At 73.7% G+C, this 115343-nt stretch carries 96 protein-coding genes and 1 pseudogene (1 of these 97 running past the window's edge); 38 read left to right on the top strand and 59 right to left on the bottom strand.

Annotated features, from left to right (window positions below; all coding sequences use genetic code 11):
• The 3 genes from SYYSPA8_RS14175 to SYYSPA8_RS14165 all read left to right on the top strand — a co-directional run.
• On the top strand, positions 1–657 hold the 3' portion of the coding sequence (locus SYYSPA8_RS14175; RefSeq protein WP_323447498.1) for a hypothetical protein. The gene continues 810 nt to the left of window position 1, outside the view; only the last 657 of its 1467 coding nucleotides appear in the window; its start codon lies beyond the left edge, outside the window; its stop codon occupies positions 655–657.
• Between the two features lie 240 nt (positions 658–897).
• Positions 898–1509, top strand: coding sequence for a hypothetical protein (locus SYYSPA8_RS14170; RefSeq protein ID WP_323447497.1), 612 nt, complete (start codon positions 898–900; stop codon positions 1507–1509).
• 97 nt (positions 1510–1606) lie between these two features.
• Complete coding sequence (locus tag SYYSPA8_RS14165) at positions 1607–2452, top strand: histidine kinase (protein ID WP_323447496.1); 846 nt, start codon at positions 1607–1609, stop codon at positions 2450–2452.
• Positions 2453–2570: 118 nt separating this feature from the next.
• Here the strand turns inward: SYYSPA8_RS14165 and htpG are convergent, their stop codons facing one another.
• Positions 2571–4625 (bottom strand): molecular chaperone HtpG, encoded by a 2055-nt coding sequence (htpG, locus tag SYYSPA8_RS14160; RefSeq protein WP_323447495.1) that lies wholly within the window; start codon positions 4623–4625, stop codon positions 2571–2573.
• Between the two features lie 276 nt (positions 4626–4901).
• Between htpG and SYYSPA8_RS14155 the strand changes: the two genes are divergently transcribed.
• Positions 4902–6293 carry a glutamate-cysteine ligase family protein gene (locus SYYSPA8_RS14155; protein WP_323447494.1) on the top strand — a complete coding sequence of 464 codons (1392 nt, stop codon included), beginning with the start codon at positions 4902–4904 and terminating at the stop codon, positions 6291–6293.
• 91 nt (positions 6294–6384) lie between these two features.
• Here the strand turns inward: SYYSPA8_RS14155 and SYYSPA8_RS14150 are convergent, their stop codons facing one another.
• Positions 6385–7998 carry an FAD-binding oxidoreductase gene (locus tag SYYSPA8_RS14150; RefSeq protein WP_323447493.1) on the bottom strand — a complete coding sequence of 538 codons (1614 nt, stop codon included), beginning with the start codon at positions 7996–7998 and terminating at the stop codon, positions 6385–6387.
• Positions 7999–8211: 213 nt separating this feature from the next.
• Between SYYSPA8_RS14150 and soxR the strand changes: the two genes are divergently transcribed.
• The 4 genes from soxR (at position 8212) to SYYSPA8_RS14130 (ending at position 13922) form a co-directional block, all read left to right on the top strand.
• Positions 8212–8682 (top strand): redox-sensitive transcriptional activator SoxR, encoded by a 471-nt coding sequence (gene soxR / locus SYYSPA8_RS14145; RefSeq protein WP_323447492.1) that lies wholly within the window; start codon positions 8212–8214, stop codon positions 8680–8682.
• Positions 8683–9028: 346 nt separating this feature from the next.
• Positions 9029–11185: a PEP/pyruvate-binding domain-containing protein gene (locus tag SYYSPA8_RS14140; RefSeq protein WP_323447491.1), complete on the top strand. Its 2157-nt coding sequence runs from the start codon at positions 9029–9031 to the stop codon at positions 11183–11185.
• On the top strand, positions 11182–12456 hold the full coding sequence (locus SYYSPA8_RS14135) for an MFS transporter (RefSeq protein ID WP_323447490.1): 1275 nt from the start codon (positions 11182–11184) through the stop codon (positions 12454–12456). Before SYYSPA8_RS14140 ends, SYYSPA8_RS14135 begins: the two co-directional genes overlap by 4 nt.
• Positions 12453–13922: an ATP-grasp domain-containing protein gene (locus SYYSPA8_RS14130; RefSeq protein ID WP_323447489.1), complete on the top strand. Its 1470-nt coding sequence runs from the start codon at positions 12453–12455 to the stop codon at positions 13920–13922. Before SYYSPA8_RS14135 ends, SYYSPA8_RS14130 begins: the two co-directional genes overlap by 4 nt.
• A gap of 112 nt (positions 13923–14034) precedes the next feature.
• Here SYYSPA8_RS14130 and SYYSPA8_RS14125 read toward each other — a convergent pair whose 3' ends face one another.
• From SYYSPA8_RS14125 to SYYSPA8_RS14105, 5 genes are all read right to left on the bottom strand, one after another.
• Positions 14035–15228, bottom strand: a complete 1194-nt coding sequence (locus SYYSPA8_RS14125; RefSeq protein WP_323447488.1) for a hypothetical protein — start codon at positions 15226–15228, stop codon at positions 14035–14037.
• Positions 15229–15437: 209 nt separating this feature from the next.
• Complete coding sequence (locus tag SYYSPA8_RS14120) at positions 15438–16235, bottom strand: SDR family NAD(P)-dependent oxidoreductase (RefSeq protein WP_323447487.1); 798 nt, start codon at positions 16233–16235, stop codon at positions 15438–15440.
• Positions 16236–16737: 502 nt separating this feature from the next.
• Positions 16738–17736: a hypothetical protein gene (locus SYYSPA8_RS14115; protein ID WP_323447486.1), complete on the bottom strand. Its 999-nt coding sequence runs from the start codon at positions 17734–17736 to the stop codon at positions 16738–16740.
• 3 nt (positions 17737–17739) lie between these two features.
• Entirely contained in the window at positions 17740–18822 is a 1083-nt protein-coding gene (locus tag SYYSPA8_RS14110) for an AAA family ATPase (protein WP_323447485.1), read from the bottom strand.
• A gap of 5 nt (positions 18823–18827) precedes the next feature.
• On the bottom strand, positions 18828–20291 hold the full coding sequence (locus SYYSPA8_RS14105; RefSeq protein ID WP_323447484.1) for a toll/interleukin-1 receptor domain-containing protein: 1464 nt from the start codon (positions 20289–20291) through the stop codon (positions 18828–18830).
• A gap of 251 nt (positions 20292–20542) precedes the next feature.
• Between SYYSPA8_RS14105 and SYYSPA8_RS14100 the strand changes: the two genes are divergently transcribed.
• Both SYYSPA8_RS14100 and SYYSPA8_RS14095 read left to right on the top strand, forming a co-directional pair.
• Complete coding sequence (locus tag SYYSPA8_RS14100) at positions 20543–25429, top strand: DNA/RNA helicase domain-containing protein (protein ID WP_323447483.1); 4887 nt, start codon at positions 20543–20545, stop codon at positions 25427–25429.
• Between the two features lie 41 nt (positions 25430–25470).
• Positions 25471–25752, top strand: a complete 282-nt coding sequence (locus SYYSPA8_RS14095; RefSeq protein WP_323447482.1) for a hypothetical protein — start codon at positions 25471–25473, stop codon at positions 25750–25752.
• A gap of 60 nt (positions 25753–25812) precedes the next feature.
• Here SYYSPA8_RS14095 and hypE read toward each other — a convergent pair whose 3' ends face one another.
• From hypE to SYYSPA8_RS14030, 14 genes are all read right to left on the bottom strand, one after another.
• Positions 25813–26829, bottom strand: coding sequence for a hydrogenase expression/formation protein HypE (gene hypE / locus SYYSPA8_RS14090; RefSeq protein ID WP_323447800.1), 1017 nt, complete (start codon positions 26827–26829; stop codon positions 25813–25815).
• Between the two features lie 121 nt (positions 26830–26950).
• Complete coding sequence (gene hypD / locus SYYSPA8_RS14085) at positions 26951–28210, bottom strand: hydrogenase formation protein HypD (RefSeq protein ID WP_323447481.1); 1260 nt, start codon at positions 28208–28210, stop codon at positions 26951–26953.
• A complete protein-coding gene (locus SYYSPA8_RS14080; RefSeq protein WP_323447480.1) occupies positions 28207–28503 on the bottom strand; it encodes a HypC/HybG/HupF family hydrogenase formation chaperone in 297 nt (98 codons plus the stop codon). The genes hypD and SYYSPA8_RS14080 overlap by 4 nt, the downstream gene beginning before the upstream one ends.
• Entirely contained in the window at positions 28476–30866 is a 2391-nt protein-coding gene (gene hypF, locus SYYSPA8_RS14075; protein ID WP_323447479.1) for a carbamoyltransferase HypF, read from the bottom strand. The genes SYYSPA8_RS14080 and hypF overlap by 28 nt, the downstream gene beginning before the upstream one ends.
• Entirely contained in the window at positions 30863–31837 is a 975-nt protein-coding gene (gene hypB, locus SYYSPA8_RS14070; RefSeq protein ID WP_323447478.1) for a hydrogenase nickel incorporation protein HypB, read from the bottom strand. Before hypB ends, hypF begins: the two co-directional genes overlap by 4 nt.
• Positions 31838–31982: 145 nt before the next feature.
• Positions 31983–32342 carry a hydrogenase maturation nickel metallochaperone HypA/HybF gene (locus SYYSPA8_RS14065; RefSeq protein WP_323447477.1) on the bottom strand — a complete coding sequence of 120 codons (360 nt, stop codon included), beginning with the start codon at positions 32340–32342 and terminating at the stop codon, positions 31983–31985.
• A 295-nt stretch (positions 32343–32637) separates the two neighbouring features.
• The gene (locus SYYSPA8_RS38370; protein ID WP_407705999.1) at positions 32638–32742 is read right to left on the bottom strand and encodes a DUF6893 family small protein; all 105 of its coding nucleotides are present in this window, start codon (positions 32740–32742) and stop codon (positions 32638–32640) included.
• Positions 32727–33305: a hydrogenase maturation protease gene (locus SYYSPA8_RS14060; protein WP_323447476.1), complete on the bottom strand. Its 579-nt coding sequence runs from the start codon at positions 33303–33305 to the stop codon at positions 32727–32729. The genes SYYSPA8_RS38370 and SYYSPA8_RS14060 overlap by 16 nt, the downstream gene beginning before the upstream one ends.
• The gene (locus SYYSPA8_RS14055; RefSeq protein ID WP_323447475.1) at positions 33302–34792 is read right to left on the bottom strand and encodes a hypothetical protein; all 1491 of its coding nucleotides are present in this window, start codon (positions 34790–34792) and stop codon (positions 33302–33304) included. Before SYYSPA8_RS14055 ends, SYYSPA8_RS14060 begins: the two co-directional genes overlap by 4 nt.
• Positions 34789–35502: a DUF6084 family protein gene (locus tag SYYSPA8_RS14050; protein WP_323447474.1), complete on the bottom strand. Its 714-nt coding sequence runs from the start codon at positions 35500–35502 to the stop codon at positions 34789–34791. Before SYYSPA8_RS14050 ends, SYYSPA8_RS14055 begins: the two co-directional genes overlap by 4 nt.
• Positions 35499–36227, bottom strand: a complete 729-nt coding sequence (locus SYYSPA8_RS14045) for a DUF5947 family protein (RefSeq protein ID WP_407705997.1) — start codon at positions 36225–36227, stop codon at positions 35499–35501. Before SYYSPA8_RS14045 ends, SYYSPA8_RS14050 begins: the two co-directional genes overlap by 4 nt.
• Entirely contained in the window at positions 36224–36718 is a 495-nt protein-coding gene (locus SYYSPA8_RS14040; RefSeq protein WP_323447473.1) for a thioredoxin, read from the bottom strand. Before SYYSPA8_RS14040 ends, SYYSPA8_RS14045 begins: the two co-directional genes overlap by 4 nt.
• Positions 36715–38499, bottom strand: coding sequence for a nickel-dependent hydrogenase large subunit (locus tag SYYSPA8_RS14035; RefSeq protein ID WP_323447472.1), 1785 nt, complete (start codon positions 38497–38499; stop codon positions 36715–36717). The genes SYYSPA8_RS14040 and SYYSPA8_RS14035 overlap by 4 nt, the downstream gene beginning before the upstream one ends.
• Before the next feature lie 90 nt (positions 38500–38589).
• A complete protein-coding gene (locus SYYSPA8_RS14030; protein WP_323447471.1) occupies positions 38590–39672 on the bottom strand; it encodes an NADH-quinone oxidoreductase subunit B family protein in 1083 nt (360 codons plus the stop codon).
• Positions 39673–39940: 268 nt separating this feature from the next.
• On the opposite strand from SYYSPA8_RS14030, the gene SYYSPA8_RS14025 reads away from it, so the two are divergent.
• On the top strand, positions 39941–41263 hold the full coding sequence (locus SYYSPA8_RS14025; RefSeq protein ID WP_323447470.1) for a hypothetical protein: 1323 nt from the start codon (positions 39941–39943) through the stop codon (positions 41261–41263).
• A 161-nt stretch (positions 41264–41424) separates the two neighbouring features.
• On the opposite strand, the gene SYYSPA8_RS14020 is transcribed toward SYYSPA8_RS14025, so the two are convergent.
• On the bottom strand, positions 41425–42489 hold the full coding sequence (locus SYYSPA8_RS14020) for a chitinase (RefSeq protein WP_323447469.1): 1065 nt from the start codon (positions 42487–42489) through the stop codon (positions 41425–41427).
• A gap of 709 nt (positions 42490–43198) precedes the next feature.
• Between SYYSPA8_RS14020 and SYYSPA8_RS14015 the strand changes: the two genes are divergently transcribed.
• Positions 43199–43777 carry a DUF4240 domain-containing protein gene (locus SYYSPA8_RS14015; protein ID WP_323447468.1) on the top strand — a complete coding sequence of 193 codons (579 nt, stop codon included), beginning with the start codon at positions 43199–43201 and terminating at the stop codon, positions 43775–43777.
• Here the strand turns inward: SYYSPA8_RS14015 and SYYSPA8_RS14010 are convergent.
• From SYYSPA8_RS14010 to SYYSPA8_RS13990, 5 genes are all read right to left on the bottom strand, one after another.
• Positions 43742–44716 (bottom strand): hypothetical protein, encoded by a 975-nt coding sequence (locus SYYSPA8_RS14010; protein ID WP_323447467.1) that lies wholly within the window; start codon positions 44714–44716, stop codon positions 43742–43744. The two genes, SYYSPA8_RS14015 and SYYSPA8_RS14010, sit on opposite strands and share 36 nt — an antisense overlap.
• Before the next feature lie 70 nt (positions 44717–44786).
• A complete protein-coding gene (locus SYYSPA8_RS14005) occupies positions 44787–46124 on the bottom strand; it encodes a DUF2252 domain-containing protein (RefSeq protein ID WP_323447466.1) in 1338 nt (445 codons plus the stop codon).
• A gap of 267 nt (positions 46125–46391) precedes the next feature.
• Positions 46392–47261: a F510_1955 family glycosylhydrolase gene (locus tag SYYSPA8_RS14000; protein WP_323447465.1), complete on the bottom strand. Its 870-nt coding sequence runs from the start codon at positions 47259–47261 to the stop codon at positions 46392–46394.
• Positions 47262–47438: 177 nt separating this feature from the next.
• On the bottom strand, positions 47439–48149 hold the full coding sequence (locus SYYSPA8_RS13995; RefSeq protein ID WP_323447464.1) for a DUF305 domain-containing protein: 711 nt from the start codon (positions 48147–48149) through the stop codon (positions 47439–47441).
• Positions 48150–48240: 91 nt separating this feature from the next.
• Complete coding sequence (locus SYYSPA8_RS13990; protein WP_323447463.1) at positions 48241–48492, bottom strand: hypothetical protein; 252 nt, start codon at positions 48490–48492, stop codon at positions 48241–48243.
• 378 nt (positions 48493–48870) lie between these two features.
• Between SYYSPA8_RS13990 and SYYSPA8_RS13985 the strand changes: the two genes are divergently transcribed.
• The 3 genes from SYYSPA8_RS13985 (at position 48871) to SYYSPA8_RS13975 (ending at position 50810) form a co-directional block, all read left to right on the top strand.
• Entirely contained in the window at positions 48871–49407 is a 537-nt protein-coding gene (locus tag SYYSPA8_RS13985; RefSeq protein ID WP_323447462.1) for a hypothetical protein, read from the top strand.
• A 114-nt stretch (positions 49408–49521) separates the two neighbouring features.
• Positions 49522–49890 carry a BlaI/MecI/CopY family transcriptional regulator gene (locus tag SYYSPA8_RS13980; RefSeq protein WP_323447461.1) on the top strand — a complete coding sequence of 123 codons (369 nt, stop codon included), beginning with the start codon at positions 49522–49524 and terminating at the stop codon, positions 49888–49890.
• Positions 49887–50810 carry a M56 family metallopeptidase gene (locus SYYSPA8_RS13975; RefSeq protein WP_323447460.1) on the top strand — a complete coding sequence of 308 codons (924 nt, stop codon included), beginning with the start codon at positions 49887–49889 and terminating at the stop codon, positions 50808–50810. Before SYYSPA8_RS13980 ends, SYYSPA8_RS13975 begins: the two co-directional genes overlap by 4 nt.
• A 290-nt stretch (positions 50811–51100) precedes the next feature.
• On the opposite strand, the gene SYYSPA8_RS13970 is transcribed toward SYYSPA8_RS13975, so the two are convergent.
• The 4 genes from SYYSPA8_RS13970 to SYYSPA8_RS13955 form a co-directional block, all read right to left on the bottom strand.
• Complete coding sequence (locus tag SYYSPA8_RS13970) at positions 51101–51784, bottom strand: HAD family hydrolase (RefSeq protein WP_323447459.1); 684 nt, start codon at positions 51782–51784, stop codon at positions 51101–51103.
• Positions 51785–52163: 379 nt separating this feature from the next.
• A complete protein-coding gene (locus SYYSPA8_RS13965; protein ID WP_323447458.1) occupies positions 52164–53159 on the bottom strand; it encodes an ArsR/SmtB family transcription factor in 996 nt (331 codons plus the stop codon).
• Between the two features lie 170 nt (positions 53160–53329).
• Positions 53330–54499 (bottom strand): pyridoxal phosphate-dependent aminotransferase, encoded by a 1170-nt coding sequence (locus SYYSPA8_RS13960; RefSeq protein ID WP_323447457.1) that lies wholly within the window; start codon positions 54497–54499, stop codon positions 53330–53332.
• Positions 54496–55227 (bottom strand): helix-turn-helix transcriptional regulator, encoded by a 732-nt coding sequence (locus SYYSPA8_RS13955; protein ID WP_323447456.1) that lies wholly within the window; start codon positions 55225–55227, stop codon positions 54496–54498. Before SYYSPA8_RS13955 ends, SYYSPA8_RS13960 begins: the two co-directional genes overlap by 4 nt.
• A 360-nt stretch (positions 55228–55587) precedes the next feature.
• Between SYYSPA8_RS13955 and SYYSPA8_RS13950 the strand changes: the two genes are divergently transcribed.
• Together SYYSPA8_RS13950 and SYYSPA8_RS13945 are read left to right on the top strand one after the other, a co-directional pair.
• Positions 55588–57099 carry an FUSC family protein gene (locus SYYSPA8_RS13950; protein ID WP_323447455.1) on the top strand — a complete coding sequence of 504 codons (1512 nt, stop codon included), beginning with the start codon at positions 55588–55590 and terminating at the stop codon, positions 57097–57099.
• A 219-nt stretch (positions 57100–57318) separates the two neighbouring features.
• A complete protein-coding gene (locus SYYSPA8_RS13945; protein WP_323447454.1) occupies positions 57319–58374 on the top strand; it encodes a lactonase family protein in 1056 nt (351 codons plus the stop codon).
• 51 nt (positions 58375–58425) lie between these two features.
• On the opposite strand, the gene SYYSPA8_RS13940 is transcribed toward SYYSPA8_RS13945, so the two are convergent.
• Together SYYSPA8_RS13940 and SYYSPA8_RS13935 are read right to left on the bottom strand one after the other, a co-directional pair.
• Entirely contained in the window at positions 58426–59346 is a 921-nt protein-coding gene (locus tag SYYSPA8_RS13940; protein WP_323447453.1) for a sirohydrochlorin chelatase, read from the bottom strand.
• 118 nt (positions 59347–59464) lie between these two features.
• Positions 59465–60562: an N-acetylglucosamine kinase gene (locus SYYSPA8_RS13935; protein WP_323447452.1), complete on the bottom strand. Its 1098-nt coding sequence runs from the start codon at positions 60560–60562 to the stop codon at positions 59465–59467.
• Positions 60563–60664: 102 nt separating this feature from the next.
• Here SYYSPA8_RS13935 and SYYSPA8_RS13930 point away from each other — a divergent pair, with 102 nt between their 5' ends.
• A complete protein-coding gene (locus SYYSPA8_RS13930) occupies positions 60665–61342 on the top strand; it encodes a uracil-DNA glycosylase (protein WP_323447451.1) in 678 nt (225 codons plus the stop codon).
• A gap of 33 nt (positions 61343–61375) precedes the next feature.
• Here SYYSPA8_RS13930 and SYYSPA8_RS13925 read toward each other — a convergent pair whose 3' ends face one another.
• The 3 genes from SYYSPA8_RS13925 to SYYSPA8_RS13915 are packed head-to-tail and all read right to left on the bottom strand — an operon-like array spanning position 61376 to position 64554.
• On the bottom strand, positions 61376–62734 hold the full coding sequence (locus SYYSPA8_RS13925; RefSeq protein ID WP_323447450.1) for a cytochrome P450: 1359 nt from the start codon (positions 62732–62734) through the stop codon (positions 61376–61378).
• A 1-nt stretch (position 62735) separates the two neighbouring features.
• Positions 62736–63755, bottom strand: a complete 1020-nt coding sequence (locus tag SYYSPA8_RS13920; RefSeq protein ID WP_456115162.1) for a (-)-delta-cadinene synthase — start codon at positions 63753–63755, stop codon at positions 62736–62738.
• A complete protein-coding gene (locus SYYSPA8_RS13915) occupies positions 63697–64554 on the bottom strand; it encodes a methyltransferase (protein ID WP_323447448.1) in 858 nt (285 codons plus the stop codon). Before SYYSPA8_RS13915 ends, SYYSPA8_RS13920 begins: the two co-directional genes overlap by 59 nt.
• A 326-nt stretch (positions 64555–64880) precedes the next feature.
• On the opposite strand from SYYSPA8_RS13915, the gene SYYSPA8_RS13910 reads away from it, so the two are divergent.
• Positions 64881–66266: a protoporphyrinogen/coproporphyrinogen oxidase gene (locus tag SYYSPA8_RS13910; protein WP_323447447.1), complete on the top strand. Its 1386-nt coding sequence runs from the start codon at positions 64881–64883 to the stop codon at positions 66264–66266.
• Between the two features lie 105 nt (positions 66267–66371).
• Here the strand turns inward: SYYSPA8_RS13910 and SYYSPA8_RS13905 are convergent, their stop codons facing one another.
• Complete coding sequence (locus tag SYYSPA8_RS13905) at positions 66372–67220, bottom strand: alpha/beta fold hydrolase (protein ID WP_323447446.1); 849 nt, start codon at positions 67218–67220, stop codon at positions 66372–66374.
• Positions 67221–67314: 94 nt separating this feature from the next.
• Positions 67315–67875: a RidA family protein gene (locus SYYSPA8_RS13900; protein WP_323447445.1), complete on the bottom strand. Its 561-nt coding sequence runs from the start codon at positions 67873–67875 to the stop codon at positions 67315–67317.
• 275 nt (positions 67876–68150) lie between these two features.
• Between SYYSPA8_RS13900 and SYYSPA8_RS13895 the strand changes: the two genes are divergently transcribed.
• Positions 68151–69128, top strand: a complete 978-nt coding sequence (locus SYYSPA8_RS13895) for an Lrp/AsnC family transcriptional regulator (RefSeq protein WP_323447444.1) — start codon at positions 68151–68153, stop codon at positions 69126–69128.
• 10 nt (positions 69129–69138) lie between these two features.
• On the opposite strand, the gene SYYSPA8_RS13890 is transcribed toward SYYSPA8_RS13895, so the two are convergent.
• The 3 genes from SYYSPA8_RS13890 to SYYSPA8_RS13880 form a co-directional block, all read right to left on the bottom strand.
• On the bottom strand, positions 69139–70452 hold the full coding sequence (locus tag SYYSPA8_RS13890) for a tetratricopeptide repeat protein (protein WP_323447443.1): 1314 nt from the start codon (positions 70450–70452) through the stop codon (positions 69139–69141).
• 378 nt (positions 70453–70830) lie between these two features.
• Positions 70831–71646 carry a class I SAM-dependent methyltransferase gene (locus SYYSPA8_RS13885; protein WP_323447442.1) on the bottom strand — a complete coding sequence of 272 codons (816 nt, stop codon included), beginning with the start codon at positions 71644–71646 and terminating at the stop codon, positions 70831–70833.
• Positions 71643–73418, bottom strand: a complete 1776-nt coding sequence (locus SYYSPA8_RS13880; protein ID WP_323447441.1) for an acyl-CoA dehydrogenase — start codon at positions 73416–73418, stop codon at positions 71643–71645. The genes SYYSPA8_RS13885 and SYYSPA8_RS13880 overlap by 4 nt, the downstream gene beginning before the upstream one ends.
• A gap of 251 nt (positions 73419–73669) precedes the next feature.
• Between SYYSPA8_RS13880 and SYYSPA8_RS13875 the strand changes: the two genes are divergently transcribed.
• The 3 genes from SYYSPA8_RS13875 (at position 73670) to SYYSPA8_RS13865 (ending at position 76673) form a co-directional block, all read left to right on the top strand.
• Positions 73670–74620: a 2-hydroxyacid dehydrogenase gene (locus tag SYYSPA8_RS13875; RefSeq protein ID WP_323447440.1), complete on the top strand. Its 951-nt coding sequence runs from the start codon at positions 73670–73672 to the stop codon at positions 74618–74620.
• Positions 74621–74701: 81 nt separating this feature from the next.
• Positions 74702–75889 (top strand): acyl-CoA dehydrogenase family protein, encoded by a 1188-nt coding sequence (locus SYYSPA8_RS13870; protein ID WP_323447439.1) that lies wholly within the window; start codon positions 74702–74704, stop codon positions 75887–75889.
• Between the two features lie 13 nt (positions 75890–75902).
• Positions 75903–76673, top strand: a complete 771-nt coding sequence (locus tag SYYSPA8_RS13865; RefSeq protein WP_323447438.1) for an SDR family oxidoreductase — start codon at positions 75903–75905, stop codon at positions 76671–76673.
• On the opposite strand, the pseudogene SYYSPA8_RS13860 reads toward SYYSPA8_RS13865, so the two are convergent.
• Positions 76672–76883 (bottom strand): annotated as a pseudogene (locus SYYSPA8_RS13860) (5'-3' exonuclease H3TH domain-containing protein); the annotation flags it as partial. The gene SYYSPA8_RS13865 and the pseudogene SYYSPA8_RS13860 sit on opposite strands and share 2 nt — an antisense overlap.
• Positions 76884–77010: 127 nt before the next feature.
• On the opposite strand from SYYSPA8_RS13860, the gene SYYSPA8_RS13855 reads away from it, so the two are divergent.
• The 3 genes from SYYSPA8_RS13855 to SYYSPA8_RS13845 all read left to right on the top strand — a co-directional run bounded on the left by SYYSPA8_RS13855 (position 77011) and on the right by SYYSPA8_RS13845 (position 82935).
• On the top strand, positions 77011–79893 hold the full coding sequence (locus SYYSPA8_RS13855) for an AfsR/SARP family transcriptional regulator (protein ID WP_323447437.1): 2883 nt from the start codon (positions 77011–77013) through the stop codon (positions 79891–79893).
• Between the two features lie 11 nt (positions 79894–79904).
• Positions 79905–81827 carry an AfsR/SARP family transcriptional regulator gene (locus tag SYYSPA8_RS13850; protein WP_323447436.1) on the top strand — a complete coding sequence of 641 codons (1923 nt, stop codon included), beginning with the start codon at positions 79905–79907 and terminating at the stop codon, positions 81825–81827.
• A 232-nt stretch (positions 81828–82059) separates the two neighbouring features.
• A complete protein-coding gene (locus SYYSPA8_RS13845) occupies positions 82060–82935 on the top strand; it encodes a helix-turn-helix domain-containing protein (protein ID WP_323447435.1) in 876 nt (291 codons plus the stop codon).
• Positions 82936–83042: 107 nt separating this feature from the next.
• On the opposite strand, the gene SYYSPA8_RS13840 is transcribed toward SYYSPA8_RS13845, so the two are convergent.
• The 6 genes from SYYSPA8_RS13840 to SYYSPA8_RS13815 form a co-directional block, all read right to left on the bottom strand.
• On the bottom strand, positions 83043–83780 hold the full coding sequence (locus tag SYYSPA8_RS13840; RefSeq protein WP_323447434.1) for a YoaK family protein: 738 nt from the start codon (positions 83778–83780) through the stop codon (positions 83043–83045).
• Entirely contained in the window at positions 83761–84285 is a 525-nt protein-coding gene (locus tag SYYSPA8_RS13835; RefSeq protein ID WP_323447433.1) for a DoxX family protein, read from the bottom strand. The genes SYYSPA8_RS13840 and SYYSPA8_RS13835 overlap by 20 nt, the downstream gene beginning before the upstream one ends.
• 65 nt (positions 84286–84350) lie before the next feature.
• Positions 84351–85013, bottom strand: a complete 663-nt coding sequence (locus SYYSPA8_RS13830; protein ID WP_323447432.1) for a hydrolase — start codon at positions 85011–85013, stop codon at positions 84351–84353.
• A gap of 133 nt (positions 85014–85146) precedes the next feature.
• Positions 85147–87030, bottom strand: a complete 1884-nt coding sequence (locus SYYSPA8_RS13825; RefSeq protein WP_323447431.1) for an amidohydrolase — start codon at positions 87028–87030, stop codon at positions 85147–85149.
• Positions 87031–87267: 237 nt separating this feature from the next.
• Positions 87268–87996 (bottom strand): Atu4866 domain-containing protein, encoded by a 729-nt coding sequence (locus SYYSPA8_RS13820; protein WP_323447430.1) that lies wholly within the window; start codon positions 87994–87996, stop codon positions 87268–87270.
• A gap of 90 nt (positions 87997–88086) precedes the next feature.
• Positions 88087–89001, bottom strand: a complete 915-nt coding sequence (locus SYYSPA8_RS13815; RefSeq protein ID WP_323447429.1) for a helix-turn-helix domain-containing protein — start codon at positions 88999–89001, stop codon at positions 88087–88089.
• A gap of 267 nt (positions 89002–89268) precedes the next feature.
• Between SYYSPA8_RS13815 and SYYSPA8_RS13810 the strand changes: the two genes are divergently transcribed.
• The 4 genes from SYYSPA8_RS13810 (at position 89269) to SYYSPA8_RS13795 (ending at position 97118) form a co-directional block, all read left to right on the top strand.
• Entirely contained in the window at positions 89269–90657 is a 1389-nt protein-coding gene (locus SYYSPA8_RS13810) for an amidohydrolase family protein (protein WP_323447428.1), read from the top strand.
• A gap of 70 nt (positions 90658–90727) precedes the next feature.
• Positions 90728–93517 carry a helix-turn-helix transcriptional regulator gene (locus tag SYYSPA8_RS13805; RefSeq protein WP_323447427.1) on the top strand — a complete coding sequence of 930 codons (2790 nt, stop codon included), beginning with the start codon at positions 90728–90730 and terminating at the stop codon, positions 93515–93517.
• A gap of 289 nt (positions 93518–93806) precedes the next feature.
• Entirely contained in the window at positions 93807–96623 is a 2817-nt protein-coding gene (locus SYYSPA8_RS13800; protein WP_323447426.1) for an AAA family ATPase, read from the top strand.
• A gap of 30 nt (positions 96624–96653) precedes the next feature.
• A complete protein-coding gene (locus SYYSPA8_RS13795) occupies positions 96654–97118 on the top strand; it encodes a MarR family winged helix-turn-helix transcriptional regulator (RefSeq protein ID WP_323447425.1) in 465 nt (154 codons plus the stop codon).
• Positions 97119–97158: 40 nt separating this feature from the next.
• On the opposite strand, the gene SYYSPA8_RS13790 is transcribed toward SYYSPA8_RS13795, so the two are convergent.
• The 4 genes from SYYSPA8_RS13790 to SYYSPA8_RS13775 form a co-directional block, all read right to left on the bottom strand.
• On the bottom strand, positions 97159–97707 hold the full coding sequence (locus SYYSPA8_RS13790) for an NADPH-dependent F420 reductase (RefSeq protein WP_323447424.1): 549 nt from the start codon (positions 97705–97707) through the stop codon (positions 97159–97161).
• Between the two features lie 74 nt (positions 97708–97781).
• The gene (locus SYYSPA8_RS13785; protein WP_323447423.1) at positions 97782–98435 is read right to left on the bottom strand and encodes a hydrolase; all 654 of its coding nucleotides are present in this window, start codon (positions 98433–98435) and stop codon (positions 97782–97784) included.
• A 169-nt stretch (positions 98436–98604) separates the two neighbouring features.
• Positions 98605–99384 (bottom strand): SDR family oxidoreductase, encoded by a 780-nt coding sequence (locus tag SYYSPA8_RS13780; protein ID WP_323447422.1) that lies wholly within the window; start codon positions 99382–99384, stop codon positions 98605–98607.
• A 348-nt stretch (positions 99385–99732) separates the two neighbouring features.
• Positions 99733–101082, bottom strand: a complete 1350-nt coding sequence (locus SYYSPA8_RS13775) for an FAD-dependent oxidoreductase (protein WP_323447421.1) — start codon at positions 101080–101082, stop codon at positions 99733–99735.
• A gap of 138 nt (positions 101083–101220) precedes the next feature.
• On the opposite strand from SYYSPA8_RS13775, the gene SYYSPA8_RS13770 reads away from it, so the two are divergent.
• On the top strand, positions 101221–102003 hold the full coding sequence (locus tag SYYSPA8_RS13770) for a DUF6214 family protein (protein WP_323447420.1): 783 nt from the start codon (positions 101221–101223) through the stop codon (positions 102001–102003).
• Positions 102004–102080: 77 nt separating this feature from the next.
• On the opposite strand, the gene SYYSPA8_RS13765 is transcribed toward SYYSPA8_RS13770, so the two are convergent.
• Positions 102081–102821, bottom strand: coding sequence for a DUF305 domain-containing protein (locus SYYSPA8_RS13765; protein ID WP_323447419.1), 741 nt, complete (start codon positions 102819–102821; stop codon positions 102081–102083).
• Positions 102822–102995: 174 nt separating this feature from the next.
• Between SYYSPA8_RS13765 and SYYSPA8_RS13760 the strand changes: the two genes are divergently transcribed.
• The 3 genes from SYYSPA8_RS13760 (at position 102996) to SYYSPA8_RS13750 (ending at position 105762) form a co-directional block, all read left to right on the top strand.
• Positions 102996–104498 carry an LVIVD repeat-containing protein gene (locus SYYSPA8_RS13760; RefSeq protein ID WP_323447418.1) on the top strand — a complete coding sequence of 501 codons (1503 nt, stop codon included), beginning with the start codon at positions 102996–102998 and terminating at the stop codon, positions 104496–104498.
• A gap of 200 nt (positions 104499–104698) precedes the next feature.
• On the top strand, positions 104699–105406 hold the full coding sequence (locus tag SYYSPA8_RS13755; protein WP_323447417.1) for a DUF6232 family protein: 708 nt from the start codon (positions 104699–104701) through the stop codon (positions 105404–105406).
• Complete coding sequence (locus SYYSPA8_RS13750) at positions 105403–105762, top strand: hypothetical protein (RefSeq protein WP_323447416.1); 360 nt, start codon at positions 105403–105405, stop codon at positions 105760–105762. Before SYYSPA8_RS13755 ends, SYYSPA8_RS13750 begins: the two co-directional genes overlap by 4 nt.
• A gap of 100 nt (positions 105763–105862) precedes the next feature.
• Here SYYSPA8_RS13750 and SYYSPA8_RS13745 read toward each other — a convergent pair whose 3' ends face one another.
• From SYYSPA8_RS13745 to SYYSPA8_RS13725, 5 genes are all read right to left on the bottom strand, one after another.
• A complete protein-coding gene (locus SYYSPA8_RS13745; protein WP_323447415.1) occupies positions 105863–106537 on the bottom strand; it encodes a TetR/AcrR family transcriptional regulator in 675 nt (224 codons plus the stop codon).
• A gap of 219 nt (positions 106538–106756) precedes the next feature.
• Positions 106757–107464: a phosphatase PAP2 family protein gene (locus tag SYYSPA8_RS13740; protein ID WP_323447414.1), complete on the bottom strand. Its 708-nt coding sequence runs from the start codon at positions 107462–107464 to the stop codon at positions 106757–106759.
• 132 nt (positions 107465–107596) lie between these two features.
• Positions 107597–108535: a M56 family metallopeptidase gene (locus SYYSPA8_RS13735; protein WP_323447413.1), complete on the bottom strand. Its 939-nt coding sequence runs from the start codon at positions 108533–108535 to the stop codon at positions 107597–107599.
• A gap of 233 nt (positions 108536–108768) precedes the next feature.
• Positions 108769–109296, bottom strand: coding sequence for a DUF5134 domain-containing protein (locus tag SYYSPA8_RS13730; RefSeq protein WP_323447412.1), 528 nt, complete (start codon positions 109294–109296; stop codon positions 108769–108771).
• A 202-nt stretch (positions 109297–109498) separates the two neighbouring features.
• Complete coding sequence (locus SYYSPA8_RS13725) at positions 109499–109885, bottom strand: VOC family protein (protein WP_323447411.1); 387 nt, start codon at positions 109883–109885, stop codon at positions 109499–109501.
• 195 nt (positions 109886–110080) lie between these two features.
• Here SYYSPA8_RS13725 and SYYSPA8_RS13720 point away from each other — a divergent pair, with 195 nt between their 5' ends.
• Positions 110081–110665, top strand: coding sequence for a GNAT family N-acetyltransferase (locus tag SYYSPA8_RS13720; protein ID WP_323447410.1), 585 nt, complete (start codon positions 110081–110083; stop codon positions 110663–110665).
• 24 nt (positions 110666–110689) lie between these two features.
• On the opposite strand, the gene SYYSPA8_RS13715 is transcribed toward SYYSPA8_RS13720, so the two are convergent.
• Positions 110690–111340, bottom strand: coding sequence for a glycerophosphodiester phosphodiesterase (locus tag SYYSPA8_RS13715; protein ID WP_323447798.1), 651 nt, complete (start codon positions 111338–111340; stop codon positions 110690–110692).
• A gap of 623 nt (positions 111341–111963) precedes the next feature.
• On the opposite strand from SYYSPA8_RS13715, the gene SYYSPA8_RS13710 reads away from it, so the two are divergent.
• From SYYSPA8_RS13710 to SYYSPA8_RS13700, 3 genes are read left to right on the top strand one after another with little or no spacing between them, the layout of a single operon-like run.
• Positions 111964–113385: a DUF6421 family protein gene (locus SYYSPA8_RS13710; RefSeq protein WP_323447409.1), complete on the top strand. Its 1422-nt coding sequence runs from the start codon at positions 111964–111966 to the stop codon at positions 113383–113385.
• A 26-nt stretch (positions 113386–113411) separates the two neighbouring features.
• Complete coding sequence (locus SYYSPA8_RS13705; protein WP_323447797.1) at positions 113412–114161, top strand: SDR family NAD(P)-dependent oxidoreductase; 750 nt, start codon at positions 113412–113414, stop codon at positions 114159–114161.
• On the top strand, positions 114158–115231 hold the full coding sequence (locus SYYSPA8_RS13700; protein WP_323447408.1) for a threonine aldolase family protein: 1074 nt from the start codon (positions 114158–114160) through the stop codon (positions 115229–115231). The genes SYYSPA8_RS13705 and SYYSPA8_RS13700 overlap by 4 nt, the downstream gene beginning before the upstream one ends.
• The last annotated feature ends 112 nt before the right edge of the window (positions 115232–115343 follow it).

Here is a 115343-nt window from a genome sequence, read left to right as displayed (position 1 = left end):
CTCAAGTCCGACAAGATCATCACCGCGCCGGGGACGTTCTTCACCGAACGCATCAACATGCGGCTGAACGGGGCCGTCCCCGGCAGCATGCTGAGCAAGATCCCGCCGGGCGCGGTCCGGGCGCTCACCGGCTCCGACGAGGCCGCGATGCTCGCCGGCTACATGCGCAACGGCCGCTTCTACATGCCCACGGCGGGCGAGGCCAATCTGCTGAAGGTCGCACAGAAGGGCGGCATGGCCAACGCGGCCAAGGCGGCGGGCTGGCTGCGCGGCGCCGGTGTCGTCGGCGGTGTGATGGCCACCGGCTACGGCATCGCCAACCTCGCCACGTACGACAGTGCCCAGATCAAGGCGGATCCCGCCAAGTTCGCTTCGGATCTGAGCGGTACGGCGTTCAGCGCCTCGATGACGGCCCTGACGGTGGCCCCCAACCCCATCACCGCCGGACTGGCCATCGGCACCGGTGTCGTCTACGGGGCCGCGCTGGTCTGGGACAACTGGGAGGACATCGAGAAGGGCGCCAAGGAGGCCAAGGAGTGGGTCGGCAACCAGGCCGAGAAGATCGGTGACGGCATCGCCGACGGGGCCAAGAAGGTCACCGAGGGGATAGCCGACGGAGCGAAGAAGGTCGGCAGCGCGCTCAATCCGTTCGACTAGGTCGTTTCTTACGGATCAGGCTGGGTCAGGGAGCGGGGTCTGGTGCCGTGCATCGCAAGGCGGAGGATTGAGCCACTGCGGAGCATTGGCGATTGACGACAACGCGGCGAGGTGCGGTGCCAGGGCACGCGAGCCCCAGCAAGATCCGTAAGAGACGGCCTAGATACCCCGAGGTACCACTGTGAACCCACCATCGGCGCCGCCGCCCCCGCAGGGCGGCAGAGGCACAGAGGGAGAGCCATGCACACCGCCGCCGACGTCTTCGTACTCGACCACTGGCGGGAGAAGAAGAAGCAGGAACGGCCCCGTTCCGGCTGGACGGGCACCTCGCCGGAGTTCGGCGCCATCACGGTGGAATACCCGGTGGAACGCGTCCACGGGGAGACCGTCACCGCCGAGGTGCGCGGCGGACTGATCCCCACCGCCAGCTTCGCGTCGCGCGGGATGCACACCGCCGTCGTGGAGATGCCGACCCTGAACGGTGCCACCTGCCGGGTCGGGGACGCCCTGGTGACGCTGAGCCGCAACCGCCTCGGGGTGACCCGGGGCGCGCGGGCGCTCCATCTCCGGCTCGCCGGGGACCGCTACCGGCTCACCGCCGACGGCGGCAGGAGCTATGTCCTGACCCGTGAACCCGACGACGAGGACCCGGGGGTCACGATCCGGGCAGGGGAGTCGGGCCGGGGCCGCGGGCGGCGGCTCACCGTCCACGTCACCGGCCGCGCCGTCGCCGCGGACATCTCTCTCGCGGTCCTCTTCGCCGGGGTCGACCGCTCCACCCTCACCCGCGGCGGGGCCGTCCGCGCCGGGGTCTCCCGGGCCGTCAACCTGACCATGGAGGCGAAATCCTGACCGGACCGACCCGACCCGACCCACCGGCGAAAACCGGCCGCAGCCGCCGCCCGGCCCCCCGCCACGACAACCCGCCGCCACGACAAAGCGAGTAGAAATGCCTTCGTACGACATCGCCCGGTCCCGCTTGAGGCTCGGGGGCGACCATGTCTTCGCCCTCACCCAGCTGGCCACCGGGGAGCCGGTCGCCCCCGAGCTGACCGGCGCGCGCGACGAACTGCGCGCCAGCGGCCTGATCGAGGAGTCGGGCGCCCTCTCCGTTCTGCTCCGGCCGCTCATCGAGACCCTGCTCAACCCGGTGGTCATGCTCTCCGTGGAGACGGCGGGCCGGCAGGGCCAGCTCCACCACGGCATGGTCATCGGGGAGAACCACGTCTACTCCCACGAGTTCTGGCCCGGCGCGACGGAGGCGGAGTACGTACCCGTCGAGCCCAAGATGCTGGTCTGGGCGCTCGCCCACATGGTGAACCTCCGCCAGGAGGAGGTCACCGCCGACGCCGCCGGGGCCGGGGTCCTCGATGCCACGGTCGGTGTGCTCGACGCCGGGCTCGCGGCCCTGGACTCGCTTCCGGCCATCGGCTCCGCCGCCGGCGACCGCGAGCACATCCGCACCGCACTGCGGGGCGCCGGCGCCCCGGACGGCCCCGAGCAGGCGCTCTTCGCCGATCTGCTCGCGGGTCTGCGCTCCAGCTGGCGGATCACCGCCGCCTGGCAGGGCCACGACGACGGCAGCCCCGCCCTGGTCAGCCACGGCCTCGCCGTCTGGGACTGCGGACCGCTCGGCCTCTGGCACCGGGAGCTGCCCGCCGAGCCCGTCCGCGAGGGGCAGGTCGGCCCGGACAGCGCGCTGCGGCTGCGGCGGGTGGCTCCCCGCCGGGTCTGGGAGCTGATCACCGAACTGCTGCCGTCGGGGGACGACATCCGGCGCCGCGAAGCCGCCTGAGCCGGTTCTTCCCGTTCCGCTCCGGCTCCGGCTCCGCCCCGACCTAACGAGGCGGAACCGGAACCGGAACTGGGACGGGCCCCGGGACCAGAACTGGTACTCCGGGGCCCGACGCGCGCTACAGCGTGCGCTCCAGCCGGTCGGCCACCAGCCGGACGAACCGCGACGGGTCGCTCAGCTCCCCGCCCTCCGCCAGCAGCGCCATCCCGTACAGCAACTCGGCCGTCTCGCCGAGACCGGAGCCGGAGCCGGAACCATCGGCGCCGTCTGTGCCCTCCGCGGCCTCCGTGCTCTCCTTGCCCTCCGTGTGCTCCGCGTGCGCCCGCCGCATCCCGCTGACCAGCGCGTGCCCCGGGTTGAGCTCCAGGATCCGCTTGACCTCGGGCAGCTCCTGCCCCATGGCGCGGTACATGTTCTGGAGCGCCGGGGTCACATCGCCCGCGTCCGAGACGACACAGGCGGGCGAGACGGTCAGCCGGGAGGAGAGCCGGACCTCCTTGACCTGGTCGGCCAGGTGCTCCGACATCCAGGCCAGCAGCGCCGCGTACTCCTCGCGCCGCTTCTCCCGGTCCTCGCCGGACTCCTTCCCGTCCCCGTCCCCGGCACCGAGGTCGACATCGCCCTTGGCCACCGACCGCAGCTGCTTGCCGTCGAACTCGGGCACCGTGTCGACCCACACCTCGTCCACCGGGTCGGTCAGCAGCAGCACCTCGATGCCCCGCTCCCGGAACGCCTCCATGTGCGGCGAGTTCTCGACGGCCTGCCGGGACTCGCCGGTGAGGTAGTAGATGTGCTCCTGGTCCTCGCCCATGCGCTCCACGTACTGCGCCAGCGTGGTGGGCTGCTCCGCGTCGTGGGTCGTCGCGAACGAACAGACCCCGAGGATGGCGTCGCGGTTCTCGAAGTCGCCGAGCAGCCCCTCCTTGAGGACCCGGCCGAACTCCTGCCAGAAGGAGGCGTACCGCTCGGGCGCCCCGGTCAGCATCTCCTTGACCGTCGACAGCACCTTTTTCGCCAGCCGCCGGTGCATCAGCTGGATCTGGCGGTCCTGCTGGAGGATCTCCCGCGACACGTTCAGGGACAGGTCCTGCGCGTCCACCACGCCCTTGACGAAGCGCAGGTACGACGGCAGCAGGGCCTCGCAGTCGTCCATGATGAAGACGCGCTTCACATAGAGCTGGACGCCGCGCTTGTGGCCCTGCTGGAAGAGGTCCCGGGGCGCCTGGGACGGGATGAACAGCAGCGCCTGGTACTCGAAGGTGCCCTCCGCCTGGAGCCGGATGGTCTCCAGGGGGTTTTTCCAGTCATGGCTGATGTGCTTGTACAGCTCGTGGTACTCGTCGTCCGAGACCTCGCTGCGCGGCCGGGCCCACAGTGCCTTCATCGAGTTCAGCACCTCGGGCTCGGGCACCGCCCCGGCCTCCGGCGCCTCCCCGTCCGCCGTGCCGGAGCCGTCCCCGGGTTCGCCCCCGGGTCCGGGTCCGTCCTCCGGGTCGTTCCCGGCCGGAGCGGGTGCCTGCGGCGTCATCCGGATGGGCCAGGTGATGAAGTCCGAGTACCGCTTGACGATCTCCCTGATCTTCCACGGGGAGGTGTAGTCGTACAGCCGGTCCTCGGCGTCCTCGGGCTTCAGCCGCAGCGTCACCGAGGTGCCCTGCGGGGCGTCGGCGCCGTCGACGGACTCGATCGTGTACGTGCCCTCGCCGGTCGAGGTCCAGCGGGTGCCCCGCTCCTCGCCGGCGCGCCGGGTCAGCAGCGTGATCTCCTCGGCCACCATGAAGCCGGCGTAGAAACCGACGCCGAACTGGCCGATCAGGCCCTCGGCGGTGGCGCCGTCACCGGCTTCGCGCAGCTCCTTCAGGAAGGCTGCCGTGCCCGAGTTGGCGATGGTGCCGATGAGTCGCACCACTTCCTCGTGCGACATGCCGATACCGTTGTCGCGCACGGTCAGCGTGCGCGCCTCCGGGTCGGGGAGGATCTCGATGTGGAGGTCGGACACATCCGCGCCGAGCGTGTCGTCGCGGAGTGCTTCGAGACGCAGTTTGTCGAGTGCGTCGGAGGCGTTGGAGACGAGTTCCCGCAGGAACACATCCTTGTTCGAGTAAATCGAGTGGATCATCAACTGGAGAAGCTGGCGAGCTTCCACCTGAAACTCGAACGTTTCAGTCGGCATGGTCCGTGGTTCCTTCTCAGATCACCAGGGGCGACGGATACTGACCTGGGCACTGTAGATCAGAGGGTTACCATCCAAAATCCCGTCCTGCCGGCCGGGCCGTCCACGGGGGCGGGGTGACCCCGGACCGACCCCCGCGCAGGGGCCCCACGCGGTGTCCCGCACCGGTCGTCGAGTCGGTCCACGGAACCACGAATCACGAAGTCGCGGGACACAGGCACAGGGACCACGGACAGCGAAGAACGGACAGCGGACAGCGGACGAAGGGGCTCTCTCATGGTCGTGTCGCGGCGGCGTGTCGGTCTCGAACTCGAATTCCCCGTCGTGGAGTCGGCGACGGGCAGAGGGCTCGACCGGGACGGGGCCCGGGAGCTGTGGCCCGCGCTGGCGGCGCGGGACGGCTCCTGGTCGCCGGTGGTGGAGACGGTCAGCGGGGTGGTCAGCGGGCTGCGGCGGGTCAGCGGCGGTTTCGAGGAGTCCGTGAACACCGACACCGGCGTCTGCACGGTCGAGGTGTCGCTCGCGCCCCGCGACACCGTCGGCGAGGCGCTCGCGGCCGCCGCCCCGGTGCTGCGGGACGTCCAGGAACTCCTGGCGGACCGGGGGTACGCGCTGCTGTGCGCGGGCATCCAGCCCTGGACCTGGACCGACCCCCACCGCAAGACCCAGAAGGACTGGTATCTGCTGCTGGCCCGCCGCTGGCACTACCACCACTGGTTCGTCCCGCTCGCCTCCCACCAGGTCTCGGTCGACGTCACGCCCGGTGAGGCGGCCCGGGTGGTCAATGTGCTGAGCGGGCTCGCCGGGATCTTCACCGCTCTGACGGTGTGCTCACCGGTCGCCCGGGGAGTCGTCCAGCCGTGGAAGGAGACCCGGAACTGGATCTGGTACGAACGGGCCTCCCGAGTACCCGCCCGCGAGGCGCGCTACACCTCCAACGGGATCCCGCCACGGCCCTACGCCGACGCCGGGGCGTATCTGGAGCACTTCTGGGACTCCCGCGTGTACTTCCTCACCCATCTCAAGAGCCGGGGCTGCGAAATCGCCGGGAACCTCTCCTTCCGTGACTTCCTGCTCGCTCCGGAGCCCGTACCGGCCCGGTGGGTCGACGGCACGGAGACGAGCATCAGTCCGGAACGGGACATGCTCGACCGGATCCACCAGTACGGGTGGCCCGCCGCCAAGCTGCACTACGGGTTCGACGACCGGACCGACGTCGACGGGGTGCGTGCCGCGCTGCGCGAGGGCTCGATGGGGGAGTACTTCGGGGACCACGCCGTCAACTGCTATGTCGAGAACCGCACCTGCGGGGTGGCGCCGCAGGGGGAGGAAGGCGTGGCGGCGGCGCTCACCCTCGGCGTGGTGGAACGGCTGGACGCGGCCGAGGAGCTGCTGCGGCGGGTTCCCTGGGGCGAGTGGCGGGCGCTGTGGCCGCGGGCCGGGCGGCACGGCCTCGCGGCCGAGGACGAGCGGTCCCTCCGGCGCGTGCGCGACCTCCTGGAGCTGGCCCGTGACGGGCTGCGCGGCAGGGGCGCCGGGGAGGAGGTCTTCCTGGAGCCGCTGTTCGACCGGCTGGCACGGCGGGAGACCCCGGCGGACCGGATGCTGGACGCGTTCCGGGCGGGCGGGGTACGGCGGCTGACCGACGAGTTCGCCCGCACGCTCTGACCGCTGCCGGTGGCCGCACCGTACAGGCCTACAGGGCCGTCAGGGAACGGTACGGGTACGGGTGCGGGGCGCCCCGTACCCGTACCGCGGCTCAGTCCGGCGGCACGGTGAGGTCGTGCCGGAAGACGTCGAGCGGGTCCCACCGGGCCTTCACCCGCCGCAGCCGGGCCGCGTTGTCCCCGAAGTACAGGGTCTGCCAGTCGGTGCCGGAGGTGTTCAGCTCCGGGTCGGCGAGGTCGGCGTCGGGATAGTTGATGAACGCCCCGCCCTCGCCCGTGTCACCGGAGCCGCCGGGTGCCGGGACGCCGCCGGTGTCCGCGTACACGTCCCGGTAGAACTCCCGGATCCAGGCGAGATGGGCGGCGTCGTGGCCCGGATCGTGCCACCCGGCCAGAAAGACCGCCTTGAGCACCGCGTCACGCCGGGCCGTCGCGGTCGCCCCCGGTGCGAGCGCGTTGACCCGGCCACCGTAGGTGTTGAGGGTGAGGCTGCCGTAGGCGTCGGTGTCGGTACGGGTGAGATGGCGGTGGACGGCGGCGAGCTGCCGCGCGGTGAACCGCCGCCGCAGCTGCGCCGACTTGATTTTCAGCCGCCAGTCGCCCACGGCGTTCTCGCCGGAGCCGCGCAGGGTGGCCGTCAGCCAGGGTTCCTCCCGGGAGGAGAAGGAGGCGGGGCGGGCCGTGCCCGCGCCGAGCGCGCCGATGAGGTCGTCGAGCAGCCGTCCGGCCGCCGGGCCCGCCGCCGTCACCTGGCCGAAGAGGCTGGGGCCGCCGCCCACGGGCCGGGAGAGGGAGAGTTCGGCGTAGAGCGCGGCGGCGGGGGAGCCGGGGGCGCTGTTGCGTTCGGCCCACCGCCCGTAGTTGTCGGCCAGCCGCACGAAGGCGGCCTCGTCCAGATCCCGCCAATCCCAGCCCGCCCGGAACGTCAGCGCGGTCGCCGGGGGGACGGGCAGCAGCCGCTCCGGAGGAGTGGCGGCGGTGGTGCCAGGGGAGCGGAACCAGTAACGGGTCACCACCCCGAAGCCGCCGCCCCCGCCGCCGGTGTGGGCCCACCACAACTCCCGGCGGGGATCGCCGGGCTCGCGGGTGGCCACCACACTCCGGGCCCGGCCCGCGCGGTCGACCACGACGACCTCGACCGCGTACAGATGGTCCGACACCAGCCCGTGCAGACGGCACAGCGGACCGTACCCGCCGCCGGGGACATGGCCGCCGACGCCCACGTCCGGGCAGTAGCCGCCCGGGACGGTGACACCCCAGCCGAGGTGGAGCAGCCGGTAGACCTCCTCCAGGGTGGCCCCGGGCTCCACCGCGAAGGCGTGGCGCTGCGGGTCGTACGCCACATCGCGCATCCGGGAGAGGTCGATGAGCGTCCGTACCCGGGGATGGTCGACGAAGTCCTCGAAGCAGTGGCCGCCGCTGCGGACGGCGGGCCGCCGCCCCGCGTCGACCGCCTCCTGGACCGCCCGCACGACCTGCCGTGTCGTCAGGGCCGGGCGGACCTCGTCCGGGGTGCCGCGGAACCGGTTCGCGCCACGGCCGACGAGATGGCCGTACCGGGGGTCGCCGGGCGTCACGCGCGGCGCGTCCCGGTCGGCCGGCGGGATATCGCCGGGAGCCGCTCGCGCCGTGCCCGGGGGCAGTACCGCGCCACCGCCCGCGAGGACGGCGGCCCCCAGTACCCGCCTCCTGCTCTTCTCACTCATCCGTCTCTCCCCTCGTCGCGGCCGAACGCCGCCACCGGTGAGGAGGAACGGTACGAAGGGGCCCCGCGCACGGGAAGAGCGCCGGGGCCGCGTCCGGCGGAAGGGCTCCGCCGGGGCCGGGCGGCGGCCCGGATGTGTTCCTCGGGGGATCACGTCCTGGCGGGTTGCGGTGGGTTACGCTGAAATCTCAAGTCGGCCGGGGACCAAGGGGACATGGAAAAGATCACTCCGTCCGATCTGATCGCCGTCGGCGAGGTCGCCCGCCGGACCGGAGTCGCCGTCTCCGCCCTGCACTACTACGAGCAGCAGGGCCTGATCCGGTCCGAGCGCACGGCCGGGAACCAGCGCCGCTACCGCCGCCATGTGCTGCGCCGCGTCTCCCTGATCCAGGTCGCCAAGCGGATGGGCATTCCGCTCGCCGAGGTCGCCGAGGTCTTCCGGACGCTGCCCGACGACCGGATGCCGGCCAAGCGGGACTGGGAGCGGATCTCCCGCCGCTGGCGGGCCCTGCTGGAGGCGCGGCGGCGCGAGATCGAGCAACTGGAGCGGGAGATCACCGGCTGTATCGGCTGCGGCTGCCTCTCGCTCCAGCGCTGCCGGGTGCTCAATCCGCAGGACAGCCTCGCCGAGCGGGGTCCGGGCGCCACGCGGCTGCCCGCGGCCCGCACGGAGCCCACCGAGTAACCCTGGGCCGCCCTGCCCCTCCCTGCCCCGCCCTCACGCCTCCTCGCGTACCGCCCCCGCCCCGCCCCCTCCGCGAGTGCCTTTAGGCCCGCACAGGCGTCGCTGTCTTCCATGAACCCGTGACACCGATGTCCCTTCCGTATCGGCACACGCGTCACTCCCGGATCACGCCGCTCCGCCCGCGCACCCCGCGGGCGGTGCGGCGTGCTGCCGTGACGCGGCCGGTCCACGGGCGCCGGTGACCACCCACGCCCCTCTCCCCCTGTGAACGGGAGTACGCAGTGCGCATCGACACCCCCGTCCGCGCGGCCGCCCCGCGCCCCGCCCCGAAGGCCGGTGATCGTCCGTGGTGAACGCCGTCGACCGGGCCCCGACGCCCCCGAAGACCCCGGCAACCGCAACGCCCTCGACGCCCCCGACGGCGTCGACACCCCCGACGCCCCCGAAGGCCGCGGCGGCCCCGTTCCGGACCGTCGTCGCCCCCGAAGGCGTCGAACTCCCCCTGACCGCCGAGGGCTTCACCCGCATCGCCGGCAACCTCGCGGGCTACCCCTTCGTCAAGGTCGTCCTGGACCTCGCCGAATCCACCTTCCACCTCATCGACAGCACCGCCAACCCGCTCCATGTGCACTACATCGGCGAGCGCATCCTCGCCACCCCCGTCGACCGCCTCCTGAGCGACATCGACTCCTTCAACCACGACGTCTACATCCGCCCCGACCGCCGCTTCTACCTGGGACTCCTCGCCCTGCACCGGCGCGAGGACGGCGACGGCGACGGCGACGGCGAGGGCAACGGCGACGGCGATGTCCGCGGCAGCGCCCTGCTCTCCCTGGAGACGGTCGAGGCCGACACCATGACCGGCGACATGCTGCGCACCTTCCACCAGCAGGTCCGCGCGCACATCGACCCGGGACTCCCGCTCTACCTCAAACCGGCCAACCACCTCCAGGAGACGTCCGTCGCGGCCGTCCCCGCCGACGAGCTGCCCCGGCTCCTCGCCCATGAACTGTTCTCCCAGGGCGCGTACGTCCCCCTCCACCCCGGTGTCGGCTACGGCCGGCTGCGCGTCTTCCGTACCGAGGCCGCCTACCGCTCCGCCGCCGACACCCTCCGCTGGCACGACATCGTCGTCATGCCGCGCGTCCCCGACGACATCCCCCGGATCTCCGGGCTGATCAACGCCGAGCACACCACCCCGCTCTCCCACACCAACGTCCTCGCCACCGGCTGGGGCATCCCCAACGCCATCCAGACCGACATCCTGGACCGCCTCGACCGGTTGGGACTGAACGGTCGGTGGGTGCGGTACGAAGTCGCCACGTCCGCGACCGCCGTCCGCGTCGAAGCGGCCGAGGAGCCCGCCGACCTGGACACCGGGCGGCCCTGGTCCGGCGAGACCGTCACCATGGAACGCCCGGAGACCGACACCGCCCCCATCGTGGAGCTGTCCCGGCTCCGCGGCGGCGACCACTACCGCTACGGCACCAAGGCCGCCAACATCGGTGAACTCCTCGGCGTCGTGGACGGCGGCTCCCGCCGCTGGCTCGGCTTCTACCGGGTGCCCCGGCCGCCCCGCGCCGACCTCCTCGACCACCTCGCCGCCCTCCTCGGCGTCCACGGCCCCGCCGACGACGCGGCGCTCTCCGCTGCCGCCCACCGCCTGGTCCGCGCCCATGTCCGGGTGCCCCGGGGCATCGCGCTGCCGTTCTCGCTGCAACGCCGCTTCCTGGAGTCCTCCCCCCGGATCCAGCAGACCATCGGCCGGCTGAAAATGGCCCTCGAAGTCGGCGCCGGACCCCTGGACGCCATCTGCGCCGAACTCCAGTACCTCATCACCACCACCCGGCTCCCCGACGACATCCGCGACCAGATCGACGAGGCCGTCGTCACCCACCTCTCCGGCGTCGCCCGCTTCGTCGTCCGCAGCTCGTCCAACGCCGAGGACCTGGCGGGCTTCTCCGCCGCCGGCGTCTACGCCTCGATCCCGGACGCCCGCACCACCGACGCCATCGCCGACGCCGTCCGCGAGGTCTGGGCCTCCGTGGTCTCCGCCCGCAGCGTCCGCCTCCGCGACGAGGCCGGCATCAGCCTGGAGGACTCGTACATGGGCGTCATCGTCCAGGAGGAGGTCGACGTCCCCCTCGGCGGCGTGCTCGTCACCTGCAACCCCCTGGACGCCCGGGACTTCCGCAACGTGTACGCGAACATCTCCACCGGCTCCGTCGCCGACGTCGTCGACGGGGTCGCGGCCCCCCTCCAGCACCTCTACAACACCGTCGAGGGCGGCGGCCGGACCCTCTCCCTCGGCTCCGCCGCAGACGACCTCGACGCCCGCGGCAGAACGGCCCTCGGCCGGCTCGCCCTGATCGGCCGGCTGCTCCAGTCCCACTTCTCGCCCGACTACCTCTACGAGACACCCGTCGACATCGAATGGGCCCTGCACGGCGACGTGATCCAGCTGCTCCAGATCCGCCCCTACCGGGTGCGGTCCACCGCATGACCACCGCCCCCGCCACACCCCCGCCGCCACCCGCCGTCCGGCGGGTCATCCGCGCCCACAACGGATTCAAACTCTTCACCGGACTGCTCTGGTGGCTGCCGGTCTTCTACGTCTACCAGCGCGACAGCGGGCTCGGCGACGCGGAGATCTTCCAGATCCAGAGCCTCTACTACCTCGCCTTCTGCCTGCTGGAACTGCCCACCGGGGCGCTCGCCGACCGCTTCGACCACCGGCGCTTCCTCCAGGCGGGGGCCGCTCTGCTCGCCGTCGCCAACCTGCTCCCGGCGCTCTGGACCTCGTACAGCGGCTTCCTGACCCACTTCCTGCTCGTGGCCCTCGCCAACTCGCTGGTCTCCGGCGCGGGCAGCGCCTATCTGTACGAGTACCTCCAGCGCAGCGGCGCGGCCGGCGCCTACCAGCAGGCCGAGGGCAGCGGCCGCGCCTACGCCCTCACCGGCCGCATCGTGTGTCTTCCGGCCGCCGGTGTCCTGATGCAGTGGCACGCACCCTCCCCGTACGTGCTCTCCGCGCTCTGCTGCGCGGTGGCCGTGGTCCTGGCGCTGCGGCTCCCCGCCCTCCCCGGCGGCGAGGACGACCACGAGGAGAGCCGGGAGAAGTCCGCCTGGTCCGCCCGGGACCAGCTGGAAGCCTTCCGCACGCTGGGCCGCTCCCCGGTCCTCGTCCTGCTGATGGCCCAGGGCGTCGCCGTCTTCACCCTCGTTCGGATCGGCCAGGCCAACCTGTTCCAGCCGATCCTGACCGAAAAGGAACTGCCGCTCGCTGCCTTCGGCCTGATGATGGCGGTCACCACCCTCTTCGAACTCGCCGGGGCCGCCCGCTCGGGCTGGCTGCGGCGGTTCGGCGAGGTCCGGTCCGTGTTCGCGCTGACCGTCGTGATGGCGCTCTCGCTCGCCCTGCTCGTCCCCGCCGGACTCACCGGCACCGCGGTCCTGCTGTGCGTCTTCTCCCTCGCCGCCGGACTGGTCTTCCCCATCCAGCGGCAGGTCGTCAACCGGGCCATCCCCGGCGCCCGCCACCGGGCCACCCTCCTCTCCACGGAATCGCTTGCCGACCGGGCCGTGTGCGCCCTGGTCATCTGGGCCCTGGGCGGCTTCCTCGCCCGGGGCGCGATGCACGAGTTCCTCACCCTCGTCGCCGTGTGCACCGTCGCGCTCATGGGCGTGCTCGCGGTCCTGGTCCATCTGGTGCGCCGAACCCCGCGCGGCCCGTCCGGCGGACGGCCCACCCCGAAGAAGGAGAACGTCGCGTGAGCCGGATCCTGTACGTGTACGCCAAGGGCGGCACCGCCCTGGAGTACGCCTTCCCGCGCATCGCCGCCTGCGGCGAACTGCACGTGCTGGCGCTGATGCCGCTGCCGACGGCGGCCGCCGACGTCTGGCGGCCGTACTGCGCCTCCGTCACCGAGGCCGTCCCCGCGCCTGCGTCCGCCCCAGCCACCGCCACCGCCACCGCCCCGGTCCCCGCGCCCGCGTTGCCGGGCGCCGACGCACCCACCGCCGGCGACGCCGTCACCGACGAGATCGTCCGCGTCGCCAAGCACATCGGGGCCGACGCCGTCGTCACCCTCTCCGAGTTCGCCGTCCTCGCCGTGGCGCACGCCGCCGACCGGCTCGGGCTGCGCGGCGCCGGCCCGGCCGCCGCCGAACGCGCCCGGGACAAACGCCTCATGCGGGAGGTCTGGGCCGCCGCCGGCGTCCCCGTACCGGCCTTCCGCCGCGTCGGCTCGGCGGCCGAACTGCGCGCCGCGCTCACCGACCTCACCCCGCCGCTGCTCCTCAAGGCCGCGTGGAGCGCCGGATCCATCGCCCAGCTGGTGCTGCACGCGCCCGACGAGGCCGACGGCGCCTGGACCCGGCTGGAACAGGCCCTGGACAAGGGCCGTGAGATCCGCATGAGCGAGCTGTACGAGACCGGGGCGGACCGGGCCGTCATCGTCGAGGAGATCGTCTCCGGCGCGGCGGAGGACTGGTACGACCGGCCCGGTCACGGCGACTACGTCAGCGTCGAGGGAATCGTCGCCGGCGGCGTCTACCACCCGCTGTGCATCACGGCCCGGCTGCCCACCATCCCCCCGTTCAACGAGGTCGCGAGCACCGCGCCCTGCGTGCTCCCGGAGGCGCTGCAACGGGAGATCGAGGAGGTGTCCCGGCGTGCCGTCGACACCCTGGGCCTGGACACCTGCGGCACCCACACCGAACTGAAGCTCTGCGCCGGCGGCCGGCTCGCCGTCATCGAGACCGCCGCCCGCTTCGGCGGCGTGATGATCACCCGGACGGTGGAGGAGGTCTTCGGGATCGACCCGATCGCCCTGCTCGTACGGGAACTGCTGGGCGAACGGGCCGACTACCCCGAACGGATGCTCACCGAGGGCACGGGCGCGGCGGCCTCCCTCGTCGCCGCGCCCGCCGACGCCACGGGCACCCCCTGGCGCACCCGGCCCGCCTGGGCGCCCCGGTCCATCGACTGGACGGGGATCCTCTCCCCGGGCAGCGCCATCGAAGCGGTCGCCGCCTTCGACCTCCCGCCGGGCCGGCCGGCCCCGGTCTACGATCCGGCCGCCGGGGCCGCCAACTGGCTCGGAATCTTCTTCCTCACCGCCGCCGACGCCCCGGCCCTGCTCCGTGACTGCACCTCCGTCCTCGCCTGTCTGGAGACCGCGCTCGGCCGGGCCGCGACGAGGGCCGCGACGAGGACCACGACGAGGACCGCTGACTGACGGCCGGCCGCGACGACACCGCACCACCCGCCGTCGGCCGGTGACCACCGGACCGGCGGACCACGCCGCGCTGCGGGACAGCGCCGCGCCCGCCCGGGCCCCCGGCCCCGGCTCAGCGCGGCGGCAGCGGCGTGAACGGGTCGGGCGTCAGCCCCGTCCAGTCGTGCAGCACCGCCCGGCCGGTCTGCCGGACGATCCCGTCCGACTCGGCCGTGCCCGCCCGGGCCACGTAGAAACGCCCGTCGTCCAGGGAGATCAGCCCGTACTGACCGGCGGACTCGAAGCCGTACAACCCGGTGGGCTCGTGGTGCAGACCCTCCGGCAGCAGGGTGAGCAGCCGGCCGTACTCGGGCCGCGCCTGCCCCCGCAGCAGCCCCCACGAGGGGCGCTCGGAGCCGTCCACCACGAACAGCGAGTAGTTCGGGAAGGTCCGCTTCTTCCCCTTGTAGACGGCCATCAGCCAGTTGCCGCTGTCGGCGTCGTACTCCAGGTTCTGCACCCCGTACGTGGTGTTGCCGGTGTACGCGAAGAACTTGCCGTCGTGGTGCAGGGGCCCGCTGGTGTGCGGGTCGCTCTCGGTGAGCGGCCGCTCGTACTTGCGCCAGCGCCGCACGTCGTACTGGAGCAGCACCTGGTGGTCGTTGTCGGCCCGGGTGGTGTTCGAGTAGACGCCGTACGCGATCGTCAGCCGCTGCCGGCCATGGCGGCCGAAAGCGGGGCCGAACGCGATGCCGTCGATGCCGCTGCACCCGTACCGGTGGTCCGGGGTGTTGCCGGTGTTCCCGTCGAACTTCCCGTCGCCGTTCATGTCGGCGGTGTAGTCCTCGACCACCTCCCGCAGATGGACCGTGGACACCACTCCGGTGGTCGCGGCGTCCATGTTCATCCGGGTGATCTCGTCCGCGTCGAAGATCGCGACATAGAACGCCTTCGCGGCCTTGTACTCCAGCGAGGCGTAGACCCGGCCGTCGGATCTGTTGAAGTCCAGGTCCCCGAGGTGGCCGGTGAAGCCGGTGACGGAGCCGACGGGCGTGCCACCCAGATCGGTCTTCACCAGCAAATTGGTGAACGAGAAGTACATGAACCCGGCCCGCCGGTCGATGGCCGTGCCCTGGAGATGGCCGGATTGCCACGCCCCACCGTCTATGGCGGGGGGTGCGACCGGCCGGTGCCGGAGCTGCTCCGGCGTGCCCGGCGGCCGCTCGGGCGCCGTCCGAGGGGGCGCGGCATGGGCCGCGCCCGCCCCCGCGAGGACCGCCGCCGCGGCGACGAGGGACGTGAACAGGGCTGTGACGTTCCTTCGCATGGGCTCCTCCGAGATCGGTGATCCTGTGTCCTGGGGGTCCGGCCCGCCCGCCGGAGATGTCCGGGCGTGAGGGTGATGCCCGGCGGGTGTGCACGGGAGACCAGCGGAATGTGAACGTGGCGCGTCTCGTGCGTGTGCGAACGGAAATTACCCGGGGCCGGGACGGCGGACGCCCCTCGGAGGGACCGCCCCCCGAAGGGGGCGGTGCTTTAGGCGGTGTGGCCGACCAGCGCGTCGGCGAGCCCGGTCAGCCGCCGCAGGGCGCGCTCCCCGGCGGCACCCGGCGCGGGCTCCACCCGCCGGTCGCGGTCGTAGTACGCGCCGGGGGCGATCCCGGCCGCCGGGTCGCACAGCCGTACGACATGTTCGGCGCCCTCGGCGGGGGAGGCCCCGCGATGGGCGTAGAGGGGCAGCAGCCGGGTGGCGCAGATGCCCGGGTGCACGGAGACGGCCGGGACGCGCCGGTCGCCCGCGAACACGGTGAGCGCCAGCTGCGACTGTGCGTAGGCGGCCAGCCGGGAGTAGCGGCGGGCGCGCTGGGGGTCGCCCCACGGGATGGAGCCGGTGCGGTGCAGCGAGGAGGAGACGTGCACCACCCGGCCGCCCGGCCCGCCCGCTTCGCCCGTCCCGGCGGTCAGCGCCGGCTCCAGCAGCCGGGTGAGCAGATAGTGCGCCAGGAAGTTGACCTGAAAGGTCAGTTCGTTGCCGTCGGCGGTGAGGGTGCGGCGCTCCGGCGCGGCGACGGCGGCGTTGTTGACGAGGACGTCGATCCGAGGGTGCTCCGCCAGCACGGCGCGCGCCATGGCCGCGACCTCGCCGAGGCGGGAGAAGTCGGCGTGGAAGGCGCGCAGCCGGTGCTCCGGCACGCCGGCGGTGGCGGTGACGCGGTCGGCCGCCGCCCGTGCCTCGCCCGGGGTGCGGCCGTGCAGCAGCACCGTGGAGCCGCGCTCGGCGAGCAGCCGCGCGGTCTCCAGACCGATGCCGGAGGTGGCGCCGGTGACGAGCACGGTCCGGGGGGCGGTGGCCCCCGCCGAGCAGTCGGAGGAGACGGAGGATTCCGACGAAGCGGAGGAAGCGGAGGAAGTGGAAGTGGTGGAGGAAGTGGTGGAGGAAGTGGCGGAAACAGCCGATACCGGCATGGACGGTCCAAGGTGTCGGGGCGCGCCGTCGGGCGCGTACAGGATGTGCGAGGGAGGTGCGGAGAACGCCGGACCGGTCACGGTCACGGCGTCCGCGGGCCGCGTGCGCGTCAGCGGACGGCGGCGGCTATGCGCGGACAGCGGGGCGCGCGGCCGGACGACGCCCGATGGGGCGGCCGGTCGAGCAGGAGCCACGCGCTGTTCACCCCGTCATCCGATCCCGGCCCGGGCCGCCGCGCCAGCCCCCGCGCCCTTCCCTGACGCCGCCCTGACGATCCCTTCGCGCCGCTTTGACGGGCTCCGCGCGCCGCGCCCCGGACGCCCCCATGGCCCCTGTGCCCGACGTGCCGCCGTGAGTGCCGTGCCCGCCTCAGCAGGTGCCGGGCGGGCGCAGCCGCCCCCGGACCTGCCCGACCGTCGTGTGCCGGTCCCAGGGCACGACCTCCATCGCGGCGCCCGCCCAGGCCGGGATCCGGTGCGGCGGGCAGGGGACGAACGCCGTCACCCCGCACCCCGCCCGCGCGAGCAGCCGGGTGAAGTCCTCCCACTCCGCGCGGGTGCTCCGGCGCGGATGCGGTGCCGGGCCGCCGAGCCCCAGATCGCTGAGGACCAGGACCCGGGTGCCCCGCGTCGGCGGGGTGTACGGGCCCCAGGACCAGCGCGCCTCCGCGCCCGCCCCGCGCAGTGGCGCGTCCTCGAAGTACCGCACCCGGGTGCGCTCCCGGCCCACGACCGCCCGCACCTGGTCGGCCAGTTCCCGCTGGTCGCGGGCGAAGGGCTCCGTCCCGGCCCCGAGGTCCACCAGGATCTGCACCCCGAACCGGAGCGTGGACACGGGCCGCAGCGGCACCCCGGTCAGGGCGAGCCCCCGGGCCAGCCGGCGCACGATCCGGGGGACGTCCGGCCCGCCGTCGGCCACCACCCGGGCCACCGCCGTCTGCACCAGCGCCGCCGACGACCGGCGGGCCAGCAGCGGTTCGTACGGGAGCGCGGCGCCCCGGACCGCCGGGGCGGCGGGCAGCGCGGCCGCCCGCCACTCGGCCACCGGCGGCGGTTCCTGGGCCACCGGGACGAGCAGCCGGGGCGGCGCGGTCCCGGCGGACGCCCCGGCCTGCGGCGCCACGGCGGTGTCGTCCGCTGTCTCCCGCCCGTCCGGAGCGGCCTCCGTTTCCACCGGTACGGTCGTCTGCTCCCCGGCGGCCTCCACCAGCTCTCCGCCGACAGCTGCGGCGGAACCGGGGCCCGGGTCGGGCAGCCCCCGGGAGGCGAACCCGAGCAGCGCGGCGATGGTCCGCTGCCGCTCACGGTCGCCTGTGGCGGCGAGCCCGAGGGCGCGGGCCAGGTCGCCGAACCAGATGTCCCCGGACATCCGTCAGCCCCCGGGCTGCTGCGGCTTGAGCAGGGTCAGGCTCTTCAGCAGCGGCCAGCGGTCGTCGGCCACCCCGATCCCCAGCGCGCGGCAGGCCCGCAGGGCGTCCAGGAACTCCGCCGTGCTCGGCGGGCGGATCGCCAGGGCCCGCGCCTCCGCGCGGGCCTGCTCGATCTCCTCCGCCAGCTCCCGCGCCAGCTCCTCGTCGGCCGGGCCGAACTCCTGGTAGTCGCTGCGGAAGTGCGCCTCCGCGATCTCCACCAGACGGGCCGCGTCCGGCTCCGGCAGCGAAGCGATCACACAGCGGCGCAGGAACGCCTGGGGCAGCTCCCGCTCCTCGTTGGTCGTGATGATCACCAGATGCCGCAGCGGCCCGCCCTCCGGCTCCTCGTCCGCCTCCGGTTCCTCGTCCTCCGGTTCCTCATTCTCGGGATTCCGGTCCTCGGGATTCCGAGCCTCCGGATCCTCGGCCGACACCCGCTTGCGGACGGTCTCCCCGGTCTCCGTGACCGTGAACCGGTGCGAGCCCAGCGGCACCAGGAGACTGTTGGGGAGGTCCGGATCGGCCTTGTCGATCTCGTCCACGAGGACCACCGCATGCGGTTCGGGGCGCTCCGCGTTGACCTCGGCGAAGGCGTCGGGCCGCAGCGGCCGCCCGCCCTGGCCGCCGCGCGCCGACACCGGGTCGAAGGCCCACCAGAGCGGTCCCGGGGTGACGTAGCGCTGGTCGTCCAGATCGGTGCCCGGCTCCCTGACCTGGGCGTCGCTCAGCCTGCGGACGTGGTCGTACGTCCACAGCAGGTCGTCCGCCTTGGACCGGGAGGTCACCACGTGCTCGTAGTAGCGCCAGCCCCGCTCGCGGGCCACATAGGCCGCGAGGGACGACTTCCCGGAGCCGGGCTCGCCGCGCAGCAGCAGCGGCCGGCCGGTCGCGAGGGCGACCTCGACCGCGAGGGCCACGTCGGACGGCATGATGTAGACCTGCCCGTCCCGCGAGTCGGGGGAGTGCGGCGCAGCCGGGAGCGCCCCGTCCGGCGCGGTGCCGCCCATCTCCCGCGCTCCGTGCGCGGCGGCCGGTGAGTTCATTCGTCCTACCTCCATGAGCCGTTCAGCCGCCTGGGCAGTTCGCGCAGGTCCTCGGTCAGCTGATAGCCGAGGATCTCTTCGTCCTCGGCGAGATGGGGCGTCACGACGACGAGGCCGTCGATCCGCCAGTCGCGCAGGGTCCGTTCGTCCGGCACCGTCTCACCGGTGAGCAGGATGACCACCAGCCAGGGGAAGCGCCGGCGGACCTCGCCCACGGCCCGCTCCACCACGGCTGGCCGCAGCGCCGACACGTCGACGCTCAGACAGTGCAGGACGCCCTCCCGGGGGCGGAACCGTTCGGGCGGCACCCCGGGAGGGTAGTGGAGCAGCGCGCGGACGGCGTCGACGCACTCGTCGGTCAGCTCCCCGGCGGCGTCCTCCCCCATCGGCATCCCCCCGGCGCTGCCGACGTGGTACCGGTCGAGCTGGAGACACATCGCCCGGTCCACGAAGTGGCCGGCCGTGGTCTGCTGGCTCGCGTTGAGCACGACCGCCCGGCTCGGGGGACCGCCGGGCGGCGGGAGTATGTGGCGGGCGGACTCGCCGTTCACCCAGATCGGCAGCAGCTGGGTGACCAGCCGGTCCAGCTGGTCGCTGCTGAGCACGGCGGACAGCTCCATCAGGGCGCTCTTGAGCACCGCGCCCTCCACCGTCCCCAGCATCCGGTGCGCGAGCAGCAGACACGCGCCCGTGTCCGCACGCACGTCGGGCAGCTCGTCCTCCCGGATGCCGAGTGTGCGGGCCGCCGCGAGCAACGGACGGTCGCTGCGCGTCTGTTGCAGCTGGTCCGCTATCCGGGCGATCCAGCCGCGCATCGGATCGGCCACCGCCGAGAGGTCGGGGCGCGTGGGGAAGCGGCCGAGCACCGCGCCGGCCAGCCGCTCCACGTACGCCTCACGGACGGCGGCGGGGCAGTCGGGCTCCCCGGCCCCGCCCGGGTCGGCCGTGACGGCGCCGTCCCACGGCCCGTCCGGTTCGGGGTCCGTGTCCGACGCCGGCTCCGGTTCCGGTTCCGGTTCTGGGTTCGATTCCGTTTCCGTTTCCGTTTCCGGTTCCGTTTCCGTGTACGGGGCGGCTTCCGGTTCTGGGTCCGGGGCCGGTGGTGGGGCCTCCCGCGCGAACTCCACCGGCAGGACGTCCGTGAACCCCGCGTCCCGCAGCCGCCCCGACGTCATCGACCCCATCAGCACCGGGACCACCCGGAACCGGGGGTTGAGCGCCCGCCGCCACAACAGGATGTTGACCTCGCGCCGCACCCAGAACGACTCCAGGGCCGCCTCGTTGAAGAAGACCACCGCCGCGTCGCACTCCGCGAGCCACTGGTACAGCGTCGCGCACCAGTCCTCGCCGGGGCGCAGCGCGTCCATGTCCACCCGTACGCCGAAGTTCCGTTCGGCGAGCCCGCCGGTCACGCGCCGGAGCACGGCCAGCGTCAGCGGATCCCTCTTGGCACTGTGACTGATGAACACCCGGGTCACCGCGCTCCGCCCCTACGCCGGGTGCCGCGCGGCTGTCCGGGCGCGGGCCGCCGGGGGCGGGACCGTCCCCGGGCGGGCGGACCGCCACGGCGCCGACCGTATCGGTGCGTTCCCCCCGTACGTCTCCACGGTGTGATTCTGGCGGACCGGGACCGCATCCGGCAAAGTACCCGGGAGCCCGGCCCCTACCATGGGTGGACGAGGCGGCCGGAGCACCTGAACGAGCACGGGAGCAGGGGGAGATGGAGCCCACGGGGACCACGGTGGGACTGTCGTCGCGGGCGCTCGCCCCGCTGACCGAACGGCTCTTCGTGCCCCGCGACCCGGCCGCGTCCGGCCCCGAGCCGCTGTCCGGGATCCTCGCCTTCACCGACGGCGAGCGGCCCGTCGGCCCGGGCGAGGCGCACACCCTTGTGTCGGAGCTGTTCCGGCACTCCACCCACGGTCGCGGCCGGCGGTTCACCGCCGAGGAGCGCCGCGCCATCGGGGACGCCCTGAACCAGTCGGTACGCGCGCTGCGCACGCTGCCGCTCACCGATCTGCGGGTGGTGAGCGAGGGACACCAGGCCCTGGTGCGCCGGCTCAGCCTCACCGGCGGCTCCGGGCGCTCCGGGCTCTCCGCCAAGGGCATGCGGGTCTGGGAGGCGCTGCTGACCGCCGTCTGCGCGCACATCGTGGACCGGCTGGCACGGCGCTCCCGGCTCGTGGCCCACGAGGCACGGCACCAGGCCCTCGTCCACTCCGAACTGATCCGGCGCTCCGACGAACGTCTCCTGGCCCTCGGCGCGGAACTGGCCTTTTCCGACGCCGAGTTCGAGACCGGCCATCTCGCCGCCCTGCGCGAGCGGAACGGGGCCGTGCACGTCGCCGGGCTCACGGCGACACGGCCCCTGCGCCTGGTCGACGTCCCCCTGACGGCCCTGACGCCCGGTGCGCCGCCCCAGCCCGCGCACCGGCTGCCGGACGGGTTCCCGAGGCTGCTGGTGCGCGGCGGCCCGGGTTCGGGGAAGACCCACCTGGCCCAGGCGGTCGCGCTGGCGGCGGCGGACCCGGGTCCGGACACCCCGCCCTGGCTGCGGGGGCGGATCCCGTTCCCGGTGCCGCTGCGGCGGCTCGCGGCCCAGGGCCCCCCGCCGGACACCGTCGAGGAGTTCCTCGCCACCGGCCCCGGGTTCCCCATCGAACGACTGCACGACGGATGGATCGACCGGGTGCTCGCCGCCGGGCGGGGGCTCGTCCTCGTCGACGGCCTGGACGAGGTGCCCATCGCCGTCCGCACCGCCACCGGCCGGCGGCTCGCCGATCTCCTCGACGCCCACCCCGCCACCCGGATCCTGGTCCTGACCCGGCCCGGCGCGGTACGGGGCCGCTGGCTCGCCGAACACGACTTCACCGAGGCCACCCTGCTGCCCCTGACGGCGGACCGGGTCACCGAACTCATCGGCCGCTGGCATCCGGTAACCCCCGGCGCCGCCCCAAGCCTGATCCGTCTTCTCCGCTCCCGACCCCGTCTGGCCGAGGCCGCCACCGACCCCCTGGTCTGCACCGCGCTCTGCGCCCAGGCCGACGCGCACGGCCCGCTCACCGAACACGCCCACCTCTCCGGCATCACCGCGCTCCTCCTCGGCGACCGGGACCGCGCCCGCGGCGTCGCCCTCGGCGAGGACCTGGACCGGGACACCTGCCACCGGGCCGTACGGAACCTCGCCCGCCGGATGATTCTCGACGGCACCCGCGAACTCTCCGCCCGCACCGCACTGGACGTTCTTGCCGAAAGCGACGGCAGCGGGGACGCCCGCCGCGTCCTCTCCCACCTCACCGACCGCACCGGCCTGCTGCGGACCGGTCCCGCGAACACGGTGGCCTTCACCCACCAGGCCTTCCGCGACTACTTCCGCGCCGAGGCGGCCATCGCACACGGCGGCCCCGACGCGCTGATCCGGCACGCCGACGACCCCGAGTGGTACCCGGTGCTCCGGCTCGCCGCCGAGGCGGACGCCGGGCAGGACACCCTCGTACGCCGGTTGCTGGAGCACGCGCGGACCCTGCCCGACGGCGACCGGCGCGACCGACTGCACGCGCTCTGCGCCGAACTGGCCGCCGGCCCGCAGACGCGCGCGGAGGCCGCCCGCCGGGCCGCGCCCACACCGCCGCCGCCCGGCCTGTCCACATCCGCCGCACCGGACCGTCCGCCGACCGGGCCCGCCGCGTACGCAGAACCGCCGCTGGACGACCGGATCCTGCCCGGCGACGAATCGGATCCGGCCAACCCGGATCCGGCCGGGGCCGAAATCGGACCGGTGGCACCGGGACGGGGGGCGATGCTCAACCCGGTGACGCTCGGAACGGGACCGGCCGAACCGGACACCCCCCTCGTCGCCGTCGCGTTGCCGCAGCCGCTCTCCGGCCCGCCGCTCCGGCCCACGCCGCTGCCGCCCACGCCCGTCAGGCCCTCCGCGCTCGCCCCGCCACCGCGCGCCCTCCGCCCGGAACCCTCCGGCGGCGCCCGCGAACTGGCCGTCGCCCTCAGCGTCGCCACCCGGATCGAACCCGAGCTGATCCGCGCCGTCCGGGTGCGGATCCTGCCCTGGCTGGACGTCGGAGCCGAGACCGACCTCTGGTTCGGCCCCTGGACCGCCGCCCGGACCCGCGCCGGGATCGCCCTGCGGCCCGCGCTCCTGCCCGGCCTCCGCGCCGAACTGGCCGCCCGGCTCCGGGACAGCGCCGCCGACGACCCGCTCCACACCCTCGGCCATCTCATCGCCGACATCCACGCCGGACTCCCGCCCGCGCTGCGCCTGGAGGAGCGCGCCGCCTGGATCGACGTCTCCGCCGGTGCCGGGCGCGAGGAGGCGTTGGAGGAGGCCCTGCAACCGGCCCTCCGCGCCCTGGTGGCCGAGGGCCGCGACGGACTCGCCGACTGGATCGCGGGCGCCTGGCCCCGGCTGCCCGCGTCCGTGAAGGCCACCGTCACCGCCTGGCAGCTCGCCACCGTCGCGGCCCATCGGGACCCCGGCCGCAGTCCTGCCGTACCGAACGCACCCGCCGCCCTGACACCCGGCCATGTCGCCGTGCTCGCGGACGCCCTGCCGCAGGTGCCCCTGGGCCTGGTCCGTGCCGGCGCCCGGCTCCGCATCGGCGCGTCGGTCCCCGGCGGCGCGGCGGTCCCCGTACCGGACACCGACCCCCGCGTGATCGAGATCCTGGCCGAAGCCGAGGGGGACGGCTCCGCGCGGACCGTCCTGGTGGCGTCCGGCGCCGAGCTGACCGTCGACGTGGGGGAGGGGCCCGTACGGCTGCGGACCCCGGCGGGCGCGGTGTACGAACTGGCCCCGCCGGCGCGGCGGAAGTCCAGTCCGTCGCGGCGGCACCGCGGCACCGCGGCCGATCTGCTGCGGCTGCTGGAGTCAGGAGCCCTCGGCGACACCCGCGGGCCAGGGATGGAGCAACTGAGCTTGCTGGTAGCGCTCTTGATGGCCTCCGGACTCCACGGGGTCGAAGTATTGGGCGAGTTCCCCGTCCCCGGAACACGCACCCGGGTGGATGCCCTCCTCGCCGGCGTGCACCCCCGCACCGGGGAACCCTCGTACGCGATGGTCGAACTGAAGCGCAGCCGCCGTGCCCCCGTGGACTCGCGATCACTGCGGGAGTCCAACACCCTGATGCGGCGGAACCTCGACGCCCTCATCCGACGGCTGCCCCTCTTCCGCGACCGCCCCGAACTGCTGGACGGCCTGGTCTACTGGCACTCCGCCGACGTACCCTCTCGCGCCCTTCTCGGCCACAGGCCGGATTTCGCCGAGGACAGCCGGGAACGGGCGATCGCCTGGCTCCGCGAGCGCCTCGCCCCGAGCCCCGGCCTGGAGAGCGGCAGCGCCCTGCTCGCCGGTGAGCCGCTGCCCCAGGACCCCGCGCAGTTCGTGGTGTGGCCGGGCCAGGAGAAGGTGTACGAGAAGGTGCTCCGGGCGGTGTCGGCGGCCGGGGACGCCCACCCCAAGGAAGTGATCGTCGTCATCGGCGGCCCCGGCAGCGGCAGGACCGCCGTCGCGCTGGCGCTGCTGCGGGAGCTGCGCCGCCAGGGGGCGTCCGTCCGGTATACGACCGGGTCCCCGCAACTGACCGGTGCCCTGCGGGCGCTCAGCGCGGCCGCCCCCCGCGAGGCGGCGCTCTTCGACGACAACCACCTGTACTACGCCGTTGGGGCACCGAGCGGGTTCGACGTGCTGCTGTGCGACGAGGCCCAGCGCATCGAGGCGAGCCCACCGCCGCCGGGGGAGCGCCACCGGTTCGGGGAGAGCGCGCGTGGCCGGGCCGGACGGCTGATCCGCGCCGCCCGGGTGCCGGTCTTCCTGATGGACCAGGAGGACACCGGCCACCCCGGCGAGGCGGGCTCCTTCGCCGCCGTCGCCGGGGCCGCGACGAACCTCGGATTCACCGTCCGCGAGATCGACCTCGACGACCTGGGCGCCGGCACCCACCGCGCCTACCGCCGGTGGGTGTCATGGCTGCTCGGCCTGCGCGCGGAGAGTGCCGAGTGGGACCCCCGGTCCCGTACCCCCTCCCTGCTGCTGGCGGACGGCCCGCGCCAGCTCGAAGCGGTGCTGACGGCCCGGATGACAGAGGGCCACAGCGCCCGCATCACCGCGGGCGCCTGCTGGGCCTGGCATCCTCCTCGGCACGGCGGCTCGCTCTCCCCGGACGTCCGCATCGGTGACTGGGCCCTGCCCTGGGCGGGCCGGGAGAAACGCGCACCCGGTGTCGTCCCCTGGGCGGTGGACCCCGACGCGGCCGGCCAGGTCGGCGGCGTCGAGTACGCGCGGGGCTTCGAGTTCGACTGGTGCGGCGTGCTCATCGGCCCGGATCTCGTCTGGCGGGACGGCGACTGGGTCACCGACCGGCGCGCCTCCCACGACACCGCGATCCGCCGCGCGTCCCGCGAGGACGCCGACGGCTACATCCGCCGGGCCTATCTGAGCCTCCTGACCCGGGGCCTCCTGGGCACGGTGGTCCACTCCACCGACGAGGAGACCCGGGCCAGGCTCGCGGAGCTGATCCCCGGGGTGCCCGGGGTGCCCGGAGCGCCGGGTCACGGGGACGGGCCGACGGCGGGCGGCATCGAGAGACCCTAGGGTCGGAAATTCCCTGTCCTGAAACCGCTGTAGGGGGAATCATGGCCGTCACCTACTTGATGCTCGCGCGGCTGCCCGAAGGGGGCCTGGGCGCCTTCGAGGCCTATGAGAGCGCCGTCCTGCCGCTCCTCGCCGATCACGGAGGACGGCTCGAACGCCGGCTGCGCACGGTGGACGACCGGGTCGAGGCCCACCTCGTCACCTTTCCCAGCGGGCGGGACCTCGCTGCCTACCGGGTGGATCCCCGGCGCTCCGCCGCCGCGCCTCTGCTGGAGTCGTCCGGGGCGACGGTCGAACTGCTCGCGGTCCGCGACATCGAGTGAGCAGGCCGGCACGCCGACCGCCGGGGCAGACAGCCGTCCGCGCCGCCCCGGCTCGTACGCTCAGCAGATCCGGGGCAGTTGCTCCCCCAGCGGCAGATCCACCACCCGTGTCCCGCCGAACGCGGTGCGCGCCACCACCATCCCCGGATGCTCGGTCACGCACTCGCCGATCACGGCCGCCGCCGCGCCCAGCGGATGCGCGCGCATCGCCGCCAGGACCTCTTCCGCCCGGTCGCGCGGGACGAAGGCCACCAGCTTGCCCTCGTTGGCCACGTACAGCGGGTCCAGACCCAGCACGGCACAGGCGTTGGCGACCTGCGGCGGCACCGGCACGGCGGTCTCCCGGACGGCGACACCGACGCCCGCCGCCGAAGCGATCTCGTGGAGCGAGGCCGCGAGGCCGCCCCGGGTGGGGTCGCGCAGGACGTGCAGATCGGGGGTGACCGCCAGCATCGCCGCGACCAGACCGCCCAGGGCGGCACAGTCGCTCTCGATCTCCACGCCGAACTCCAGTCCCTCCCGCACACTCATGATCGCCACCCCGTGCAGCCCGATCTCCCCGCTGACGATCACGACATCGCCGGGCCGGGCCCGCTGCGGCCGGATGTCCACACCGGGCGGGATCAGGCCGATGCCGGCGGTGTTGAGATAGACGCCGTCGCCGTGGCCCGCCTCCACCACCTTGGTGTCCCCGGTCACCACCTCGACCCCTGCCGCGCGGGCCGCCGCGCCGAGCGCCCGCGCCACGCGGGCGACCACGGCCGTCTCCACGCCCTCCTCCAGGATGGCGGCGCAGGAGAGCCACGCGGCCCGCGCCCCGCTCATCGCCAGGTCGTTGACGGTGCCGTTGACGGCGAGGTCGCCGATGCTGCCGCCGGGGAAGAACAGCGGACGCACCACGAACGAGTCGGTGGAGAACGCGATCCGGGCCCCGCCGACGTCGAGCGCGGCCGAGTCGCCCAGGGCGGCGAGCGCCGGACCGTTGCCGAAGGCGGGCAGGAAGACGTTCTCGATCAGCTCGGCGGAGAGCGCGCCGCCCCCGCCGTGGCCCATCACCACCCGGGGGTGGTCCCGCAGCGGGAGCGGACACGACCAGCCGGCGACATCGACGGCCTCGACGGAACCGACGGGACCGACGGAGCCAACGGCCTCGACGGAACCGGCCGCGTCGACAGAACCGAGTTTCGGAAGCACGGTTTCAGCCAACGGGGTTCGCCTCCAGCGGGGTCGTTCCGGACACCGGAGAACCGGCGGATACCGGAGAACCGGCGGGCACCGGAGAACCGGCGGGCACCGGAGAACCGGCGGGCACCGGAGAACCGGCGGACAGGGGACCCGGCGCCGGGAAGCCGGGCGGCTGCGATGCGGCGGGGCCGAGCCGCCGGTACAGGTAGTACGCGGCGCACGCCCCCTCGCTGGAGACCATCGTCGCCCCGAGCGGGGTGCGCGGCGTGCACACCTCGCCGAAGGCGGCGCACTCGTGCGGCTTCAGCAGCCCCTGGAGCACTTCGCCGCTGCGGCACTCGGCGGGCTCCCGGGTGTCGATCCCGCCGACGTCGAAGCGGTACTCGGCGTCGTGGTCGCGGTAGCGCGGCGACAGCCGCCAGCCGCTGCGCGCGATCACCCCGATCCCGCGCCAGGCGCGGTCGGTGACCTCGAAGACGTCCTCCAGCATCGCGCGGGCCGCCGGGTTGCCCTCGGGCCGCACGGCACGCGGATACGCGTTCTCCACGGTGTGCTCGCCCCGCTCCAGCTGCCGCACCGTGCGCCGGATGCCCTCCAGGATGTCCAGCGGCTCGAAACCCGTGACCACGATGGGGACCCGGTGGCGCTCCGCCAGCGCCGGGTACTCCCCGGTCCCCATCACGCTGCACACATGCCCGGCGGCGAGGAAACCCTGCACCCGGCACTCCGGCGACGTCATGATCGCCTCCACGGCCGGGGGCACCCGTACGTGCGAGACCAGCATGGAGAAGTTGCGGATCTTGTGCTTCCGGGCCTGGTGGACGGCCATCGCGTTGGGCGGGGCCGTCGTCTCGAAGCCGATGCCGAAGAACACCACCTCGCGGTCCGGGTGCTCGCGGGCGATCCGCAGGGCGTCCAGCGGCGAGTACACCACCCGCACGTCGCCGCCCTCGCCCCGGACCCGGAACAGGTCCCGGCCGGTCCCGGGGACCCGCAGCATGTCCCCGAACGAGCAGAAGACCACCCCGGGCCGGGAGGCGATCGCCAGGGCCTTGTCGATGACCTCCAGCGGGGTCACGCACACCGGGCACCCCGGGCCGTGGATCAGCTCCACGCCCTCCGGGAGCACCTGGTCGATGCCGTGCCGGATGATGGTGTGGGTCTGCCCGCCGCACACTTCCATCAGCGCCCACGGCCGGGTCACCGCGGAGCGGATGTCGTCCAGCAGCCCCCGCGCCAGCTCCGGGTTCTGGAACTCCGTCAGATACTTCACCGCTCGGCCTCCCACTCCGGGCCGCCCTGGTGCGCCGCCGCCTCCCAGGGGTCCTGGAACTCCTCCTGGAGCAGGCCGAGTTCCGCGAACAGCTCCAGGGTCCGCAGCGCCGACTCCTCGTCGAGACGCTGGAGCGCGAAGCCGACGTGCACGATCGCGTACTCGCCCACCGCCAGGTCGGGCAGATACTCCAGGCAGACGTCCTTGACGACGCCGCCGAAGTCCACGACGGCCATCCGGGTGCCGTCCCGTTCCTCGATCTCCATCACTCTGCCGGGCACCGCCAGGCACATACGCCCGTCTCCTCTCCCGCCGTGGCCCGCGCGGCCACCATCAGCTGGCCGAGGGCCAGCCCTCCGTCATTGGGTGGCACCCGGCGGTGCCGGAGCACGGTGAAACCGTCCGCCGCCAGTCCCCGCGCACAGGCCGACAGCAGCAGGGCGTTGCCGAAGACCCCGCCGGTCAGCGCCACCGTGTCCAGGCCGTGCCGGTCCCGGGCGGCCCCGCACAACCGGCGGACCGCCACCGCGACACCGGCGTGGAAACGGGCCGCCACCCGGCCCGGCGGCGCCCCGGACCGCAGGTCCGCCACGGCGGCGGCGAGCACCGGCGCGGGACCGGCGACCCAGCGCCCGCCCGCCTCCTCCCGCAGCGCGAAGCCGTAGCCGTAGCCGTCGCTGTCGTACGGTCCGTGCGCGTACGCCGCCGCCTCCAGCTCGATGGCCGCCTGCGCCTCGTAACCGGCCCGGTGGCAGACGCCCGCCAGCGACGACACCGCGTCGAACAGCCGCCCCATGCTCGATGTGGGCACACAGTGCAGCCCGGTCGCCAGCTGACGTTCCAGCACCCTCAGTTCGTCGTCGGGGCAGGCCGCCACCGGCGGCAGGTCGGACGTCCACGGAATACCGGCGGCCCGCAGGTGCGAGAGCGCCATCCGGTACGGGCGGACCACCGCCGCGTCCCCGCCGGGCAGCGGCACCGGCTCCAGATGGGCGAAGCGCAGGAAACCGCCGTAGTCGGCGATCAGCACCTCGCCGCCCCAGACGGTGCCGTCGTCGCCGTACCCCGTGCCGTCGAACGCGACCCCGATCACCGGCCGGGTCCCGTCCAGACCGTTTTCCGCCATCGCGGCCGAGACATGCGCATGATGGTGCTGTACCCGGACCGGGGGCCGGCCCGCCGCGGACCGGCCCGCCCGCCGCGCCGAACGGTAGCCGGGGTGGCGGTCCGCGACCGCCACCGCCCCGGTCACACCGGTGACGGCGGTCAGATGGTCCACGGCCCGGTCGAACGCCCGCAGCGTCGCCAGATCGTCCATGTCCCCGATGTGGCCGGAGAGCCAGGCCCGGTCGCCCTCCGCGAGCGCGAAGACGTTCTTCAGATCGCCGCCCGCCGCGAACACCGGGGCCACCGGCACCGGCAGCCGCACCGGCGCCGGGACGTACCCCCGGGAGCGGCGCACCGGCAGCGGCACACCGTCCACGACCCGTACCACCGAGTCGTCGCAGGGCACCCGGATCGGCCGGTCGTGCGCGAGCCAGCCGTCGACCAGGGGCGCCAGCCGCTCCCGTGCCTCCGCGTCATCGGTGACGATCGGCTCACCGGCGAGATTCCCACTGGTCATGACGAGCACCCGCGGGCCGTCCGGATCGCCGTCGAGCCCCAGCAGCAGATGGTGCAGCGGGGTGTACGGCAGCATCACGCCCAGATCCGGCGAGCGCGGCGCGACCGACTCCGCCACGGCCCCCCGCGGTGCCCCCGGGCGGCGGCGCAGCAGCACCACGGGCCGGGCGGGACCGGTCAGCAGCCGCCGCTCCTCCGGGCCCAGGCACACCAGCGGTTCGACGTCCGCGAGGGCGCGGGCCATCAGCGCGAACGGCTTGTCGCCCCGGTTCTTGCGGCGGCGCAGCAGGGCCACCGCCCTCGCGTCGGACGCGTCGCACGCCAGGTGGTAGCCGCCGATCCCCTTGACGGCCAGCACCGCGCCCGCCGCGAGCATCCGCCGTGCCTGCGCGAGCGCAGCCTCGCCGTCGCGTTCCGGCTCCCCGGGGACGGCGAGGGAGAGCTGGGGTCCGCAGTCGTGGCAGGACACCGGCTGGGCGTGGAAGCGGCGGTCCGCCGGGTCGGCGTACTCCCGGGCGCAGCCGCGGCACATCGGGAACCCCGCCATCGTGGTGTGGGCCCGGTCGTAGGGGAGCGCCGTGACGATGGTGAAACGCGGCCCGCAGTCCGTACAGGTGATGAAGGGGTGGCGGTGGCGGCGGTCGGCGGGGTCGCGGAGTTCCGCGAGACAGGCGTCGCACGTGGCGGTGTCCGGGGGGATCAGGGTCAGGCCCCGGCCCGCCCGGCCGCGGGACGACGGCACGATCGCGAAACCGCGCGCCCCGGTGGCGCGGACGCTCTCCTGCCGTACGGCGACCACGTCGGCGAGCGGCGGGGCGTCGGCGGCGACCCGCAGACAGAAGGCGTCCACGGCGGCGGCCGCGCCCTCGACCTCCGCGAGCACACCGTCGCCGGTGTTGGTGACATGGCCGGAGAGCCCCAGCTCGGCGGCGAGCGCGAAGACGAACGGGCGGAACCCCACACCCTGCACCAGCCCCTGGACGGCGACCCGCCGCCGCAGGACGTCCCCGGGAGCCGCCGCGGGGCCCGTCACGGCCGGTCCGCCACCGGGGCACCGTACGCGGGACCGCCGGCCGGGAGGTGCGCGTGCGGCCCGCTGTCCGGCGCGTGGCCGTGCGACTCCCGCGTGTGGGCCACGGGCGCGTCGGATCCGTGCGGCTGCGGTTCATGCGTGTGCGGTGGGTGGATGTGGGGTACGGAGGAGCCCGGCCACACGTCCGCCGCATGGGTGTGCTCCTGCGGGTCCGCCCCCCGGGGTACGTGACGGTGGGGTACGGGGCCGGGCGCCCCCGGCTCCGTGCCGCCGCCCGCCGCCGGGGTACGGGCCAGCACCGGCCGGTGCGGCGGGGCTCCCTCCCGTACCGCGAGCGCCCGTTCCAGCAGCACTCCGATACCCAATCCGGCCCGCGCCGACGTACGGACGACCTCGACCCCGGGGTTGACCCGGGCGACATTCGCCAGGAACGCCCCCTCGTCGAAGCCGACCGCCTCCGCGAGATCCGTCTTGGTGACCACGACCAGCTGGGCCAGGCCGAACGCGCCCGGGTACTTGAGCGGCTTGTCCTCGCCCTCGGTCACCGAAGCCAGCGCCACCCGCAGGGACTCGCCCAGGTCGTACACCGCGGGGCAGACCAGGTTGCCCACGTTCTCCACGAACAGCACCCGGGTGCCCTCGGGCAGCCAGCCCGCCAGATAGCCGCGCAGCATCACCGCCTCCAGATGGCACAGACCACCGGTGAGGACCTGCTGCACCGGCACGCCGGTGCGCGCGAGGCGCCGGGCGTCGTTCTCCGTGGCCAGATCGGCGGTGAGGGCCGCCACCGGGACGCCCCGCTCCCGGGCGAGCGCGAGTTCGGCCTCCAGCAGCGCGGTCTTCCCGCTGCCCGGGCTGGAGAGCAGATTGACGGCCACGGTGCCCCGGGCGGCCAGCTCGGACCGCAGCAGCGCCGCACAGTCGTCGTTGTGGGCGAGAACGGCCTGCCGCAGGTCGGACGAACGGCACATGGGCCTGCTCCCTCTCTCTTCGCTCCGGGTTCTCGGGGTCTTCGTTCTGGGGGTCTTCGGGTTCCTGCGGTACGGACCGGACGTGACGGTTGGTCGGTCGGGACCGTCGGTCGGTCGGGCCGCGGCCGCGGGCGCGGGTGGCCGGTCAGCCCGGGGCGAGGGCCGTGCCGGCGGCCCATTCGACCTCGCGGATCCTCAGCTCACGACCGGCCAGCAGCTCTGCCCGCGCTCCCGCGCAGCGCGGACAGAGCAGGTCGGGGGGCAGACCGGGCCGCCACTCGACCCCGCAGGGGCCGCACCGCGCCCGCCCCGGCACGCTCCGGGTCTCCAGCACCGACCCCGCGAGGGCCGTGCCCTCGCACGCCAGGGCGAAGCAGAACTCCAGTGCCTCCGGAACCACCCCGGCCAGCTCGCCGATCTCCAGCCGCACCGCTGCCACCGCCGTCGCGCCCCGCCGGGCGGCCGCCTGCTCCACCTGCTCGACAACGGCCGTGGCGATCGACATCTCATGCACCGGAGCGCCTCATTCCACGGCTGGGTCTTTCGTTGGGATCAGGCCGGGCCGAAAAGCGGCGCCAGGCGTACGAGGCCGGTGGGGTCCACCCGCGAGGACCCGGGCCGGTCCCGCCCGTACCCGGTCCGCCGGGCGGGCACCCCCATTCCAGGGGGCGCGACCGGCCCGGACCGGGAGCCACGCCGCCGACCCGCCCCGGGCCTCCCCATTCGCAGCAGCGCGCCCCCGCGGGACGCCGGCCGGCAGACGTGGGGCGCGCGGCAGCGGGGCGCGGGCCGGGCGTGGTTCACATCCGTGAGATCTCCAGATACCGCTTGATGTCGGGCATGGTGCGCCACAGCACCACCCCGATCGCGCCCGCCAGGGCCGTACCGATCACCGCTCTGAGCATGATGACGCCTCTCTCTCGGACCGCCCGCCCCGCGCCCCGGCCGGTGCCGGGGCCTCCTCGGCTTCGGCGAGCAGCCGCAGAATCAGCCGTACGGCCCCGTCGACCGCCGCCGCCACCGGTGCGCTCAGCCCCATCCCCTCCGCCAGCGACAGCGGTTCGCAGCCGACGACCAGGATCCGTTCGGGCGGTGTCCCGCCGGTGCCCGCGCTCAGGGTGGCGAGCAGGGCCAGCACCGCGTCCGGGCCCATCCGGTGGCCGTCGAGGGCGGGGGTGGCGGACGGTTCGACCGGGCCGGTGTCGGCCTCGATCAGATGGACCGTCCCCGGCGGGCCGCCCCGGGACACGGCGTCGACCAGCACCAGCAGCCGGTAGCCGTCGAGGAGCTGGTACGCCAGATGCACGCCGCGCACCCCGATGTCGGCGATCTCGACGCCGTCGGGGACCTGGGGCGCGGTGAACCGGCGGAGCCGGCGGACGCACTCGACCCCGAAGCCGTCGTCGCCGAGGAAGACATTGCCCACCCCGGCGACCAGCACCCCGGCCGGGCTCTCGCGGGTCGTCACGGCGCCTCCAGGGGGGTGACCTCGTCGGGCTGGAAGTAGCGGAACCGGCCCTGGGCCCGCCACAGGTCCGCGCCCGGGTCGTCCTCGATCGTGACCGCCAGATGGACCGAGCCGTCCACGTCGTGCAGGACCGCCTCCACCAGGGCCGCCCGGCCGTCCAGGAAGAGATCCTGCGCGTCGGTGCGGCGCCGGCCGGGCCGCAGCAGCACCCGGCTGCCCGCGCCCACCGACCGGCCCCCGATCAGCACCCGGTCCCGGGCGGGGTCCACGTCCGGATCGCTCCCGGGGTCCCACCAGGGCTCCGCATCGGCGCCGGACGCCCCGGCCCCGCCGCCCCCGGTGATGTCACGCAGCGAACGCACCGTGCCGTGCAGCCGCTCCAGCACCTCGCGGGGCATCGAGGCGGCGAAGTCGACCACCGCGCCCGCCCGTTCGTCGGTGCCCCGGGCCTCCCGCTTCTCCCGGTCGGTCAGACACGCCGTCCGCAGCGCCAGGATCTCGTCGATCTCGGTGGCGTCGTAGAGCGCGAGCGGGCTCTCCGGGGCGATCCTCGGCCGGTCCTCCAGGATGATCGGCGAGGAGAGCAGGACATCGTCCCGGCCGTCGGCGTCGGCGAGTACCGGCCACGTGTGCTCATTACGGCACTCGGCCACCGCCGGCGCCGCCCACCGGGGCGGGTCGGTGGCGGAGAGGAAGACGCCCCGGTCGACGGCGAGCAGCAGATGCGCGGAGACCAGCGAGTGCGGCAGGGCCGCCGCCCGGTCCGCGCCGCCGTCCCGGCCGCACCCGCCCGTACCGCCGCCGGCGTCCGTACGGTCCGTACCGCCGCCGTCCCCGCCGCCGCTGTCCGGGGCCCGCCAGCCGGAGGTGTTGGCGACCACGGCGGTCAGCCGCAGCGCCCCGTACGGACCGGGCAGCTCCCGCGCGGACAGCCGGATCACCCCGGCGACCTCCTCGCGGGCCCGCAGCAGCCGTCCCACCCGCTCGCCGTCCACGACGACGGGTTCCGACTCCAGGCCCGCCGCCAGCCGGAACGCATGCGTCACACCGTCCGGCGCGAGCAGCCGGTCCACCGGGGCCAGCAGCCGGACCGTCTCCACCACGCCCTCGTCCCACGGCACCAGCACCCGGTCCGGCAGCTCCAGTTCGGGAACGGTCCGGTAGCCGTACGCCCCCAGCCCCCGCTGCACGGTCCTGCGGCGGGCCCGCAGGAATCGCAGCTCGACGGCGAGGCGGGCGCCCGCGCGGGGCTCCAGCAGACATTCGGTGCGCTGGACGGAGTGCTCGGCGCTGTCCTGCCCGTACCCCGGGGGCACCAGCACACCGAACTGCCACCGCAGCTGGTTCTTGGCGGCGGACGCCCGGTACGGATAGAGGACGTACCCCTCGAACAGCACCGCGTCGGCCACCTGCCGGCCCGTCGCCAGCCGCTCCTCCAGACCGGGCGGGAAGGTGTCCACGGCCGGTGCCGTCACCGGTGCGCTCATGACGTGCCCGCCGGGCCCGGGGCGCCGCCGACGGGGTCGTCCCCCGCGTCCGCCGCATGCGTCGTGGTGTCCGCGGTGCCCCGGGTGTCCGCCGCGCCGAGGAGGGCCCGTACCGTCGACTCCCACGACGGCAGCGACCGCCGGGTGCGGAACGCCAGCAACTCGTCCAGGACGTCGGCGGGCAGCCGCACCCAGCCGCACCCCGGGAAGTGCTGCTCCATCATTTCCCGCCACACCTTGACCGGAAGTCGTACCGCCGCCTCCAGGTCCCACGGCACCGGGGTCACGTGGAAACCGGCCGGTCCGCTGAACACCGTTCCGGAGAACAGCAGCAGCAGCGGCACATCCCCGCTCTCCAGCGCCCGGAAGTAGCGGGTGGCGGCGATGTCGAGGTCGTAGGTGCACGGCACCGGGAGGTCGATCTCGCTCTCGCCGGTGAAGCCCGGCACCATCAGCGGGACCTCGGCGAACTGGATCGGGTTGAGCGTGCTGCCCCAGCGGGAGCGCTCCCCGAAGAGAGCGGTCAGCCGCTCGCCCTCGGCCTCGTCGTAGGCACGCCGCGCTGGTTCGATCCTCAGCTGGCAGCGGAGCGCCAGCGCGTGCACCCGGGTCCGGGCCGGGGCGGTGATCCGCAGCCGCAGGACGAGGGTGGGTCCTGCGGCGTGCCGGTCGGCGCGCACCTCCGTGCAGCGGAAGGCCAGTTCCCTCATGCCACCGCCGCCTCGGTCAGCGGCCGCGCCCGTTCCTGGAGCGCGGCGAAGAAGGCGTCCAGCTCGGCGCGGGCCTCGGCGCCGCCGTCGAAGCCGTGCCAGCGCAGCCGCATCCGGCCGACGAGTTCGTAGGCGAGGTCCACGGGCACCAGATAGCAGTGGACGCGCCGCGGGGTGCGGCGCAGCAGCAGCGCCTCCACGTCCGGGCGGAGGGCGGCGGCGAGCCGGTTCGCCCCGAACACGGTCCGCCAGGCCGACTCGTCGAGGTCGGCCTCGGTGGCCCCGGCGGGGCTGGGGTAGCAGAGCACCGGGCGGCCGAGCGCGCTGTCCCGCAGGACGAACGCGGTACTGACGGGGATGCGCAGGGCGGCCCACTGGGCCTCACCGATGGCACCGTCCCCCGGGCCCGTTCCGCTGTGGCCGTCGGCGCCCGTGTCCCTGTCGGTGTCGGCGTCCGGGTCCGTGTCGGCGCCTGTGTCGGTGAGGAAGCGTTCCGGGAGCGGGAGATAGCGTCCCTGGGCGGCGTCCGGCCGCTGGAACAGCAGGGCGCAGGCGGTGCAGGCGCAGACGAGCGCACGCCCGGTGGTGTCGGCGAGATGCCGGTGCCCCGGAGCGAGGCGCAGGCCGCAGAGCCCGCATCGTTCCGGCCGGGCGGGCGCCGGCCCGACCAGCCCGCGCAGCAGCCGGGTGCCGTCGCCGGCCGGGTGCGGTGGGGTGCCGTTCACCGTGCCTCCGCCGCGGCCGGCGGCCTGCTGCCGATCTGGAGCAGCGCCGGCGCGGGTTCGGCCCGTTCCCACACCACGGAGGTCACCTCCGGGGCGTGGCAGGCGAGCGCGCTCTCGACGCCGGCCGTGTCCCCGTCGCCGCAGCCCGAGCCGCAGCCCTGCGCCGCGCGCCGCAGGGTCAGGGCGCCGCCGTCCTCGTCGCAGGCGGCCTGCTCCACCGTGTCCGCGCCCGCGAGCCGCAGCGCCCGCCCGATCCGTACCCGGAGCGGTTCGGGATGCAGGTCGTGCAGGATCAGCAGCCCGGCAACCGCCGGGTCGTCCAGCGCCGGGGCGAGCACCCCCGGCGGCACCGCCGCGACCAGCCGGGCGAGGCCGTCGCCGTAGAGCGCCATCAGCGCGCGGGCCAGTTCCTCGCCCGCCTCGCGGTGCGGGCCGGCGGGCAGCCGGTCCAGGGCGGCCCCGACCCGTACCCCGGTCTCCTCCGGCGTCATCCGCCGAGCCCGCTCAGCCCGGTGGGGACGTGCATGCGCTCCAGGGTGCGGCCGCCGCCCACGTACATGTGCACCCCGCAGGGGAGGCAGGGGTCGAAGCTGCGCACGGCGCGCATGATGTCGATGCCCTTGAAGTTCTCCGGGGTGTTCTCCTCGAAGATCGGGGTGTTCTGGACGGCGTCCTCGTACGGCCCGGGAGTGCCGTAGCTGTCGCGGACGCTGGCGTTCCAGGGGGTGGGGGGATACGGGTGGTAGTTGGCGATCTTTCCGTCGCGGATCACCATGTGGTGCGAGAGGACCCCGCGCACGGCCTCGGTGAAGCCGCAGCCGATGCTCTCGTCCGGCACCTCGAACCGTTCCCACGTCTTGTGCCGTCCGGCCCGGACCTCCTCCAGGGCCTTCTCGGCGAAGTGCAGGGCGGCGGCGGCCGCGTACGCCTGGAAGTAGGTGCGGGCGCGGTTGCGTTCGATGGCGTTGCTCCAGGCCGGGATCTTCCACTCGAAGGTGGTCTCCGGCTTGGTCATCGACCGGGGGAGGTTGATGACCACGCTGTGCCCGGTGGCCTTGATGTAGCCGATGTCGACCAGCCCGGACAGCGCGGTGGACCAGAGCCGGGCGATGGGCCCGCCGCCGGTGTCGAGGGCGAGGTGTTCCTTGCCGTCGAACCAGCGCGGGGACATCACCCAGCTGTACTTGTCCGCGAAGTCGCGTTTCTGCGGCGAGGGGATGGTGTGCTGGTTCCAGGGGTGCCGGGGGTCGACCGGGTTGCCCAGCGGGTCGTGGCTGACGAAGAGGTCGCGGCCCTCCCAGTCCTCGTAGTACGAGCTGCCGAGCAGGATCCGGATGCCGAGGTTGATCTCGGTGAGGTCGTTGGTGACCAGCTTGCCGTCGACCACCACACCGGGGGTGACGAACATCTTCCGGCCCCAGTCCGTCATCCGGGCGTAGGTGAAGTCGCAGTGGTCGGGGTCGTTGAGGCTGCCCCAGCACCCCAGCAGCACCCGGCGGCGGCCGACCTCCTCGTACCCGGGCAGCGCCTCGTAGAAGAAGTCGAACAGGTCGTCGTGGAGCGGGACGACCTTCTTCATGAACTCGACGTACCGCATCAGCCGGGTGAGGTAGTCGGTGAAGAGCTGCACGGTCGCGACCGTGCCGACGCCCCCGGGGTAGAGCGTGGAGGGGTGGACGTGCCGGCCCTCCATCAGACAGAACATCTCCCGGGTGTACCGGCTGACCTGGAGCGCCTCGCGGTAGAAATCGCCCTCGATGGGGTTGAGGGAGCGCATGATGTCCGCGATCGTGCGATAGCCGTGGTCGCCCGCGTGCGGAGCCTCGGTCCGCTCGGCCAGCTCTAGTACCCCGGGATTGGTCTCGCGAACCATCTTCTCGCAGTAGTCGACCCCGACCAGGTTTTCCTGGAAGATGTTGTGGTCGAACATGTACTCGGCCGCCTCGCCGAGGTTGATGATCCACTCGCCGAGGTGCGGCGGCTTCACCCCGTACGCCATGTTCTGCGCGTACACCGAACAGGTGGCGTGGTTGTCACCGCAGATACCGCAGATCCGGCTGGTGATGAAGTGGGCGTCCCGGGGGTCCTTGCCGCGCATGAAGACGCTGTAGCCGCGGAAGACGGACGACGTGCTGTAGCACTCCGCCACCCGTTTCGCCTTGAAATCGATCTTGGTGTGGATGCCCAGGCTGCCCACGATCCGGGTGATCGGGTCCCAGCTCATCTCCATCAGGCCGCTGCCGTCGCCGGCCGCCCTGGTCGTCGGTGCCATGGTCTGTGTGGTGCCCTTCTGCGGACGGGGTGGGGTACGGGGTCGCGGGGGCGGTGCGGCGGACAGCCGCGGTGGTGCGCGGCCGCGCGCTCACCAGGGAGCGTGGTACCCGGTGGTCAGCCGGCGCCCCGGGTGGCGCCACTTCGGTTCCTTGTCGACGGTCCGCATCGTGATCGAGCGGAGTCTGCGGATGACCGATCCGTAGGCGGAGCTGGCGTCGCTGGAGACATGCGATCCCGGCGGCGGGTCCATGAACGGCATGAACTTGTCCGGGAAGCCGGGCATCGTGCAGGCGATGCAGATGCCGCCGACATTGGGGCAGCCGCCGACCCCGTTGATCCAGCCGCGTTTGGCGACATTGCACTTGACCACGGGGCCCCAGCAGCCCAGGCGCACCAGGCACTCGGGAGTGCCGTACTCGCTCGCGAACTGCCCCTGCTCGTAGTAGCCGCCCCGGTCGCAGCCCTCGTGCACGGTCGCGCCGAACAGCCAGGCCGGGCGGAGCTTGTCGTCCAGTGGGATCATCGGCGCGGAGCCGGCGAGCTGGTAGAGCAGGTAGGTGAGGGTCTCGGCGAGGTTGTCCGGCTGGATGGGGCAACCCGGGACGCAGACGATCGGCAGGCCGGCCTTCGAGGTCCAGCCCCAGCCGAGGTAGTCGGGGACGCCCATGGCGCCCGTCGGATTTCCGGCCATGGCGTGAATACCGCCATAGGTGGCGCAGGTGCCGATCGCGACGACCGCGGTGGCCTTCGGCGCGAGCCGGTCCAGCCACTCGCTGGTGGTGATGGGCTGGCCGGTGGCCGGGTCGTCGCCGAAGCCGCACCAGTAGCCCTCCTGCTTGATCCGCTCATTGGGGATCGAGCCCTCCACCACCAGGACGAAGGGATCGATCTCGCCGCGCTCGGCCTTGAAGAACCACTCGATGAACGTGTCCGCGCCCTGCACCGGGCCGCACTCGAAGTCGATCAGGGGCCAGTGGACCGCCACCTTCGGCAGGCCCGGCAGGGCGCCGGTCACGATCTCCTCGATGCTGGGCTGCATGGCGGCGGTCAGGGCGACCGAGTCGCCGTCGCAGCTGAGGCCCGCGTTGATCCAGAGGATGTGCACCGCGTCGTCGTCGCTGTCGGCGGTCCGGTCCGCCTTCTGGTGCCTGGCCGTGCCGGTGTCGCTCATGAGGTGACTCCCCGTTCCAGGGCGGAAGAACGTCAGAGGAAAGGTGCCTTCATAAGGGTCATAACACCTTATTCAGTGACATGTCAGTTCAGGGAGCGCCGTTGGAGTCGCTCGGAAAGCCGCAACGCGCCGGGCCGTCCGGATGACCCGCCTGCCCACCCGGCCCGCCCCCGCCGCACCCACCAGCCGCTGTGATCCACGTCTCAGCCGTCAACCGAACGACCGCCGCCGTGCGTAAGGCCAGCAGAAGCGATCCTGCGAGGAGCCGATGGCAGCACACCAGACACACCACGACCCCCGACCGTCCACCGTCACGGTCCCGGCACCCCGCCGCCTCCGGAAGGCCGACACCGGCCCCGGAACACCGGCCGGCGCGAACGGGACCACCGGGACGTCCGGGGACCCCGTGGCGCGGAAGGACCCCCGGGCAGCGGCACCCCGCCGCAGCGGCCACAGGGGACGCCGCAACGACATCCGCCGTGCCGCCTGGACCGCCCTCTCCGTCCACGCCGTCACCACCGGCGTCCATCTGATGATCCTCGCTTGGCTCAACGGAGCCGGCGGCCCCGGCGCCCCCGCCCTCCGGGACCGGCTGCTCGCCTGGGACGCCCAGCTCTACCTCTCCATAGCCACCGACGGCTACCCCCCGGGCCTCACCTACGGCCCCGACGGCGAACCCACCGGCAACAACCTCGCCTTCTTCCCGCTCTACCCGCTCCTCACCCGACTGCTCCACCGCAGCACCGGCATCGAAGCGGGCACCGCCGCCATCACCCTCTCCCACCTCGCCCTGCTCGCCGCGCTCTACGCCGTCCACCGGCTCCTCACCCGGCTGTGCGGGGAACGCGTCGCCGTCATCGGCATCGTGCTGGTGGCCGGCGCCCAGCCCATGGCCCTCACCTTCCTCATGGGCTACAGCGAAGCCCTCTTCCTCGCCCTCGCCGCGGGCACCCTGCTCGCCGCCCATCGGCACGCCTGGCTCACCGCCGGAACCCTCGCCCTGCTCGCCGGGCTCACCCGCCCCGCCGCCGGCGCCGTCACCCTCGCCCTGATCACCGCCGTCGCCCTGGAACTGCGGCGCACCCGCCGCTTCACCTGGCGGCCCCTCGCCGCCGTCGCCCTCGGCTGCGCCGGCACCCCCGCCTACCTCGGCTGGGTGGGGCTGCGCACCGGCCGCGCGGACGCCTGGTTCCTCGTCCAGGAAGCCGGCTGGGGCACCCACTGGGACTACGGCGACGCCTTCTTCCGCTTCCTCGCCGACACCTTCCGGTCCGCGGACGGCTGGGTCGCCCTCAGCACGGCGGTCCTGCTCGTCGCCGCCGTCGCCGGCACCGCCCTGGCCTTCCGGCGCGACACCTGGCCGCCGCTGCTCGTCTACGGCTGCACGGTCCTCGTCCTGACCCTGGGACAGAGCAACTACTACCACTCCAAGCTGCGGCTGATCGTCCCCGCGCTCGTCTTCCTGGTGCCCCTGGCGCTGGCGCTCGCCCGCGCCGGCACCCGTACCGCCGTCACCGCGCTGACCGCCGCCACACTCTTCGGGAGCTGGTACGGGGCCCATATGCTCACCGTCTGGCGGTACGCCATCTGACGCCGTCCGCGGCCACGCGGCGCGAACAGCGGTGTCCCGCGCCCCGGGGAAGCAGGGCGCGGGACATCTCTGTTCACCGGCTGTCTCCTCCGGTGCGGGCCGGTCGGTCGGCGAGTCGGCGGGTCGGTCGGCGGGTCGGTCGGGAGGGCCGGGTCAGTCGGTCAGCGGCCCTGGAGGGTCCTCACATTGTTCCCAAAGGTCCAGTTCCGGGAGCCGTCCCAGTTGAGGGACCAGGTCATCAGCCCCTTGAGGGCGTTGTTGTAGCCGTTCCACGCCTGGGCCACCAGCCCCGGGGCCATATGGCCGCCGCCCGCGCCCGGCTGGGCCGGAAGACCGGGGGCCTGCTTGTCGTAGGGAACCCTGATCGTGGTGCCCTGGATCACCAGACCCCGGTTCAGGCAGTCCGTCTGCGCCCGGAACCCGGCCACCGTGCCGGCCTGGTACGAGTCGCCGGAACAGCCGTAAAAACTCCCGTTGTAGTACTGCATGTTCAGCCACCACAGCCGGCCGTTGTCGGCGTACTTCTTGATGATGGGCAGATACGAGCCCCAGATCGAGCCGTAGACCACGCTGCCGCCGGTGACGTACGCGGTCTCCGGGGCCATGGTCAGACCGAAGTTCGGGGGCATCTGGGCGAGCACCCCGTCGATGATGTGGATCAGGTTGGCCTGCGAGGCCGAGAGCTGGTTGATGTTCCCGCTGCCGACGAGCCCGGTCTCGATGTCGATGTCGATGCCGTCGAAGTTGTACCGCTTCAGGATGGGCACGATGGTCGCGATGAAACGGTCCGCCACCGTACGGGAACTGAGATCGATCCCGGCCGCCGCGCCGCCGATGGACATGAGGATGGTCTGGCCGGACTCCTGCTTGGCCTGGCACATCTCGGCCGGGGTGGGCACCCGGACCGTGTTGTCCATGCCGTCCTCCCACAGCACCGTGCCATCGGAGCGGATGACCGGGAAGGCGGCGTTGAGCACGTTGTAGCCATTGGCGCGGATCCGGGGATCGGTGATGGGGATCCAGCCAAGTGGCGGATGGACGCCGTTGGCGGCGCCGTCCCAGTTCTCCCAGTAGCCCTGGAGCACCTTCCCCGCGGGCTTCGACTTGACCGCGCAGACGTCCGCGGGGGGCGGGGCGAGGGGCGCGGGGGCGGCGGCGGCCGGAAGTTGGGCCAGGAGAGCCAGGGCGAAACCGGCGCCCAGCAGGCGCAGTGTCCGTCGGATCATGCGTGGTGCTCCCTTCGTGCCGTGCGTGAGGGGGACGGCCGGGATCGGCCAGGAGCGGCACCGGGGCGCGCGGGCGCGGCCGTGGCCGTGCTCCGGTACGGGGAAGGTGCGGCTGCGTGCGGTGCGGAGATACCCGGACGTGCGGACGTGCGGAATGCGGATGTGCGCGGACGTGCGGCGGTGTTCCGGTATGCGCGGCGGTGCTTCGGTACGGCAGGGGGAGGGGCCTGTGCCGTGGTACGCCGGGCCGTGCCGCACGGAGGCGGGCGCGGCCGGGGCGGGGCGACACGGTGGGGAGCGGGCGGGCCGGTGGGGAGCGGGCGGGCCGGTGGGGGGACGGGTGGGGGGACACGCTCACCTCCTGGACGTGGGGCCTGGAGACGTACGTGGGATGTCGGCCCACCGTAAGTTGGTCCAGACCAACCGTCAATGGGGTGGTCGGATCCTGCTGCCGGACCGGCCGTGGTCCATCGCCTCCGGGCCGGACCGGCTCCCGTCCGGCTCCCGTCCGCCTCCCGATCGGCTCCAGCCCGACTCGCGTCCGGCCCTCGGACACGGCTCCGTCCGGCCCTTTGTCGCTGGTCGACGCCCCGGCACACGTGCGACACCACCCAGTGCGCACCCGGCGCACGCTCAGCGGAACAGCAGGCTCACAAAGGGTTATCCACAGGCTCCTCCGGCTGTCGGTGCCGTCTGCCACAGTGACTCCATGACCACGGACACCACCCCGCCCGAGTCGCTGCCCCTCGACGACTTCTGGCAGCTCATCGACACCGCCCGCGCGCAGGCGACCACCGGCCGGCCGTTCGCCGACGCCCTGACGGACATCCTCGCGGCCCGCTCCCCGCAGACGATCCTCGCCTACGAGCGCACCTTCACCGGCGTCCACGGCGGGCTCCACCGATGGGACGTATGGGCGGCGGCCTATCTCATAGGCGGCGGTTGCTCCGACGACTCCTTCATGGACTTCCGTGCCGGAGTCATCGCCCAGGGCCGCGCGTGGTACGAGCGGGTGCACGCCTCCCCCGACAGCCTCGCCCGCCACCCCCTCGCCCTCACGGGCGAGCCCGAGCGACTGGAGGAGATCCTGTTCGACGAAAGCGTCAACTACGCCGCCGCCAAGGCCTACCCCCGCGCCCTCGGCGACCCCGAGGCCTGGGACGCCATGGTCGCCGACGGCTGCGCCGCCGACACCGACCCGGGCGAGGACTTCGACTTTGACGACGAGGAGGAAATGCGCCGCAGACTGCCCTCACTCACCGGACTGCTCATCGGCGACCGCCCCTGACGACAGCCGCAACCGCCGCGTCCGCCGTACCCGCCGCACCAGATGCCACCCGGCACCGGTCACGACGGACACACCGAACAGCACCACCGCGACCACCGGCCACGGCGAATCCCACACCCGCACACCCAGCACCAGCACCAGCACGACAGCACCGACCGGCAGCAGAAAGGAGACCACCGCCCACAACACGGCCCCCGACAGACCCCGGAGACGTCCGGGCTCACGGGCCGACGCGGGCTCGCTGAAATAGAAGAGCGCAGCGCGATCCGTCAACCGGTCCGTCGCCCGGTGGTACGAGACAGCCATATAGGGCAGCAGCACCAGCGGCGCCACCATGCTCACCGCGAGCACCACGCCGGTGACAGCCCAGCGGGCGGCCTGGAGGAACCACCGCACCCGGCTGCGAGGCCCCGCACCCGCCGCCGCCGACGACGACGGAGGCGTCAGCAACCCCAGCAACCGGGCCATCCGCAGCGTCACCTCCCACAGCGCCCCCGGGCGCAGCAGGGAGCGCCGGGGCACGACCGGAGCGCGCCCGGTCGCGGCCAGGGCGACCCGCGCCCGCCCGGTGTCCTCGTACACACCCATGAGGACCAGCAGCTCGGCCGCGCGCTCGGGGGACGTGGGGTCGCGCCCGTCGAGCCCGGCCAGCTCCAGCACGGTACGGGCCTGGTTGAGCAGCGCCGCACAGAAGGCGAGCGGCACCAGCAGCAGGAACGGGCCGCCGACGAGGGCACCCTGGGCGACGGTGCTGCGCCGCCCGTGCGCGGCGACCATGACCCGCAGCCGCGCGCTGTCCGCGTCCGGGTGCCGCTCCCGCAGCCGGGCCAGGGAGCGGTCGGCGGCGGGGCCCATGTGCCGCAGCGCGAACCAGGCCAGCTGCTCGGGCAGATGCTGCGGATCGGCGAGCACGGCCCGCAGCAGGGACCGCCGGAGCACGGGGGAGGGGGACGAGGACGGGGAGAGGGGCGGAGGGGACGGGGAGGGGGTGGGGGGCGGGGGCGGGGGGTCAGACACCGGAGGTCGCCACCACCGCCCCGGACGCGATCGCGGAGGTCAGAGCGGAGTGGTCCCGGGCGTTCTGCTCCGCGTACCGCACGGCGAACTCGCCGATGGACCGGTCGAACACGTCCGACGAACCGAGGTAGGAGGCGATCGCGATCCGGTCCCCCGAGCGCGCGTGCGCGTGGGCGAGGGCCGTGGCGCACACCCGGACGTAGTTGCGCAGCATCACCGGCGTCATGGATTCGAGGTCGATGGAGCCCTTCATGTCCCGGAGCTGCCGCCAGTAGTAGTGCCGCCCGTGGAGGTCGGTGACCCAGCCGAGGAAGATGTCGCTCGCCGACTGGAGCAGCAGCTGCCCGGCGACGACCCGGTGCCCGTGGTGGTCGTAGGCGCTGGGGGTCAGCCACTCCTCCAGGACCGAGCGCCCGGCCTCCTTGATCTGGAGGAAGAGCGGGTCGTTCGCGTCCCGCCCGGTGAGGAGGACCACGAAGCAGCGGGTGCCCACACTGCCGACGCCGACGACCTTGGTGGCGACGTCCACCACCCGGAAGGCGTCCAGCAGCTGCCGCCGGTCCTCCGGGAGGCTGGAACGGTAGTCGGTGAAGATCTTGCGTATGGTGTTCCGCCCGAGGGTGCCGACGGGTTCGAGCAGGGGCGGGTCGCTGATGATCCGGCGTTCCCCGTTGACGACCTTGGTGAGTTTGCGCAGGGCCTGGAGGCTGGTGCGCCGGCGGGCGCGGGCGAACTGTGCCTCGACGAGCCGCCGGTTCTCGGGCCGGACCAGCGGCAGTACGTCGGTGGTGTCGATCCGGGCGTACCAGACGGCGAGTTCGCCGGCGTCGGCCAGGGTGCGCATGGCGAGGCGGTACGACCGGGCCGCCGCGACGGCGGCCCGGCGGGCGGCCCCGGCGGAGTGGCTGTTCTCCAGGGCGGCGACGGCGGCGCTGGCGGCGAGCCGTTCGACGTCCCATTCGAAGGGGCCGGGCAGGGTCTCGTCGAAGTCGTTGAGGTCGAAGAGGAGGGCGCGCTCGGGGGAAGCGTAGGTGCCGAAGTTCATCAGATGGGCGTCGCCGCAGAGCTGGACGGTCAGTCCGGTGTGCGGCCGGGCCGCGAGGTCGCCGGCCATGACCGCCGCCGCGCCGCGCAGGAACGCGAAGGGCGAGACCGCCATCCGTCCGTACCGGATCGGCAGCAGTTCCGGGACCCGGCCCGCGGCCTGCCGTTCCAGGGTCCCGATCGGGTCGGGCCGGTCGGCGGACGGCACCCAGGCGCCGTGGGACGACCTCGGGACGGACTTGCGTCCGTCCTTGCCCCGGCTGGCCCGCCCGGCCGGTGTCGCCATGGGGACCTCCCGCGTACGAGTGCGTACGAGCCCTCCCGCGCGGGCGTGGTGGGCCCGGCGGGGCTCCCTGTCGCACCCGGCGGGACAGAAAGAAGGGGCTGTGATCCAGTGAACGCCGTACGGGCGGCCACCGCAATCCCGGACCTGCGCCCCGCCCCGGCTACGGCTCCGGCTTTGGCTACGGAAGCGGCTCCGGAAGCGGCTCCGGAAGCGATTGCGGAAGGAGCCGGGCGGGGCCGGGCGGGGCCGGGGCGCGGTACGGGACGGTCAGTGGCCGCCGCCGGAGCTGACGTCCAGCTTCCGGGTGAAGGTGCGGCCACCGTCCGTCGACTCGTAGACGCCGTCCTGGCTCGCCGCCACCAGCCGCTTCCGGTCGATCGCGGTCAGTGCCTGCGGGCCGCCGCCCGGCAGCGTCCCCGTCTGCTCCCAGCTGCGGCCGCCGTCGGCGCTGAGGTTGATCTTCCCTTCGGCGTCGACGCCGTAGAGCGCGTCCTTCGCGACCCAGGAGACGAAGGCCATCACGGGTCCCGTCCCCTCGGCGAAGGTCCGGCCGCCGTCGCCGCTCCGGGACACCCCGGACTCGGTGGTGGCGAGCACCGTCTCCGGGTCGTCCGGGCTGACCGCGATGTCCAGTGCCTGGAGCTTGCTGCGGCTGTCCCAGTCCACCCCGTCCTCGCTCACCCGCAGCAGCCCGTTGGTGCTGTCGTAGCCGTAGATCGTGTCATGGGCGTAGGCGATCGAATGGAAGTCGACCTCGCCGACGAGCGACCGGTCCTTCCAGGTGCGGCCGGTGTCGGTGCTCTCGATCAGCCCGAGGTTGGAGGGCGCGTCCCGGCCCGGCGCGGGGTGGCCGCTCGCCAGGAACCGGCCCTTCCCGGCCACCGTGAAGCCCATGAAGTCGTCCTTGCGGTCGCCCACAAGGACGGGGCGGCCCTCCCCGTCGGGGGTGTAGATGCCGTTGTGCGTCGCCACGTACAGCTTGCCGTCCGCCGGGCCGATCTCGACGCCGTGGATATGGCTGATGGTGGTTCCGGAGGCGGAGGCGGAGCCGTCGCCGCCGTCGTCGGAGCAGGCGGTGAGCGTGAGGGCCAGCGCGGCGGCGGCGCAGGCGGATATGAGGGTACGGCGCTTCGTCATGGGGTCCTGATCAGAGGGTACGGGGCCGCTGGCGCGCGGCCGGTGGTCCCGGCGGGTGTCCGCCGGGAGAGGGCTGCCCGGGTGCGGGCCGTCGCGGACGGGGTGGTCCACGACGGCCGCGTACGCCGGGTCTGCCGGGCCTTCCCCCCAGGTGAGCCGGGGTGGGAAGGAGGGGGCTCAGAGCCGGCCGAGGATCTTCTCCAGGCGTTCGATCTCCGTGGACTGGGTCGCGACCACGTCCTCGGCCAGCTTCTTCGCGGTGGCGTTGCGGCCGTTCTTCCGCTCGTCCTCCGCCATGTCGACCGCGCCCCGGTGGTGGTCGATCATCAGCTGGGCGAAGGCCCGGTCGAACGCCTTGCCCTGGGCGGCCTTGAGCTTCTCCAGGTCCTTGCCGGACATCATTCCGGCCATACCGCCGCCGCTGTTACCGCTGCTGTCGGTGCCGCTGCTGCTGCCGCCGGAACCGTGGCCCGAGCCGTGGTCCATCTCGGCGCTCTCCGGCTTGCCCCAGGCCTTCAGCCAGGACTTCATCTTCTGGATCTCGGGGTCCTGGGCGGCGGAGATCTCCGCCGCCAGGGTCTTGATCTCCGCGTCCTGTGCCCGGCCGTCCGCCAGCGCGGACATCTCCAGGGCCTGTTCGTGGTGGGGGATCATCATCTGGGCGAACATCACGTCGGCGTCGTTGAACGCGCCCGGCGCCGCGTCCGCGTCGGCCCCGCCGGGGGCCGCGCTCGCCGAGGCGGACTTCTTGCCGCCGCCGTGGTCCATGCCGTCCATGTCGTCGCCACCGCCGCAGGCGGCGAGCGTCAGCCCGGCCGCCGCGACGACGGCGATCAGGGCGGTACGGCGGCGGGCCCGGGACCCGCGCGGAAGGGTGGAACCGGTCATGGGAAACCTCGCACTGCTGGTGCTCTGCGGAAGAGCGGGAAAAGGGGTCGCCTGGTGTGCGGGCAGCACGGAGCGCCCGCGGGGACGACGCCTATATCCGCAGGATCGACAGCTGGGCGAGACCGGGCCGTGGCGGTGGCGGCTGCGGCCGTAGCGCGGCGATGAGCCCGTCCCGGAGCACCGTCAGCCACTCCGCCCGGCGGGCCAGTGCGGCCCGTACCAGGGCGAGGAACACCCAGGCACCGAGTACCGCCACACAGAGGGTGGACATGTCCATGGCCATGCCGGTGTCGTGCGAGGCGCTGTCCCGGTCGGCCGCGCCCTCGACGCCGTGAACGGCCACGGCACCAGCGGTACCAGAAGCCCCGGCAGCACCGTCACCATCGGCCCCGGCAGCACCCGCACCCGGACCCGCCGCCATCGCGACAGCCCCCGCCGGAGCGCCATGGGACATCCCGGAACCAGAACCGGAACCAGAACTGGAACCGGAATCGGGGTGCCCTGTCGTGTGCATGGCGAAGACACCCAGCGCGAGCACGGCGACCAGCAGCAGATGCCCCCAGGCACCCGCCACCCGTGTCCACCGGCTCGTACGCACGCGTTCCACCTCCGACTCCGACACCGACCCTACCGAAGGCCACCCGGTACCCGTCGCGGACTCCCCGTCTTCTAACCTTCTTGGCAGAGAACAGCAGAGAACATACGGCGGAAGGAGCGAGGGATGCGGACCTGGACGCCCCGGCAATGGGCCGTCGCGGCGGTCGTGACGGTCCTCGCGGCCCTGGCCGTCGGAGTGCCGACCGGCGTGGTGCCCAATGACCTGTTCGCCCGGATGACCCCCGTGCTCTGGTGGAACTACCCGGTGTGGGCGGCCGGCTCGGTCCTCATGGGGCTGCTCGCCGCCACCTACGCCCAGGGGCCCGGCCGCCCCGCGCCGGCGGACCGGCCCCGGAGCGCGCGGGCGCTGGCCGCCGGAGCCCTGTCCGCCTTCGCGGTCGGCTGCCCGGTCTGCAACAAGCTCGTCGTCCTCGCGCTCGGCACCAGCGGAGCGATGTCCTACTGGGCCCCCGCGCAGCCGGTCCTCGCGCTCGCCTCGCTGGCGCTGCTCACCCACGCCCTCGTCCGGCGGCTCCGTACGGTCGCCGCCTGCCCCGTACCGGCCCTCACCGGCCCCGCCGTCGCCGCCGCCCCGACCGGACCCGCGGCTACGATGAGCGGCCGCGGCGACCACGGCGACCGGGAGTGGTCCCGGGACTGAGCCGGAAGCCGGAAGCCGGAAGCCGGGCAGCACGGCAGCACGGCAGCACGGCAGCGCGGGGTCGCAGGAACGCGGAGAGAAGAGAACGCGGAGAGAAGAGAAGGAGTCGGTGCGGTGAGACAGCTGGGCGAGCTGGAGGCGGAGATCATGGACCGCCTCTGGTCCTGGGGCCGCCCCGCCACCGCGCGCGACGTACGCGACGACCTCAACCGGGCCCGCCCGATCGCCTACAGCACCGTGAAGACCGTCGCCGGCATCCTCGTCACCAAGGGCATGCTCACCCGGGAGAAGGACGGCCGCGCCTGGAGCTACCGGCCCACCTGCACCCGCCAGCAGTACACCGCGGCCCGTATGCAGGAAGCCCTCGGGGACAACCCGGATCCGGCGGGTGCCCTGCTCAGCTTCGTGGAACGGATCTCCGCCGACGAGGTGCAGGCCCTCCGCTCGGCCCTGCGCGCCGCCCGGCGCCGGGACGGCACATGACCGACACGGCGCTCAAGCTGGGCGGATACGCCCTGCTCGTCGGGGTGGCGGCGCCGTGGGCGCTGGTACGGGCCCGCTGGGCGCACCGGGCCCCGGCGGCGGCCCTGCTGGCCTGGCAGACGCTGATCGTGAGCTTCGTGGTGGCGGTGGCGCTCGCCGTGCCCCGCCCCGCCGCCGCCCGCGCCCACCTCCCCGAAGGGCTGGTCGCGCTGCTCGGCGCCTGCGGATTCCTCCCCGCCGGCCGGGCCCCCGCCGCCGCACCGACCCCGGCCGAGACGCTGCTGCTGGCGGTGCCCGCCCTGGTCGTCCTGGTGCCGCTCGCCGTCTTCGCCCGGACGGCCTGGCGTGCCCGCCGCCACCGCGCGGACCACGCCCGGCTGCTCGACCTGATCGGCACCGAGTCGGAACGGTACGGCGCGACCGTCGTCGACCACGCCGTCCCCGCCGTCTACTGCCTGCCGGGACGGGCCCGCCGGATCGTCGTCACCCGGGGCGCGCTGGAGTGCCTGACCGAGGCCGGGCTGCGGGCCGTCCTCGCCCATGAACGGTCCCATCTGCGCGGCCGCCACCATCTGCTCCTGGCGGCGACGGCCGCGTTCGCCCGCGTCCTGCCCCGGCTGCCGCTGGCCCGGCACGCCAGGGAGCAGACGGCGCTGCTCGTGGAAATGGCGGCGGACGACCGGGCGCTGCGCGAGCACTCCCGGGAGGAGCTGGCGACGGCGATGTACGAGATGGCGGCGGGCCGCGCGCCCCGGGCGGCGCTGGGCGCGGCCGGACCGGACGGCTCCGGGGCCCTCATCCGGATGTGCCGGATGCTGACCCCGGGGGCCCGCCCGCACCGGGCGCTGTGGCCCGCCGTCCTCACCGGCGCGGCGGGGGCGCCCCTGCTGCCGGTGCTGCTGGCCTGCCACACGTTCTGAGCCGGGGAGCAGCGGACGGACGTACGGGGGTGCTCCGCGCGGCCGGGGCACGGCCGGGGCGCTGCCGTGGAGGGACACCCGCCGGGAGTCTCCCGCTTCCTTGGCGGCCGCAGCGCGATGCGGCCCGGGAAAGCGCCCGGCGGGTGCCGCGCGCCACTATAGCGTTAAGCCGCTTAGCGGATGGGCGGATCCCGCACCGACCCCGGCCACCCCCGCCGCCTCTCCCGCAGCGACCCGGAGCGACCTGTGACAACCGGCGGCGGCGCACAGCAGTGCAGCGGCGCAGCGGTCTACAGCGACCGCAGCCACGCGTAGGCGGCCGCCGCGGTGAACTCCCCCTGACCGCCCGGATACAGCAGATCCGCGGTGGCGAACGCGGGATCCCCGGCCGTCGCCGCCACATACGGAATCGCGACGCACCGCATCCCCGCCGCGTGGGCCGCTGCCGCCCCCGGTGCCGCGTCCTCCATCACCACGCAGTCGCCGGGCGCGCTGCCCAGTCGCCCGGCCGCCGCCAGGAAGACATCGGGCGCGGGCTTGCCCCGTTCGACCTCGTCGGCGGAGACGGTCACCGGGATCAGCGCGTCCAGACCGGTCGCGGCGAGCACCGCCTCGATGGCCGCCCGCGACGACCCCGACGCCACCGCCATCGGTACCCCTTCCGCGTGCAGCAGCTCCACCAGCGTCCGCATCTCGGGGAAGACCTCGGTCCCGCCCCGGGCCAGCGCCAGGTAGTGCCGGTTCTTCCCGTCGAGCAGCGTCTCGACCGGCGCCTCGATGCCGTACTCCGCGCGCAGGGTCTCCAGCGTCTCCCGGGTGCTGATCCCGATGAACCGCGAGTGCTGCGCCCAGTCGTAGTCCGTGACGCCGTACTCCGCCAGCAGCCGGCGGCCCGCTTCCCAGTAGTTGGGCTCGCTGTCCACCAGCGTGCCGTCGAGGTCGAAGATCACTGAAGGGTTGTGAAGGGTGCTCATGCCCCCAGCATGCCCATCCCGTCCCGCGCCCGGCACCGCGCCCCGCCCTGTCCGGGGTCGCCGGCTCCCGCTCCCGCCTGGGGGTTTGCGCTCAGAAGCAAAGCGTGGAACCGGCGTCCCGTACGGGGGAGAGTGGGAGGCACAACAGAGGAGGCAGCCGCGACGGGCCCCGCGGGGCGCGAGCGGCGGTGGACCGCCTGGGGCGGCGACCGCCCGGAGCGGCAGCTTCCCGCCGTACGGTGGCCTACGGGGGTGGTCACCGTACGGCTCTGTCCACCTCACCTGCCTCACCCGCCTGCACCCGCCTCGCCCGGTGCAGGACCGGTGGAGGACCGATGCCGGACCGATGCCGGACGGTGTCAGCCGTACCGCGCCCCGCTCAGTCCGGCAGATCGCCGTTGAGCAGCGCGATGCCCAGTGCGGTGATCCGGTGCCGCACCGCGCCCCCCTCCCGGTGGGTCTCCAGCAGCCCCGCCTTGCGCAGTACGGCGGTGTGCCGGCTGACGACCGGCGGCGCGACCCCGACCCGCCCGGCGAGTTCGGTCGTGGTCCCGGTGCGGGCCGCCGCCTCCAGCACCGCGGCCCGGGTCCGGCCGAGCAGCGCCACCACCGGCTCGCTGCCGTCGTGACCGGGCCGCATCGGATCACGGATCAGCCGCCCCAGCGGCGGCGAGATCGGATAGACGAGGACCGGCGGCTGGTCCCCGTCCATCAGCGTGATCGGCTGGATCCGGCAGAAGTACGACGGCACGAGCACGATGCCCCGGCCGCCGAGGTGGATGTCCTGGTCGGCGTAGACGGGCATCTGGAGCACCGGCGCCTCCCAGACGACCCGCGGGTGCAGCTGGGAGAGGAGCCGGTCGACCCCGCCGCCGAGGATGGCCCGCGCCTGCCGGGCCCGGTCCGCCTCCGCGTGGGCCCGCATGGCGCCCTCGTACGGCAGCAGCGCGCGCCGGTGGTACTCGACCATGGCGTCGCCGAGCTGCCGCAGCGCCCCCGGGTCCCCGCTGCCGAGCGCCCGGGTCCACGGCGACGGCGGGCTCTCCTCGGCGAGTTGGGACAGCTCCATGCGCAGCCGGGTGTGCGGGGTGGTGAGGACCCGGTCGAGCTGCGCCTCGAACCCCTCGTTCCCGCGCCCGGGTGTGAGGAAGTCGGGTGAGTACCCCCAGGGCCGGGCCAGTTCGGTCAGCATCCGCAGCGGCGGCGAGTCCCGCAGCAGGGGGCGGATCGTCCGGCGCCACTCGCTGAACGCCAGGTGACCATGGTCGGGTTCCTGCACCATGTGCAGGCTGAGCAGCACCTCCCACAGGGGGTCGAAGCCGTCCGCCATGGTGACCTTGCGCAGGTCGTCGCCGGTGAAGTGGATGCGTAACATCGAAGGACCTCTCCTCGCAGCGTGTCCGGTACGAGGATGGGGGATCGTGACCGTACCCCGCGACCGTTACCCGTGGTCGCCCCCGGCTGAAACGTCCGCGGTACGGGTCGCTCGGACACGGACACGGACACGCACACGGGCCCCGGGGATCCGGGGCTCCGTCCGCGCGCTCAGACCGCCAGCGCCGTCGCCGTTGTCGCGGCGGCCGGGTGCCGGGTCCGCAGCCAGTCGGCGAACACCGCCAGAGCCTCCCCGGCGTCCGGCCGCCCCACACCGATCCGGAACCGGTCCTGCGGGGTGGCGGTCAGCTCGGACCGCTGCGCGCTCGCGGGCAGCAGCAGCACCCCGGCCTCGGCCACCAGCCGTGCGCAGAACTCCTCCACCCCGTCCGCGCCGAGGTAGCGCGGCCAGGCGACACAGCCCCCGTCCGGGGCCTGCCACTCGAAGAGCCCGGGGAAGCCGGCGAAGAACGCGTCGAACAGGGGCAGCTGTTCGGCGATCAGGGCGCGGTTGCGCTCCAGGATCGTCCCCCGGGCCTTCAGCGCGATCCGGGCCAGAACCTCGCTGGGGGCGGCGTTGCAAATGGACGTGTAGTGCTTGGCCCGCTCCAGTCGGGAACGCAGCGCGCGGTCCCGGCAGGCGATCCAGCCGATCCGCAGCCCCGGCAGCCCCAGGGACTTCGAGGTGACGTTGAGCGACAGCGCCCGCTCCGAGAGATCGGCGGCCTGCGGCAGGGTCCGCGCGGGGTCCCGCTCCAGACCCCGGTAGACCTCGTCGCTGAAGAGGTGGATCCCGCGCTCGTCGCACATCTCGGCCAGGGCCGTGAAGTCGGCTGCGGGGATCACCTTCCCCGTGGGGTTGTTGGGGAAGTTCACCGAGACGACCCGGGTGTTCGGGCGGATCGCCGCCGCCACCCGGTCCAGGTCCAGCGCCCAGTCGCGCCCCTCGTCCAGGGCGACGCCGGTGACTTCGCAGAGCGCCAGCGGCACGGTCTCGGCCGCCTGGTAGTTCGGGGTCGCCACCACGGCGTGGTCACCCGAGCCGAGCAGGACGTTCATGGCCAGATACAGGCCCTCCTCCGCGCCGGCGAAGCAGATGACGTCGTCGGCGCGGACCCGCTCGTACGTCCCGGCGATCACCTCCCGCAGCTCCGGGTCGCCGAAGGTCTCCGTGTAGCCGAGGGAGAGCGTCTCGAAGGCGGTGCGGTCCGCGTCGTCGGCGAGGGCCAGCAGGTCGCGCAGGCTCATCGTCCGCACGTCGGACGCCGTCAGATGGTGGCGGGCGGTGAACTCCCAGCGGGAGAGGTACGTCTCCAGCCGGAAGTCGGGCAGCCGGGTCATGGTGTGGTCCTTGGTGCTCTGTGCTCGGAGAGCAGGGCGTACACGGTGGAACGCGAGGTGTGCAGCGCGCCGGCGACGAAGGGCACGGCGCGGCGGACGGCGAAGACCCCGGCCCCGTCCAGCAGTCCGACCACGGCCAGCCGGTCGGCGCGGCTCATCCGCTCGACCGGGCGGCCGTGCTCACGGGCCCAGCCGCCGACGACGTGCTGGACCCGCTCGGTCCAGTCCTGTTCGAAGAGCGGCTCCGGCCGAGTGACGGCGGGTGCGCCGAACGAGGAGAGCAGGGCGGCGGCCCGCTCCAGCGGCGTACGGTCCAGATTGACGCAGAGCACCGCCGACGGCCGGCCCTCCGGGTCGCGCAGCACCGCGCTGACCGAGGAGAGCCGCCGCCCGTCGCCGTGCACCTTCTCGTACGGGCCGTACACGTCCCGTTCCGCGGGGTCCAGCGCGGACAACTCGCCCAGGTGCGACGGGTCGCCCGCGCGGCGGCCGCCCACCGGGTTCCAGATGCCCAGCACCCGGTCGGTGTCAGGGTCGTGCAGCACCACTTCGGCGTACGGGCCCAGCAGCAGGGCGATGGCCCGGCAGGCCGGTTCCCACGGGGCGAGCCGGGTGTCGCCGGACCGCCCGGGCCCGCTCTCGTCCGTCCCGTCCGGCGTCACGTGTGGCTCGTCCGTCACATCCGGCTCGCCCGTCCCGCCCGGCGTCATGTCTGGCTCGTTCCTCACATCTGGACTGTACGTCCAGCTCGGACGGAAAGTCCAGAGCTGGTGATGTGGGTGTAGGGGGGCGGCCCTCCCCGGACCTCGTGCGTGTCCCTGCGTCGTCGCAGGTCACAGCCGAATGTGTGCAGAGTCGCACCGGAAAGGGCTGTGCTGCCGGGCCCGCGAGTGTTTTCATGGACTGGTCAAGGGCGTCGCTGATCTCGCGGCGCTTTTTCCATGTCCGTACAGCTTTTTCGTACAGCTTCTTCATGTCCGTACAGCGGGCCCGCCGAGCGGCCCCGGGAAACCCCCGGGGACTCGGCCCGCCCGGAGAACCCCAGGGGGGCCGGCGAACCCGGCGACCCCCGAGAAAGGACGACAGGCGTGCTCACAGGCATGTTCGTGGCTCCGGACCCGGGGCGGCTGCGACTGCGCGCCGCCACCCGGGCCGTCCTCGGCATCGCCCTCGCCGTGCTGGGATGCGCCCTCGCGGGCCAGCCCCTGCCCGCCGTGGTCACCGGCGGCCTCGCCGCCCTCCTCGCCCTCTTCACGGTCACCGACGCGACCGTGCGGGCCCAGGCCCTCACCACCGCGCTGCTCCCCGCCGCCGGCGTCCCCGTCCTGGCGCTCGCGGCCCTGCTGCACGACCTGCCGCTCGCGCGCGACGCGGCCTTCCTCGCCGTCGCCGTCGCCGCCGTGTACGCGCGCCGCTTCGGCCCCCGGGGGCACTCCGTCGGCGTCTTCGCCTTCATGAGCTTCTTCGTGGCCCAGTTCCTGGGCACCGTCCCCGGCGACCTGCCGGCCCTCTGGCTCTCCCTCGGCATCGGCCTGCTCGCCGCCGCCTCCGTCCGCTTCGGGCTCTGGTGCTACGAACGCGGACTGCCGCCCGCCCCCGTACCCGCCCTCCCGCAGGTGCCCGGCCCGCTGCGGGTCACCACCCGGCAGTCGCTCCAGGTGGCCCTGGCGGGCGCGCTCGCACTCGGCCTCGGCCAGCTGCTCTCCGAGGAGCGCTGGTACTGGGCGGTCGGCGCGGCCTGGTGGTCCTTCGTCAACACCACCTCGCGCGGCGAGACCCTGGTCCGGGGCGGCCGCCGGGTCCTCGGCACGGTGGCCGGCGTCGCCGCCGGTGTGCTCGTCGCCGCCCCCGCGCACGGCTCCACCCCCGCCGCCGCCGTCCTGTCCGCCGTCTGCGTCTTCGGGATCTTCTACACCGCCGCCGTCTCCTACACGTGGATGATGTTCTTCGTGACCGTCCTGGTCACCCTCCTGTACGGGCTGCTGGGCGCCCTCGACGGGCCGCTGCTGCTCCTGCGGGTCGCCGAGACCGGTCTCGGGGCGCTGTGCGCGGCCGTCGCCGTCGCCCTGGTGCTGCCCGTCACCACCCACGCCACCACGGACGCCTGGGTCCGGCAGGCCGTGGTCTGCGTGCACCGCTGCACCGCCGAGGCCGCCGCCCGGCTGACCGGCTCCACCACCGCCGACCCGGCCGGGGCCGTCGCCGAGCTGGAGGCGCTGCTGGGCCGGGTCCGGCTCTCGCTCGCGCCGCTGGTGCACCCCTTCAGTCCGCTGCGCGCCCGCAAGGCCCGCGCCCGCCAGGTGCTGGCGCTGCTCGACGTGTGCGCCCGCGAGGTGCGCGGACTGGCGTCGGTCGCCGCCGACCCGGTGGCCTCCCAGGACGCCCGGCTCGCCGCCGCCTGCCGACGGGTCGAGGCCGCCGTCGAGGCCCTCGTACCGCCACTGGCCCGGCTCCCCGAGCCCCGTACCGCCGCCGCGCCTGCCGGTGCCCACCCCGCCGCCGAGGCCGCGCTCGGGCATCTGCACGCACTGGAACGCGCCCTGGCCGAGCTGGCCGCGCCGCTGCTCAGCCCGCCCCGGGCACCGCTCGCCCCGGCCTGAGCCCCGGCCTGAGCCCCGCCCCGGCCTGAGACCCGGCCCGAGACCCGGCCCGAGACCCGGTCCGAGCTGCTGTGCGGGCCTCCGTGCGGGCCTCCGCCCCTCCCCCTGCTCCCCTCTCCCGCGCCGCATCCCGGTGCCGGAGAGTGGAGACAGTTGGTCTAGACCGCTGCTACCGTCGGCCCCGCAGCGAATGATCAGTGAGGGGAAACGAGGGACACTGTGGGCGACACGACCACCGGGCGGGCGTTCATCGGCTCGTTCACCTCGGCCGGCGGCCGGGGTGTCACCGCGACCGCCGTCGATGCCGAGACCGGCGAGCTGACCTGGACCGGGGAGAGCGACGCGGTCGCCGACCCCTCCTATCTGGCCCTGGCCCCGGCAACCGCGGCAGGACCGGTCCTCTACGCCGTCTCCGAGGCCGACGAGGGCGCGGTGGCGGCCTTCGACATCGGGGAGGACGGAGCCCCCCGCCCGGCAGGGAAGCCGGTGCCCGTGGGCGGCTCGCGCCCCACCCATCTCGCCGTCCACGACGGCCATGTACTGACCGCCAACTACGGCTCCGGCAGCGTCAGCGTGCTCCCGCTGGGCGCGGACGGCTCGGTGGGCCCGCCCGCCGGTGTCGTCCCCCACCAGGGCTCCGGACCCGACCGGGACCGCCAGAGCGGCCCCCACGCCCACCAGGTGCTGCCCGACCCCGGCGGGCGCTTCGTGCTCGCGGTGGACCTCGGCACGGACTCCGTGCACATCTACACGCTCGACCGGGACACGGGCACCCTCACCCCGCACGGGGCGACCGCGCTCCGCCCCGGCAGCGGACCCCGCCATCTGGCCTTCCACCCCTCGGGCCGCCACGCCTACGTCCTGGGCGAGCTGGAACCGACGCTCACGGTCTGCCGCTGGGACGCCGAGGCGGGGGTGCTGGAGCCGGTGGGGGAGACCCCCGTGGTCCCGGACGGCACGGAGGGGGTCGTCTATCCGTCCGAGGTCGTCGTCGCTCCCGACGGGCGGCGGCTGTGGGTCGCGAACCGGGGTCACGACAGCATCGCGGTCCTCGACCTGGACGGGACGGGAGAGCGGGCCGAACTGGTCACCACCGTGCCCTGCGGCGGGCACTGGCCGCGCGACCTGGTACTGGACCCGGCGGGCCGCAGGCTCTACGCCGCCAACGAGCGCTCCGGGAACGTCAGCTGGTTCACGATCGACCCGGAAACGGGTGTGCCCCGGTGGGCGGGCTCCCTCGACGCCCCCGCGGCCTCCTGCGTGGTCTTCGCCTGACCGGCGGCGGGGCCCCGGGGCTTCGCGCCCCGGGGCACGCCCCGCCACGGGTCAGTGCGTGGGCAGGCCCTGCGGCCGGGGCGCGATCCCCAGCAGTGTCGTGTACTGCGACAGCACCAGCTTGCCGATCGCCGGGTACGCGCCCAGCGCCTCGGCGGCCGAGCAGCCCGCGTCCTTGGCGGCGGCCTCCAGCAGCCCCTCGGGCAGCTCCGGGCCGATCAGGTACGGGGCCAGCGCCAGCTGCGTCGAACCGGAGGCGCGCAGCTGGTCGGCGACGGCGCCGACGGAGCCCTCCCGGTCCAGGGCGGCGGCCATCACCGGCACCGCGAGCCGCGCCGCCAGCAGCATGCCGGTGATGCCGGCCGCCTGCACGGCCTCCTCGCCGCCGACCGTCGCCAGGACGATGCCGTCGGCTGCGGTGGCCACGGTGAAGAGCCGGGCCCGGTCCGCGCGCGCGAGACCCGCCTCGGAGAGCCGTACATGCACGGCCTCCGCGAGCAGCGGGTGCGGGCCGAGGACGTCGGTCGTCTCGGCCGGCGCCCCGCTGTCCGCGACCGCCTGCCGGATCCGCTCCATCAGCGCGCTGTCCGGGCCCGCCAGCAGCGGCACCACCACGGCGGCCGGGCCCTCGGGCGCGGCCACCTCGCGGCCCGCGGCGAGCGCGATCTCGTAACGCTCGGTACGCCGGGCCGAGATCCGGGCGAGGACGCCCGCGACGGAGGCGTACTCGGACTCGTCGCCCTCCAGGTAGCCGACGCCGACCTCAAGACCCGGCAGCTCGGAACGGGCGATGCTGACGGTCTCCTCGGCGAGCGCGCGCGAGGCGGGGGAGGGGACGCCCGGGACGGCCAGCACCAGCGCGGGCGCGCCCTCGGGAGCGGCCACGGGTTCCGGGCGGCGGTGCCGTCCGGACTGTCGGGGACGCGGCATTCGTACAGGCAGGCCGGACGCGGGCCCGTTGGGGGAGCTCATGGCGCCGCATGCTACTGGCTTTGCGGGCGGGACTGTTCGGGGAGGGGGTGTTGACGTGCCATCTGTCCGCATTTCATCCGATAGAAGGTCAAGGGGATATGCGACATCTGCGCGACTTTCACTCGTCAGGGGCGGTGTCCGGCCTCCGACCGCCGGTGCCGCCGTCGCCGGTACCGGTGTCGCCGTCGCCGGTGGGCTCCCCGCCCGGGACATGAAGCAGCGTCGGATGCGGCGGCAGCAGCAGCGCGTCCCTGGCCAGCGCCGACGCCAGGAGCACCGCCCCGGCCAGCGGATCGCCCGCCGCCGGCACGGTACGGGCGTACGGCAGCCGCCGCTCCAGCTCCGCGCGCAGCGGGACCAGGAGCGGCTCGCCCAGCCGGAACAGACCCCCCGTCAGCGCGATCTCCGGCGCCGGCCCCGACGCCGGGTCCGCGGCGCCCGCAGGACACACCGCCTCGGCGGCCTCCGCGATATGACGGGCCGCCTGCGCCAGGATCCCGGCGGCCACCGCGTCACCGGCGGCGGCGCAGCGGCCGACCTCCGGGGCGAACGACGCCAGCACCGCCGGACGGTCCGCGCGGGGATACACCCGCCCCGGCAGTTCCCCGGCCGGCCCGAGCGCCGCCCCGGCCGCCGCGAGCAGCGCCCGCGAACCGCCCGTCCGCCCGTCGTGGGCACGGAGCGCGGCCTCCAGACCGGCCCGGCCGATCCAGGCGCCGCTGCCGCAGTCGCCCAGCAGATGGCCCCAGCCGTCCGCCCGCCGCCAGCCGCGCAGATCCGTGCCCAGCGCGACCATGCCGGTGCCGCCGGCCACCACCGCCCCGGGCCGCTGGCCCAGTGCGCCCGCGTACGCGGTCACGGCGTCGGTGGCCAGGGCCACCCGGCGCACTCCCAGCGCGCGGGCCAGCGCCCCCGGCACCTCGGCCCGCAGCCGGTCCCCGAGGGTCGACATCCCGGCCGCGCCGATCGCCACCGCCACCACCGGCCCGCCACCGGGCTCCGCGTCCAGCAGCGTCCGTGCCAGGCCGAGCAGCTGTTCCAGGAGGTGACCCGCGTCGATGCCACCGGGGCCGGTGCGCACCGGCTCCCGGGACCGGGCGCTCGCCGTACGCCCAGGAGCACCCGCATCGGCACCCGCATCAGCACCCGCGTCGGCCAGGGCCACCCGCAGCCCCGAGCCGCCGGAGTCCACTCCGAGTACGCGGGCGCCGGTCACGGCAGCCGCCGGCCGACCGGCCGGCTCCTCGGCCGGCGAGCGCGCGCCGGCGCGGCGGCTGGATTGGAGCGTGCCCTCTTCACGCCAGTAGAGTAACGCGTCGTGGCAGCACAACCATTGAATGCACTTGTTGAGCCCGGATGGGCCGACGCTCTGGGTCCCGTGGCCGGCCGTATCGCCGCGATGGGGGATTTCCTGCGTGCGGAGATCGCGGCCGGGCGTACCTACCTTCCGGCCGGGCCGCATGTCCTGCGCGCCTTCCAGCAGCCTTTCGACGAGGTCCGTGTCCTGATCGTGGGCCAGGACCCCTACCCGACCCCGGGTATGGCCATCGGGCACAGTTTCGCGGTCGCGCCCGAGGTGCGCCGGTTGCCCGGCAGCCTGGAGAACATCTACCGGGAGCTGAATGCCGACTTGGGGCTGCCCCGCCCCTCCAACGGAGATCTGACCCCGTGGACGGAGCAGGGCGTGCTCCTGCTCAACCGGGCGCTGACCACGGCCCCGGGCAAGCCCGCCGCGCACCGGGGCAAGGGCTGGGAGGAGGTCACCGAGCAGGCCATCCGCGCACTGGTGGCGCGGGGGAAGCCGCTGGTGTCGATCCTGTGGGGGCGGGACGCCCGCAATCTCCGTCCGCTCCTGGGCGACCTGCCCGCCATCGAGTCCGCGCACCCCTCGCCGATGTCGGCGGACCGCGGCTTCTTCGGTTCCCGCCCCTTCAGCCGCGCCAACGATCTCCTGGTGGGGCTGGGTACCCAGCCGGTGGACTGGCGCCTGCCCTAGGTCTGTCCGCCGGACCGGGATCCGTACCCGGGGTCACGACGGCGAGCGGCTGCCGTCGCGGCCCGTCGGGCGGGGGCGGGCGGTGACCACCATGGTGACGGGCTCAGGGCCGAGCGTGGCGCCGGCGACGGGCCGGGGGTGGCTGCTGCCCGGGAGCGGATCCAGCTGCCACGTCGCCGTGATGGTGGCGGTCAGCAGGGTGAGTTCCGCGAGGGCGAAGTCTCCGCCCGGGCAGCCGTGGACTCCTGCGGCGAAGGGGAGATAGGCGCCCTGCGGGGGCTGGAGATGGCGGTCGGGGTCCCAGCGGTCGGGGTCGAAGGACGTGGGCCGCGGGTACCAGCGGGCATCGCGGTGCATCGCGTAGGGGCTGTAGAAGATCTGGGTTCCCCGCTCGACGGAGTGCCGGCCCACCCGGACGTCGTCCGCGGCACGTCGGGGGAACAGCCAGATCGGCGGGTAGAGCCGCAGGGTCTCCTGGACGATACGGCGGGTGTAGACGAGTTCGGGCAGGTCCGCAGGGTCGGCGGCACGGCTGCCGAGCACGCGGTCGGTCTCCTCCCGGAGGCGCCGGCGGATCTGTGGATTCCGGCTGATGAGGATGAACTGCCAGGCCGCTGCCGCCGCGCTGGTGTGGGAGCCGCCGATGAGCAGGGACGTCACATCGTCATGGAGCTGTCGCTCATCGGCGCCGGCCGAGAGTTCGGCCAGGGTGGGGCTGTCCCGGTTGGCCGAGATGAGCGCGTCCACCATGCGGTGAATGCTGTTCAGAGCGGTTCGATAGTTCTTGCGTTCCGGATGGGGGATCCGGTCGAGGAGCACGGCCGCCGGTCCGTAGGCCCGGCGGGCCAGGCCGGCGACGACGATCGGCAGGTTTCGGTGGATGACCGCGCTGAACTCGGCGGGGAGCCTCTGCCCGAAGATGGTGGCCGCGACGACGCTCAGGGTGAGGTCGGTCATCTCCGCGTTGAGATCGATGTGCCGGCCCTCGCTCCAGGAGGCCGCTGTGGCGGCGGCGAGCTTCGCCATGGTGTCCAGATAGGTGGTCAGGCGGGCGCTGTTCAAGAGTGGCTGGACCGCGCGCCTGCGGTCGCGGTGGTGTCTGCCGTCGGCCACGGCCACGCCGTTCCCGAACAGGGGGCGCGCCCTGGTGAAGATCTCGCCGCGGTCGAAGTGCCGACTGGGCCCGGTCAGCATGGCCCGGACGAGTTCCGGGTGGTTGAGGATGCAGGCGGTCCGGGATCCGAGACGGAACTCGACGATGTCCCCGAGGCCTCGCTGCCGGTCGAGGAACCCCAGGGGATCCCTGATGAGGCTCATGGCGTGCCCCAGCAGGGGCAGGCCCCCGGGGGCGCGGGGGATGGGGCCCGCCGTGCGGTCGCAGGACGCCGTCATGTCAGCTCTCTTTCGCGTAGGTGTCCCGGGCTCCGTAGCGCGGTGTCCGCAGGCCCCACTCCAGGTGCCCGCGGATCCAGACGAGAAGGGAGGCGGCGCAGCGGTCGGCGTGGTCCCGGACGGTGTCCGGCAGGCCGAGCGTGGCGGTGAGGTCGGTGAGGTCCCGGCAGGCGGACGTGTAGGTGCGCATGCGGTGTTCGCACGCGGCCGCCACCTCGGTGGCCGCCGTCCGCCGGTCCTGACGCCGGTCGTGCGCGGTGACGAGGACGAGGTTGTGAGGGTCGCCGTGGGCGGCCTCCTTGTCCACGGTCATCAGATCGTTGGTCCAGCACACCAGGTCCGCCGCCGCCAACAGGAGGTCCTGGTAGGGGCGGGAGTAGGAGACGCACGACGGCAGTGCGCCGCCGTCCGCCCTTTCGACCAGATCGAACGAAGGCAGGATCGCTCCGCAGGCCCGGCGCCATCGGGGGAACACGTCGGGACGGGGGACCTGCCCGGCCTGCCGGTGAGCGGCCTGCCAGACACAGGCGGACAGATAGTCGCTCACGTTCCGGCGGAATCGGAACTGCCAGACCTCGCCCATCCCGGCCGAGGCCCGTGCGACGAGGTCCTCCAGCGCCTGGCCCATGGGGCCCGCCGCGCCGCGCGTGCCCAGGGCCGTACCCTGAAGGTCGTGCAGGTATTCCTCCAGCAGATCGGCGTCACGGCCCACATCGCTCTCGTCGACGCGGTCGTCCAGGAGGAAGAGCCAGGCCATCCACTGCGCGACGAGGACAACCTCGCCCGGTGCCGCCTCCGGATGACAGAAGCCGGCCAGGAGACCTGGTCGGATGCGGTTCAGGCGCTGCCTCTCCGCGGAACTCCGGCAGAGTCCGCCTGCCGTCACCCACAGGAGCGCCTGCCCGTCCGCGATGTCGGCGTGGGGGCTGCACCGGGCCGGAACGTCCCATACCGGCGATCCCTCAACGGGTCTGGTCGACAAGGTGCCTCCGTCTCGTTCGCCGGTCCGACGGCAGGACACCCCACATGCCGATCATCGCGTGCGCGACGTCGACGAACCCGGGGCGCGCTATATGGGCGAGGGCGGCGGCGGTGTCGGCCTCCGGCAGGATCCCCCATCGGTCCATGACGGGCATGAGGTCGGTCATCGAGAGCCGCCATGCGGCGCCCGCCGCGTTGTCCGAGGTCAGGGTGGAGCAGTGGACCCGCATGCCGATCCCGCCCAGACCGAGCCCGCGCAGGGGGGCCGGGAAGGACCGCGCCCATGTCTCGACATCGCTGCCCAGTGACGTGGCCAGGGTCGCGGTGATCGCCCTGCCGGTCCTTCGCACGACCGGGTCGGTGGAGGACGCGGCGGGGAAGAAGGAAGGGTCCTCGATGTAGATCCGTCCCCCTGGCGCCAGCCAGGACACCATCCTGGCCAGCACCGCGTCCCGCTCGCGCAGATGGCACAGGACGCTGCGGGCGACGATGAGATCGAACGCTCCGCAGGGGAAGTCCTCGGTCCGCACATCGTGCCGGAGCACGCGCACAGCCGGGTGCCGCAGCGCCGCCAGGAACCGGGTGTCGGTGTCGGTGGCCGTGACCTCTCCTCCCGGATATCGCTGGGCGAGCCAGCGCGACACCGTGCCGGCCCCGGCGCCGACTTCCAGGCATCGTGCCCCCGGTGGCAGTTCCCATCGTGAAAGATCGGCCTTCGTCGCGGGATCGCACACGGCGGCCAGAGCCTGGAGGCGCTCCATCTGCGATGGGTGTTCACAGGCGAACACCTCGTCCCCGTAATCCGGAAGATCCCCCTCGGCCAATGGGTCCTTTCGCATGCGACCCCTCTCCCTCGGGAAGGGGATTTACCCATCCGGGGCGGGAGTGAAGCGGCTCCCCGGAAGAATTTCTCCTCGGCGCTCCAGGCCATGAGGGAAAGGATATCCGTCCGATCGGATCATTTATCGCTCCGATATGATTCCCATCGCACTTTCTCCTCTTCGGCTTGCGCCGGGGTGACGGCGCCATTGTCGGCCGCATGACGGCGTGCTCTCCTGGGGAGGTACCGACGGAGACCGGGCCGGATGCGGATCGCGGCGGTCGCCGGACGTGAAATCCGATGAACAGATATCAGGGATTCCCTGACGTCCCGAGGAGGCGGCACATGGCAGCAGGGGCAGCTGCGAAAAACGTGATCGTCATCGGCTGCGGGATCGCCGGAACCGCGGCCGCGTTCCGTCTGCGGCAGGCGGGTCATGATGTGAAACTCCTCGAACGGGAGAATTATCCCGGTGGCCGTATGTCGTCGTACGAGAAATCCGGCGAGAACGTCCGGTACCGGATCGACCGGGGTGCGAGCTGGCTCTCGCACAACTACCGTCCCATGATCAAGCTGTTGGAGGACGCGGGACTGGACTCACGCATGCTCCCGTGCTCCAGCGAACTGGGTGTGCTCCGCGACGGCAGGGTCCACCGTCTGTCGTTCGTCCGGACATCGGACCTGCTCCGCACGGGACTGTTCGGATGGAAATCCAAGCTGAAGGCGGTGAATCTGCTGCGTGACCTCGGGTCGGCGCGACGGTCGCTGCGCTGGCACGACATGTCCGGGGCGGCCGGGATCGACGTCGAGAGCGCACGGGACTACGCCCTGCGCCGGCTCGACCGGCCGTTGCTCGACTACCTGGTGGAGCCCCTGTGCAGCACCCAGTTCCTCGCCCCTGCCGACGAGGTCGCGGCCGTCGGGGCCTTCAGCATCATGTGGGGCACCTTCGGGGCCGCGAGCTTCACCTTCGACGGCGGCGTCGGCCGGCTCCCCACCCTCCTCCTCGGCCTTCCCCTCATGCGCTCCGAGCGGACCCGCGTCGAACTGAGCGCGCGGGTGACCGATGTCAGGCCCGACGGAGACGGCGTCCAGGTCACCTGGGAGCGCGACGGGACCCGCCACATCGAGCACGCTCACGCGTGCGTCGTGGCCGTCCCCGGGCCGGTCGCGGCGGGGATCGTGCCCTCGCTCACCGACGACCAGCGCACCTACCTCACAGGACTGCGGTACACAAGCGATGTCCATGTCACCTTCGGACTCCGCAAGCCGCCCCGGGAGACGGCCCTGGGCGTCGCCGTGCCCCGCCGTGAGCACCCCGACCTGTGCGTGGCGTTGTTCGAGCACAATCTCGGCCCCGGCCGGGCCCCCGCGGGGCGAGGGCTGGTCTCCCTGGTGTTCCGGCACCACTGGAGTGCCGAGCGCGGGGCGCTGGACGATGCCCGGGTCATCGAGGACGCCCTCACCGCCGTGGGCGAGGCCCTTCCCGATCTCGCGGTCCATATCGCCGAGCACCGCGACATGGCCGCCGTCCAGCGGTGGGACAGGGCCGTCCTCGCCCGCCCGGCCGGCGGCTACCGCGACCTCGCCCGCTTCACCGCCGGCCTCGACCCGCGATCACCGATCCAGCTCGCGGGGGACTACTTCTCCTACAGCACCACCAACGCCTCCCTGGCCACGGGCGAGCAGGCCGCCCAGCGGATCGTCACCGCGCTCCGCCCTGCCTCCTGAGCATCGGGGACTGTTCCCCGCGACGGAGAGCGGGGCACCGGCCGGAGACGCTCCGGCCGGTGCCCCGCTCCCGTACCCGCCCCGGTGCCCGCCGTCCCGTTCCGTTCAGCGGGTGGCGCGGTCGGCGGTCCGGATGAGCTTCGCCACCGCGCCGGGGTGGCTGACCATGACGGAGTGCGAGGCCCCCCGCACCTCGACCTGGCCCCGCATGCCCGCGCGGTCGTACTCCCAGCGTTGCAGGGCGGGCGGTATGGCCCGGTCCGCGGCGGCGACCAGGCCCCAGGACGGGATGCTCCGCCAGGCGGCGGCCCGGGTGGGGTCGGTGAGGTGCGTGGCGGCGGCGGGCCGCTGCGTGGCGTGCATGACGTCGGTGACCGACCTGGGCAGGTCCGCGGCGAACGCGCTGCGGAACCTGTCGGCCTTGAGGTAGATGTCCGTCCCGGTGGTGCCGCCCGGGCCGGTGAACGGCACTTCCTCGATCGCGTCCGGGATCTCGCTGCCGGGGTACCTGCCGAGCAGACCGATGAGCTGCTCGCCCTCGTCGGGTACGAACGCGGCGACGTAGACCAGGGCCCTGACGTTGCGGTTGCCGGCGGCGGCGTTGGTGATGACCGCGCCGCCGTAGGAGTGGCCGGCGAGGACGACCGGCCCCTCGACGGACTTCAGGAGGCTGGCGAGGTAGGGCGCGTCGCTTGACAGGCCGCGCAGCGGGTTGGCGGGCGCGATCACCGGGTAGCCGTCGCGCTGGAGCCGCTTGACGACATCGTTCCAGCTCGCCGAGGCGTCGGCGAAACCGCCGTGGACGAGGACGATCGTCGGCCCGTCGGCTCCGGCGTCGTCCTGGGCGGCCCGGAGGCCGGTGGTGGGGGCCGCGGTGGCCGTGGTCGTCAGCACCGCCGCCGTGGCGGCTGTCGCGGCGATCAGGGTACGGCGCGAGGTCGTGGTTCTGGGCATGGCGGGAGCCTTGTCTGTGCGAAGGGGCCGGCCGGGAGTCCGGCCGGGTGAGGGGGAGTGGCGGGCCGGGTGGCGCAGTCCGCGGCGTACCGGATCAGCGCACCGCGGTCGCCTCGATCTCGATGAGCACACCGGGCCGGGCGAGCCGCTCGACGCCGATCGCCGCGCTGGTGGGCTTGATGCCGGCCCGGTCCAGGCGCTCGACGACCCGGCCGAAGTGCTGGAAGAAGAGGTCCTCGTCGGTCACCGAGTAGCGCAGATTGGTGATCTCGCCCGGTGCGTAGCCCGCGTTCCTGACGTACTTCTCCACCTGGTCGAAGACGCGGTCGATCTGCCGCTCCATGTCCCACAGGTGGAGGTAGGTGTTGTTCCTGTCCTTCGCCGTCTGCCCGGCCACGAACAGGATGCCGCGCGGGTCCTTCACCTCGTGGGTCTGGTACAGGGCGGTCCTGCCGTCGTACGTCCAGGGCTCGCCCAGCTTTCTTCTGCCGTCGGCCTTCCGGGGCGCCGCGTCGGCCGCCGGAGCCGCTGTGGACGCGCCGGCGGGGACCGGCCGTGGATCCTCCCCGGCGCCCGGCTGGACGCCCAGGGCCAGGGCGGCGGATGCCAGGCCGCCCACCAGGGCGGCGATGAGGTTCGCGGGACGGGTCGTCATCGTGGTCGTGCCTCTTCCCGGGGCTGGACGGTGGGTGGTGACGCGGCTCGCCGACCACCCGTCCTGACGGATCGTCATCGGGACACGTGGTGACGAAGGCCAGTGAAGACCGCCGCCCGCCCACCGGGGCCGGCCCTCGGCTCCACGGGCCCGCATATGCGGGATTCCGCCATCCGCCTCCCGTCCCGCTGCGGATTTCCGTCACCATGGACCTTGATCACGACCAGGGCCGGGGCCGCGGCCCGACACCCGACACCTTCCGGAGGGGCGCCGCCATGGACGACACGGACAAGCTGGTGGTCTCGGCGCTGCTGGCCAACGGGCGTGCCTCGTGGACGGCGATCGCCGACGCCCTGGGCCTCGCCGAGACCACGGTCCGCAGACGCGGCACCCGGTTGATGGACTCCGGCCTGCTCGCGGTCACCTTCCTGGAGAATCCCTACCGCGCCTGGGGCGGATGGCCCCTGCTCCTCATGCCGCGCGCACGTCCCGACCGGACCCTGCGGCTGGCACACCGACTCGCCCGGATGTACCCGGTGAAGACGGTCTGGGTGCTCGACAACGGCGAGATCCTCGCCCTGGTCCACCCCCGCGACCGCGACGAACGCAATGATCTGACGTTACGTCATATGCCGCTGATCGGTGATCTCCTCGATCTGCGGACCCTGCCCGTGCTGCGCGCCTACACCCTGGCGGGCCCTCCGCAGCCGCCCCTGCTCACCGCCGCCCAGACGGACCTCATCCGGCACCCGTACGGTGTTCCCGGCCTCGCGCCCGGCCCTCGTCTCGACGCGGACGAACACCACTTGGTGGAAGCGCTCGCCGTGGACGGCAGGATGAGCCTCGGCCGGCTCGCGGCGGCGACCCACACCTCCTCCGCGACCGCCCAGCGCCGCCTCGACCGCCTCAGGCGCCACGGCGGTGCCGAGATCGCCACCGTCGTGGACCGCTGCCAGGTGGGTCTGGACGTCCACGCGGTGTTCTTCATCCAGTGCGATCCGGCCACCTTGGCGGACACGGTCAAGCAGTTCACCTCCCGCACGGCGGTCCATCTCGCCGCCGCGGTGACCGGCCCCGACAATCTGATCGCCGCGGTGGCCGTGCCCCACACCGACGACGTCCACCGCCTCCAGACCGACGTACTCCCCGGCCTGCCCGGCTACCGCCACGCCCGCGTCCACCTCGTCACCGCGTTCGTCAAGGAGAGCGGCATGCTCTACCGCGGCGGCCACTGGCAGGCCGTCGAGCCCTGACGGCTCGCTCCTAGCGTGCGGACCCCAACTTCCCCTCGTACGCCCGGTATCCACGCGCCCCGTGGACGGCATTCCGCTCCTCGCGCAGGAACGCGCCGCGCCGGTCGGCCCAGCGGCGCAGCGGGCTCTCCTCCCCGGCGACCTCGTCGCGGTCCAGCAGCTGCAAGGTGGAGATGCCCAGCGGGTCGGACGCGGCGGCCTGCGCGTAGGCGAGGCGGGCCGCGTCCATGTCGCCGAGGTGCTCCAGGCACTGGCCCAGCATGAATTGGGCCACATGGGTGATCTGAGGGCCCAGGAGTGCGGCTTTCCGGTACGCCTTCGCCGCCTCCGGGATGTTCTCCCGCTCGACATGGACCTGGCCCAGGGTGAGCAGGGCGCGCGGCTCGGCCGGCATGTGTTCGGTGAGGCTCAGCGCGTACTGCTCGGCCCGTTCGAAATCTCCCAGGACGAACATTTCCTTGGTCCTGCTCTCCAGTAGGGCATAGCGCAGCAGACCCCATTCCGCTCGCGTCGCGGAGTCGTCCCGCCGCATGAGGGCGCAGAAGTGCTCGGCCCGGTCCATCTCCCGGGACATGGCCGCGTGATCGCCCGCCAGCTGGGGTGCCAGCGCGGCGATCCGGTGATAGCGGCTCAGGAGCTTGTGCCGCTCGTGGCCGACCGCGTCGGAGGCGTCGACGGACCGGGCGTGCCGCTCCAGATGGCGACGGAAGCCCGGCACGTCGTCCAGCATCTTCACGCAGATGCTGGACAGCAGGTAGGTCGCCTCCACATGCGCCCAGGAACCGGGCCTGGCCCGCTCCCGCACCCCGCGCAGCTCCGCCACCGCGGCGCTCGCCGGGCCGCCGTCGATGGCCTGGGCGTACAGGGCCTGACCGCGCATGAAGGCGAGCGCGGCCGTGTCGTCGTCCAGCCGGGTGCCGGACCGGGGGGCGGGGCCGTGCTCATGGCGGAGGACCGCCGCGTGCAGTCCCGCCCGGTGCAGCGCCCACAGCACCCTCAGCCGGGCCCGGCGGTCGAGGCCGGCGTAGTCGGCGAGTTGTCCGCAGAGGGCCCGCCAGGCGGGGGTGCGCAGATCCGGAGCGAGTTCGGCGGGGTCGTCGAGCAGATACTCCGGGAGCATCGCGTGCCGCACGATCCCGCGCCGCACCGACGGCGGGGAGATTCCGTGGACCCGGGGGTACGCGTCACTTTCCTCGACCAGCGACCGGATCGCCAGCGAGAGTCCCTCGACAGCGGAATTTCCGTCCGCCTCCCATTCCCCGAAATCGAAATAGGGGCGGTACAGCCAGCCGATGAAGGTCGACGGCACATCAATGCGCGGCATCTTCTTCTTTCCTCGACCGGAGGGGCGCGGTCGAGGGTCGGCCACGCCCCTGATCTTCTCCGGACGGGTCCGGCTACAGGGCTTCGCGGGACGGGCGGTCGGACGTCAGCGTGCGGTAGGGAAGCACCTTCATGGTGTCACCTTTCGCTACCGGGGCGGCAAGGAACAAGGAATATCCACCCCAAAGGACAGGACGGCCCCATATTAGCCCAGCGGGATGTGGAATTACATCGGGAGGGGGTGCCCAAATTTACAGGACATGAATTCGAAGGGTGTGAATTCGAGGGGAGTGGATTCGAAGGAAATGAATGCTCCTCGCGCGGGGGACGGGCCGGGCACCCGGCCGCTTCGGCCGCACCGGTCCGTCCACCGGCGGCCTCAGGCCGACCCGGGGCCCCCGTCCGCTCCCTGTGGGCCGGGGCGCGCGGGTCTGATGCCCCACGAGGTCCAGAGTTCGTGGCCGTACAGCCCGGCCGACGGATCCCGCAGGACGCGCTGCGCATGGGCCAGATCGGCTTCGCCGACGCCCAGGGCGAGTATCTGCTCGCGGATCCGCTCGAAGGTCATGCCGATCAGTCGCGCCATGAGACTCCCGCCCGGGTGGTAGCCGCGGGACGCCTCGGCCCGTACTCCGGTGATGCCGTGGCGCTCCAGCATGCCGGGGAGGGCCGGGCCGATGGCGGGATCGCCTCCCGCCCGGCGGGACACGGTGCCGTACGCCTCGGCGACCCGTTCGAACCGGGCATCGGGCCGGTTCCTGCGTACGGTGGCGTAGGTGAAGTCGCCGACGACGAGGGTGCCGCCGGGGCGGACCGCGCGGACCAGCCGGGAGAGCACCTCCTCGCGCTCGGGCAGATGGGTCAGCAGGAGCCGGGTGTGGACCAGGTCGAACGCGGACTCCGGCAGCGGGTCGGTGCGCAGATCGTGCCGGCGCGCCTTCAGGTTGGGGCGTTCGTCGAGGAGGGCGATGTCGAGATCGAGGGCGAGGACGGAGCCGTCCTCGCCGACCCGGTCGGCGAGGAGACGGCTGATCGACCCGCCGCCTGCCCCGGCGTCCAGGCAGCGCCAGCCGGAGGCCACGCCGATCGCGTCCAGACACCGGACCGTGTGGGCGTCCAGATAGGACTGGTTGAGGGCGAGCCGTTGCCGTTCCCGCTCCCGGTCGGATTCCTGCGGCAGGATGTAGGCGCTCATGCCGGGGAGGGGCGCATCGCATAGGTGCCGGCGATCGCCTCGACGCTCCGCCAGGTCCGGGCGGTCCGTTCGGCGTCGTGCGCGGGGGCGCGCAGACAGGACAGGGCGTGGGCCCGCTGCTCGTCGGTGGCGCCGGGTTTGCCGTGGAGGTCGGTGAGCGGGTCGGCGAAGTCCCTGATCAACAGCCCGAAGATCTGGTCCAGCAGCTCCCGGTCGGGCCCGGCCTGCCCGGACTGCCCGGCCCGCTGGGCCCGCTGGGCGTGCTGGGCGTGCTGGGCGTGCTGGGCGTGCTCCAGGATCAGCTGGCCGTACACGACCAGCATGAACGACTGCCCGACGGGGAGCATGAAGTCGAGGTCCTCGCGCTGCCGGCGGTCCGGCCCGCAGGTGAGCAGGAGTTCGCGGAAGCCCTCGACCTGCTCCCTGAACCGGGCCACGTTGGGTACGTCCGCGAAGTGGTCGAAGGCGGGGCGCCAGTCGTGGAACCTGACCTCGCCCAGGCCGCCGGCGGGCCCCTGCTCGAACAGGTACCGGTCGTCGGACGCGTCGGTACGGGAGGGCACCGGATCGTACGGGGCGGGGTCGGCCAGCAGGTAGTGGCGCAGGAACTTCAGCATGAGCGCGGTGTTGACATGGACGGTTCCCTCAAGCCTGGGCAGTCCGGGGAGGTCCCGTGCCACCCAGTTGAAGTGGGTGTCGGCCTCGAACCCCTTGGCGGCGATGACGTCCCAGAGCAGGGCCACCACCTTCTCCGCCTCCGTGGTCACCTTCGTCTTCGACATCGAGGTGAAGAGGATGTAGCGCCGGTCGCCCGCGTGGGCCGACTTCACGTAGTCGACCACCCGGTTGGTGAACATCTTCATGGCGACGAGCCGCAGGTAGGCCGCGCTGAAGATGCTGCGGATATGCGGCAGGTCCGTGACCCGCCGCCCGTAGAGCATCCGCTGGTGCGCATGGTTGAGCGACTCGTGGAAGGCGTGCTCGCACGCGCCGATCCCGGCCGTGCCGAGGTTGAACTTGCCGATGTTCACGGTGTTGAGCGCGACATCGAGGGCCGCCCTGCCGATGTGCAGGATGTCCTCCGGGCCCACCGGGTAGCCGTCGAAGCCGATCTCCCCCACGTAGAGGTGGGTGTTGGCGACGTTCCGTACGGCCGTGTAGCTCGGGTGGCGGCTGTCGGCGAGGAAGAACACATAGCCGTCCGGGCCTTCGATGTCGGCGCGCCGCCCGAAGACGGTGACGATTCCGGCGACATTGCCGTTGCCGATGTAGTACTTCGAGCCGCTGGCCGAGAAGCGGCCGTCGCCCGTCGGGGTCAGGACCAGGTCCGTCGCGTAGATATCGGCCCCGTGCTCCTTCTCGGACAGGGCGAACGCCGCCGAATGCCCCTGCCGCAGGAGTTCGACCGTGCGACGGCGGGCGGTCTCGTTGCGGCTCTGCCAGACCGGGGCGAGACCGAGCATGGTCACATGCCAGGTGTACCAGCCGTTGATGCCGTAGAAGGCGAGGACCTCGTTGAACGCCGTGTTGCGCCCGGTGTCCCAGCGGTCGGCGCCCTCAGCGGCGTCGGCGGGTACGAGGCAGTGCGCGAAGATGCCCAACTCTCCCGCGAAGGCGAGGAACTCGGCGAACCAGGTGTCGTAACTCTCCACGAGGAGGCGCTTCCCCCGTTGCTCGAACCACTCGACGCAGGCACGTAACAGTCGGCGGGTCGTCTCGTCGAACTCGGCGGGATCGTACGACCGCGGGTTCAGGACGGAGGGCTCCAGCACGGCACAGCTCCCTGTCTCCGGCAGACCTTCTTCACCGGCGGTGGGGCCACCGCGACCGGCGTCCCCTGCGCCGCAAGATACAAGGGGCCGGTGCACCCCTCAACCCCACGGCGATCTCCCCCGGCCGGCATCATCAACTGTCACCTGTCGGGGCTGTCTGCCCCCGGTCGCCCGGGGATAGTCTGAGCCGCCGGCGCGCAACCGCGTGCGCCGGCGTGCACTCCGTACCCCGAACGGCAAGGTGGGACACGGTGCCCCTCGACGCGCCCCCGGACTCCCGGCAGGTCTGGCTCCCCGCCGAGTTGGCCGGCCTCACCGGTCTGCCCGGCGGGCTGCGGTACGCCCACTGGGACGGACGGTCGCCGTTCCCGGCGGACCCGGGCGCCGTGGAGTTCTACGTACCGCCCTTCGTCAAGGACCTCGACGTCATCAGCAGACCGCTCACCAGGATGAAGCGCCTCAAAGCCGTCCAGGCGCTCAGCTCCGGGACCGACGGGCTGGGGACGTGGCTGCGCCGGCTGCCGGGCCGGGTCGTGTTGTGCAACGCGCGCGGGGTGCACGCCCGCAGCACGGCGGAGCTGGCGCTGGCGCTCATCCTCGCCTCGCTGCGACGGATACCGGAGTTCACCCGCGCCCAGGACCGGGGCGCGTGGCAGCCCGCGGTGTCCCGCTCGCTGTACGGGAGTTCGGTGCTCGTCGTGGGCTACGGAGAGATCGGCTCCGCCCTGGACGACCTCCTCACGCCCTTCGGCTGCGCCGTGACGCGCGTCGCGCGCACCGGCCGGGACTCCCCGCGCGGGCCCGTGCACCCCGTCGCCCGGCTGCCCCGGCTCGTCGCGGGCGCGGACATCGTCGTCCTGACCACCGCGCTGACCCCCGGGACCCGCCACCTGTTCGACGCGGAGCTGCTGGCCCGCGCCCGGGACGGAGCACTGCTGGTGAACGTCGCCAGAGGAGCCGTCGTCGACACGGCCGCCCTGCTCACGGAGGTGGCAAACGGCAGGCTGACGGCCGCGCTCGATGTGACCGACCCGGAACCGCTGCCGGCCGGCCATCCGCTCCGGGGGACACCCGGCGTCCTGATCACCCCGCACGTCGGCGCACTCACCTCCGCCATGTGGCCGCGTCTCGAAGACCTCGTCCGCCGGCAGCTGAACCGTTTCGCTTCGGGCGAGGAACTGGACAACGTCGTCGCCTACTGACCTGGAAGACCCGAAGCACACCGAGCCGTCGCCCCCTCTGCCCCCGCACCGGGGCGGCACGACGAAAGCGCAGGGATGACCGTGGGCACCGCTCCACCCGACACCGCCGAGGGCCTCACACCGGTCGACGCGGCCCGCTCGCTGATCCCGCTCCTCGCCGCCGAAGCGGTCCCCACGGAGGAGCGCAGGGCCCTCACCGGCACCACCGTGACCGCCCTGCGCCGGGCCGGCCTGCTCCGCCTCGGCACCCCCGCCGTGTACGGCGGCCACGGTGCCGGCGCCCTGACGGCGGTGGACGTGTGCGAGGAGCTGGCACGGGGCTGCGCCTCCGCCTCCTGGACCGTGGGCATCGCCTACGGCGGCGCCCTCTTCGCCTCCCAGCTGCCCCACCCCGAGCGCGAGACCCTGTGGCGGGACGACCCGGACGCCGTCGTCTGCGGCACCGCCAACCCCTCCGGAACGGCCCGGCGCACGGACGACGGCTGGATCCTCAGCGGCCGCTGGCCCTGGATCTCCGGCATCCACCACGCGCCCTGGACCCTGCTCGGCTTCCTTTGGCCCGGCACCGGGGGCGAGCCGGAGCGCGGCATGGCCGTGGTCCCCACCTCCGCCCTGACCGTCGAGGACACCTGGCACATGGCGGGCATGCGCGGTACCGGCAGCGACACGGCCGTCGCGGACGACGTGCACGTACCGGACTCCCGCACGATCTCCCTCACCTCCATGGCCGACGGCGCCTACCGGCGGCGCCACCCCGGCGAACCCCGGCTCACCTTCCATCTCTCCATCAACCTGCCCCTGGTGGCGACGGCCGTCGGGATCGCCGCGGCTTCCCTGGAGAAGGTGCTGGAGGCCGCCGCCCGGGGCAGACCGGCACTCTCCCCACTGCACCGGCTGGTCGCCGAGGCCCCCGCCCATCAGCTCAACCTGGCGGACGCCGCGACACTGATCGACACCGCCCGGCTGCATCTGCGCCGCGCCGCCGACGAGACGGACACCCACGCCCGCGCGGGCCACCGCCCCGCGCTCGCCGAACGGGCCCGGCTGCGGATGGACGCCGCCCACGCCATGCGCTGCGCCCGGGACGCCATGAGCCTGCTGCTGGACACCGCGGGCGCGGGCAGCCTCGCGGACGGCTCGGCCCTGCAACGGGCCTGGCGCGACATCGGGACGGCGTCCCGGCACGCCGCGCTCAGCGTCCAGACCAGCAAGGAGATCTACGGCCGCGCCCTGCTCGGCGCCCCGCTGCCGCCGAGCCCGGTCATCTGAGGGGGATCCGACGATGACGAAAATGCCGCCGATGACGCCGCCCGGCCCCCGGGTGGCGCTGATCACCGGCGCGGGACGCGGCATCGGCGCCGCGATCGCCACCCGGCTGCACGCGTCGGGCCACCGGGTGGCCCTGCTGGACCGCGACGGCGACACCGTCACCGCCCTGTCCGGCACGCTCGACCCCGGCGGAGCCGGCACCGCGCTGCCGCTGCGGGCGGACGTGGACGACCCGGACGCGGTCCGCGCGGCGCTGCGCGAGACCGCCGCCGCCTGGCACGCGCCCGACATCCTGATCAACAACGCAGCCCGCACCACCCCCGGTTCGGTATGGGACATCGCACTCGACGAGTGGGACGCCGTCCTGACGACCAACCTGCGCAGCGTCCTCACCCTGACCCGGCTGTGCGCACCCGCGATGCGTGACCGCGGCTGGGGCCGGGTGGTCAACCTCTCCTCCCTGGCCGGCCAGCAGGGCGGCACCCTCGCCGGCGCGCACTACTCCGCCGCCAAGGCGGGCGTCCTCGTCCTGACCAAGGTGTTCGCCCGTGAACTGGCGGGACACGGCGTCACCGTCAACGCGGTCGCCCCGGCCGCCGTCGACACCCCGGCGGTGACCCGGCTCGGCCCGTCGGCGGTGGCCGAGGCGGCCCGGCACATCCCCGTGGGCCGGATGGGCCGGCCGTCGGAGGTGGCCGGCCTCGTGGCCTATCTGGCGAGCGACGAGGGCGGATACGTCACCGGCGCCACCTTCGACATCAACGGCGGCACCCATATGCGCTGAGCGCCGGATCGAAGCCGGGCAGCGGTACGTCGGTGGCGACCCGGACCGCCGCCGCCCGGGGGTGAGCCGGGACGCCGGGTCGGCCACGGCGGCCGGGATCCCGGCCAGGTCCCCGTACGCGTCCAGCGGCTTCGCCGCCGTCTTCTCGCCGACGCCCGGCACCCCCGGCAGGCCGTCGCCCGGGTCGCCCCGCGGCAGCGCCGGATCCGCTCACCCGCAGCCGTGCCGCTGCGCCGCTGTGCCGGATCGTCCGCCGAAGTGGGCGATACTGAGGTACGGCGGGACGGCCATACGGTTCGAGTGCCGTGTCGGCGGTGCCCCAAGGGAGGCTGAGCGGGTGGAACCGGTGCGGTTCGAGATCCTCGGGCAGGTCCGGGCCTGGAGGGAGGGGACCGAGCTGTACCCCGCCCGCCCGCAGGAGCGCGCGCTGCTCGCCCTGTTGCTCATCCGGGCGGGTCAGCCCGTCGCGTTGAGCGATCTGGTGGCCGGACTCTGGGGGAATGAGCCGCCGCACAGCGCCGTCAATGTGATCCACCGTCATGTCGGTTCGCTGCGACGGCTGCTGGAGCCCGGCCTTCCGGCCCGCGCCGCCGGCCGCTGGCTGGTGCGGGCCGCCGGTGGCTATCAGCTGAGCACGGACACGGACTCGCTGGACCTGCTGGCGTTCCGGCGGCTGTGCGAGGAGGCCCGGCAGGCGGTCGCCGAGGACGCCCCCGCGCGGGCGGCGGATCTCTTCACCGAGGCCCTGGGCCTGTGGCGTGGACCGGTCGCCGCCGGGCTCGCCCCCGGGGCCCGGGCGCTGCTCCCGCTCGACGCCCTGGACCGCGAGCACCTGTCGGCCGTGCGCGAAGCCGCGGACACGGCGGTCGCGGCCGGCCGGCCCGGCGCCGTCCTCGCGGAACTGCGCAAGGCCGCCGCGGACCATCCGCTGGACGAGCCGGTCCAGGCCCGGCTCATGCTCGCGCTGGCGGCCACCGGCCGGCGCACGGAGGCGCTGAGCGCGTACGGGGCGGTCCGTGACCGGCTCGCCGCCGAGCTGGGCATCGATCCCGGACCCGAACTCCTGGAGCTGCACAGGGCCGTGCTCCTCGACGTCCCGCCCGGCGCGGCCCCGCCCAAGCCGCGGCCCCAGGCCCTGCCGATCCCCGCCCAACTGCCCCACGACCTGCCCACGTTCACCGGGCGCCGCACCGACCTGGACCGGGCGCTCGCCCTGCTCGTGGACGGCGCGGAGACAACCGGCACGGCCACGATCGCGGCGATCAGCGGCATGGCGGGCGTCGGCAAGAGCACCTTCGCCGTGCACCTCGCCCACCGGCTGGCCGACCGCTTCCCCGACGGACAGCTCTACGTGAACCTGCGCGGATTCGACCCGTCCGGGGCGATCCTGCAACCGGTGGACGCCGTCCGCGGATTACTGGACGCACTCGGCGTACCACCCGAGCACATCCCGCGCTGCCCGGACGCGCAGGCCGCGCTCTACCGCAGCGTCCTGGCCGGCCGGCGCGTCCTCGTCGTCCTGGACAACGCCCGCGACACGGAGCACGTACGCCCCCTGCTGCCCGGCACCTCCGGCTGTCTCACCCTCGTCACCAGCCGCAACGAACTGCCCGGGCTCGTGGCCGCGCACGGCGCCCACCTGCTGACCCTGCGCCCCTTCGACGGCCCGGAGGCGCGGGAGCTGCTCGCGCTCCGCCTCGGCGCCGACCGGGTCACCGCCGAACCCCGCGCGGTGGACGAGATCATCCGGCGCTGCGCGGGCCTGCCGCTCGCACTGACCTGCCTCGCCGCCCGGGCCGCGGCCCGCCCCGGCTTCCCGCTGTCCGCCGTCGCCACCGAACTGCGCCAGGCGCACGGCAGCCTCGACGCGTTCACCGTGCCCGATGTCTCCGTCGACGTCAGCACCGTCTTCTCGTGGTCCTCCGGTACTCTGCGCGCCGCATCCGCCCACCTCTTCGGACTTCTCGCCCTGCACCCGGGACCGGACGTCACGGCACCCGCCGCTGCCGTACTCGCCGGTGTCCCGGCGCGGCGGGGCAGAGCGCTGCTCGCCGAACTGGTCGGTGCCCATCTGGTCACCGAGCACGCGCCCGGCCGCTACGCCTTCCACGACCTGCTGCGTGCCCACGCGGCCGAACTGCTGCACGCCCGGCACCCCGGGGCCGAACGCGAGGAGGCCACGGACCGGCTGTACGGGTACTACGCGGCCACGGCCCACGCCGCCTGCGCCCTGCTGGCACCCGCCGCCGACCCCGTACCCGGCCCGCCCTGTGCGACGGCGGCCGGGTCCCTGACCGACGACCGGGGCGCGCTGGCCTGGCTCACCGCCGAATATCCCGTGCTGCTCGCCGTCGTCGCCGCGGCCGCCGCGTCCGGCCGGGACCGGCTGGCGTGCGGTCTTGTCTGGTCCCTGGAGCCCTACTTCGACCGCCGGGGTTACTGGCACGACGGGCTGGCCGCCCACCGCACCGCGCTCGACCTGGCCCGGGGCCTCGACGACCCCCCGACCACCGCCCGCGCACTGCGCGGTCTCGCCCGTGCCGAGGGCCGGGTGGGCCTGCACGACCGGTCCCGGCCCCGGCTGGCCGCTGCCCTGGACCTGGCCGTCGAGCTGAACGACGACATCGGCCGGGCCCACACCCACCGCAGTCTCGGGTGGGAGAGCGACCAGCAGGGCGACACCGCCGGCGCCCTGCGGCACAACCGACGGGCGCTCGACCTGTTCACGGCCGCCGGGCACCGGCCGGGCCGGGCCTCCGTGCTGAACTCCGTCGGCTGGTACCACGCCCGGCTCGGGGAGTTCCGCGAGGCACTCGCCCACTGCTACCGGGCACTGACCACGCTCCAGGAACTCGGGGACCGCTACGGACAGGCCGCCGCCTGGGACAGCATCGCCTATGCCCATCACCACCTGGGGCGGCATCCGCAAGCCCTGGCCGGCTATCGGAACGCGCTGGACCTCTACCGCGAACTCGGTGTGCCCTACCTGGAGGCCGAGACCCTGAACCGGATGGGCGACACCCATCTCGCGACCGGCGGCATCGAGGCGGCCCGGGACTCCTGGGGGGAGGCGCTCACCCTCTTCACCGAGCTGGGGCACCCCCTGGCCGAGCAGGTCGGCGCACGGCTGGACGAACAGCGGCGCGGACGGGCCGACGGCACCCCGGCCACCGGGGGCGGCACCGTCCGACAGGTCGCCCGCCCGCGCACGGACCGGTGACCCGGGGGCGCATGGCACCCCCGTTCCCCCGGCCGCGCCCCACCCTCTCGGACAAGGGGGCCGGGCCTGCCCGGCAGGGGACGGGCCCGGCGCCGGCGGTGCGGTTCGAAGTGCTGGGACCCCTGCGGGTGTGGCGCGGGACGGGCGAACTCGACCTCGGGTTCCCCCAGCAGCGTGCCCTGCTCGCCCTGCTCCTGGTGCGGGCCGGCCGCCCCGTACCGTCGGGGGAGATCGTCGAGGCCCTGTGGTCCGGCCGGCCCCCGGCGAGCGCGGCCCACGTGGTACGCCGGTACGCGGGCTCCTTGCGCCGACTTCTGGAGCCGGAACTTCCGCCTCGCGCCCCCGGCCGACGTGTCCTGCGGCGCGGTGGCGGCTACCTGCTGCACGCCGAGAACACCGAGGTCGATCTGCTGCGGTTCCGGGACCTGGTCGGACGGGCCCACCGGCACGCCGCCGCCGGACGGCCCGATTCCGCGCTGGAGGGGTTCATCGAGGCGCTGAGCCAGTGGCGCGGGCCGGTCGCCCAGGGCGTACCCGAGGCGGTCCGCGCCCACCCCCGGTTCGCGGTCGTGGAGCGCGAGATCGTCTCGGCCACGGCCACCGCCGCCGATCTCGCACTGCGCCACGGTGGCACCGCGCGGATCCTGCCCAGTGTCGGCAGGGCCGTCGCCCTCGCCCCGCTGGACGAGTCGCTGCACGCCCGGCTGGTCCTCGGCCTCGCCGCGGTCGGGGCGCAGGCGGAGGCGCTCGCCGCCTACGAGGCCGCCCGCCATCGGCTCGCCGCAGAACTGGGCGTCCTCCCCGGGGCGGAGCTGAGCGCGGCCCACACCCGGGTGCTGCGCCGGCAGGTGCCGCGGACGCGTCCCGCCATGACGGCGTACGGCGTTCCCACCCAGCTGCCCCCCGATCTCGCCGTGTTCACGGGGCGCGCGGCGGAACTCGCCACGCTCACCGCTGCCGCCGCCGCCGCCGACGACGCCACGCTCACCGCCGCCGCCGACGCCGCGGACGCGGCCGGCGGCGCGGCGACCGTCGTCATCGGCGGAGCCGCGGGTGCGGGCAAGAGCACCCTCGCCATCCACTGGGCCCACACCGCCGCCGCCCGCTTCCCGGACGGCCGGCTCCACGTCGAACTCGGGGGATTCGACCCGGTCCGCCACCCGCTCGACCCGGCGGAGGCCCTGCGGGGCATGCTCGTGTCGCTCGGCGTCCCCGACCGCGGGCTGCCGGACACCACCGAGGCGCTGACCCGTCTCTACCGGAAGCTGATGGCCGGACGCCGCGCACTCGTCGTCCTCGACGACGCCGCGGGAGCCGATCAGGTACGCCCGCTGCTGCCCGCCGCGCCGGGCTGCCTCACGCTGGTCACCAGCAGGCTCGACCTGTCGCCCCTGGTCTCCCGGGGCGCCCGCCCGCTGCGGCTGCGCCTCCCGCCGGCCCGGGAGGCGGAGGCGATCCTGGCGCGGCGGATCGGAGCGGCGCGCGCGGCCGCCGAACCCGAGGCGGTCCGCGACATCGCGGCCCGCTGCGGACACCTTCCCCTGGCGCTGGCCGCCGTCGCCGCCCGGGCCGTGGCCCGCCCCCACTTTCCGCTGGCCGCCCTCGCCGGGGAACTCCGGTCAGGTGGCGGGCTCGACGCGTTCCCGGCCGGCGTCCGCACCGCGTTCCAGTGCTCCTGCCGGGCGCTGCCACCCGAGGACGCCCGGCTCTTCCGGTCGCTGTCCCGGCACCCCGGCCCCCGGATCACACCGGCGTCGGCGGCGGCGCTGACGGGCCTGCCCGTCCTCGATGCCGGTGCCCGCCTGCGCGCGCTCAGCGGCGTCCACCTCCTGACGGAGAGCGAGCCCGGGGCCGGGCCCGCCCACTACACCCTCCACCCGCTGCTGCGGTCGTTCGCCGCCGAACTGGCCGACGAGCAGGGCATTGGCCGCTGACCTTCGGCGTCACTTTTCTTGCACATCCGCCCGCCTAAGCTCCACGCGGAGCGGACGAGGGCCCACGGCAGGGCCCGGTGCGCGCGCACCGCGGCCGGACCCGCAGGCCACCAGGTGCCCCGCTCCAGGACCCTGGCAGAGAAGTCCCCGGAGGCGACGGCAGACGATGCACCCCACCACCGCTCCCCGGTCCGACGGGCCGGCCCCGCTCCGGCCGAAGGCTCCGCGCCGTGTGCCCCTGGGCCTGCACCTGGTCGTCTCCGAAGCGGCGCCGGCCGCCCTGCCCCGTACCGCCGGACCCGTCGGAGGCATTCCGGCGCACCTCGCCGGGAGCCCGGTCCGGTTCACCGCCCGGGACAGCGGTGAGTACCTCTTCATCGGGGTGCACGGCGGCGTCGCGCCCTGCCGGCGGCTCCCCGTGGAGATCGCCCTCGCTCCCGGCGACATCTGCTTCTACGACGCCCACCGGCCGACCTCGCTCGACTTCCCCGAGGAGTTCCGGACCACGGTCTTCCTGGTGCCGCGCGCCGTGCTCGGGCTCACGGAGACCGCCCTGCACGGGCTCAGCCGGTCGCCCGTCACCCGTGGCTCGCGCCTGGGCGCCCTGCTGTCGCCCTTCCTCTCCGCTCTGGCCGGCTCCGCGGCCCACTCCGAGCCCGCCGTCAGCGAGGCACTCGTGCGCGACGGGGTGAACCTGCTGGCCACAGCCGCCGCCGAGCAACTTCGTGGCTCGGAGCCGCCGTCCTGCGGCGTCGAGCTGTCCCTCCTGTCCCGGATCCTCGACCACATCGAACTGCGCCTGGCCCAGGCCGACCTCTCCCCGGAGATGATCGCCCGCGCCCACCACATCTCCGTCCGCTATCTGCACAAGCTGTTCCAGGAGCAGGGTCTGACCGTCGGCCGCTGGATCCAGCGCCGCCGGCTGGAGGAGTGCCGCCGTGAGCTGCTGCGCCACGGCGGATCGCGACGGACGATCGCCGCCGTGGCGGGGCGCTGGGGTTTCGTCAGCGCCTCCCACTTCAGCCGGGTGTTCCGGGACGCGTACGGGATGTCGCCCCGCGAGTGGCGGGAGGCCTGTGGGCGGGGCACGCGGGGTACGGGCGGCTGACCGCGCGAACGGACCCGCGAACGGACCCGCGAAGGGACCCGCGAACGGACCCGCGAACGGGCGGCCGGACCCGGAGGTACGGCCGCCCGCCCATGGGGGGAGACCGGTCAGGAGGGCGGACGGGTCCATGCCGTGCCACCGGCGGACAGCCGGTACGCGGCCACCGACGTGCCGACGACCAGCAGCAGGACCAGGCCCAGGAGCAGCACGAGCCGGTCGTACTCGATGAGGACAGCCCCCACCACGGCGCCGAGGAACATCGTCAGCACGGACAGGATCCGGCGCCCGGGGCGGGGCGCCCTGCCGCCGCCGGCGGTGGAGTCGGCGGCGAGCCCGGTCAGGGTCAGTGTCAGCACGGTCGTGGTGAGGTCCGGGACGCCGAGGCGCCGGGCGACCGCGTTCTGGGCGCCCATCGCCACCCCGAGGAACACGATCAGGGTGTACCGGACCGGGGTGGTGACCTCGCCGCCCGTGCTCGCGGCGACGGCCACCGTGACCGCGACCAGGGCCGCCTGTGCCGCCGAGGCCACGGCGAGCAGCCGCCCGCGGTTCCCGGCGAACCGCAGGCCCAGACGGCCCCCGGCGAGCGCCCCCGCCAGGAACGCCGTGAGGGACACGGCCGAAGCGGGCGCGGACAGTCCGTCGGCACCGGTGAGGGCGAAGCCGAGGAAGACCACGTTGCCGGTCATGTTGGCGACGAACACCTGCCCGAGGGCGAGATAGCTCACCGCGTCCACCAGCCCGGTGACCAGGGTCAGGGTCAGGAGCAGCGGAGGCAGCGGCCCATGGCGGTCCTCCTGCGGCGGAACCAGCGTCCGGTAGGCGTCAGTCAGCAGGGCGCGCATGGCGGACTCCTTCCGCGACGGCCGGCGGGCGGTGCAGCGCGGCACGGGTGAGCAGTCCGCTCAGCGGCCCCACCACGGTCGCCGTGACGGTGATCCACACCGGCCAGGGCGTCACCCCCAGCGCCTGGTCCAGGGACCAGCCGCCCGGACCGGTCAGGGCCAGCGAGGCCGACACGACCACGAGGATCAGGGGGTACTCGTATCCGTCGTGCTGCACCCACAGACCGTGGGGCCGTTTGACGGTGCCGGCGACCGTCATCACGCCCATGGCCGCCATCGCCGCCAGCGGGGTGAGCAGCCCGGCGGCCAGGAACAGGCCGGCCCCGATCTGGCTGCCTCCCGCGGCGACGGCGGTCAGCCGGCCGCCCCGGAATCCGTCGCGGCGGAACTCCTCCGTACCGCCCGCCAGTCCGTCGCCGCCCAGCAGGTGGCTCACCTTCTGCACCCCGTGACCGGCGATGAGCAGCCCCACCACCAGTCGAAGGAGCAGCAGTCCAGCGTCCATCGTTCTTCCGCCGTTCCTGACTCGGAATTGTTCTGAATCGCTCTGGTTCGTCCGGGCCCGGCGGGTCAGCCGACGGCGTGCTCGCCGATGACGGCCTGCGCGTAGACGAGGCCGATGCCGTAGGCGCCGCCGTGCTCCTTGACCAGCTCCGTCACGGACTTGTACGTCTCCGTCCGCGCCCAGTCGCGCTGAAGCTCCAGCAGTACCTGCACCCAGGTGACCGGGGCGGCACCGGCGGCCACCATCCGCCGCATGGCGTGCTCGTGGGCCTCGGGGCTGACACCGCCCGACGCGTCGGCGACCACGTAGACCTCGTATCCCTGGGCGAGCGCCGAGAGGGTGGGCCCGACCACGCAGACCTCGGTCCACAGGCCGGCGATGACCAGTTTGGTGCGGCCGGTCGCCTTGACCGCGTCGACGAAGTTCTCGTCCTCCCAGGCGTTCATCGTGGTGCGGTCGATGATCCTGTTGCTCGGGTCGAGCGAGGCGAGCTGGGGCAGGAGTGGGCCGGAGAAGGACTCGGCGGCCACGGTGCTCAGGACGGTCGGGACGCCGAAGATCCGGGCGGCCTTGGCGAGGCCCACCGTCGCGTTGATGATCGAGGTGCGGTCGCCGCTGCCCGTGGCGAAGAACATCTGGGGCTGGTGGTCCACCAGGAGCAGCGCACAGTTGTCGGGGGTCAGCAGGTCCGGGCTGGGAGCCGTGGTGACCTCGGCGATGTCGACCATGAGGGGTCAGCCTTTCCGTGGGGTGGTCCGGCGCGGACCGCTGTCCGCGCCGTGGTGGCACCGTCCGGTGGACGGAAGCACGGGGTGGGTGTCCCGGTGGGGCGGCCGGTGGCGGGCCGGTCCCCACCCGGGGTCAGAGGGCGAAGCAGGGGTCGAAGAACGCGCCCGCCGGGTGCGGGGCGAGCCCGCGGCCGGTGCGCCACAGCCGGTGCTCCTCGGACTCCGAGACGGCCTCGCCGATCAGGTGTGCCTGCCGTACGCCGGGTACGAGGACGGGCCTGCCGGACTGATAGCCGCCGTAGTGCTTCACGGGGCTCCAGCCGGGGCTGATCGCGGGCAACTCCTCGTCCAGGCCCTCGTACTCGGCGGCGGCGTAGACGATCCGGCCACCGGTGACGGTCAGCAGCGACTCGATGTGCGCGATGTCCGGCTCGGCGACGGTGAAGCAGTCCTCCGACAGCACCGCGAGATCCGCGTAGAAGCCGGGGCGCAGGATGCCCTTGACGTGCTCCTCGCCGGTGAGCGCGGCGCCCGCGCGGGTGAACATCTCCAGCGCCGTGCTCCTGTCCACGCGGTTCGACCGGGGGCGCAGGGCGAGCCCGCCCGAGGTGCGGCCGCTGACCAGCCAGTGCAGTGCCACCCACGGGTTGTACGTGGAGACCCGGGTGGCGTCCGTGCCCGCGGCCACGGTCAGGCCGCGCCGGAGCATCTCCCGCAGCGGCGGGGCGTCCGCGGCGGCCCCGGGGCCGTAGCGGCGCAGGAACGCCTCGCCCTGGAAGGACAGCCTGTTCTGCACGGAGAGCGCGCCGCCCAGGGCGGCGATGCGGTCCAGGCTGTCGGGCGAGACGGTCTCCGCGTGGTCGAACAGCCAGCGGTTGCCGGCCGGGAACAGGCCTTCGGCGGCCAGTGCCTCGAACACCGCGAGGTCGCGCCTGATGGTCTCGTCGTACGTCGCGTGGAGCCGGAAACCCCAGCCGTTCTCCATGAGCAGCCGCACCGCCGTCCCGAACTCGGCCTCGTAGTCGGTGAGGTGGGGGTGGGGCTGGGCGAAGTTCTCGAAGTCCGCCGCCGCCCAGGTGAGGTTCTCGCCCGCGCCGTTCAGCCGCAGCCAGGCGTCCCCGTCCCCCGGGCGGATCATCCCGATCCAGCGCCGCAGGTCGTCCAGCTCCTGGCCCGCGGTCTGCGGGAAGAGGTGGTAGGCGATCCGCAGCGACAACGCGCCCTCGGCGGCGAGTTCGACGACGGTGGCGTAGTTCTCGGGGAAGTTCTGGAACCCGCCCGCGGCGTCGATCGCGGAGGTGAGCCCGAACCGGTTGAGTTCCCGCAGGAAGTGCCGGGTCGAGGTCTTGCGGTCCTCGCCCTCCAGCATGGGTGCCCTGGCCAGCGTTGAATAGAGCAGGTGCGCGCTGGGCGCGGCCAGCAGCACGCCGGTCGGCTCTCCGCCCCGGCCGCGCACGATCTGACCGCCCTGGGGATCGGGCGTGTCCTTGCCGAAGCCGACGGCCTTCAGGGCGGCCCGGTTGAGCACGGCCGACTGATAGAGGTGCAGCACGAACACCGGGGTGTCGGGCGCCGCCGCGTTCAGCTCCGCCACGGTCGGCAGCCGGCGCTCGGCGAACTGCTCCGCCGACCAGCCGCCGACCACGCGCACCCACTGTCCCCTCGGGGTCCGCGCGGCCTGCTCGCGCAGCATGGCGAGCCCCTGCCGCAGTGAGCGCACCCCGTCCCAGCGCAGCTCCAGCACATAGGTGAGGCCGCCTCGGATGACATGCAGATGGGAGTCGTTGAGACCGGGGATGATCCGGCGGCCGAGGGCGTCGACGACCTTGGTCCGCGGGCCGATGCGCGCGGCCACGTCCTTCTCGTCGCCGACGACCGTGAGCACGCCGTCCCTGACGGCGAGCGCCTCCGCCCGCGGGCGTCGGGGGTCGCCGGTGTGGATGGCCGCATTGCGGACGACGAGGTCGGCGGCGCCGGCGGCGTCGGTGGCTCGGGGGACGTATCCGCCGACGGGCATGGGCGGCACCGTGGGCAACCCCTTTCGGGAACGGGACGGGCGCAGGCCGGGGCGACCCGCGCGGGACTGCCCCGTGGAGGCGGGGGCGGGTGCCGGCGGGAGGCGCGTCCACCGGCCCGACCGACGTTAGGCCGGACGGGCCCCCGTGCCTTGCCTCCGCGTGCACCGGTGCCGTCCTGACAGTGCACGGGCGGGAGCACCCCGTCCGCGCGTTCCCCGCGCCCCGCGAGACGCTCCTCAGCGCCTCGTGAAGCGGTACCCCGCGTGATGGAGCACGCCGTCCCTGAATTCACCGAAGGCCCAGAAGCCCAGATCGTCCAGGTAGTCGATGCGGGTGCCGTCGATCCAGTAGCGGCCCCGGTAGGCGCTCCGCCGGTCTCCGCGTGCCTCGTCGTAGCGCCCGTCGGGCCGGAGTTCCTGGTGGATGAAGCCGCTCTCGTCGACCCAGGTGCCGAGGTGGGGGTGGTCCGCGGCGGGAGACGAGGCCGCAGGGGAGGAGACCGCAGGAGAGGGGGACGCGGCGGTGGTGTCCGGGGCGTGGTCGTTGTGGAGGTGGAGCCGGCCGCCGATGAACAGCAGGGCGAGATGGCTGCCACGGGACGGAACGGCTCCCTGGAGGGTTCCCGGGGCGTCGGTGATCCGCAGGACCGCGATATCGGCGGGTTCGCCGGGGGAGAGCGTGGCGGCCGGGGCGGGTGAGGCGAAGTCGGCGGCGGCGGGCAGGACGACCGCGCCCGCGCAGTCGATGACGATCATGTTGTCGTCCTCGGCCGCCGTCAGGAGACCCGGGCCCACGCCCACGATCACCGAGCCGTGGATGAGGACGTCGGCGCTCTGCCAGTCGCCCATCGAGGGGTTGGCGGTGATGACGCTTCCGCCGGTCAGGAGCAGCGGGCGCCCCTGGGGATCGCGGAGCTGTGCCCCGGCGTACGCGTCACGGAGGGGGTGGACGACCGTGCTGGACATGGCGGCCTGCTTCCATCGGCTCGGGTGGGGTGACCCGGCGGTCGTGGCAGGGGAACGCCTGACCGCGACCGGGGCCTCTCCTCCGAAGGGTCACCGTGGGCGCGGACCCGTTCCAGGTTCCGGGTCTCCTGGGTGCGGGGCACCCTCCCTCCCGCCCTCCCGGACCCGCTCGGCCGGGGCGGGCGGGTCGACGGCCGGAAGACTGAGCGCGGCGAACGCCTCGGCGGTCCCGCTGGAGGGTTCGGCCTGGTAGACGACCAGTTGCTGATGCGGGGCGCCGTTGACGGTGAAGGCGGAGAACTGGATGTGCAGGTCACCCACGGCGGGGTGCTTGAGGTGCTTGCCCTCCTGGGACTTGCTCTTCACCTCGTGCCGCTTCCAGAGCGCCGCGAACTCCTCACTGCCGGCCGACAGTTCCGCCACCACGTCCGTGATCCGGTCCGCCGCGGGATCATGGCCGAAGGCGGCGCGGAGTTCGGCCACGCAGGAGTGCGCCGCCCGCTCCCACTCCTGGTAGAAGTCGCGGCCCGCCGGGTCCAGGAACACCATGCGCGCCAGGTTGTCGAACTCCTGGAAGCCGCAGTGGAGCGCCGTGGCCGGCGCGTTGGCCGCCAGGACGTCCAGGGCGGGGCCCAGCACGAAGGCCGGGGAGTGGGGCCATCCGTCCATCAGCCGCAGCAGCTGCGGGCTGACGTCGCGCTCCGCCCTCCCGTGGCGCGGACGCCGCACATCGGCGCGGCAGAGCCGGTGGAGGTGGTCGGTGGACTCCGCGTCCATCCGAAGGGCCCGTGCGATGGCGTCCAGGACCTGGGGGGAGGGGCTGCTCTCGCGCCCCTGCTCCAGCCGGATGTAGTAGTCGGCGCTCACGCCGGCCAGCAGGGCGACCTCCTCCCGCCGCAGCCCGGGGACGCGCCGTCGGCCGTATGAGGGCAGTCCCACATCGCTCGGACCGAGCGCACCGCGACGGGCTCTGAGGAACTCACCCAGGGGTGTCCCATGGCTCATCCGGCCAGAGTAGACCGGTGGCGCGGACACCGTACGCCGTGCGGGAGAACTCGTGACACGGGGACGGGACTCCGCGTGCCGCGCCCGGGCCGTGCCCTGCCTGGATGCCCTGCCCGGGGGCCCTGCCTGGGGGCGGCGCACCCAGGCACGGCACGGCCTGGTTCGCGCCCCGGGGCGGGCCGACGATGGCGGCACCGGCGGCGGACACCCCCGGCCGGCCCACACCCGTCCCGTCTCGTCCCGTCTCGTCTCGTGAACGGACCTCCCATGTATCTCGCCGCTGCCGCCCGTCAGGAGCTGCTCGCCCGGCTGTGCGCATCCGACCCCCGGCGCCGGGTGCTGCTGACCGGCGCGACCATCGTCACCATGGACCCCCGGACGGGCGTCCTGCCCCGGGGCGACCTCCTGATCGACGGCCGCTCCATCGCCGCCGTCGGACCCGACCTGGTGGCCCTGGGCGCGGCCACCGACGCCGTGGTCGTGGACGTGACCGGCTCCGTCCTGGCGCCCGGATTCGTGGACACCCACCGCCACGCGTGGGAGGCCCAGCTGCGCCGGGCCATGCCCGATGTCGACGATCTCGGCGCCTATGTCCGGGCCACGCTCCACGGCTACGCCCCCCGCTACCGGCCGCACGACATGTACATCGGCACCAGACTGGCCGCGCTGGGCGCGCTGGACGGCGGTATCACGACCCTGCTCGACTTCTCCCACAACTCCCGTACCGCGGCGCACTCCGACAGCGCCGTACAGGCCCTGCTCGACACCGGCATCCGTGGTGTCCACGCGGCGATGGGTCCGCACTTCGGCGACTGGGACGGACAGTGGCCCGCGGATCTCGCCCGACTGCGGGAGCGGTACCGCGGCGAACTGCTGACCTTCCGCCTCGCCGCGCTCGCCACCGCCGAGATCGCCGGGCCGGACCTCACCTACGGCCCGGCGCTCGCCCGCGTCGCACACGAACTGGGAGTGGGCGTGAGCGTCGACGCCGTCTTCGGCACCCCCTCGTCACGGGCCGTCCTGGAGTGGGAACGCCTGGGGCTGCTGGGCCCCGACATCACCCTCATCCATGCCACCGGACTGACCCACGACGCCTGGCGGGCCGTGGGGGACACCGGCACGACGGTCGCGCTGGCACCGACATCGGATGCCCAGATCGGCCTGGAGACCGCCGTTCCCGCCGTCGACGAGGCGTTGGCCGCGGGGGTGCGGCCGGGGCTGAGCATCGATGTGGAAGTGGCCCTGGCCGGCGACATGTTCACGCAGATGCGCGCCGTGCACACCATCCAGCGGATGCGGGCCGTCAACACGGTGTACGGAACCGGCCGGAAGCCCGCCCGTATCAGCACCCACGACGTCCTGGACTTCGCCACCGCGCAGGGCGCACGGACCATCGGGCTGGCGGACGTGACCGGTTCGCTGACCGTGGGCAAGGAGGCGGACCTCCTGGTCATCCGGGCGGAGGACATCAACAACATGCCGCTGAACGACGCGGTCGGGACCGTCGTCCTCGGCTCGGACGCCCGGAACATCGACACCGTGTTCGTCGCCGGACAGGTCCGCAAATGGGACGGCCGGCTCCTCGGCGTCGACCTGCCCGCGCTGCGTGCGGAGGCAGCCGCCTCACGGGCCCGCATCCTGGGCACCGACGGCTGAAAGGCGCTCGCCGCTCCGGATACGCCGTGAGCCGCGGTGCCGCAGGGCCGATCCACCGGAGAATGGGGCCGTGGTGTCTCACTTCGGTCCGGAGCGACCTCCCCTCATCGGGCGGCAGCGCGAGTGCGCGGCCCTCGACCACCTGCTCCACGAACGGGCCGCCGGCCGGGGCGGCGCCCTCGTGATCTGCGGCGAGGCCGGAATCGGCAAGTCCGCCCTGCTGGAGTACGCGCGCTCCGCCCCGGGACCGCGCGTCCTGCGGGCCGAGGGCATCGAATTCGAGACGGACTTCGCCTTCGCCGCACTGCACCAACTCTGCGGACCGGTGCTCACCGGGATCACCGCACTGCCGGCACCCCAACGCGAGGACCTGGAGACCGCGTTCGGCCTGCGGGCCGGTGCCGTCCCGAACCGCTTCCGCGTGGGCCTCGCCCTCCTCCATCTGCTGTCCAGCGCGGCGGAGCGCACCGGGCTGATCTGTGTCGTCGACGACGCCCAGTGGCTCGATGCGACCTCGGCCCAGGCGCTCGCCTTCGCCGCCCGCCGGGTGGGGGACGAGCCCATCGCGCTGGTCTTCGCCGTACGGGACCCGGCCACCCGCCCCGAACTGCGGGGACTGCCACGGCTCGTGCCGGCCGGACTGGCCGAGGCCGACGCCCGCGGTCTGCTCCTGACCCGGATCAGGGCCCCCCTGGACCCACGGGTACGGGAGCGCATTCTCGCCGAGGCCCGTGGCAACCCCCTCGCCCTCCTCGAACTTCCCCGCTCGGGCGAACTCGCCGGAGGGTTCGCCCGCCCCGACGCCTCCGCCGTCCCTGCCGTGATCGAGTCGAGCTTCCGGGCCAGACTGGCCGGACTTCCCGCCCGTACGCGGACCCTCCTGCTGATGGCCGCCGCGGAGCCCACCGGCACCCCCTCACTGCTGCTGCGGGCCGCGGCGGAACGGGGCATCGGCCGCGACGACGCCCGGCCCGCGGAGGACGCCGGACTGATCTCCTTCGGGGAGTGGGTACGGTTCCGCCACCCTCTCGTGCGCTCCGCCGTCTACCGCTCGGCCTCCGCGGAGCAGCGACGCACGGCCCACGGCGCGCTGGCCCGTGTCACGCACCACGAGAGCGACGACGACCGCCGGTGCTGGCACCTGGCCCAGGCCGCCGTCGGACCCGACGGGGACACCGCCGACGCGATGCACCGCTCGGCGGCCCGTGCCCGGGTCCGAGGGGGACCCGCCGCCGCCGCGGTGTTCCTCGCCGAGGCGGCCCGGCTGACCCCTCAGCCGGCGCTGCGTGCCGAACGGGCCCTCGCCGCCGCGGTGGCGAAACACGAGGCCGGCGCCCTGGACGAGGCGTGCGCGCTGCTGTCCGTGGCACGGACCGGACCACTGGGACCGCATGAGCGGGCCCGGGCCCGGATCCTGCGCGCCAGGATCGCCTTCGACCAGAGCCGCGACGACGCGTCCGTCGCCCAACTCCTCCACGCCTCCCGCGCCATGGCGGCGGTCGACCTTCCGGCAGCCCGCGCATCCCTGCTGGACACCCTTGCCGCCGCGGTCTTCGTCGGCCGGTTCTCGCACTCGGTACGCATGTCGGACGTGGCCGAGACCGCTCGGGACATGCTCGGCGACGACGCCCCCGGGCGCCCGCTGGACCTGCTCCTCGACGCGCTGACCACCCAGACGGCGAAGGGCTTCACGGCGGCGGTCCCGCTGCTGCGCCGGGTGGTGGAGGTCTACGGGGAACGCGGCGACGGCAGCCGTCCCGCGACGGGCGAACTGTGGCTCGCCTGCTGCGCCGCGATGGACCTGTGGGAGGACGGCGCGTGGATCTCCCTGGCGGAACGCCAGCTCGCGGAGTCCAGGGCGGCGGGTGCGCTGACGGTACTGCCGGTGGCGCTCAGCTACCGGGCGCTCGCGCACATCCACACCGGCCGGTTCGACGACGCCTCCGTCCTCGTCACGGAGGCCTATGCCATCGCCGACGAGGTCGGAGCCCCGGGCCTGGAGTACGTCGAGGTGACCGTGGCCGCCTGGCGCGGAGAGGAGTCCCGGACGCTGGAACTCGCGGAACTCGCGCGCGCGGGTGCGGAACTCCGGGGCGAGGGCCGGCTCGTCACCGCGGTCGAATACGCCCGGGCGGTCCTGTTCAACGGCCTCGGCCGCTACGACGCGGCCCTGGAGGCCCTGCGCCCCGCCTGCCGGCTCGACGAAATGGGATTCCACGCCTGGCTCCTCACCGAATTCCTGGAGGCGGCGGCCCGCGCCGGTGACCGGGACAGCGCCGAACCGGCACTCCGGCGCCTGCTCGACCGCACGGAGAGCACGGGAACCGACTGGGCGAGGGGAGTGGCCCTGCGGAGCCGGGCCCTCCTGGCGCAGGGAGCCGAGGCCGAGGAGTGCTACCGGGAGGCGATCGCCCGGCTCGACCGCACCGCCGGCGCCGTGCACGCCGCCCGGGCCCGGCTCGTCTACGGCGAATGGCTCCGGCGCGAAGGCCGCCGGCTCGAAGCCCGGACCGTGCTGCGCGCCGCTCACGAGAGGCTCTCCACGATGGGCGCCGGGGCCTTCGCCGCCCGCGCGGCCCGCGAACTCGACAGCACGGGGGAGCATCCTCGCGGACGCCGGGCCCCGGCCCCGCCGGGACTGACGGCGCAGGAGTTCCAGATCGCCCGTCTGGTCGCCACGGGAGCCACGTCGAAGGAGATCGGAACGCAGCTCTTCCTCAGCCCCCGGACCATCGACGCCCATCTGAGGAGCATCTTCGGGAAGCTCGGCATCTCCTCGCGCAGAGACCTCAGACAGATTCCGCTGGACCGCGACGCCCCGTCCCGGGAACCTCACGGCCGGGCCGGCCGGGACGGCTGAACCGTCCGCGGACGCCGACCGGTTCGCCCCTTCTCCACGGGGGTGCGGCCTGCGGCGCATCGCATCCGCCGCAGCGTACGGACCGTGTTGTTGACGTGTCCTCAAAATATGGGAGGGTGGACCCCGCCCGCCCCGCGCGGGTCCGCCGAGGGAACGGCCGGTCCAGGCCGTGTCCTGTGGACCAGGCCGGACCCGGGCCCGCCACCCGGGCGGCGGACGGTGCCCCGGCCCGGTGACGACAGCGGTCACCGGCCCTGGGCGGCCACTTCGGAGGAGGGGGACCCGGACGGTGCCCACCCATCGCGTCCCGCCCGGGAGCACGGGCCTCGTCGGCCGGCGCCACGAGACCCGGATGCTCCGCCGGCTCATCGGCGACCTCGGCGCCGGCCGAGGGGGAGCCCTGCTGCTCCTCGGCGAGGCGGGCATCGGGAAGACCGCCCTCATCGAATCCGTACGGACCCCGCCCCGGACCACGGTCCTGCGCGCCCGCGGCACGGAGCCGGCCCGGCGGCGCGCCTACGACGGCCTGCGCCGACTGTGCGCCCCGCTGTCGGCCGTGGCCGCCGGATTGCCGGCACCGCAACACCGGGCACTCCAGCATGTGTTGCACCCGCCCGGCACACCCGGCGGGCCGGACCCCTTCCTCACGGCCACGGCCACCCTGAACCTCCTGGTCGCGGCCTCGGCCGAACGGCCCGTCCTCTGCGTCGTCGACGACGCGCACGGGCTGGACCGGGCCTCGGCCCGGGTGCTCGCCTTCGTCGCCCGAAGGGTCCAGGGCGCACAGGTCGCCCTCCTCGTCGCGGCCCGGCACCCCCACGACCGCACCGAACTGGCGGGCCTGCCCCCGTTGCTCCTCACCGGACTTCCGGAGCGGGACGCCCGCAGGTTTCTGTCGACGCGGGTGAGCGCCCCCTTCGACCCCTCCGTCACGGACCGCGTCATCGCCGAGGCCGGGGGCAACCCCCTCGCCCTCCTCGAACTCTCCCGGACCGCCGGCCTCCCCGCACCGGGCGCCCCGTGCGCCGCCGCCCCACCCGGAACGCCCGGGGAAGCCGACCTCCGCAGCCGTATCGCCGCACTGCCCGCGGCCACCCGGCAACTCCTCCTGGTGGCCGCCGCGGAGCCCACCGGGCACCCCCTGCACCTCTGGCGAGCCCTGCGGCACCTGGGAATCGACACCGCGGCGGCGGCACCCGCCGAAGAGGCCGCACTCCTCCGGATCGACCTGTGGATCCGGTTCGGCGACCCCCGCGTGCGGTCCCTCGTCTGGTACGGGGCCACCCCGGCCGAACGCCGGACCGCCCACCGCGCCCTCGCGGTGGCGGCGGAAGCCGCCCGGGAGCCGGACCGCTGGATCTGGCACCACGCGCACTCCCTCCCGGGCCCGGACGAAGCCGTGGCAGGGGCCCTCGAACGAGCCGCCTCCCCGGACCGGGCGCCGGGCCGGTCGGCCGCCTTCCTCGAAGCGGCGGCCCACCTCACCCCCGACGCCCGGGACCGCACCGCGCGAACCCTGCGCGCCGCCGCGACCCACCGGACCGCCGGGGCCCACGACGCGGCCGAACGATTACTCGTACGCGCATGCTCCGGGCCGCTCGACCGGCGGCTGACCGCCGAAGCCGCGACCCTGCGGGCCCGTATGGCCCTCGATCTCGGCCGGTTCGACACCGCGGCCGGCCTCCTCCGGCAGGCAGCCGCCCTCATGTCGCCCCTGGACGCCTCATCGGCCCGGGAGATCCACCTGGACGGGCTGGTCGCCGCCGCGTGCGCCGGCCGTCTCGCCTCCGGGCCGCGCCCCCCGGAGCCCCCGGATCCAGCCGACTTCCCGCGCCCCGCCCCGCCACCCGGCTCCCCGCGCCCCGTCGACGTCCTTCTCGACGCCCTCACCGACCGGGAGCACCGGGGCCTCGCGCTCGCCGCACCCGCGCTCCGCAGCGCACTCCGCGGCTACCTCGACCGCCAGGACTCCCACCCCCTCGGACCGGGTGAGGCATGGGCCGTGTGCAGTGCGGCGATCGATCTGTGGGACGAGAACGCCTGGCGACGACTGGCCGACCGCCATGTGCGCGACGCCCGGCGCGCGGGCACGCCGGCCGCGCTGCCCGCCGCCCTGGGCCGGCGGGCACTGCTCCACGTCCACGCCGGTGAGTTCGAGGCGGCGGCGGCACTCGTCCGGGAGATCGACGCACTGCCGGGCGGCACCGGCGGCTGGGGCGCGCCCTGTCCCCGGATCGTTCTCGCGGCCTGGCGAGGAGACCGGGCCCGGACGACGAGGCTCGTCTCCCAGACCCGGCGCGACGCGCTCGCCCGGGGGGACGGCCAACTCCTCACAGCCGTCGGATACGCCCGGACCGTGCTGTTCAACGGGCTCGGCCGCCCGGCCGACACCGTGCGGACCTGGCGCTCCGCACTGCACCTCGACGAAACCGGCCTGCACACCTGGGGCCTGGTCGAACTCGTGGAAGCGGCCGTCCGGTCGGGGGAGTCCGACCTTGCGGACGCGGCGCTGGACGGCGTCCTGCGGCGCACCGAGGCCCTTTCCACCCCCTGGGCGCTCGGGGTCCGGCTGCGCTGCCGAGCGCTGCTGAGCGGTCGCGCGGAGGCCGGAGACCTCCACCAGGAAGCCATCCGCCGACTCGATCTCGGCGATGCCGTCCTGCCCACCGCCCGCAGCCGTCTTCTGTACGGCGAATGGCTGCGGGCCGGTGGCTACGACATCGAGGCACGCAGACAACTCCAGCAGGCGTACGCGGTGTTCTCGCACTGCGGCAGCACCGCCTTCGCCGCCCGGACCGCAAGGGAACTGCGGGCGGCCGGGGAACCCACCCGCGCCCTGCGGACCGGACGGATCGAACCCTCCTCCCTGACCGCGCGGGAACGCAGGATCGCCGGACTCGTGGCGGCAGGAGCCACGACCAGGGAAGTGGGAATCGAGCTGCGGGTGAGCCCCAGGACGGTGGACGCCCATTTGAGAAACGTCTTCAAGAAGACGGGGATTTCCTCCCGCCGGCAATTGCGCGACATGATGCCCCTGGGAATCGACGGAGAATCCCCCGAAGACGGGCGAATTCCGGAAGGCCGGGGCGCCATTGTCCTTCCATGAGCGGTTTCCCCCTCTGCTACCTTCCCTCCCATGGGAGAAGCGCGATGGCTCGACGAGCAGGAGGCGCGGGTCTGGAAAATGTACCGGGACCTGCGCCGCGATCTCCAGAGCGCACAGGACCGCCAGCTCCTGCGGGACTCCGGGCTCTCGGGCGCCGATTACGCACTGCTCGTTCCCCTGTCCGAGGCGCCCGACGGCCTGCTGAGGTCGAGGGAGCTCGGACGGGAGGTCGGCTGGGAGCGCAGCCGGCTGTCCCATCAGATCATCCGCATGGAGAAGCGGGGACTGGTCACCCGGGAGTCCTGCGCCGATGACGCCCGGGGGGCGATGGTCCGGCTGACCGTCTCCGGGCGGACCGCGATCGAAGCCGCCGCGCCGCTGCATGTGGAGACGGTCCGCCGGTGCTTCTTCGATCCCTTGACCTCCCAGGAGGTCGACGCGCTGGAATCCCTGATCGGCAAGATGCTGGACGCGGTCGGCCGCGAACAGGAATGACGGGACCGGCCGCCGCGGGATACCCGGGACGGCGCCCGGATCAGAAATCGCCGGGCCGGCCGTACCGATAGAAAAAGGGGCCCATCCGCTCGGCGAGCGCGCGGGTCAGACCGGAGCTGTCTTCGAGCAGCCGGGCGCCGGGGGTGAGATCGCCGACGAAGACAGGATCGAAACCGGCGTCCCGAATGAGCTGTTCGGTGATGTCCCTGGCTTCGGCGTCGCCGGCGAAGAGGTTGCCCGGCCTGATCCGCCGCGTGGAGACCTGCGCGTAGGTGGCCGCGAAGACCGTGGAGAACGCCTTCGCGGTCGGCCCGCCGACGATCGACTTGATGTGATGGGAGAGCGACGGGAACGAACCGTCCCGCTCCTGGTAGATGTTGGTGGTGTCCACGGTCGTCCGGCCGGACAGCCCCGACACTCCGCCCAGTGCCTCGGCGATCGCCTGGCCGGGCACCGCCACCACCACGACATCGGCGCCGCTCGCGTCCCCGCCGTCGCGCCCGAGACAGGTGACCGCATGGCCCGCCCCGTTCCACAGGTGGGCGAGCCCACTGCCGACCCTTCCGCGGCCGACCACAGTGATGTTCATCGTGCGACTCCTCGTGGGGTTCTCCCCCGGCCGGGGGTTTCGGGAACCGGGGACCCGGGGGCCCCGGCACGGGGTCACTTCCTGTCGAGCCCGAGCAGCTGGAGTTCCCAGGCCAGGCTGGTGCCGAAGACGCCGCCGTGCTCCAGCAGGATCTCGGTCATGCCCGGTGCGGTCTCCTCACGGGCCCAGTCCCGCTGCCACTCCCCGATGACGGTTCCGGAGCAGGTCGGTATCACACCGGCCTGGATCATGCGCTGGATACCGCGCTCGTGGGCCTCGACGCTGGTGGCGCCCGAGGCGTCCGTCACCGCGAACACCCGGTAGCCGTCGGCGAGGGCGTGCACGGCGGGCCAGGCCAGGCAGATGTCCGTCCAGAGCCCCGCCATGACGATGTCCCTGCGGCCCGTCGCGGCGACGGCGTCCACCACCCGCTGGTCCTCCCAGGAGTTGATCGTCGTACGGTCGATCGGCGTCTGGTCGGGGAACACGTCCTGGAGCTGACGGATGAGCCGGCCGCCGCGGTCCTCCACGACGGTGGTCAGGACGGTCGGCACACCGAACAGCCTGGCGCCCTTGGCCAGCGCGGTCACATGGTTGACCACCAGGGTCGCGTCCATGCTGCGCATGCCCGCGAACTGGGCCCCCTGATGGTCGATCAGCAGAAGGACGGAGTTCTCCGGGGTGAGGAGAGCGTCGAGTCCCGTGTAGGTGATGCCCTGGGCTGTCATGAATTCTCCCGCTCGTCGTGTCGGTGGGCCGGTGCGTCGGTGGGCCGGTCCGTGGCCGGTCCGGCGCCGCCGTTCGGGCTCCGACCCTTCCAGCACGCGGTACTCGGTCGCGTCGGCGACAACCACCTATATCCGCGCCGGGCGCCGGGGTGCGGCGGGAGCGGCGGCGTCAGATGACCTGGGCGGTGGGGAGGACGGTGATCTCGGTGAGGTTGACATGGCGCGGCACCGCGGCCATGAAGGCGACGGTCTCGGCGATATCGGCGCCCTGGAGGACATCGATGTCACGGATGAGGTCCGCCATGAGCCGGGAGGCGTCCGGGTCGGTGACGTGGTCGGGAAGCTCGGTGTCCACCATGCCGGGTTCGATGGTGGCCACCCGGACCATCCTGGGGCCGAGTTCGACGCGCAGGAGACGGGTGAGGTGGCTGATGTAGGCCTTGGTTCCGGAGTAGACCGAGAACTTCTCCAGAATGCGCGTGGCGGCGATGGACGAGGTGTTGATCAGGTCGGCGGGCCCGCCCCGGGCGGCGGACTCGGTGAGCTGGGGCAGGAAGGCGGCGATGACGTTCATGAGCCCGGTGATGTTCAGATCGATCTGACGCTGCCAGTCGTCGACCCGGAGTTCCTCGATGCCGGAGACGAGCTGGACACCGGCGTTGTTGAAGACGAGGTCGGCCCGGCCGTACCGCTCGGTGACCTGCCGGGCGGCCGCGGTGACCGCGTCGCGGTCCGTGACATCGACGGCGAGGGCGAGCGCGCTGCCCCCCGCCGCCTCGATGTTCGCGACGACACCGTCCAGCCGGTCCTTGCGGCGGGCGAGGACGACCACGGCGGCCCCGAGCCGGGCGAGGCGTTCGGCGGTGGCGGCGCCGATGCCACTGGAGGCGCCGGAGACGACGGCGACCCGGCCCGTGAGGGGGGTGCCGGTGAGCAGGGCGGCAGACATGACGGTGTCCTTCCGGTTGTGGCGGGGGTGCGGTCGTCGTCGCCGACGCGGCGGCCGGGTGGGTTCCCCTCGTACCGGCTCCCCGCCGTGGGGATCGTTCGCCGATGGCTTCGAGTCTGCCGATCAGGACGGGCGGGAAGAAGGCCGGCACAGTCCTGGGAGTACCGCACCCAGGAACAGCCGGCCAGTCGGCGGATCGAGGGTCCGGACCGGCAGCGCGGGGCGTTCGGAACGTACCCGGCCGAGACCTTGTCCGGTGGGGTGAGGCGGAGGAGGCGCCGGCGGCGGCCGCGGGCGGCGGGGGTCCACCGGCGCGACAGCCCCGGGGCCGCCGGGCCGCCCGCCCGCTCACCCCCCGGCGGCGGCCAGCAGCCCCGGCCAGTCGGGGATCTTCACGGACCCCCGGCCCAGGCGCCGCCCGAGATCGGCCTCCGCCGCCGTGATCGCCTCCCAGCCCGGCCAGCGCACCGGCCGGTGCCCCGCCGCCCCCAGCTCCGCCAGCGGATCGGCCGCGACCGGCCGCCGAGACAGCGCCCCGGCGTCGTCGAGGAGCGAGCCCACGGTCTCCTTCGCGCAGGGCCGGTTGCTGCCGATGACCCCGGTCGGCCCCCGCTTGATCCACCCGGCCACGTACTCCCCGGGCGAGGGCGCTCCGTCGCGCACCACCCGCCCGGCGCGGTGCGGCACCGTGCCCAGGCGGGCGTCGAACGGCAGCCCCGGCAGGGGCACCCCCTGGTAGCCGACCGCCCGCAGCACGAGCCGCGCCTCGATCTCCTCGTACGCGCCGGTGCCCCGGACCCCGCCGGACCCGTCGGGCACGGTCCGCTCGAACCGTACGGCCCCGACCGCCCCGTGCGACTCCAGGAGCTCCACCGGCCGCAGGAAGAACCGCACCCGCACCCGGCGGCCCCCGTCGCCGGGGTCCCGGGCCGCCCACTCCCGTACGACGTCGAGATTGCGCCGGGCGGCGGCGGGCAGCGCGGCGGCCAGGCCCGGGTCGGTGTACGCGGGGTCGAGCGCGAGGTCGGCGGGGTCCGCCCCGACGCCGGTGCCGGACAGCGTGCCCAGCTCCCGCAGCTCCTTGGTGGTGAACCGGGCCTGCGAGGGCCCCCGCCGGGCCACCATGTGCACCTCGCGCACACCGCTTGCCGCCAGCGCGGAGAGCGCGCCCTCGGGCATGTCGGTGGGGCGCAGCTCCGCCGGGTCCCGGGCGAGCAGGCGGGTCACGTCGACGGCCACGTTGCCCGCGCCGATCACCACGGCCGAGCGGCCGGGGAGCGCGAAGCGGGTCGCGGCGGCGTCCGGATGGGCGCTGTACCAGGCGACGAAGTCGGTGGCGGAGTGGCTGCCGGGCAGATCCTCGCCCGGGATGCCCAGCCGGCGGTCGCGCGCGGCGCCCACGCAGTAGACGACGGCGTGGTAGAGGCCGAGCAGCCGCCGGGGGTCCAGTCCGCGCGTACCCACCTCGACATGGCCGAGGAAGGTGATCCGCTCGTCCTCCAGCACGGCCCGGAGCGAGTTCTGCAACGACTTGATCTTCTCGTGGTCCGGCGCGACACCGTAGCGCACCAGCCCGTACGGGCAGGGCAGCCGGTCCAGGACATGCACCCGCACATCCGGCACCCGGTCCTGTCCGACCAGCTCCTGCGCGGTGTAGACCCCGCTGGGGCCGGACCCGACGACGGCGACGCGGAGCACGGCGGTCCTCCTTCCCGGAGGGGGAATTCCAGCATCGCACCGGTCCCCGGTCCGGTGCGTGGCTGCGCCGGGAGGGTGCCGTGCGCGGGGGACGCGCGTGTGGCGGCACCCGGGTACGGGGTGACCGGTTACATATGAATGGTGCAAGAAACTACGTTTCTTAATGCCAATGATCAGTATGATCCCGGCCGCGCGCTGCCTTATCCGGCCATCTGGGAGATCCAGGGGTACGGGGCCGTCGTCGCCGACCGGGTGCGGGAGCGGGTCCGGCCGCCCGCCGGGAACGGGGACAGCGCTGGCGGCGGCGCAGGCGACCGGGTGCTGCTGTCCCGCTGGTTCGATGTCCGGCTGACCTTCGCCGACGGCACCCGGCTCGAAGTCCTGGCCGTGGTGACCGAGGGGCGGCTCACCATCGAGGAGCTGCGTGCGGAGCCGCCGCTGCCGCTGCCGGGGATGACGGTCCTCGCGCAGCGGATCCGCCGGCCCCTGGAGGACGCCTGCCGGGCGGCGGCCCTGAGAGCGCCGCGCACCCGCGGCCCGGAGGAGGCTCCGGCGGGGCCGGTCCCGGCGGAGCCGCCGCCCGTGGAGTCCCTGCCCCTGCCGCTGCTTCCGGACGGCCCGCCGGCCGCCCCCGCCCCAGGGTCCGCGCCCGAACCGCCGCCGGCCACCGATACCGGTGACAGCACCTGCGAGGGCGAGGGCGAGGGGGACGCGGACCGGCACCGGGTGCGGTCCACGACGGCCCGCGGCAGAGCCGCCCGCCGGGCCGCCGCCCAGGCCTACCGGGCCGCGCAGGACCGGGGAGCCGACCCGGTTCTCGCGGTGATGAGCGCCACCGGCCGCAGCCGCCGGGGCTCACTGCGGCTCATCGCCGCCGCCCGCGTGGACGGATTGCTCTCCCCGCGCCGCCACCGCCGCTGAGGCGCGGTGGCCGCCGGCGGTTGTCGGTGGTTGCCGGTGGTTGCCGGTGGTTGCCGGTGGCGGCGCGGGGAGCGCCGTCACAGGTTCCGCATCCGGTTGATCTCCACGGTCTGACTGGCGACCACATCGCCCGCCATCTCCTCCACCCGGACGTTGTTCCCGTTGGTCAGCGCCTCGGTGGCCATGGTGATCGCCCCATGGTGATGGGTGATCATCAGCTTCAGGAACAACTCGTCGAAGGCCGCGCCCCGGGCCGCGCGCAACTGCTTCAGCTGTGCCTCGGTGGCCATGCCCGGCATCCCGTCACCGCCGTGGTCCCCGTGCCCCCCGTGGCCGCCGTGCCCGCCGCCGCCCTTCGTGGCCTTCTCGCCGTGGCTGTCCAACCAGCCCTCCATCGCGCCGATCTCCGGCTTCTGGGCGGCGGATATGCGCTCCGCGAGCCGCTTGACCTTCGGTGAGGCGGCCCGCTCCGCTGTCAGATCGGTCATGGTCAGCGCCTGGCGGTGGTGCTCGATCATCCGGTGCGCGTACGCGATGTCGGCGTCGTTGGGGGAGTCGTCGGGGAGGGCCTTCTCTACTTCCTCGGGCGACAGCGTCTTCGCCGGTTCGCCCGGTTTGCCCGGCGCCACCACGGAGTTGCCGCCACCGGCCTCCGCACCGGTCCCGGCCTGGGCGGAGGAGTTCTTTCCGGACGAATCCGGCGGGGAGTCCGATTCGCAGGCGGCGAGGGCGAGTACGGCGGCGGCGACGGCTGCCGCGACGACCGGTCCGCGCGCACCCCTGGTCGAGCGGCGAGTGAACACTGTGATCTCCAGCATCTCTTGAGGCGTTTGGCGACTGTTTGTGGTTGTTCCTAGCACGGATCCGACGTCGGTCGATCAAAAACTCTTATTACGTCTCTGTTGCCATCTGTTGAGATGTCCATGCAAGGGAAGATACTGCCGTGGTCCGTGAATCCGTTCGAACAGGGAACGGTACGCAGGGAGGACGTAGTGAGCTTGTTGCACAACACCCGTACGCGGGGCAGACGACTGGGCGTGGCGACCGCCGCCGCAGGTCTGCTCGCCACACTGCTGACGGCCGCGCCGGCCATGGCCACCCCCGACCCGGGGGACCGGGGCGTCAAGGGGGACAAGGTCTCCTCCGGCGAGGCGGCCGAGGCCCGGTCCGCCATCAAGAAGGGCGAGATACCCGGCGTGGACGAGATCGTCCACAGCCCGAACATCGAGCATCTCGTCAACGTTCCCAAGGGAACGCTGAAGGGGACCAATACGGACATCTCCTTCCAGGGGAAGTACGCCTACTCCGGTAACTACGACGGCTTCACCATCTACGACATCAGCAATCCGCGGGCGCCGAAGACCGTCTCGCAGGTGCTGTGCCCGGGCGGCCAGAACGACATCTCCGTCTCCGGCGACCTGCTGATCCTCTCCACCGACTCCTCGCGCAGCGACAACTCGTGCTCCAGCACGTCGCAGTCGGCCACGATCAAGGAGTCGTGGGAGGGCATCAAGATCTTCGACATCAGCGACAAGCGCAACCCGAAGTACGTCGCCGCTGTCGAGACCGCGTGCGGTTCGCACACCAACACGATCGTGCCCGACCGCAGGAACGTGTACGTGTACGTCTCGTCCTACTTCCCCAGCGCGCGGTTCCCGGACTGCCAGCCGCCGCACGACGGCATCTCGATCGTGAAGGTGCCGCGCAAGGCGCCCGAGCAGTCGAAGCTGGTCGGCTTCCCGTCGCTGTTCCCGGACGGCGGCAACCCGGGCGCGCCCACCAACCCGGGCGTCACCGAGACCTCCGGCTGCCACGACATCACCGTGCTCCCCTCGAAGGACCTGGCGGCCGGTGCCTGCATGGGTGACGGCATCCTCTTCGACATCGAGAACCCGGAGCGCCCGAAGATCATCGACCGGGTCCAGGACAACGAGAACTTCGCGTTCTGGCACTCGGCCACCTTCAACCAGCGCGCCAACAAGGTCGTCTTCACCGACGAGCTGGGCGGCGGCGGCGCGGCCACCTGCAACGCCGAGGTCGGCCCCAACCGCGGTGCCAACGGCATCTACGACATCGTGGGCAAGGGCGACAAGCGCAAGCTGGTCTTCCGCAGCTACTTCAAGATCGACCGCCACCAGGCGGACGCCGAGGTGTGCGTCGCGCACAACGGCTCGCTGATCCCGGTCAAGGGCAAGGACCTGATGGTCCAGGCCTGGTACCAGGGCGGCATCTCCGTCTGGGACTTCACCGACTCCAAGAAGCCGAAGGAGATCGGCTACTTCGAGCGCGGCCCGGTCACCCTCGACCGCGTCACCACGGCCGGCCCCTGGTCGACGTACTACTACAACGGCCATGTCTACTCCAACGACATCGCCAAGGGCCTCGACGTCCTGAAGATCAACGACCGTCGTACCGACCCCGCGAAGCGGGTCCGGCTGCACGAGCTGAACGTGCAGACCCAGCCGGACTACTTCGAGGACGGGGACGACGACTGACCGATCGGCGGCCGACCGGCCGACGGCCGGTCGATCGGTGATCCGAGAACACCGGCCCCGGCCGGGACCGTGCCCACGGTCCCGGCCGGGGCCTTCCCGTCCTCCGCCCCCGACGGGATGCCCAAGTCGTTTGCGTCGGGGACGCGTCAGGTGGTTAATGGTCTGCGTTCGACAACACCGACGTATCCCCGGGGGAACCGATGCAGCCGGCAGAGCCCACCGAGCCACCGCGACCACCGCAGCCACCGCCGTGGAAGGTCCCGCCCTCACCCGCCACCCCGCCGTCCGGGACGATCCCGCCGCCCGCGGCCGCTCCGGCCCCCGGGGCCGATCCGGGGACGGGCAGTCCGCCCACCGGGCTGACGAGCGTGCTCGACCTGCGGGTCGGCAAGCGCCTGCTCTGGGTCGGCGAGGCGGTCTATCCGCTCCAGAGCGTCGCGCGGGTCTACACCTACACCCTCCGCCCCCGCCGCGCGGAGGCGGTGACGCGCTTCGTCCGCAGAGTCGGTCTCACCCTCGCGGTGACCGCGATGCTCACCCTGCTCGGCGGCGTGATCGCGGCGGTCGGCCAGGAGGAGGGCCCCGTCTCGCTCCTGGGACTGCTGTGGCTGGCCGCCCTCGCCGCACTGGTCTACTCGCTCGTGGACATGATCAGAGTGCTGTCCGCGCCCGCTCTCTTCGTCCTCGGCGTCGAGACCTCCGGACCGTCGACCGCCGTGGTCGCCGGCCGGGACCACGCGCAGCTGCGGCAGCTGGTCCACCGGATCTCGTACGCGATAGAGCACCCGGAGACCGAGTTCCAGGTACGGGTGGAGACGCTGGTGATCAGCAGCCCCAGCAACTACTACCTGGGTGACACGGTCAACATGTACGGCGGCATGGGCAACGTGGGGATGGGAAGCGCATGAGCGGCGGGACGAACCACTACTACGGCAACACGGTCAACATGCACGGCGGTACGGGCAACACGGGCATGGTCAACGCCCGGACCGGCCCGATCGGCACCCCGGCGGCCGCGCCCGCCCTGGAGGAGGCCGTCCAGGAGCTGCTGACGCTCCTGCGCGAGCTGCGCGCCAACGTGCCGCCGCTGTCGGCACGCTCCCTCGACGAGGCGGTCCCGGCGCTGGAGGCGGGCGCCGACGCGGAGCCGCAGGAACGGCACCGCGCCCTGATGGCCGTCGCCGGCATCGCCGCCACGGCCGGCACCCTCGGCCTGCCCGTCCTCGACGCGGTGCGCCTCGTCCTGGAACTGCTGGCCGCGTAGACCCGTTGCACGACGGTGGTCGTACGGTCGTGCCGTGGACCGGTCCCCTGGGGCCGCGCCCGGCACGGCCGCCCGCCCGGCCTTCCGGCCTTCCGGACCGTCAGAGGGACAGGCTCCGGTGCTCCGGCGGGCCGGCACCGGACTCACCGCCGGACTTACCGCCGGACTTGTCGCCGGACTTGTCGCCGGGCGGGACACCCAACTCCCAGCCGAGTCCGAACCGCTGGAACAGATCCGCGCGCATCCGCTCCGCCGGCATCGGCGCCCCCGGCAGCACGATCGCGAAGACCGCCCCCATCAGCAGCGCCCGCAGCAGCGGATAGTCCGTGTCGACCTGCCGGGACCCGGACCGCTCCACCGACCAGCGCAGCAGCGCCGCGACCCGGTGCTGCTCCGGACAGGGGATGAAGCCCTCGGCCTGGAGGATCCCGGACATGTGCGTCCGCATGAGCACCGGACGGTCGGCCGCGAGCCCCAGAACCGCGTCGATGGCCCGCGCCAGCAGCTCCCGCCCGTCCTCGGTGCGCGGTTCGCGCCACAGCGCCGACTCCAGCGTGCGGTGCATCAGCCGGTGCACGGCCGACTGGAGCAACTGCCGTTTGCCCGGGAAGTAGTACGAGACCAGTCCGCGCGCCGCGCCCGCCCGGTCCGCGATGTCGGCCAGCGTCGTCGCCTCGTACCCCCGCTCGCCGACGAGGTCGACGGTCGCCTGGAGCAGCCGGTCGCGGGAACGCCTGCGCATCTCTTCATTGACCGATGGGCTCCGCGGGGACATGCTGGACTCCTGCGTTGACTGGCTCCGAGCCAATATACTCAGCGCGTTCCGCCGCCCGGCCCACCAGGCCGCCGGCGGAGGGGGCTGCCCGGACCGGGCGACGCGGGGGATCGCCCGGTCCGGGCAGCTGTTCTCCGTCCGGTCGGCGCGGGCCCGCTGTCGGTCCGTCAGCCCGTCGGTCCGTCGGCCTGTCAGCCCGTCGGTCCGTGGGCCCCGGGGTCAGGAGCGCTCGCGCCCCGCGCCGTACCGCTCGTACAGCGTGATCGCGCAGAGCACCCAGCAGGCCCCCATCAGCCAGCCGCCCAGGACGTCCGAGGGCCAGTGCACCCCGAGATAGAGCCGGGTCAGGCCGACGCCGACCACCGAGACGACCGCCACCGCCACCGCCGGGCGCAGCCACCGGCGGCTCGCCCCCAGCTCCACCGCGACCCACAGCAGCAGTCCGCAGACGACGGTGGCGGTCATGGCGTGCCCGGAGGGGAAGGCCGCCAGGTTGGCCGAGTCGACCGGGTCCGGCCAGCTCGGCCGCTCCCGTCCCACCGCGGCCTTCAGGACCTGCTGGAGGAGCGTGCCCACCAGGGTCGCCCCCGCGAGCCACACCGCGAGCACCCGCTCCCGCCGCCACCACAGGGCGACGCAGACGGCGGCGGCCAGCGCCCGCATGGTCCAGGGGTCCCACACCCAGTCGCTGAGGATCCGGTTGACGTGGACCGCGTCCGGCTGTGTCACCGCCCACGCGTGCAGCCGCCGGGCCATGGAACGGTCGGCGTCGAGCAGCGGCGACCAGCCGGCGGCGACCAGGGCCAGCAGCACCGCCGACAGGACGCCCAGGACGGCCGCCGCCCACCCCGTCCGGAAGCGGCGATGCCGCGCGGGGCCTGCCGGGGACGCGGCGGAGGCGGCGGACGGGGTGCGGGGGGAGCGCATGACGGCGATCATTCCTCTTCTCGGGCGTACGGGCCGTACCGGCACGCCCCCGGTGGGGTGGGCCTGGGGGCGGCCACCGGTCGGGCCGGCGGGGTCACGCCTCTCCTGCCCCGGCCCGTGTGCCCCATCCGCTCAGGTCAGGGCGCGCAGCGCGGGGACGAACGCCACGAGCAGCGGGACCACCGGCACCAGCGCGGCGGCGGCGGTCAGCCGCAGTCTGCGGCCCGGGGTCAGCCGGGGCGTCGCCGACAGCAGCCGGTCGACCCGCTGCGGCAGCTGTCCCCCGGGGGCCGGGCAGGGGCCGCCGAAGACGCCCCGGTCCGCGTTCAGCTCCACCAGGGCCAGCGCGGTGGTGAGCCGCCCGAACCGCTTGGACGCGGAGTCGTCGGCGGCCAGCTCCACCAGCCGGTGCATCTCGTCCCGGAACGCGGCGAACACCGGGATCTGCGGGAACCCCGTCGCCAGCGCGGACGAGCAGTGCAGCAGCCAGTCGTGCCGGGCCCGCGCGTGCCCCTGCTCATGGGCGAGCACGGAGTCGAGCTGACGTCCCTTCAGGCGGCGCAGGGCGGCGGTCGTGATGACCAGCTGGGGCGCGGTGCCCGCGAGCCACCAGGCGTCGGGCCGGTCCCCCTCCAGCACCACCAGGGGCTCGCTGCCCGGGGTCTCGCCCGGCAGCAGCGGGGCGCGGACCAGCAGTTCGGCGCGGCGGGCCCGGCGGCGCGCCCGCGCGTCCCGGATCTCCCGGGTCAGCATGGCCGCGGTCCACAGCCCGCCCCCGGCGAGGAGGACCGCGAGCAGGGCCGCCCAGGGGCCCTCGCTGCCGAGCGCGTACGCCTCCAGCACGCCGTGCGGCGCGGGCGCGAAGAGCTGGCCCCGGACGAAGTGCCAGGCGGCGGCCGCGCTGAAGGTCATCGACAGCGCGAAGCAGAGCAGGACGGCGGCGACCACGCACTGCCACACCCAGAGCGCCACGATCGGCTCGCGTTCGGGCCAGTCCGCGCGCGCCACGAGTCGCGGGGCCACCACGGCGGCCAGGGCTCCGAGCGACAGCAGCACAAGGGAGACCAACATGTGATCAGCCTATGAGTCCGGCGGCACCGGCGGACACGCCCTCGGCCGCCAAGTGACGTACGACACGTTTCCGGGTCCCGGTGGCCCGTGGGGCGGGTGGTGCGCGGGTGCTGTTCGACGCGGTACGGGCCCGGGGTACCGGAGCGTCGGCAGGGGCCCGGGGGCAGCGGCCCGGGGCGCCGGAGCCGGAGCCGGCGCGGGGCGTTGGCAGGGGTGCGGGTGCGGGCCGCGCGTCAGAGCGTCAGCAGCATCGCCAGCATCCCGAGGGCCATCGCCAGCCGGCAGGCCGGCCCGAGCCCCGATTCGGTGCCGGTGCCGCTGCCGCTGCCGGTGTCGCCCGCCCGCCCGTCCCCCGCCCGGGCCAGCCGCGCCCCGGACCGCAGCACGTACACGGCGTAGTAGACGAGCAGAACCCCGGTCAGCTGGGGCACTCCGGCCGTCGTGTGCCCGCCGTGCCCGGTGCCCGGCGCCATCGCCACGGCCATGTAGACCATGGTGAGCGAGTCGACGAGATGGTGCAGATGGCGGGCCGGGCGGCGGCGTGCGGACCGGAGCGCGTACAGCGCCGCCGCGCCGAACACCACCGCGTACACCGTCCACGCGCCCTTCAGGAGCACGGGCAGCGCCATCGCCGCCATCCCGAGGCCCATCAGCCCGTCCTCGCCGGCCGCCCGGCGCCCCGGGCCGGCCCGGCGGGGCCACCTGACCAGGGAGTAGCCGCCGGTCGCCACGGAGACCGTGACGAGCAGCCATCCGGTCATCCCGGGTCCGTGCACGGCGCACCCTCCCCCTCGCCGGATCCGCGCGCCCGGCGGACCTGCCGGACCGCCGGAACCTGAGAGGCCGATGCCCGGTCCGGGCGGCGCCTACACGCGCGCACGGAGGTGCACACCGGGGGCACGGAAGCGATCGGCGCCCGCCGCCCGCGCCCCCTCATCACCGGGTGACAGCCCCGGCGGACCGTCAGGGCCGGTGGCGCAGCGGATGGTCGGCGGGCACCTCCACGACCACGATCCGGTGGCCGTCCGGATCGGCGAGCCACATCTCGATCAGCCCCCAGGGCTCCCGCACCGGAGGCCGCAGCACCGTCGCGCCCCGCCCGGACAGCTCCTCGTGGACGGCGGTCACGTCCTCGACCTGGAGCCACAGCTCCACGTCCGCCGCGGCCGGCCCCCGGCCCCGGCCGGACAGCTCCAGGAAACCGCCGCCGAGGAAGTAGACCGTGCCCCGCTCCGGGCCGGTGCCGAACTCCCGGTACACCGGCAGGCCGAGGGTCTGCCCGTAGAACCGCCGCGACCGCTCCGGGTCGACGGGCCGCACGATGATCCGACTGCTCAGCACATGCACCATGGGCGCACTCTAGGTCGCGTCCCCCTGACCCCGCAGGAGCGGCGCATCCCCCGCCGTCCCGGTGATGCACCCCGCGCGCCCGGCCCGCGATGATCGGCCGCGTACGCTCGGGGCGCCGGGTGCCCGCCCGCCCCCGGACAGCACACGGCAACACGACTGACGACACAATGAACGACGACGAACGGAGACCCGCTCATGGACACGGCGGACATCGCGGCGGACCCCACCCCCGTCACGGACGGCGGCACACTCGCCTTCCGTGACGCCACCGAGGCCGATGTGCCCGTGCTGATGGACGTGATCCAGCGCGCGTACCGGCTGGGCGCCGGCCGTTCCTGGACCTCCGAGACGGACCTCGTCGGCGGCGGGCGGACCACCGTCCCCGTACTGCTGGGGCTGATGGCCGACCCCGGGGCCCGGCTGCTGGTGGCCGAGCGCGACGGCACCGTGATCGGCTGCGGCAACCTCGAAAACCAGGGCGATTCGGCCCACTTCGGGATGTTCGCCGTCGACCCCGACGTCCAGGCCGGCGGCGTGGGCCGCCGGATCCTGGCCGAGGCCGAGCGGATCGCCCGGGAGGAGTGGGGGATCCGCGAGATGCGGATGGTGGTGGTCAGCGTGCGGGAGGAGCTGATCGCCTGGTACGTCCGCCGGGGCTACCGCCGGACGGGGCAGCTCAGCCCCTTCCCGTACGACGACAGCTCCGTCGGCCGGCCCAAGCGGACCGATCTCGCCTTCGAGCTGCTGCTCAAGGACCTGGACGAGCCCGCGGCCGGCTGACCCCGCCCCGCCCCGCCCCGGCGGTCAGGCGGTGAACCGCCCGGTCCGCCGGATCTCCGGGAAGTCGGTGGTGGCGCCGTCGAGTTCGAAGGCGCGCGCGAGCCGCAGCTGCTCCTGCGTGTTCACCACCCAGCCGATCACCCCGATGCCCTCGCCATGGGCCTGTTCGACGGTCTCCAGGGTGAGCCGCCGGATGTTCAGGGCGAGGGTGTCCGCCCTGACCGCGCGGGCCCGGTCCACGATGTCCGCGCCCCAGCGGCTCGCGATCAGCACCGTCCGCACCCCGGGCACCAGGGCCGCGATCTCCGCGACCGCGTCGTCGTGGAACGACGACACGGTGACCCGGTCGACCAGGTCCCGGCGGAGCATCACGTCGGCCAGCGCCCGCGCGGCGGCGACGTCCTTGATCTCCGCCTGGAGCGGGCTGGCGACCGCGTCCAGCACCTCCTCGAAGACCGGCACCCGCTCACCCCCGCCCGCGTCCAGCTCACGCACCTCCGCGAGGGTCTTCTCGGCGATCGGCCCCGAGCCGTCGGTGGTCCGGTCCACATCCGTGTCGTGCATGACGACGAGCGCGCCGTCCTTGCTCAGATGCAGATCCAGCTCGATGGCGTCCATGCCGCTGCGCTCGGCCCGGACGAAGGAGCGCAGCGTGTTCTCCGGCTCGACACCCATGACCCCGCGGTGGCCGATGGTGAGGAAAGTCAAGATTCTCTCGCTTCCGTCGACGGCGGTTGCCCTGCGGCCGCCCCGGCGCCGCACATGCCACGCCGGCCGGGCCGCCTGACACGGCAAGGACAGACCCTAGGGTCTGTCTGACGGATCTTGCTGGGGCTCGCGTGCCCTGGCACCGCACTCCCCCTGGGCCTTGCGGCCCGGGTGGTACCCCCACCGCAGGGACTCATCCTCCGCTTTGCGATGCATGGCACCAGACCCCGCTCCCTGACCCAGCCTGATCCGTCAGACAGACCCTAGTGGTCCGCCCGGCGGTGGCAACCGCTCGCGCACGCCCCGTCGGAGCGTGCCCGGCCCGGTGGTGCGCCGGTGGCGCCCGCCCGGCGGCCGGATCCCTTCACTCGTTCGTGGGCGTGTCGCCGGACCGGTCTCCCGGGTATGGGACGGACCTCCCGGGGAAGCAGGAGGAAGGCGGGCAAGCTCTCGGACGTGACCGCAAACCTTTCGGCGATCATGCAGTGGTGCAGGATAATTTCTTTAGGCCCACTTGTCCTGGAGAACGCGCCATGGATACGGTGTCTTGACGCGAGACGCACGCGAGGTTCTCCCGTGGAGGAAGTGACATGACGGAAATTCTTGTGCAGGACGCCGCCTCCGCGGCGATAACCGACCGGGTGGCCGACCGGGTGATCGACCACCCCGCCTGGCCGGCGCTCAAGGGCGCCGTGGAGGAGATCCGCACCTGGCAGTCGACGGACGGCTCCATCGACTTTGACGCCGAGGAGGCCCCCACCCGGGCCCGCGCCGAGGAAGCGCTCGCCACGGTCGCCGACGCCGTCGCCGCGCTCTCCCCGCTGCTGCCGCACGACGCGGCCTACCACCGGGCCCTCATCGCCGACCTGCGCGCCTGGGCCGACGGCGCCTTCGGCGTCCCCGACTTCCTGGACTCGCTGCTCGCGTTCCAGCCGGCGGCCGACCGCCGCGACGGCCTCCAGCACCTGGTCGTCTTCCCCATGTACACGCAGAACGGCAACCCGCACCGCAATCTGGAGGCCGTCGTCCTGCGCATGGTCTGGCCCGACTGGCTGGCCGAGCTGGAGCGCACCCGCTACGACAACCCGCTCTTCTGCGGCATCACCTTCGAGGACTTCACGGCCGGGTACGACACCCACTCCGCCGTCCTCTTCCCCGAGACCATCGCTGTGCGCGAGGCCCCCGACCGCTTCACCTGGGGCGGCATCTTCTGCGACCGCGAAGCCGCCCGCTTCCGCGCCGTCACCACCGCCGCCGTCCGCGTCCTCGGCCTCGAACTGCCCGCGGACATCCAGGAGATGGTGGACGACCAGCAGCGCTGCCAGGAGGCGTTCGTCCTGTGGGACATGGTCCACGACCGCACCCACAGCCACGGCGACCTGCCCTTCGACCCCTTCATGATCAAGCAGCGCCAGCCCTTCTGGATGTACGGGCTCGAAGAGCTGCGCTGCGACCTCACCGCCTTCAAGGAGGCGGTCCACCTGGAGGCCGAGGGCAACCCCCACGGCCGTGACGTCCAGTACGCGGTCCTCTTCGACCGGATGTTCCGCTTCCCGGTCTCCGGCGACCGCAACCGCAACTACGACGGCCTCGGCGGCCAGCTCCTCTTCGCCTACCTGCACCAGCACGACGTGCTCCGCTGGACCGACAACACCCTCAAGATCGACTGGGAGCGGGCGCCGCAGGTCACCAACCAGCTCTGCGCCGAGATCGAGACCCTCTATCGCGACGGCATCGACCGGCCCAAGCTGGTCCACTGGTTCGCCGCGTACGAACTGGTCTCGACCTATCTCGCGCCGCACCCGGGCTCCCGCTGGGCCAAGGGCCCCGGCGCCCTCGACCTGGACCAGCCGCCCCGCAAGCTGGTGGACGACGTGCTTCCGGACGAGTTTCCGCTCAGCATGTTCTATGAGGCGCTTGCCAAGAAGCTCCGGAACGTGATCGCCTCCACCAAGGGGATCACCGCGACCGGTCCGGCGGCCACGAGCACCCCCACGGGGGCAGCGGCGTGACCGTATCCACCAAGGAGGCGACGACCATGAAGAACCAGGGCCCGCTGGAGGGCGCCGTCATCGCCGTGGCCGGCGCCGCGGGACCGGCGGGCCGCGCGGCCCTGCTGCGCCTGGCCGACGCCGGGGCCACGGTCGTGGCGGCCGACGCCGACGCCGAGCGGCTGGCCTCGGCCGTCGACGCAGCCCGCTACGCCCACGGCGGCGCCACCGTCACCGGCGACACCGTCGACCTGCTCGACCCCGCCGCCACCCGCTCCTGGGCCGAGAAGACCGAGCGCGAGTTCGGCCGTGTCGACGGGGTGGTCCACCTCGTCGGCGGCTGGCGCGGCAGCTCCACCTTCGCCGAGACCGAGCTGGGCGACTGGGACGTCCTGGAGCGCCTGCTGATCCGCACCGTCCAGAACACCTCGCTCGCCTTCCACGACGGGCTGCTCCGCAGCGACCGGGGCCGCTATCTGCTGATCAGCGCCGCCGGCGCCAGCAAGCCCACCGCGGGCAACGCCGCCTACGCGGCCGCCAAGGCCGCCGCCGAGGCATGGACCCTCGCCCTCGCCGACGCCTTCCGCAAGGCGGGGGACGACTCCGGCCCCGCGGCCGCCGCCGCGATCCTCGTCGTGAAGGCCCTGGTGCACGACGCCATGCGGGCCGAGCGCCCGAACGCGAAGTTCGCCGGGTTCACCGACGTCACCGACCTGGCCGACGCCATCGCCGGCGTCTGGGACCGGCCCGCCGAGGAAGTGAATGGACAGCGCCTGTGGCTGACGCCCCACCCGTGAGGCACCCCGTGACGGCGGCCCGCCGCCACCACGACCCCGCCGTGCGCGGTTTCGCCAGCGACAACTACGCCGGTGCCCACCCCGAGGTCATGGCGGCGCTCGCCCTCGCCAACGGCGGCCACCAGGTCGCCTACGGCGAGGACGCCTACACCGACCACCTCCAGCGGATCATGCACAGCCACTTCGGCCCCACCGCCCAGGCCTACCCGGTCTTCAACGGGACCGGGGCCAACGTGACCGCCCTCCAGGCGCTCACCGACCGCTGGGGTGCGGTGATCTGCGCCGAGAGCGCCCACATCAACGTGGACGAGGGCGGGGCGCCCGAGCGGATGGGCGGGCTGAAGCTGCTCACCGTGCCCACACCCGACGGGAAGCTCACCCCCGAGCTGATCGACCGGCAGGCGTGGGGCTGGGAGGACGAGCACCGGGCCATGCCCCAGGTCGTCTCGATCACCCAGAACACCGAGCTGGGCACGGTCTACACCCCGGCCGAGATCCGGGCGATCGTGGAGCACGCCCACGAGCGCGGGATGAAGGTCCATCTCGACGGGGCCCGGATATCCAACGCCGCCGCGTCGCTCGACACCCCCATGCGGACCTTCACCAACGCCGTCGGGGTCGACGTGCTCACCTTCGGCGGCACCAAGAACGGCATGCTCTTCGGCGAGGCCGTCGTCGTCCTCAACCCGGACGCCGTCAGCCATATGAAGCATCTGCGGAAGATGTCCATGCAGCTGGCGTCCAAGATGAGGTTCGTCTCGGTCCAGCTGGAGGCGCTGCTCGCACAGGACCTGTGGCTGCGCAACGCCCGGCACGCCAACTCCATGGCGCGGCGGCTCGCCGAGGGGGTGCGCCAGGTCGACGGGGTCGAGATCCTCTACCCCGTCCAGGCCAACGCGGTCTTCGCGCGGCTGCCGCAGGAGGTCAGCCGCCGGCTCCAGAATCGTTTCCGCTTCTACTTCTGGGACGAGGCGGCCGGCGATGTGCGCTGGATGTGCTCCTTCGACACCACGGAGGACGACGTGGACTCGTTCCTCCGGGCGCTGAAGGAAGAGATGGCCCGCGCCTGAGCGGCCCGCGCCGCGACGACACCGCGTGACACCGCGTGACACCGTACGACGACGGCGGCGGGGGAGGAGCTGGCGGAGGCCCTGCGGAAGCAGAGCCCCGGAGCGAGCGTCA

This window comes from Streptomyces yaizuensis (genome assembly GCF_034961445.1).
In the GTDB taxonomy this organism is placed as follows: domain Bacteria; phylum Actinomycetota; class Actinomycetes; order Streptomycetales; family Streptomycetaceae; genus Streptomyces; species Streptomyces yaizuensis.
This window is presented reverse-complemented; position numbering and strand designations above follow the sequence as displayed.

Coding starts and splice junctions, on each gene's coding strand:
- SYYSPA8_RS13785 (WP_323447423.1), bottom strand. CDS start 98,435: ATGACAGCCCAGGGCATCACCTACACGGGACTCGACGCTCTCCTCACC.
- SYYSPA8_RS13810 (WP_323447428.1), top strand. CDS start 89,269: ATGTATCTCGCCGCTGCCGCCCGTCAGGAGCTGCTCGCCCGGCTGTGC.
- SYYSPA8_RS13795 (WP_323447425.1), top strand. CDS start 96,654: ATGGGAGAAGCGCGATGGCTCGACGAGCAGGAGGCGCGGGTCTGGAAA.
- SYYSPA8_RS13790 (WP_323447424.1), bottom strand. CDS start 97,707: ATGAACATCACTGTGGTCGGCCGCGGAAGGGTCGGCAGTGGGCTCGCC.
- SYYSPA8_RS13735 (WP_323447413.1), bottom strand. CDS start 108,535: ATGTTGGTCTCCCTTGTGCTGCTGTCGCTCGGAGCCCTGGCCGCCGTG.
- SYYSPA8_RS13925 (WP_323447450.1), bottom strand. CDS start 62,734: ATGACGGCGTCCTGCGACCGCACGGCGGGCCCCATCCCCCGCGCCCCC.
- SYYSPA8_RS14150 (WP_323447493.1), bottom strand. CDS start 7,998: ATGAGTGAGAAGAGCAGGAGGCGGGTACTGGGGGCCGCCGTCCTCGCG.
- SYYSPA8_RS13830 (WP_323447432.1), bottom strand. CDS start 85,013: ATGGTCGACATCGCCGAGGTCACCACGGCTCCCAGCCCGGACCTGCTG.
- SYYSPA8_RS13865 (WP_323447438.1), top strand. CDS start 75,903: ATGACGAAAATGCCGCCGATGACGCCGCCCGGCCCCCGGGTGGCGCTG.
- SYYSPA8_RS13890 (WP_323447443.1), bottom strand. CDS start 70,452: ATGCCGCGCATTGATGTGCCGTCGACCTTCATCGGCTGGCTGTACCGC.
- SYYSPA8_RS13895 (WP_323447444.1), top strand. CDS start 68,151: ATGGACGACACGGACAAGCTGGTGGTCTCGGCGCTGCTGGCCAACGGG.
- SYYSPA8_RS13850 (WP_323447436.1), top strand. CDS start 79,905: ATGGCACCCCCGTTCCCCCGGCCGCGCCCCACCCTCTCGGACAAGGGG.
- SYYSPA8_RS13725 (WP_323447411.1), bottom strand. CDS start 109,885: ATGGTGCATGTGCTGAGCAGTCGGATCATCGTGCGGCCCGTCGACCCG.
- SYYSPA8_RS13905 (WP_323447446.1), bottom strand. CDS start 67,220: ATGCCCAGAACCACGACCTCGCGCCGTACCCTGATCGCCGCGACAGCC.
- SYYSPA8_RS13915 (WP_323447448.1), bottom strand. CDS start 64,554: ATGCGAAAGGACCCATTGGCCGAGGGGGATCTTCCGGATTACGGGGAC.
- SYYSPA8_RS13740 (WP_323447414.1), bottom strand. CDS start 107,464: ATGCGCTCCCCCCGCACCCCGTCCGCCGCCTCCGCCGCGTCCCCGGCA.
- SYYSPA8_RS13815 (WP_323447429.1), bottom strand. CDS start 89,001: ATGAGCCATGGGACACCCCTGGGTGAGTTCCTCAGAGCCCGTCGCGGT.
- SYYSPA8_RS13965 (WP_323447458.1), bottom strand. CDS start 53,159: ATGTTACGCATCCACTTCACCGGCGACGACCTGCGCAAGGTCACCATG.
- SYYSPA8_RS14115 (WP_323447486.1), bottom strand. CDS start 17,736: ATGTCCGGGGACATCTGGTTCGGCGACCTGGCCCGCGCCCTCGGGCTC.
- SYYSPA8_RS14020 (WP_323447469.1), bottom strand. CDS start 42,489: ATGATCCGACGGACACTGCGCCTGCTGGGCGCCGGTTTCGCCCTGGCT.
- SYYSPA8_RS38370 (WP_407705999.1), bottom strand. CDS start 32,742: ATGCTCAGAGCGGTGATCGGTACGGCCCTGGCGGGCGCGATCGGGGTG.
- SYYSPA8_RS13940 (WP_323447453.1), bottom strand. CDS start 59,346: ATGAGCTCCCCCAACGGGCCCGCGTCCGGCCTGCCTGTACGAATGCCG.
- soxR (WP_323447492.1), top strand. CDS start 8,212: ATGGAAAAGATCACTCCGTCCGATCTGATCGCCGTCGGCGAGGTCGCC.
- SYYSPA8_RS14000 (WP_323447465.1), bottom strand. CDS start 47,261: ATGACGAAGCGCCGTACCCTCATATCCGCCTGCGCCGCCGCCGCGCTG.
- SYYSPA8_RS13975 (WP_323447460.1), top strand. CDS start 49,887: ATGACCGACACGGCGCTCAAGCTGGGCGGATACGCCCTGCTCGTCGGG.
- SYYSPA8_RS13710 (WP_323447409.1), top strand. CDS start 111,964: ATGACGGAAATTCTTGTGCAGGACGCCGCCTCCGCGGCGATAACCGAC.
- SYYSPA8_RS13835 (WP_323447433.1), bottom strand. CDS start 84,285: ATGGACGCTGGACTGCTGCTCCTTCGACTGGTGGTGGGGCTGCTCATC.
- SYYSPA8_RS14165 (WP_323447496.1), top strand. CDS start 1,607: ATGCCTTCGTACGACATCGCCCGGTCCCGCTTGAGGCTCGGGGGCGAC.
- SYYSPA8_RS14065 (WP_323447477.1), bottom strand. CDS start 32,342: ATGTCGATCGCCACGGCCGTTGTCGAGCAGGTGGAGCAGGCGGCCGCC.
- hypB (WP_323447478.1), bottom strand. CDS start 31,837: ATGTGCCGTTCGTCCGACCTGCGGCAGGCCGTTCTCGCCCACAACGAC.
- SYYSPA8_RS14155 (WP_323447494.1), top strand. CDS start 4,902: ATGGTCGTGTCGCGGCGGCGTGTCGGTCTCGAACTCGAATTCCCCGTC.
- SYYSPA8_RS13840 (WP_323447434.1), bottom strand. CDS start 83,780: ATGCGCGCCCTGCTGACTGACGCCTACCGGACGCTGGTTCCGCCGCAG.
- SYYSPA8_RS13750 (WP_323447416.1), top strand. CDS start 105,403: ATGAGCGGCGGGACGAACCACTACTACGGCAACACGGTCAACATGCAC.
- SYYSPA8_RS14110 (WP_323447485.1), bottom strand. CDS start 18,822: ATGAACTCACCGGCCGCCGCGCACGGAGCGCGGGAGATGGGCGGCACC.
- SYYSPA8_RS14135 (WP_323447490.1), top strand. CDS start 11,182: ATGACCACCGCCCCCGCCACACCCCCGCCGCCACCCGCCGTCCGGCGG.
- SYYSPA8_RS14005 (WP_323447466.1), bottom strand. CDS start 46,124: ATGGCGACACCGGCCGGGCGGGCCAGCCGGGGCAAGGACGGACGCAAG.
- SYYSPA8_RS14080 (WP_323447480.1), bottom strand. CDS start 28,503: ATGTGCCTGGCGGTGCCCGGCAGAGTGATGGAGATCGAGGAACGGGAC.
- SYYSPA8_RS13755 (WP_323447417.1), top strand. CDS start 104,699: ATGCAGCCGGCAGAGCCCACCGAGCCACCGCGACCACCGCAGCCACCG.
- SYYSPA8_RS13995 (WP_323447464.1), bottom strand. CDS start 48,149: ATGACCGGTTCCACCCTTCCGCGCGGGTCCCGGGCCCGCCGCCGTACC.
- SYYSPA8_RS13745 (WP_323447415.1), bottom strand. CDS start 106,537: ATGTCCCCGCGGAGCCCATCGGTCAATGAAGAGATGCGCAGGCGTTCC.
- SYYSPA8_RS14095 (WP_323447482.1), top strand. CDS start 25,471: ATGGCCGTCACCTACTTGATGCTCGCGCGGCTGCCCGAAGGGGGCCTG.
- SYYSPA8_RS14050 (WP_323447474.1), bottom strand. CDS start 35,502: ATGAGGGAACTGGCCTTCCGCTGCACGGAGGTGCGCGCCGACCGGCAC.
- SYYSPA8_RS14025 (WP_323447470.1), top strand. CDS start 39,941: ATGGCAGCACACCAGACACACCACGACCCCCGACCGTCCACCGTCACG.
- SYYSPA8_RS13960 (WP_323447457.1), bottom strand. CDS start 54,499: ATGACCCGGCTGCCCGACTTCCGGCTGGAGACGTACCTCTCCCGCTGG.
- SYYSPA8_RS14035 (WP_323447472.1), bottom strand. CDS start 38,499: ATGGCACCGACGACCAGGGCGGCCGGCGACGGCAGCGGCCTGATGGAG.
- SYYSPA8_RS13885 (WP_323447442.1), bottom strand. CDS start 71,646: ATGAGCGCCTACATCCTGCCGCAGGAATCCGACCGGGAGCGGGAACGG.
- SYYSPA8_RS14015 (WP_323447468.1), top strand. CDS start 43,199: ATGACCACGGACACCACCCCGCCCGAGTCGCTGCCCCTCGACGACTTC.
- SYYSPA8_RS13900 (WP_323447445.1), bottom strand. CDS start 67,875: ATGACGACCCGTCCCGCGAACCTCATCGCCGCCCTGGTGGGCGGCCTG.
- SYYSPA8_RS14055 (WP_323447475.1), bottom strand. CDS start 34,792: ATGAGCGCACCGGTGACGGCACCGGCCGTGGACACCTTCCCGCCCGGT.
- SYYSPA8_RS13730 (WP_323447412.1), bottom strand. CDS start 109,296: ATGACCGGATGGCTGCTCGTCACGGTCTCCGTGGCGACCGGCGGCTAC.
- SYYSPA8_RS13970 (WP_323447459.1), bottom strand. CDS start 51,784: ATGAGCACCCTTCACAACCCTTCAGTGATCTTCGACCTCGACGGCACG.
- SYYSPA8_RS13715 (WP_323447798.1), bottom strand. CDS start 111,340: ATGGGTGTCGAGCCGGAGAACACGCTGCGCTCCTTCGTCCGGGCCGAG.
- SYYSPA8_RS13780 (WP_323447422.1), bottom strand. CDS start 99,384: ATGTCTGCCGCCCTGCTCACCGGCACCCCCCTCACGGGCCGGGTCGCC.
- SYYSPA8_RS14040 (WP_323447473.1), bottom strand. CDS start 36,718: ATGACGCCGGAGGAGACCGGGGTACGGGTCGGGGCCGCCCTGGACCGG.
- SYYSPA8_RS13910 (WP_323447447.1), top strand. CDS start 64,881: ATGGCAGCAGGGGCAGCTGCGAAAAACGTGATCGTCATCGGCTGCGGG.
- SYYSPA8_RS13825 (WP_323447431.1), bottom strand. CDS start 87,030: ATGCCCGTCGGCGGATACGTCCCCCGAGCCACCGACGCCGCCGGCGCC.
- SYYSPA8_RS14100 (WP_323447483.1), top strand. CDS start 20,543: ATGGAGCCCACGGGGACCACGGTGGGACTGTCGTCGCGGGCGCTCGCC.
- SYYSPA8_RS13770 (WP_323447420.1), top strand. CDS start 101,221: ATGGTGCAAGAAACTACGTTTCTTAATGCCAATGATCAGTATGATCCC.
- SYYSPA8_RS13705 (WP_323447797.1), top strand. CDS start 113,412: ATGAAGAACCAGGGCCCGCTGGAGGGCGCCGTCATCGCCGTGGCCGGC.
- SYYSPA8_RS13820 (WP_323447430.1), bottom strand. CDS start 87,996: ATGTCCAGCACGGTCGTCCACCCCCTCCGTGACGCGTACGCCGGGGCA.
- SYYSPA8_RS13720 (WP_323447410.1), top strand. CDS start 110,081: ATGGACACGGCGGACATCGCGGCGGACCCCACCCCCGTCACGGACGGC.
- SYYSPA8_RS13985 (WP_323447462.1), top strand. CDS start 48,871: ATGCGGACCTGGACGCCCCGGCAATGGGCCGTCGCGGCGGTCGTGACG.
- SYYSPA8_RS13765 (WP_323447419.1), bottom strand. CDS start 102,821: ATGCTGGAGATCACAGTGTTCACTCGCCGCTCGACCAGGGGTGCGCGC.
- SYYSPA8_RS14030 (WP_323447471.1), bottom strand. CDS start 39,672: ATGAGCGACACCGGCACGGCCAGGCACCAGAAGGCGGACCGGACCGCC.
- SYYSPA8_RS14125 (WP_323447488.1), bottom strand. CDS start 15,228: ATGCGAAGGAACGTCACAGCCCTGTTCACGTCCCTCGTCGCCGCGGCG.
- SYYSPA8_RS14170 (WP_323447497.1), top strand. CDS start 898: ATGCACACCGCCGCCGACGTCTTCGTACTCGACCACTGGCGGGAGAAG.
- htpG (WP_323447495.1), bottom strand. CDS start 4,625: ATGCCGACTGAAACGTTCGAGTTTCAGGTGGAAGCTCGCCAGCTTCTC.